This window comes from Streptomyces sp. NPDC017890, assembly GCF_044328675.1.
In the GTDB taxonomy this organism is placed as follows: Bacteria; Actinomycetota; Actinomycetes; order Streptomycetales; family Streptomycetaceae; genus Streptomyces.
Genome location: NZ_JBIRHU010000027.1, coordinates 1 through 107,188, shown reverse-complemented (window position 1 = coordinate 107,188; position 107,188 = coordinate 1). Strand labels below are relative to the sequence as shown.

Below are 107,188 nucleotides of genomic sequence, written 5' to 3'. Positions count from 1 at the left end.
CAACGTCCTGTGGGCGATGATTCGTGACGGACAGTGCTATCAAGGTTCACCTCCCGTCACGGCTGCGGCTTGACATCACGATTGGGAAGTCCTTTCGCTGTGGCGAACGAGACCCCTGCCCGAGCATCCCTCCGGTCTCCATCAGACGCCATCCGAAACGCCCGTCGCCTCCGTCTGCCGCGCGGTCGCGGACGTCGAGGAGCCCGGGTGCCGGCCGGGCCGGACATCCGCGGCGACCCGCGGATCGGACATCAACACTGTCGGACGAAAGGATCCCTTCGAGCACCACGTGAGCCGGTCACGGTGCCGAACGCCTCCGCTGCAGCAACCAGGTACCCCCTGTCACCGCCCCCGTCACCGATAAGCCTATGATCAGCGACTTCCTGAGCTCCTCCACCTTGCTGCCGTCGTCCGCGACAACCACCGACAGCGACGCGATGACGGCCGTGATCACCAGCCCGATGGCCAGGTTCTTCCTCACCCGCGATTTCAGCACCTGCTTCTCCTTCTCGATGAGTGTGGCGCCGCATGTCCTCGACGCGGCGCCACACCGGGTTGTCATCCGTGTGTGTCGGTCAGCGGTCGGTCAGTACCGTCTTGCGCCGTGTCCCCCACGGACGTTGCACGCCACCACCGAACGGGCGTGAGAATCCGACCCCCCTCGTACGCTCGGCATGCACCGGCGCCCCCTGAGAATGAGGCCCTGCCGACACCTGTCGTCGGCAACCCGGGTCCATCTTCACGAGCGAGGCGTCGGGCCTGCAGGCCGTCTAGCGCGTGGCGGACCGTGATCCGCCTACGGCGGACAGGGAAGGCGGCTCATAGTCGTACAGGTATCCCTGCGCCCGTTCGAAGAACGGGAGGAGTACGCGCATCTTCGCCGCGTTGACCTGTCGCTTCACGGCACCGGGCCGCTTGCTCTCACGGGCGTTGTGCCCGTGCTTGAGCAGCTTGTCGATGCGCGGGCGACGTGCCGCGTCGTAGGCCTTGAGTGCCGCTGGGACGGTCGGGGCGCCGCTCAGCGCCGCCGCGAGTTCCAAGGCGTCCTCGACGCACATCGAGGCGCCGTGTCCGACGCCGACAGGGTGGGCGGCGTCGCCGACCAGGACCATGCGCCCACTGTGCCACGTCCGGACCGGATCGCAGACGTTCAGGCAGCCGGACGCGACTATCGATGTCGCGGCTCCGACGATGGCCCTCGGCACTGCCTCCGGAAACAGCTCGGTGACGCGCCGTAGCCATTGCGCGTCGTCGATGCCTCGTAGGTCGGGCTTGACCGGGTCCCCGATCTGAGCCGTCCACCACTGGGTCGTTTCGTCGATACTGGTGTATACGAAGGCACCGTTGCGCGTGTAGGCGAGGTTCCAGACGCCGGGCTCGAGACCCGTCATGGTGGCGATTCCGGCGACCCCGTAGAGCCCCGCGTACTCCGCGCGCGGCGCGGACGAGTCGATCAGCCCGCGCACGGTTGACCAGACGCCGTCGGCGCCCACGAGCAGCTCCGCGGTGTCGCGCCGGCCGGAGGCGAATTCGGCCACCACGCTGTCCGCTGACTCCGTCGCGCCCACCAGGCGTTCGCCGGTGACGATCTGCGCGCCCGCGTCGAGCGCCGCGCGCCGCAGGATTGCCACGAGCCGTCCGCGCTGGAGCGAGATGCTGCGCATCGAGTCGGCTTCGCGCCGAAGGCGTGGCACGTCGCCCAGGAGGTGGCCGCCCTCCGTGTAGAACCGCATCCGTTCGACGGGGTATCCGGCCGCCTGTACGTCGCGCAGGCAACCCAGCTTCTCCAGCGCGCGCAGGCCGTTGACCGCCAGGCTGAAGTGGGCGCCGACGTCCTCGGGCGGAACATCATACGCCTCGTAGACGGTCACGTCGTGACCGATCTGCTGCAGTGCAAGGGCGATGGCAGGCCCGGCTATCCCGCCACCGATCACGATCGTTCGCACAACGCCTCCCTGAATCTGGTTTCACTGAATTCTGATTCGGCGTAAGTCTGTTCCGATACGCTGGCATCTGTCAACAGCCGATGGAGGACGACATGCCGCAGGCGAGTACCGCCAGTCGAAAGGTCCGGGCGGCCCAGACTCGTGCCGCGCTGCTGGACGCGGCGCGGGGGCTGTTCAACGATCGCGGCTACCTCAATACGAAGATCACCGACATCACCGCCGCGGCCGGACGCTCGACCGGCTCGTTCTACGAACACTTCGCCGGCAAGGACGAGCTGCTCCAGGCGCTCCTCGCCGAGATGGAGGATGCGATCGACGAGGGCATGGTCGGCCTGGAGCACCCCCGCGACCACGACCTGACCGACCGAGACCAGCTGCGCGACCACCTCGGTGTCGCGTGGACGGTGATGCGGCAGAATCGCCCGGTCACGCTCGCACTGTTTCAGGCGATGGTGGCCGACGACCCCGGCACGGGCCGGGCCTGGCGCGACCTGCGCGAGCAGACAGAAACCATTCGGGAGCATCTGGAGTACCTGGTCGAGCGCGGACACCAGCTGCCAGGCGACCCCGAGTTCATCGCGGTGGCGATAGGCGCGATGCTCGTCACCCTCAACTACGCGGTGCTCACGCCCCCCGGCGGCGAAGACGACCAACGCGTCATCGACACCCTCACGAACCTGCTGTTGCACGGGCTGGCCGGACCGGCGTCACCTTCGGCGGACGAAGCGTAGAGGGTCTGACGGGGCTCCGTCCGGCGGAGGTCTGCGGCCCGCGGTGATCGGACGCCGACCTGGACGCGGCCGCGTTCGGCATCGCCGACACCCGGACCCCGATGGGCAACCGCACGGTGGTGGAGAAGGGCACGCAGAGCATGGCGGGGGAGCGTGTGTTGCCGCTCCCGAGCCTCGTACGGGAGGCGCGGAAGACGTTCCGCGCCACGCAGGCAGTGGACGCCTGGCGGCGGGTGAGGGGTACGAGGGCCGCGGGTATGAGGGAGGTCTCGCAGGGGGGCGTGACAGATCAAGGTGCGAACCCGTGACCGAAGGCAAGACCGAGTTCCATGACGCTTCCGGGGCGCGCCTTCGCGATTGCACTCGCTCCTTGTCACGGATGCCGTGGGCGTCAGGCTTGGCGCAGGCAGAGGGAGCCCCACTGGAAGCCCGCGCCGATCCCGGCGAGTACGTAGGTGTCTCCCGGGAGCAGGCTGCCCTCGGTGAGGGCGGAGTGGAGCGCGGTGAACATACCGGCTGATCCGGTGTTGCCCAGTCGGTCGACGGTGACGGGAGCGCGCTCCGGGGGGATGCCCAGGGTGGTCATCGTCTCGGTGAGGATGTTCAGGTTCGCCTGGTGCAGGAAGAAGTGTCGGACACGGTCGATCGGCATGCCCGCGCGCCGGACGGCGTTCGTGATGCTCTCGGGCAGGCGGGTCGTCGCGGTGTTCCAGACGGCGCGTCCGTCCATGCGCAGAAAGTGGTCACCGGCGGTGGCGGAGGCGCTGCTGGTCGGCACGCGGGAGCCGCCGGCGGGGATCTGGACGCCGTAGGACAGCTGGGAGCCGAGGTCGTAGGAGAGCAGCCCCGCTCCGGGAGCGTCGGTGCGCGTGAGGACGACGGCCGCCGCGGCGTCCCCGAAGAAGACACCGGTGGTGCGGTCGGCGGGGTCCGTGACCCGGGAGGCGCAGTCGGCCGCGATGAGCAGGACGGTGGTGAGGGAAGGGTTCTGCAACAGGTGGGCGGCGATCAGCATGGCATGGACGCCGTTGGCACAGGCGGCCTGGGTGACGTCCAGGGCCAGGGCGGTGTGGGCGCCGAGGGCGTCCTTGACGATCAGCGCGGTCGACGGGAGCGGCTGGTCCCCCGTGTAGGTGGCGACGATGACAGCGTCCAAGCGGTCGGGCGTGACGCCGGCCGAGTCCAGGGCCGGCGCGGCGGCGGCGACGCACATGTCGGAGGTCGCCAGGGACGGGGCCAGGCGGCGGCGTTCCCGGATGCCAGTGCGGCTGGTGATCCACTCGTCGCTGGTGTCCAGGGTGCGGGTGAGTTCCTTGTTGGTGACGACCGCCGGTGGCAGGTGCATCCCGGTCCCGGCGACGGCGAAGGGCACGGGCAGACCGGCGCCGGTCTGATGGAAGAGGGTCCGGTCCTCGGTGACGGTCACCCCAGGGAGCTCCGTTCCTGCGCGATCGGTTCCCCTAGAGAGAAGCCCATGTCCGTTCCCTTCTTCGGCGGTTCGTCGGAATCGATCTCCACCGCTTCAGCATCGTTTCATAGAGCACTGATCGCAGACATCGGATTTCCTTCGTCTGCGTGATGAAATGCTCAACCGCTTGACATGGCAGCCTGAGTGACCGGTAACTGCGAAAGGTCGTGCGTCAATCCTGTGATGACGCACATCGACACCGTTCGAGTGGATCGGGGACGGGCATTCCTTACGCGGCCGACACCACGTCACCGGGTGCCGTGGTCTTCGGCCCGTTGGGAGACCTGCGGGGCCGCTTAGAGTGCGAAGCGGAGAGGGGGCCCAAGTCACCGGCCACGGCGGACCTTTGCGCTCCCTCGCGCGGCATTCCGCGTGCCAGCCAGCTCTTGGCGCCCTTTTCCAGTCGGAACGAAAGTTCACACGTGAGGCCACAGATCACCGACATGCATCAGATCACCGGACCGCGCCAGGCCGTTGATCCAGGCAGAGCCCACCACCGCGCCGCCCCCGCATTCGCTCACTCGCACGGGACCGACGGGTCCCTTTCCGTCCAGCAGAACCACTCCGCCCTGCGCGCCGCGCTCGCCGTCGCCACAGAGGACGCCATCATCTACGACCTGGACGGCATCGGCCGCCAGTACACCACCCTCTGCGCCGAACTCCCCGGTGTCGCCATGCGCTTCGCGATGAAGGCGTGTCCGGTGGACGAGGTGCTCGGTCACCTCGCCGGCCTCGGTGCCGGCTTCGACGCCGCGAGCCCCCAGGAGATCGCGCAGGCGCTGCGCACCGGGGTCGCCCCCGGGCTGATTCACTACGGCAACACCGTCAAGTCCGATCGCAACATCGCCGCGGCCTACCGTCTGGGCGTGCGCGACTTCGCCACCGACAGCCAGGAGGACGTCGCGGCGATCGCCGCACACGCCCCCGGGTCGCGGGTGTTCTGCCGGATCGCGACCACCGGCGAAGGAGCGCTGTGGGGCCTCAGCCGTAAGTTCGGCTGCTCACCCGAGGACGCGCCGCGCGTGCTGGCTACCGCCCGCACCCTCGGACTGGTCCCTTCCGGCCTCTCCCTGCACGTCGGTTCCCAGCAGATGACCGCCGAAGCGTGGGCCACGGCGATTGACTCACTGGCCGCAGTGCTCCGGGCGCTCGGCCGACGCGGCATCACCCCGGACCGGATCAACCTCGGCGGCGGACTGCCCGCCCTCGGTGTCCTGGACCGGTGCGGGCGGCCGCTGGTGCCGCCGTTGGGCAGCATGTTCACGGCGATCCGCGAAGGTATGGCACGACTGCGCGCCGCCCACGCCGTCCCGCTCCACTTCCTGCTGGAGCCTGGCCGGCACCTGGTCGCCGACCACGGAGCGATCCGTGCCCACGTCGCACGGCTCACCTCCCGGCACCGGCTCGACGGCACCCGCGAGCGCTGGCTCTACCTGAGTTGCGGCAAGTTCAACGGCCTCTACGAGATCGACCAGTTGCAGTACCGCATGGAGTTCCCCACACATCCCGGCGGACAGTTCGTCGACGCCGTGGTGGCCGGACCGACCTGCGACAGCGACGACGCGTTCGCCCAGGAGGGCGGTCCGGTACGGGTCCCGCGCGCGCTCGCCTCCGGCGACCCGGTGTGGGTCCACTCCTGCGGCGCGTACGCCACCGCCTACGCCACGCGCGGCTTCAACGGATTCGAGCCGCTGCCGTGCACCTGTGTCGGAGACTGGGCGCCGGGCGGGGAAGACGCATGACCGACACCGGAATCCGGCTGCTCCAGGACGAGGACTGGGACGACGTGGTCGCGCTGGAAGCGCTCGCCTACGCAGCGAGCGGCCTGTCCGAGGGTCCCGCGGCGCTGCGCTCCCGGTACCGTGCCTCACCCTCGACCTGCTTCGTGCTGGAGCACGCGGGTGCCTTCGGCGGCTACCTGCTGGCCCTGCCGTACCCGCTGTTCCGCTGCCCGGACCTGAGCCTGGCCGAGCGGGGCGTCGGGTACGAAGGTCACCGGGGGAGCAACCTTCACCTCCACGACCTGGCGCTCGCCGAACGCGTCCGCGGCCTGGGCATGGCCCGCCGGATGACGCGGCACCTCGAGGAGACCGGCCGGGAGGCCCGCCATCGGTCCCTCTCGTTGGTCGCCGTGCAGGGCTCCCGTCCGCTGTGGTCCCGGCTGGGCTACCGTCCCCGGCCCGAGGTCGCGCTGCCCGCCGGCTATGGCGTCGAGGCGGTCTACATGACGAAGTCGCTGGGTTCCGCCGCCGATGCGCCGCCCGGGCCCGCCGGCGGTGCCGACGGAACTCGCGGAACCAGCTGATGCCGGTCCCCGCACGCCCGAATCCCCACGCCACTCCCCATCGCTCGTCGAGACACGACACGCCGGTCACGGACGCCTGCCCGCCCACGCGATACCCCGCATACCCGTGACAGGGCCGCCGGCGCGTCCGTGTCACACGGGCAGGCCGCCCCTTGAGAGACCGCTCCCGACCGGCCGCGCCGGCCGGGAGCGCCCTCGTCAGTAGCGCCAGCGGACGGCCTCGACGACCTCCGCGTCCGTGCACCCGGAGAACAGTTTCGCCTCCGCCTGCCGCACGGCCAGCACGGTCTCGTACAACTCGCCGCCGAGCGCCTCCCGCAGCGGCGCCGACTTCTCGATCGCGTCGATCGCCTCCGGCAAGCTGGCCGGGAGGCGCTCGGCCGAGCCGAAGGCGGCGGGATCGCTCGGCGTCTCGGGCGGGAGCGGCAGCCCGGACTCCAGGCCGGCGAGCCCGGCGGCCAGCACGCCGCCGACCGCCAGGTACGGGTTGGCGGCGGCGTCGAAGCACTTCACCTCGGCATTGGCCTGCCCGGCGGCCGAGCCGGTGATCAGGCGCAGCGCCGCCTCACGGTTCTCCAAGCCCCAGCAACGGTAGGCCCCCGCGAAACGAGAGGGCACCAGCCGCAGGTAGGAAGCGACGCTGGGCGCGCCGAGGGCGAGCAGGGCGGGCAGCTCCGCCAGTACGCCTGCGAGGAACCGTTCGGCGTCGGGATGCAGCCCGTGGCGCCCGGGGCCGCCGTGCGCGAGGTTGCGCCCCCCTCGCCAGAGGCTGAGGTGTAGGTGACTGCCGTTGCCGAGTGAACCTTCGGTGAAGACGGGCGCGTACGAGACCCGCAGGTTGTGGCGGGCGGAGACGGCGCGGATGGTGTGGCGCACCAGCATGGTGGTGTCCGCCGCCTCGACCGGCCCTTCGGCGGCGACCGAGACCTCGAACTGCCCGGCGGCGTACTCGGGATGGAGCTGGAGCACGGTCAGCCCCTGGTCGGTGAGGACGCGCAGCAGGTCCCGCAGGTAGTCGGAGTGCTCGACGAAGCGGGTCATCCCGTACGCGGGCCCGAACGTCGCGGGCGTCCCGGCGGCGTCGGCCACCACCCATTCGACCTCGATGCCGGCCTTCACGGAGAACCCCCGCTCCTCGACCGCCTCGGCGGCCCGGCGGGCGAAGCCGCGCTGGCAGCCGGGATGCGGGGTGCCGTCCTGCGCGTAGCGGTCAGCCGGCGCCCAGGCCCAGCCTGGCTGGGCGGCGAGCGGGACGAGCCGATCGAGGTCGGGGACGAGCCGCAGGTCGCCCACCGGGCCGGTGCTTGAGGGTGTGACGGCGAAGGAGTCGTCCACCAGGGCGAGGTCGAAGCAGGGCACCGCTCCCACGCCGTACTCGGCGGCGTGCGCCAGCCGGGCGCGCGGGACGGACTTCACCCTGGTGAGGCCGGCGTTGTCGACCCATCCGAACACCACCCCGTCGATTCCGTCGGCTTCGAGCTGGGCTTCGGCTGCCCGGGCCTGGTCGGCCCTTTCAGCGCCGGGACACGTGATGGTCATGCCGGCCATGCTCGTCTCGGCAGAAGCCGGTGTGCCACCGGCAGACCGGGAGTTCACTCGTCCGTGCGGGGCGAATATCGGAGACCAGTACTAATAGGTTTATCCGAAGAGTATGGATAGGGTACTCGCATGAGTGAAATCGTCCAGCTCCATTTGGTCTCATCGGGCGTGTCTGGACTACGGTGAACTAGGAGCGGACGGTTCACCACTTCGGCGAAAAGGCCACCCGGCAGGCCGTCCGGCACGGAATTCCCGACAATGACTAAGACGGACTTCTTCCAGATTCCCTCCGTCTTTCTCGTCGCGCGTCCGGAATCAGCCGCGCCCTGGGCCCCTGTCCGGAATTCGCGTGAAGAGGTTGGAGCGCCATGCCCCCCGTCGTCCCCCCGTTCCTGATCGGTCTCATCGCGGCCCCCCTGGCCAAGCGCATCCTCAAGCCGCTCGTGCGGGGCGTCATCACGACGTCCGTCGGTGTCGTCATGGAAGTCAAGAAGGCGGCCCACGAGGCAGGGGAGAACATCAACGACCTCGCGGCCGAGGTGGCTGCCGACGTGATGGCGACGCAGATCGCGTCAGCCGAGGGCGCGGCTCCGGCGGGCGAGACGGCCGTGGCCGGGGACCGGGGCGAAGGGGAAGGCAAGATCCCGAGGACCCGCGCGACCACCGGCGCGGGAAAGGGACAGTGACCCTTTGACGCCCGGTCCGGCCGGCCGCCCCGGCCCGTCCTGGCGACGGCCGCACCCCCGCCCCTGTAGGGGTTTCCGTTCCCTCGCAGTGATCCGCCGCGCGCCGCACTCCGCCGTGCCCGTCGGCGGGTTACCCGTGACCTCCGCGAACAGGTGATCGTACGCATGTCATCGCTAGTGGGTGCCGCAACAGGACTCCGGACCGTGGAAGGGGACGCGCGCCCACGCTCGGTCACTCCGGGCCGTCAGCGCTGGGACGTGAGACTGGTGATGGGCCGGCCACGGACGGCCGAACTCCTCACCGCCGCACTCCGTCGCATCCCCGGGATCACCGAGGCCCGGGCCAACCCCGTGACCGGTGGTCTGCTGGTCCGGCACGACGCCGGGGTGCGCGCCGCGGACGTCGGCCGGATGGTCCGCAGAGCGGTCACCGTGATCGCCGGTGATCCGGCCGGCGCCGGCGGACGTCCGGCGTCGGCCCGAGCCGCCGACGTGCCGGCAGCCCACCCGGCTCACGCCTCGGTCGTGCGACCGGTGCTCGCGGTCGGCACGGGGACCGCGGCGGCAGTCGCGCTGGCCAAGGGATCCGCGCTGACCAGGCAGCTGGTGGCGCTGGGCGGGGTGACCGTCGCGACCGGGGCCGTCCTGCGCAAGGCATGGCACGGAACGGCCGACGCGCCCCCAGGGCCGGGCGGGCGTGCAACGCCCGACAGCGCCCCGGACACGGCCGGGCGGGGTGCCGGACGGCATCCCTTGCTGGAGATCGTCGGACCACACCGCCGCCGCCTTTCCCGTGCCGCTGTCCTGTCCGTCGCCTGTCAGGTCTCGGAGGTCGCCCTCGGAACCTTCCTCGGCTGGACAGGATTGGTCCTCATCAAGGGCCAGGCGGCCCCGCTGGCCCGCCTCGGCCTGACCACCGCTTCGGCGCAACTTCTGGGCCTCGCCGGGCTGGTGGCCGGCGCGTGCGCCGCCGTGGCGGGCCTGTCGTACGCATCGAACCTTCAGTGGCGCCGGCTCGGCCAGGACGTGGAACACGACTGGCGCAGCCGCACGTACCAGCACGTCCAGCACCTCGAGCTGCGGCACCTGGAAGGGGAGCGGACCACCCGGGTGGCCGGCGCGCTCACCGACGACGTCGGCCAACTGGGCGCCTTCTTCGCCGGGCCGGCCAACGAGGTGCTGCAACTCGGCACCAGCCTGGCCCTCCTGATCCCGGCGTTCCTGCTGCTCGCCCCGCAGATCGCCTGGATCGCGTTCCTGCCGATCCCGGTCGTCGCCTGGCTGTCGCTGCGTCACCAGGACAAGGCCGCCGCCGACTACGCCGTCACCGGCGAGCGGCGGGCCCGGCTGGGCAGCCAAGTGATCAACTCGCTGGAGGCCGGAGCCACCGTCAAGAGCTTCTGTGCCGAGGACCACGAGGCCGACCGCGTCGACGAGTTGAGCGAGGCCGCCCAGGAGAGCAGCCGGCGGACCGACCGCAGCACCATCCGGCACACCGAGACCGTCCGGGCCTGCACCACCGCGTCGATGGCCGGCACACTGCTGATCGGCGGCCGTTCGGTGCTCAACGGCACCCTGCGCTTCGAGGTCTTCAGCCCGCTGATCGGGCTGCCCCAGATGCTGCTCATGCGGATGAGCCGGCTCGGCGGCATCGTCGACCAGTACCAGCGCACCATCGCCTCCTACGACCGGGTCCAGCGGCTGCGGGCCCTGCCTGTCGAGGCCGACGGCACCGGAGGAGCGCTCGACGCCGACCACGTACGCGGCGAGATCGTCCTGGACCGCGTGTCCTTCGCCTACCCCGGTCGCACTCCGGCGTTGGAAGACCTCTCGATGACCATCCCGGCCGGTCAGGTCACCGCTCTGGTCGGCGCCACGGGCTCGGGCAAGACCACGATCGCCAGGCTCCTGCTGCGCTTCCAGGACGCGGACCGCGGCAGCGTCCTGCTCGACGGGCGGGACGTGCGCGAACTGTCGCGGCACGACCTGCGCCGCACCATCGGGCTCGTCGCCCAGGACCCGTTCCTCTTCGACGGCACCATCGCCGACAACATCCGCTACGGCACCTTCGACGCCTCGGACGGGGCAGTGGTCGAAGCGGCCAGGACGGCCGAGGCCCACGCCTTCGTCGCGGCGCTGCCCGACGGCTACGAGACGGTGATCGGAGAGCGCGGTACGGCGCTCTCCGGCGGACAGCGCCAGCGGATCGCGCTGGCGCGCGCCATCCTCAAGAACGCGCCGGTCGTCATCCTCGACGAAGCCACCTCCGCCGTGGACAACGAGACAGAAGCCGCCATCCAGCGCACGCTCCGCGGCTTCGCGGCCGACCGGACCATGCTGGTCATCGCCCACCGGCTCTCCACGGTCCGCCACGCCGACCGCATCTACGTCATGGACGCCGGCGGCGTCGTGGCCGAGCAGGGCACCCACGACGAACTCCTCGCGCGGCACGGACTCTACGCGTCCCTCTGGCAACTCCAGGCCGGCGAACCCGCCGCCTGACCCCCGTCCCCGCCCGGCCGACCGCGTGACGACACCGCGGTCGGCGCGCTCCGGCGTGCCCTGTCACCACGCCTGCCCAACCTTCGGAGGTACCCGCATGTCCCGTCGCGATGGTGACGTCCTTCCGCTGACAGCCGCCCAGCGCGAGATCTGGCTCGCCGAGCAGAGCTCCCGGACGCCGATCGCCGGCTACCGCGTCGGCGAGTGCCTGGAGATCCACGGCCCGGTGGACAGGGAGCTGTTCGAGACGGCACTGCGCCGGGTGGTCGACGAGGTCGACGCCCTGCACGTGACCTTCGCCGACGACGGCGACGGCCCGCGCCAGATCGTCCGGGAGAGCTGGGACTGGGCCCCGGCCCACCTCGACCTCAGTGCCGAGCGCGACCCCCGGGCGGCGGCCCTGCAATGGATGGAGCGGGACCTGCTGCGCCCGCTGGACCTCGCCCGCGACCCGCTGTTCGGCCACGCGCTGATCAAGGCGTCGCCGACGGAGTACCTCTGGTACCTGAACTACCATCACCTGGTACTCGACGCGATCAGCAGCTCCATGCTCCGCCGACGGGTCGGTGAGGTGTACTCCGCCCTGGCCGAGGGTGCCGCCGTGCCCCCCTGCCCGTTCGGCCCGCTGCGGGACCTGATCGACAGCGACGCCGCCTACCGCGCTTCCGCCGACTTCGCCGCCGACCGCGCCTACTGGACCGAGCGCTTCGCCGACCTGCCCGCCCCGACCCGGCTCACCGACACCTCCACGACCGACCCGCACCGCCCCCTTCGGCTCGCCGAAGAGCGCGAACTGCGCCGCCCGGACGCGTTGCGGGCGGCGGCGAACCGGTCCGGGGTCCGCTGGTCCCGGCTGCTGGTCGCCGCGACCGCCCTCTACGCGCACCGGCTGACCGGCGACCAGGACGTGGTGCTGGCTCTGCCCGTCACCGCCCGCCGCGGCGCCGACCGCGACCTGATGGCGGTGCCGGGCACGACCTCCAACGTGGTGCCGCTGCGGCTGACCGTGCGGCCGGACATGCCCTGGCGCGAACTGGTCGCCCAGGCGGCGCGGGAGGTCGAGACGGCCGTCGCGCACGAGCGTTACCGCAGCGAGGACCTGCTACGGGACCTCGGCGTCACCGGCGGCATCGGGACGGCGTTCCCGCTGATCGTCAACATCATGGCCTTCAATTCCCGGCCGAACTTCGCCGGGCACCCGGCCTCCGTGCACCACTTCGTGTCCGGCTCGACCACCGACCTCGCCGTCTGGGTCTTCGACTACCGCGACGGCAACCCGCCGCTGCTCCGGCTGCACGGCTCCCCACAGGCGTACGACCCCGGCGACCTCGCCGACCACCAACGGCGGCTGCTCGCGCTCCTCGACACCCTCGCGGACCGGGAGGAGGACGAGCCGGTGGGCCGGGTCCCCCTGCTCACCGACGAGGAGCACCGCGAGTCCGCGGCGCTCGGCACCGGCCCGGTCGCCCCGGCCCCCGCCGCGAGCCTGCCGGAGCTGTTCAGGGAGCACGTCCGGGCGACCCCGGACCTCGTCGCCCTGGTGTGCGGCGACGCCTCCCTGACGTACGCGGAACTGGACGCGCGGGCGAACCGGCTGGCGCACACTCTGATCGCTCGGGGAGCGGGCCCGGAGCGGCTGGTGGCGGTGGCTCTGCCGCGCTCGGCCGAGCTGGTGGTGGCAGTGCTCGCGGTGCTGAAGACCGGGGCGGCGTTCGTGCCCGTCGACCCCGAGTACCCCGCCGCCCGGACGGCCCTTCTGCTCGACGACACCCGGCCGGCCCTGCTCGTCACGGATACCCGCGGTGCGGAGCGGCTACGTCCTGCCGGTCCCGTCGACCGGCTGGTCCTCGACGATCCGGAGACGGTCGCTACGCTGGCCTCCCGCCCGGCGAACGACCCGGCGGTGGCCATCGCCCCGGAACACCCCGCGTACGTCATCCACACCTCGGGCTCCACCGGACGGCCCAAGGGCGTGCTGCCCACCCACGGCGGCCTGCTCGACCTGCTCATCGACCTCCAGCAGCACTTCGCGCCAGTGCTCGATGCCCGGCAGCGGCAGCGGCTGCGGGTCGCGCTGACCACCTCCGTCTCCTTCGACGCCTCCTGGAACCAGTTGCTCGCCCTGTTCGGGGGCCACGAGCTGCACGTCCTGGACCAGGCGACCTGGTCCGACCCCGACGCCCTCGTCGGTCACGCGGCGCGCCGGGGGCTGGACTACCTCGAAGCCACCCCTTCCTACCTGCAGGAGCTGGTCGCGCACGGGCTGCTGAGCGACCCGCAGTGGCGCCCCGCCCTGGTCGCGGCGGGCGGCGAGCCCGTCCCGCGGGAGCTGTGGGAGCGGCTGCGGTCGGCCGAGGGCGTGACCTGCCTCAACCTGTACGGGCCGTCCGAATGCACCGTCAACTCGGTCGTCGCGCCGATGGAGTCGAGCCCGCGCCCGGTGATCGGCAGACCGGTGACCAACACCCGGCTGTACGTGCTCGACGGCGCCCTGCGGGCCCTGCCGGCCGGTGCGCGCGGCGAGCTGTACATCGCGGGCGCGGGGCTGGCGCGCGGCTACCTGAACCGGCCGGGGCTGACCGCGGGGCGGTTCGTCGCGGACCCGTTCGGGCCGAGCGGTTCGCGCATGTACCGCACCGGCGACCTGGTGTGCTGGGACGCGGCCGGGAACCTGGAGTTCCTCGGCCGCACCGACGACCAGGTCAAGGTCCGCGGAGTGCGGGTCGAACCGGGCGAGATCGAGGCCGCACTCGCCGAGCACCCCCGGGTCGCCCGAGCCGCCGTGACGGCGCACACCGGACAGGGAGGGGAGCCACGGCTCGTCGCCTACGCGGTACCCGAGCCCGGCGCCACCGTGACCGGCGCCGCCCTCCGCGACCACCTGCGCGACCGGCTGCCCCGGCCCATGGTGCCGTCCGCGTACGTGCTGCTGGACGCACTGCCCCTGACCCCGAACGGCAAGCTCGACCGGCGGGCCCTGCCCGCGCCCGGCCCTGAAGGGCCCGCCGTGCCGGGGCGCGCCCCACGCAACGCGACCGAACACCTGCTCGTCGGGCTGTTCGCCGAAGTGCTCGCCGTGCCCGACGCCGGACCGGACGACAACTTCTTCGACCTTGGAGGGCACTCCCTGCTCGCCACCCGGCTGGTCGCCCGGATCCGCTCGGTCCTCGGCGTGGAGCTGCGACTGGGCGACCTGTTCGACGCGCCCACGGCGGCGGAACTGGCGGCGGCCGTGGACCGCGCGGACCGGGCCCGCCCGGGGCTCGTGCCCCAGGAGCGGCCCGACGCCGTCCCCCTGTCCTTCGCGCAGCGCCGCCTGTGGTTCCTGCACCGCATGGAGGGCCCGAGCGCCACCTACAACATTCCACTGGCGGTGCGGTTGTCCGGGGACCTGGACCAGCGGGCCCTGGAAGCCGCCCTGGTGGACGTGGTCGAGCGGCACGAGAGCCTGCGCACCGTCTACCCCGCGATCGACGGCGTGCCGTGCCAGCGGGTGCTGGCCCCGGAGGCGGCCAGGCCCCGGCTGCGGACGACCCGGACCGGCGAACACGAGCTGCCCGAGCGGCTCGCGCAGGCGGCCCGGTACGGCTTCGACCTCGCCGAGGAGCCGCCGCTGCGCGCCGAACTCTTCCGGCTGACGGCCGAGGAGCACGTACTGCTGCTGGTCGTGCACCACATCGCCGGCGACGGCTGGTCGACGGGCCCGCTCTCGCGGGACCTCACGGCCGCCTACGCCGCCCGCGCGGAGGGCGCGAAGCCCAGGTGGTCGCCGCTGCCGGTCCAGTACGCCGACTACGCCCTCTGGCAGCGGGAGCTGCTCGGCGACAGCACGGACCCGGACAGCCTGCTGAACCGTCAGCTCGCCTACTGGCGTCATCGGTTGGCGGAACTCCCCGATCAGTTGGAACTGCCGTTCGACCGGCCCCGGCCGGCCTCCATGTCCTACCGGGGCGACCGGCTGCCGGTGCGGATCGACGCCGAACTGCACCAGGGCCTGCGGACGCTCGCCCGCAGTGGCGGCGCCAGTCTCTTCATGGTGCTCCAGGCCGGGCTGGCCGCCCTCCTGGGCAGGCTGGGCGCGGTCACCGACATCCCCATCGGCACACCCGTCGCCGGACGCACCGACGAGGCCGCCGACGACCTGGTCGGCTTCTTCGTCAACACCCTGGTCCTGCGCACCGACTTGTCCGGGAACCCGTCCTTCACCGAACTGCTCGGCAGGGTGCGCACCGACGCGCTCGCCGCGTACGCGCACCAGGACGTGCCGTTCGAGCACCTGGTGGAGGCGCTGAACCCGTCCCGGTCACTGGGGCACCACCCACTGTTCCAGACCATGCTCGCGTTGCAGAACGCACCGCTCGGCACCCTCGACCTGCCCCGGCTGCGGGTGACGACCGACCTGGCGCCCACCGGGACGGCCAAGTGCGACCTGACCTTCGTCCTCACCGAACAGCCCGGCAAAGACGGCCTGTCGGGGGTGGTGGAGTACAGCACCGACCTGTTCGACGCGCCCACCGTGACCGACATCGTCGAGCGATGGCTGCGGCTGCTGCGCGCCGTTGTCACCGACCCGGACCGCAGGCTCGGCCGGGTGGACCTCCTGTCCCAGGAAGAGCTGCGCGCGCTGCTCCCGGCGTCCACCGGCACGCGCGAGGAGCCGCCGGCGGACAACCTGACCGCGCTGTTCGAGCGGCGGGTACGGCAGCACCCGGACGCCGTCGCCGTCACCGACGGCGACGTCTCTCTGACCTACACCGAGCTGAACGCCCGTGCGAACCGGCTCGCGCACGCCCTGATCACCCGTGGGGTGGGTCCGGAGCGGCGGGTGGCACTGGCGCTGCCGCGCTCGGCCGAGCAGGTCGTGGCGGTGCTCGCCGTGCTGAAGGCGGGCGGCGCCTACCTCCCGGTGGACCCGTCGTACCCCGCCGCGCGGATCAGCCACCTCCTCCAGGACGCCGGACCCGCGCTCCTGGTGACCACGGGCCGGACCGGCGAACTGCCCGGCACGTACCACGTGGACCGGCTGCTGCTGGACGCCACCGACCTGGACGGCCTGCCGGACACGGACCCGGCGGTCCCGCTCGACCCGCGGCACGCGGCCTACGTCATCTACACCTCCGGCTCCACCGGCGCCCCCAAGGGCGTGGTTGTCCCGCACCGCAACGTGGTCAGGCTGTTCGACGCGACCAGGGAACTGTTCGACTTCCGCGCCCAGGACGTCTGGACGCTCTTCCACTCCTACGCCTTCGACTTCTCGGTGTGGGAGCTGTGGGGTCCGCTGCTGCACGGCGGCCGCCTGGTGGTCGTCGACCACGAAACCAGCCGCTCGCCCGACCGCTTCCTGGCCCTCCTCGCCCGCGAGCGGGTGACCGTGCTCAACCAGACGCCGTCCGCGTTCTACCAGCTCATGCAGGCCGACGCGGAGTACCCGGAGATCAGCCGCGGCCTCGCGCTGCGCACGGTCGTGTTCGGCGGCGAGGCGCTGGAGCACGCCCGGCTGGCGAGCTGGTACGAGCGGCACCCGGACGACGCGCCGCGGCTGGTCAACATGTACGGCATCACCGAGACCACGGTGCACGTCACCCACGCGGCGCTCGACCGGACCAGCGCCGCCGGCCACATCGGCACGGCCCTCGCGGACCTGCGGACGTACGTGCTGGACGCCCACCTGCGTCCGGTCCCCCCGGGAGTGCACGGCGAGCTGTACGTCGCGGGGGCCGGCCTGGCGCGCGGCTACCTCGACCGGCCCGGCCTGACCGCCGGGCGGTTCGTCGCCGACCCGTTCGGCCCACCCGGGTCGCGGATGTACCGCAGCGGCGATGTCGTGCGCCGCGCGGCCCGGGGGTCCCTCCGGCCGGAGGCTGGGGGAGGCAGCCTGCGCTACGTCGGCCGCGCCGACCAGCAGGTGAAGGTGCGCGGCTTCCGGATCGAGCCCGGGGAGATCGAGGCCGCGCTGGCCGCGCACCCCGGCGTCGCCCAGGTCGCCGTCCTCGCCCGGCAGGACCGGGCCGACGACACCCGGCTGGTCGCCTACCTGGTGCCCGCCGCCGGAGCCGGGCCCCGGCCGGACGAGCTGCGCACGCACCTGGCAGCACGCATGCCGCAGTACATGGTGCCGTCGGCGTTCGTCGAACTGGACGCGCTGCCGCTGACGGCCAACGGCAAGCTGGACCACCGGGCCCTGCCCGCCCCCGACCTCGCGCCGACGGCCCCCGCCCGCGCGCCGCGCACCGCGCAGGAGCGGATCCTGTGCGAGCTGTTCGCCGAGGTCCTGGGCGTCGCGTCGGCCGGTGTCGACGACGGCTTCTTCGACCTGGGCGGGCACTCGCTGCTGGCCACCCGCCTCGCCGCCCGCATCCGGACGACGCTCGGCGTGGAAATGCCGCTGCGCACCCTCTTCGAGGCGCCGACCCCGGCCGGTCTGGCCGCCGCCCTGGTGGCGGCCGGACCGGCGCAGCCCGCGCTGGCCCGGCGCGAACGCCCCCAGGCGATCCCGCTCTCCTTCGCCCAGCGACGCCTGTGGTTCCTCCATCAGCTGGAGGACGCCGGCGCCAACTACCACATCTCCCTGGCCTGGCGCCTGTCCGGAGAACTGGACCGGCGGGCCCTGGAGGCTGCTGTGACGGACGTGGTGGCCCGGCACGAGAGCCTGCGCACCGTCTTCCCGGCGGTGGACGGCGTCCCCCGCCAGCGGGTGCTGGACGTGGAGGAGGCCCGTCCCCGGCTCCTCGTGAACCGGACGACCGAGGCGGAGCTGACGGACGTGATGGCGCGTGCGCAGGCCCGCCCGTTCGACCTGGCCCTCGACGCACCGCTGCGCACCGAGCTGTTCGAGCTGGCGGCGGACGAGCACGTCTTCCAGGTGGTTCTCCACCACATCGCGGGCGACGGCTGGTCGCTGGGCCCCCTCGCGCACGGACTGACCACCGCCTACGCGGCACGCCGCCGGGGTGAGGCACCGCAGTGGGCCGAGCTGCCGGTCCAGTACGTCGACCACACGCTGTGGCAGCACGAGCTGTTGGGCGACGCCGCCGACGAGGACAGCCCCCTCGCCCGCCAGACGGCCTACTGGACGCGGCAGTTGGCGGACCTGCCCGAGCGGCTTCCGCTGCCCGGCGACCGGCCCCGCCCGGCCCTCGCCTCCCACCGGGGCGGGTCCGTCCGGGCCGAGCTGGACGCCGACCTGCACCGCGGGCTGCGCGAACTCGCCCGCGCCCATGGCACCAGTCTGTTCATGGTGCTCCAGGCCGGGCTGGCGGTGCTGCTGAGCAAGCTCGGCGCGGGGGACGACATCCCGGTCGGTAGCCCCGTCGCGGGCCGGACCGACCAGGCCCAGGACGAACTGGTCGGCTACTTCGTCAACACGCTGGTCTTCCGCACCGACACCTCGGGCGACCCGACGTTCGCCGAACTGCTGGGCCGGGTCCGGGAGACCGCACTGGCCGGGTACGCCCACCAGGACCTGCCCTTCGAGTACCTGGTGGAGGTCCTCAACCCGTCCCGGTCGCTGGCGCACCACCCCCTGTTCCAGGTCATGCTGGTGCTGCAGAACGCCCCCCGCGCCGACTTCGCGCCGCCCGGCCTGCGCGTCGCCGACGTGCCGCCCGCCTCGACCACCGCCAAGCTCGACCTGCTCTTCACCCTGGCCGAGCGGCACGCCGAGGACGGCTCCCCGGTGGGGATCGACGCTTGCGTCGAGTACGCCTGCGACCTGTACGACCCGGCCACCGTCCGGACGATGTGCGAGCGGTGGACCCGGCTCCTGCGCGCCGTGGTCGCCGACCCGCGGTCCCGGCTCAGCCGGTTCTTCCTGCTCGACGCCGAGGAGCGCTCCCTGCTGACGGCGCTGGGCGCCGGTCCGGCGGCCCGGTCCTTCACCGAGAGCCTGCCGGAACTGTTCCGGGCACAGGTCCGTTCGACTCCGGACACCCTCGCGGTGGTGGGGCCGGACGCCCAGCTGACGTACGCGGAACTGGACGCGCGGGCGAACCGGCTGGCGCACGCGCTCCTGGCGCGCGGCGCCGGCCCGGAGCGGCTGGTGGCGGTGGCCCTGCCCCGGTCGGCCGACCTGGTGGTGGCCGTCCTCGCGGTGCAGAAGACCGGCGCCGCGTACCTCCCGGTCGACCCGGGATACCCGGTCGCGCGGATCGCGTACATGCTCGACGACGCCCGGCCGGTCCTGGGGGTGACCGACGCCCGCACTCGCGACCGACTGCCGCAGGCCGGTCCCGCCGACTGGCTGGTGACCGACGACCCGGCAACGGCCGGGACGGTGGCCGCGTGCCCGGCGACCGATCCGGGCGTCACCGTCCATCCCGACCACCCGGTCTACGTCGTCTACACCTCCGGTTCCACCGGGCAGCCCAAGGGCGTGGTGGCGACCCACGGCGGCCTGGCCAACCTGTTCGCCGCCCAGCACCCACTGGTCTTCCAGACGGGTGAGCGGATGCGGGTCGGGCTGACCACGTCCGTCTCGTTCGACGCCTCCTGTGACCAGATGTTCGCCCTCTACGCCGGCCACGAGCTGCACGTGCTCGACGAGGCGACCTGGACCGATCCGGACGCCTACCTCGCGTACGCCTCGCAGGCCGGGTTGCACACCGTCGGCGGCACCCCGTCCTACCTGCAGGTCCTCGTCGACCACGGCCTGCTGGACCACCCGCGGTGGCGGCCCTCGTTCGTCGGCCTCGGCGGAGAAGCCGTACCGGAGAGGCTCTGGGAGCGGTTGCGGGCGGCCGAGGGCGTTTCCTCCCTCAACTACTACGGGCCGGCCGAGTGCACGGTGGACTCGGTGTGCGCGCCGCTCCGGTCGCAGCCCCGCCCGGTGATCGGCCGGCCGCTCCACGGCGTACGGCTGTACGTGCTCGACGCCGCGCTGCAACCGGTGCCCACCGGGGTGCCCGGTGAGCTGTACCTCGCCGGTGCGGGCCTGGCGCGCGGCTACCTGCACCGGCCCGGGCTGACCGCGGCGCGATTCGTGGCGGACCCGTCCGGCCCGCCCGGCACGAGGATGTACCGCACCGGCGACCTTGCGCGCTGGGGCGCGGACGGGAACCTGGATTTCCTCGGCCGCACCGACGACCAGGTCAAGGTCCGGGGGTTCCGGATCGAACTGGGCGAGATCGAGGCGGCCCTGACGGCACACCCGCGGGTCGCGCGGGCCGCCGTGATCGTCCGGCAGGACCGGGCGGAGGACCCCCGGCTGGTCGCCTACCCGGTGCCCGCCGCCGGGGCCGTGCTCCGGCCCGAGGAGCTGCGGGCGCACCTGCGCGAGCGGCTGCCCGACTACATGGTGCCCGCCGTCTTCGTCCCCCTCGACGCCCTGCCGGTGAACGCCAGCGGCAAGCTGGACCGGCGCGCGCTCCCCGAGCCGGACACCGACGCGGCCCGGTCCGGCCGGGCCCCGCGCACACCCCAGGAACAGGTACTGGCGGGCCTGTTCGCCGGGGTGCTGGGCGTGTCCGAGGTCGGCGTCGACGACGACTTCTTCGACCTGGGAGGGCACTCCCTGCTGGCCACGCGGCTCGTGGCCCGGGTCCGTGCCGCACTCGACGTGGAACTCGCTCTGCGCACCCTGTTCCAGAGCCCGACGGTGGCCGGGCTGGCCGCCGCGCTGGGCGAGGCGGACCGGGCCCGGCTCGCCCTGCGGCGGGTCGAGCGGCCCGCGCTGGTGCCGCTGTCCTCCGCGCAGCGAAGGCTCTGGTTCCTGCGCCAGATGGAAGGCGCGGACTCCGTCTACAACATGCCGCTGGCGTGGCGGCTCACGGGGCCGCTGGACGTGCCCGCCCTGGAGACGGCGCTGGGTGACGTGGTCGACCGGCACGAGACCCTGCGCACGCTCTTCCCGTCGGTGGACGGCGTGCCCCACCAGCGGGTGCTGCCTCCCGCGCAGGCGCGCCCGGCGCTGTCGGTCGTCCCGGCCGACGAGACGGACCTGCCGGAGCTGCTGGCGCGGGCCGCGATTCGAGGCTTCGATCTCGCGGCCGAAGCACCGCTGCGCGCCGCCGTGTTCCGGGTGGCTGCCAACGACCACGTGCTGCTCCTGGTGATCCACCACATCGCCGGCGACGGCTGGTCGCTGGGCCCGCTCGCCGCCGACCTGGCCACCGCGTACGCGGCGCGCCGCGAGGGCGAGGAGCCCCGGTGGGCACCGCTGCCCGTGCAGTACGCCGACTACACCCTGTGGCAGTGCGAGCTGCTCGGCGACCCGGCTGACCCGGACAGCCTGTTCGCCCGCCAGCGGGCCTACTGGACGGAGCGGCTGGCGGACCTGCCGGAGCAGATCCGGCTCCCCGCCGACCGCCCCCGCCCCGCGGCCCCCTCCTACGCCGGTGGCCATCTCACGGTCGAGCTGGACGCGGACCTGCACGCCGGGCTGGTCCGCCTGGGCCGGGAGCACGGCGCCAGCGTGTACATGGTGCTCCAGGCCGCGCTGGCAGCCCTGCTGGACAAGCTCGGCGCCGGACAGGACATCCCGATCGGCGGCCTGATCGCCGGGCGGACCGACCAGGCCCTGGACGACCTCGTCGGCTTCTTCGTCAACACCCAGGTCCTGCGCACCGACACCAGCGGCGATCCGACCTTCGCCGAGCTGCTCGGCCGGGTCCGGGAGGGGGCGCTGAGCGCCTACGCGCACCAGGACCTGCCCTTCGAGCACGTCGTCGAGGCGTGCAATCCGTCCCGGCCCCTCGCCCGCCAGCCGCTGTTCCAGGTGCTGCTCGCGCTGCAGAACGTACCCGGTACCGAGTTCGCCCTGAGCGGTCTGACCGCCGACATCTTCCCGGTGCGGACGCCGACGGCCATGTTCGACCTCGGCTTCCACTTGCTGGAGCGCGGTGGCACGGGCGGAGGGGCCGAAGGCATCGTCGGGCGGGTCGAGTACAGCACCGACCTCTTCGACGCCGCCACGGTCGAGGCACTGGTCGCGCGGTGGCTGCGTCTGCTGGCGTCGGTGGCCGCCGGCCCGGACCGGCCGCTGAGCCGGATCGACGTCCTGACCGCCGAGGAGCGGCACGACCTGCTGGTCGCACGCAACGACACCGCGCGCCCGGTGTCCGCCGCCACCCTGCCCGCCCTGTTCGAGGCACGGGTCCGGTCCGCCCCCGAGGCCGAGGCGGTGGTGTTCGAGGACACCGTGCTGACCTACCGGGAGCTGAACCGCAGGGCCAACCGCCTGGCGCACGCGCTGATCGCACGCGGGGCCGGACCGGAGCAGGTCGTGGCCCTGCGGCTGCCGCGCTCCGCCGAGCTGGTCGTCGCCGTCCTCGCCGTCCTCAAGACGGGCGCGGCGTACCTGCCGGTCGACCCGGACTACCCGGCCGCCCGGATCGCGTACATGCTGCAGGACGCGCGCCCGGCCGTGGTGCTGGACGACCTCGGGGCCGTCGCACCGGACGGGGAGCTGCCGGAGCACGACCCAGCCGTCGTCGTGGACGCCCGCCACCCGGCCTACGTCATCTACACCTCGGGCTCCACCGGCAGGCCCAAGGCCGTCGTGATGCCCGCCGCCGGTCTGCTGAACCTGCTGGCCTGGCACCACGCATCCGTAGGCGGCGCACCCGGCACGCGCACCGCGCAGTTCACCGCTCTCAGCTTCGACGTCTCGGTGCAGGAGACGCTCTCCGCGCTGCTGTACGGCAAGACGCTGGTGGTGCCGACCGAGGAGCAGCGCCGCAGCGCCGAGCTGCTCGCCCACTGGCTGGACCGCCACGAGGTCGAGGAGCTGTTCGCGCCCAACCTGGTGGTCGAGGCGCTGGCCGAGGCCGCCGAGGAGGCCGGTCTCGCGCTGCCGAGGCTGCGGCTGATCGCGCAGGCCGGCGAGGCGATGCGGCTCGGCGGTGTCGTACGCCGCTTCCAGGCCCGGCGACCGGGCCTGGCACTGCACAACCACTACGGTCCCGCCGAGACCCATGTGATCACCGCCTACCCGCTCCCGGCCGACCCCGCCGACTGCCCGCTGCCCGTGCCGATCGGCCGCCCGATCGCCAACTGCCGGACGTACGTGCTGGACGCGGCGCTGCGACCGGCCGCACCCGGCGTGCTGGGCGAGCTGTACCTCGCCGGGGCGGGTCTCGCCCGCGGCTACCTGAACCGGTCCGGGCTCACCGCCACGCGGTTCGTCGCCGACCCCTACGGTCCGGGCGGCGCCCTGATGTACCGCACCGGAGACCTGGTGCGCTGGCGTACCGACGGCGAGCTGGAGTTCGCAGGCCGGGCGGACCACCAGGTGAAGGTACGAGGCTTCCGGGTCGAGCCCGGCGAGATCGAGGCCGAGCTGGCCGCGCACCCGTCGGTCGCCCAGGTCGCGGTGCTCGCCCGGGAGGACCGGCTCGTCGCCTACGTCGTCCCGCCGGCCACGACCGTGGCGAGCACGACGGAGCTGGCGGCGTACCTGCGCGACCGGCTCCCGGACCACCTGGTGCCGTCCGCCCTCGTGCTGCTGGACGCGCTGCCGTTGACGCCGAACGGGAAGCTGGACCGTGCGGCGCTGCCCGCGCCCGCGCCGGACACGGCCGTCGGCGGCCGGGCGCCGCGCACACCGCAGGAGCAGATCCTGAGCGAGCTGTTCGCCGAGGTGCTGGGCGTACCGCGGGTCGGCGTCGACGAGAACTTCTTCGACCTCGGCGGGCACTCCCTGCTCGCCACCCGGCTGGTCTCGCGGGTCCGCGCGACCCTCGGCGTCGAACTGGAGCTGCGCTCCCTGTTCCGGCACCCGACCCCCGCCGGAGTGGCCGCCGGGCTGCACGACACGGGCGCCGCACGCAAGGCCCTGGTGCCCCGGCCGCGTCCCGAAGTCATGCCGCTGTCGTTCGCCCAGCGCCGCCTGTGGTTCCTCCAGCAGTTCGGGGCCCCGAGCGCCACTTACCACATGCCGCTCGCCCTGCGCCTCTCCGGCGACCTCGACCGGGCCGCGCTGGATCAGGCGCTGGCCGACGTGGTGGCCCGGCACGAGACCCTGCGCACGGTCTTCCCGCACACCGCCGGGATCCCGCACCAGCGGGTCGTGGACGCCGCCGGGGTCCCCGTCGCGCTGACCGTGCGCGCGGCCGACGAGGCGGAGATGCCCGCCCTGCTGCGCGCCGCTGCGGTGAGGGCGTTCGACCTGACCCGGGAAGTGCCGCTGCGCGCCGAGCTGTTCGCCCTCTCTCCCGACGAGCACGTACTGCTGCTGGTCATGCACCACATCGTCGGTGACGGCTGGTCCATGGGCCCGCTCGCCCGCGACCTGGCGACCGCCTACGCCAGCCGCCGTGGTGGCGGCGCGCCCGCCTGGCCGCCGCTGCCCGTGACGTACGGGGACTACACCCTGTGGCAGCACGAGGTCCTCGGCGACGAGCACGACGAGGACAGCCTGTTCGCCCGCCAGGTCGCCTACTGGAAGGAGGCGCTGGCCGGCCTGCCCGAGCAGGTGCCGCTGCCCGCCGACAGGCCGCGCCCGGCCACCATGTCGTACGGCGGCGACCTGCTGGAACTGCGGTTCGACGCCGCACTGCACGCGTCCCTGCTGGAGGTGGCGCGCCGCTCGGGCACGACCCTGTTCATGGTGCTGCAGGCCGCGCTCGCCGCTCTGTACACGCGCCTGGGCGCCGGGACGGACATCGCCATCGGCAGCCCGGTCGCCGGGCGGACCGACGAGGCGCTGGACGACCTGGTCGGGTTCTTCATCAACACGCTGGTGCTGCGCACCGACACGAGCGGAGACCCGAGCTTCACCGAGCTGCTGGGCCGGGTGCGGGAGACGGCGCTGTCGGCCTACGCGCACCAGGACGTGCCCTTCGAGCACCTCGTGGAGGTCCTGAACCCGTCCCGTTCCCTCTCCCACCACCCGCTCTTCCAGACCGGCCTGGTCGTGCAGAACGCACCGGGCGGCGACTTCGACCTGCCGGGTCTCAGGGTCACCGGCATCCCCGTGCTGACCGGGACCGCACGGCTCGACCTGACCTTCGGGTTCGCGGAGGAGCACGGGCCGGACGGCGCGCCGGCCGGGCTCAGCGGTGCGGTCGAGTACAGCACCGACCTGTTCGACCGCGCGACGGTCGAGGCACTGGCCGCCCGCTGGAGCAGGCTCCTGGCCGCGGTCGTCGCCGCGCCGGACCTGCCGATCGGCGGGATCGACCTGCTGTCCGCCGACGAGCGCCGAGAGCTGCTGCCCGCCGCCGGGAGCGAAACGGCCGGGGGGAGCTTGCCGGCGCTGTTCGCGGCGCGGGCGGCACACACACCGGACGCGGTCGCGCTGGTGTGCGGCGACGTCGAGCTGACGTACCGGCAGCTCGACGCCCGGGCGAACCGGTTCGCGCACGTGCTCAGGGCGCGGGACGTCGGTCCCGAACACGTCGTGGCGGTGGCGCTGCCCCGGTCGGTGGAGTCGGTGGTCGCGGCCCTGGGCACGCTGAAGGCCGGGGCCGCGTACCTGCCGGTGGACCCGGCGTACCCGGCGGCGCGGATCGCGTACATGCTGGACGACGCCCGGCCGACGGTGGTCGTCGACGACCCGGCCCTGGTGGCCGGCTCCGCCGGCCTGCCGGAGACCGATCCGGGTGTCGCGGTGGACGCCCGGCACCCGGCCTATGTGATCTACACCTCGGGGTCGACGGGCCGTCCCAAGGGCGTGGTGGTGAGCCACACCGGCGTGTCGGGCCTGGTGGCGGCGCAGGCCGACCGGCTCGGCGTGGCGCCGGGCAGCCGGGTGCTCCAGTTCGCCTCGCCCAGCTTCGACGCGTCCTTCTGGGACCTGTGCGCTGCGGTCCTCACCGGCGCCGCCCTCGTCCTGGCCCCGTCCGGCAGCCCGCTGGAGGCGCTGACGGACCCCCGGCTCGGCGTCACCCACGTGACCCTTCCGCCGTCGGCCCTGGCCGCGGTGGACGGAGCCGACCTCACCGCCACCACCCTGGTCGTCGCGGGCGAGGCGTGCGCGCCGGAGCTGGTGGCCCGCTGGGCGCCGGGCAGGCGCATGATCAACGCCTACGGTCCGACCGAGACCACCGTGTGCGCGACCATGAGCGACCCGCTGTCCCCGGGGTCCGGCGCGCCGCCGATCGGCCGTCCGGTCGCGGGCTTCCGGGTGTACGTCCTCGACGAGCGGCTGCGCGTCGTTCCGCCGGGCGTCGCGGGGGAGCTGTACGTCGCCGGTCCCGGCCTGGCGCGCGGGTACCTGAACCGGCCGGGCCTGACGGCCGGGCGGTTCGTCGCCTGCCCGTTCGGCCCGGAGGGTGCGCGGATGTACCGCACCGGGGACGTGGTGCGCCGGCGTACCGACGGAGAGCTGGAGTACATCGGCCGCGCCGACGACCAGGTCAAGGTGCGTGGTTTCCGGATCGAGCCGGGCGAGGTCGAGGCGGCGCTGGCCGCGCACCCCGCCGTCGCCCGGGCCGCCGTCCTCGCCCGGGACGACCGGCTCGTCGGCTACGCCGTGACCCGTCCCGGCGTCGCCGTCCGCCCCGCGGAGCTGACGGCGCACCTGCGCGACCGGCTTCCCGACTATCTGGTGCCGTCCGCGTTCGTGTTCCTGGACGCGCTGCCGTTGACGCCGAACGGGAAGCTGGACCGTGCGGCGCTGCCCGCGCCCGACCCGGGCCCGGCCGTCGGCGGCCGGGCGCCGCGCACACCGCGGGAGCAGATCCTGTGCGAGCTGTTCGCCGAGGTGCTGGGCGTACCGCGGGTCGGTGTCGACGAGGACTTCTTCGAGCTGGGCGGGCACTCCCTGCTCGCCACCCGGCTGGCCGCACGGGTGCGTTCGGTGCTCGGCGTGGAGGTGGGACTGCGCGCCCTCTTCCAGGCGCCCACTGTGGCCGGCCTGGCCGAGGCGCTGACCGGGGCAGGCCGCACTCGCCCGGCACTGACCCGGCGGGAACGGCCGGAGGCGGTGCCGCTGTCCTTCGCCCAGCGCCGCCTGTGGTTCCTGCACCGCATGGACGGAGCCGCCGCGACGTACCACATCCCGCTCGCGCTCCGGCTCACGGGGACGCTCGACCGGACCGCGCTGGATCAGGCGCTGGCCGACGTGGTGGCCCGGCACGAGAGTCTGCGGACGGTCTTCCCGGAGGTCGACGGCGTACCCCGCCAGCTCGTCCTCGACCCGGCCACGGCCCGGTCCCGGACGCGGCTGACGCAGATCTCGGAGGCAGACCTCCCCGAGCGACTGGCCGAGTCCGCCCGGCTGCCGTTCGCCCTTGAGGACGAGGCCCCCCTGCGGGCGGAGCTGTTCGCCCTCGAGCCGGACACCCACGTCCTGCTGCTGGTGATGCACCACATCGCCGGTGACGGCTGGTCGACCGGCCCGCTGGCCCGCGATCTGGCCGAGGCGTACACCGCCCGGTGCGAGGGCCGTACGCCGAACTGGCGCGCCCTGCCGGTGCAGTACGCCGACTACACGCTGTGGCAACGGGACCTGCTCGGTGACGCCGCCGACCCCCGCAGCCGGTTCGCCGAGCAGCTCGACCACTGGAAGCACCGGCTCGCCGGCCTGCCGGAGCTGCTCCCGCTGCCCACCGACCGGCCCCGGCCGGCTGTGACCGGGTGGCACGGGGACCACGTCCCCCTGGAGATGAGTCCCGAACTGCACGCCTCCCTGCTGGAGTTGGCGCGCAGCTCGGGCGCCAGCCTGTTCATGGTGCTCCAGGCCGCGCTGGCGGCGCTCTACACACGTCTCGGTGCCGGCACGGACATCCCGATCGGCAGCCCCATCGCGGGACGGACCGACGAGGCGCTGGACGACCTGGTCGGGTTCTTCGTCAACACGCTGGTGCTGCGCACCGACACGAGCGGGGACCCGAGCTTCACCGAGCTGCTGGGCCGGGTGCGGGAGGCGGCGCTGTCGGCGTACGCGCACCAGGACGTGCCCTTCGAGCACCTCGTGGAGGTCCTGAACCCGTCCCGTTCCCTCTCCCACCACCCGCTGTTCCAGACCGTCCTGGCCGTGCAGAACGCCCCGATGGGCCGCTTCTCCCTGCCGGGCCTGGACGTCACCACCTACGCGGTGGACACCAGGACCGCCAAGTTCGACATCGGCGTGAGCCTCGTCGAGCAGTCCGGTCCGGACGGCGGACCCGCGGGGATCGTCGGTGCGCTGGAGTACGCCACCGACCTGTTCGACCGTTCCACGGTCACGGCCCTCGTCGCGCGCTGGACGCGCCTGCTGGAAGCCGTCACCGCCGACCCGGACCGGCCGATCGGCGCGATCGAGCTGCTCGGCGCCGACGAGCGGCACCGCCTGCTGGAGCGGGGCAACGAGACCGCCCGGGAAGTGGCGGCCGTCCCGGTGCCTCAGGCGTTCGCGGCGCAGGTGGCCGCGACCCCCGACGCGGTGGCCCTGGTGCACGGCGACACCGAGTTGACGTACCGGCAGCTCGACACCTGGGCGAACCGGTTCGCGCACGCGCTGATCGCCCGGGGCGTCGGGACGGAGCAGATCGTGGCCGTGGCCCTGCCACGCTCGGTGGAGTCCGTGGTGACCGTCCTCGGCGTGCTGAAGGCCGGGGCCGCGTACCTGCCCGTGGACCCGGCGTACCCGGCGGCGCGGATCGCGTACATGCTGGACGACGCCCGTCCGGCCCTGGTGGTCGACGACCCGACGCTGGTGACCGAGGTGTCCGCGTGGCCCGCGACCGACCCCGTGGTCGCGCTCGACGCCCGGCACCCTGCGTACGTCATCTACACCTCGGGCTCGACCGGCCGCCCCAAGGGCGTCGTCGTCGGCCACGGCGGCATCGCGAGCCTGGTCGCCGCGCAGATCGAGCGCTTCGCGATCGAACCCGGCAGCCGCGTGCTGCAGTTCGCCTCGCCCAGCTTCGACGCCTCGGTGTCGGAGATCTGCACCGCCCTGCTGCGCGGCGCAGCCCTGGTCCTGCCGCGGACGGCTGACCCGGTCGCCGCGCTGACCGACCGGGACCTGGCGCTCACGCACGCCACCGTGCCCCCGTCCGTCCTCGCCGCCGTGCCGGAGGCCCCGGCGCGACTGTCGACACTCGTGGTGGCCGGCGAGGCGTGCCCGCCGGAGCTGGTGGACCGCTGGGCGCCGGGCAGGCGCATGATCAACGCCTACGGCCCGACCGAGACCACCGTGTGCGCGACCATGAGTGACCCGCTGACGCCCGGCACGGGCGTGCCGCCGATCGGCCGGCCGATCGCCAACGCCCGGGTGTACGTGCTGGACGAGCGGCTGCGACCGGTGCCGCCGGGCGTGCCGGGGGAGCTCTACGTCGCGGGCGCCGGCCTGGCGCGCGGGTACCTGAACCGGCCGGGCCTGACGGCCGGGCGGTTCGTCGCCTGCCCGTTCAGCGCGGGGGAGCGTATGTACCGCACCGGGGACCTGGTGCGCTGGCGCGCCGACGGAGAGCTGGAGTACGTCGGCCGCGCCGACGACCAGGTCAAGGTGCGCGGCTTCCGGGTCGAGCCCGGCGAGATCGAGGCGGCGCTGGCCGCGCACCCCGCCGTCGCCCGGGCCGCCGTCCTCGCCCAGGACGACCGGCTCGTCGGCTACGTCGTCCCGCACCGGGACGAGGACCGTGACAGCGGCCAGGAGACGGACCACGTGAGCGAGTGGCGGGACATCTACGACGCCCTGCCCATCGCCCCGGAGGAAGCCGGCTTCGGCCAGAACTTCGTCGGCTGGAACAGCAGCTACGACACGAGTCCGATCCCGGTCGAGCAGATGCGGGAATGGCGCGACGCCACCGTGGCCCGCATCCTGGCCCTGCGCCCCCGCCGGGTACTGGAGGTCGGCGTCGGAACCGGACTGCTGCTCTCGCAGATCGCACCGCACTGCGAGACCTACTGGGCGACGGACTTCTCCGCCACGGCGATCAACGCACTGACGGCCCAGATCGCCCGCCAGGACGACCTGTCCGGGCGGACCGTGCTCCAGACCCGCCCGGCGCACGACACCGACGGTCTGCCGGCCGGGCACTTCGACACCGTCGTCATCAACTCGGTGGTGCAGTACTTCCCGTCCGCCGACTACCTCGCGGACGTGATCGGGAAGCTGATGGAGCTGCTCGTGCCCGGCGGCACGCTCTTCGTCGGCGACGTGCGCAACCTGCGGCTGCTGCGCCCGCTGGCCACCGCGGTCCACCTGCACCGCACCGGCACGGACGTCGACCTCGCGGCGGTGCGCCGGGCGGTGGAGCAGGCCATGAGGGTCGAGAAGGAACTCCTGGTCGACCCTGACTTCTTCACCGTCCTGCGTGAGCACGGCGCGGACATCGGCGCGGTGAGCATCCAGGTCAAGCGCGGCCGCCACCACAATGAACTGACCCGCTACCGCTACGACGTGACGCTGCACAAGCTGCCCGTCACCCCGGCCGCCCCGCGCCGGACGGCAGAGTTGGAATGGGGTCGGCAGGTCACCGGGCTGGACGAGCTGCGTGAGCTGCTCGCCCGGCCGCACGCCGACCTGCTGCGCATCACCGGGGTGCCCAACCGCCGCGTGGCTCGCGAGTCCGCGCTGGCCCGGGCCGTACAGGACGGTGACGACTCGCTCACTGGACTGCTGGAACAGCTGCACGGCCCGCAGGACGGCGCACTGCCCGACCCGGAGGACTTCCAGGCCCTCGGGCAGGAGTACGGCCGCTCGGTGGCGGTCACCTGGTCGGCCACCCAGGACGACGCCGTGGACGTCGTCCTCGCCGACACGCGGGCGTGTCACGGCGCCCCCGTCGAGCCCTACCGGCCCGCCGTCACCGCCCTCCGGCCCCTGTCGTCGCTGACCAACCGCCCGACCGGCAGCCGGAGCACCGGCGCCCTCATCGGCGAACTCCGGGAATGGCTGCGCGGGCGACTGCCCGACTATCTGGTCCCCTCGGCGTTCGTGGCGCTTCAGGCGCTGCCGCTGACGGGCAGCGGAAAGCTCGACCGCCGCGCGCTGCCCGCGCCCGACCTCGGGACGGCCGGGACCGCGCGGGCGCCGCGCACCCCGCAGGAGCAGCTCCTCGCCGAGCTGTTCGCCGAGCTGCTGGGCCTGGCCCAGGTCGGCGTCGACGACAGCTTCTTCGACCTGGGCGGCCACTCGCTGCTGGCCACCCGCCTGGCTGCCCGGGTCCGCGCGACCCTCGGCGCCGAACTCGACGTCCGTACGCTGTTCGAGACGCCGACGGTGGCCGGCCTGGCGGCCCGCCTCGACGGCTCCGGCACGGCGCGGCCGGCCCTGACAGCCCGGCCGCGCCCCGACCGTGTGGAGCTGTCCTTCGCCCAGCGCCGCCTGTGGTTCCTGCACCGTATGGACGGGCCGAGCGCCACCTACAACATGCCGCTCGCGCTGAGCCTGACCGGCGCGCTCGACCGCCCGGCCCTGCACGCCGCGCTCGCGGACGTGATCGCCCGGCACGAGAGCCTGCGGACAATCTTCCGCGAGACGGACGGCGTGCCGTACCAGGTCGTGCTGGACGCCGAGCGGGGGTACCCGGAGCTGCCGGTGATCGCGCTCGACGAGGACCGGCTGGTCGAGCGGCTGGCCGCGACGGCACGGCGGGGCTTCGACCTGGCGGCCCAGCCGCCGGTCCGGGCCGAGCTGTACGCGCTCGCGCCCGACCGGCACGTCCTGCTGGTCGTGGTGCACCACATCGCCGCCGACGGCTGGTCGATGGGACCACTCTCCGCCGACCTCGCCGCCGCCTACACGGTGCGCTGCCGGGGCGAGGAGCCGCACTGGTCCCCGCTGCCGGTGCAGTACGCCGACTACACCTGCTGGCAGCGTGACCTGCTCGGCGACACCGCCGACCCGGACAGCCTGTTCTCCCGGCAACTGGCCTACTGGAAGGGCGAGCTGGCGGGCATCCCGCAGCAGGTGCAGTTGCCCGCCGACCGGCCCCGTCCGCCGGTCGCCACCCAGCGGGGCGACCGCGTCGCGGTCGCGCTCGATCCGGACCTGCACCAGGCGTTGCGCGACCTCGCCGCCGCGCGCGGCGCCAGCATGTTCATGGTGCTCCAGGCCGGTCTCGCCGCACTGCTCAGCCGTCTCGGCGCCGGCACCGACATCCCGATCGGCAGTCCCATCGCCGGCCGCACCGACGAGGCGCTGGACGACCTGGTCGGGTTCTTCGTCAACACGCTGGTGCTGCGCACCGACACGAGCGGAGACCCGAGCTTCACCGAACTGCTCGACCGGGTGCGGCACAAGGCGCTCGCCGCCTACGACCACCAGGACGTGCCCTTCGAGTACCTGGTCGAGGTGGTCAACCCGGTCCGCTCGCTCTCCCACCACCCGCTGTTCCAGGTCATGCTGGCCCTGCAGAACGCGCCGGTGGGCGAGTTCGTACTGCCGGGGCTGTCCACCGGCCACCTGGAGGCGTCGACCGGGACCTCGCGGGTCGATCTGACGTTCAGCCTCGCCGAGCGGTTCCGCGCGGACGGCTGTCCGGACGGTCTGGTCGGCGCGGTGGAGTTCGCCACCGACCTGTTCGACCCGGCCACCGTGGAGCTGCTGTTCGCCCGCTGGTCCCGGCTGCTGCGCGCGGCGGTCGCCGACCCCGACCGGCCGATCGGCCGCATCGACGTTCTGTCGGACGAGGAACGCGACCGGCTGCTGTCCGCGTCCGCCGGCGCCCCGGCCGAACTGCCCGGAGCCGCGCTCCCGGAGCTGTTCGCCCGGCAGGCGAACGCCACTCCGGACGCGGTGGCCGTCGTAGCGGGCGCCACCGAGCTGACGTACCGGGAACTCGACCAGCGGTCCAACCGTCTCGCGCGGGCACTGGTCCGCCAGGGTGTGCGACCGGAGACACCGGTCGCGGTGCTGCTGGACCGCTCGGCGGACCTGGTCGTGGCGCTGCTGGCGATCACCAAGGCGGGCGGCGCCTATGTGCCCCTCGACTCGCGCTTCCCGCAGACCCGGATCGAGCTGATCCTCAAGGAAGCCGGGGCCGCGCTGATGCTCACCGAGGACGTGCTGCCCGCACTGATCGACGGTGAGCTCGACTCGTCCGACGTCGAAGCCCACTGCGACCGCCGGCAATTGGCGTACGTGATGTACACCTCCGGCTCGACCGGGCGGCCGAAGGGCGTGGCGGTCACCCACCAGGACGTCGTGGGCCTCGCTCTCTCGCCCGAGTGGCATCGCGGCGGACACGAGCGGGTGCTCATGCACTCCCCGACCGCCTTCGACCTCTCGACCTACGAGCTGTGGGTGCCGCTGCTGAGCGGTGGCACGGTCGTGGTCGCACCGCCCGAGCGGCTCGACCTCGACCTGCTCCAGCACACCATCACCACGCACGGGGTCACCGGTCTGTGGCTGACGGCCGGCCTGTTCCGCCTGGTCGCCGAGGAGCGGCCGGACCTCCTCGCGGGAGTGCGGGAGGTGTGGACGGGAGGCGACGTGGTCTCCCCGGCCGCCGTCGCCCAGGTACTCCGGGCCTGCCCCGGCATCGAGGTGGTCGACGGCTACGGGCCCACCGAGGCGACCACCCTGGCCACCTGCCACCCGGTGCGCGACCTCCCCGAGAACGCCGCGACCGTGCCGATCGGCCGGCCGATGGCGAACATGCGCGCCTACGTCCTCGACGCCCACCTGCGCCCGGCGCCCGCCGGCCTGGTCGGCGAGCTCTGCCTCGCGGGCACCGGCGTGGCCCGCGGCTACCTCGGCCGGCCCGGCCTGACGGCGGAGTGCTTCATCGCCGACCCGTACGGGCCGCCAGGCAGCCGGATGTACCGCACCGGCGACCTGGCCCGGTGGACGTCCGAGGGCACCCTCGAGTTCGCCGGACGCACCGACCACCAGGTCAAGCTCCGGGGGCTGCGCATCGAGCCCGGCGAGATCGAGGCCATCCTCGCGAACTGCCCCGGCGTCGCCCAGGCAGCGGTCGTCGCCCGCGAGGACCGGCCCGGGGACAAGCGGCTCGTCGCCTACCTGGTGCCCGCGCCCGAGGGCGTGCCCGAGACGGCCGAGCTCGCCGGGCGCGTGCGCCGTGACCTGCCCGACTACATGGTGCCGGCGGCGTTCGTCACCCTGGACGCGCTGCCGCTGACCGCCAACGGCAAGCTCGACCGGGCCGCCCTGCCCGCCCCCGAGTACGGGGCGACCGGTGCCGGACGCGGTCCGAGGACGCCTCGGGAGCAGCTCCTGTGCGATCTCTTCGCCGAGGTCCTCGGCCGCGAACAGGTACGCATCGACGACAACTTCTTCGATCTGGGCGGGCACTCGCTGCTCGCCGCACGTCTGGCCTCCCGCGTCCGCGAGACCCTCGGTCTGGAGCTGGGCCTGCGCATGCTGTTCGAGGCGCCGACCGTGGCCGGTCTCAGCGAGCGCCTGGTCATGGACGACCCCGAGGACGCGCTGGACGTCGTGCTGCCGTTGCGGTCGAGCGGGACCGGCACGCCGCTCTTCTGCATCCACCCCGGCGGCGGCATCAGCTGGTCGTACAGCGGACTGCTCAACCACATCGGCCCCCAGCACCCGGTCTACGCGATCCAGGCGCGCGGTCTCGGCCGCCCCGAAACCCTGCCCGCCTCCTTCGAGGAGATGGCGGCCGACTACGCCGACCAGATCCGCAAGATCCAGCCACAGGGCCCCTACCTGCTGCTCGGCTGGTCCGCCGGCGGACTGATCGCCCACGCCCTCGCCTGCGAGCTGCAGGCACGCGGCGAGCGGACCGCGCTGCTGGCCGTCCTGGACGCCTACCCGGTGAAGGACGTGCGGTTCGAGGAGACGCCCGTGCCCACCGAGCGGGACGTGCTCGTCGGCGTGCTCGACGTCGATCCCGACGAGCTGGGCGACCGGGAACTGACCTACGCCGAGGTCGCCGAGGTCCTGAACCGACGGGGCAGCGCGCTGCAGGGCCTGACGGAACGGCAGATCGAAGTCATCGTCCACATCATGATCAACAACGCGAAGCTGGCGGTCGACTTCGTCCCCTCCGTGTTCGACGGCGACCTGCTGTTGTTCAACTCGACCATCGACCGCGACGGGAACGACGCAGGCCCCGCGACCTGGCGCCCATACCTCACGGGCCGGATCACGTCCCACGAGATCACCACCCGCCACAACAAGATGACCGAGGCCGGCTCACTGGCCCAGATCGGACCGATCCTGGCCGCCCGCCTGGCCGAGGCCACCGGTGACACCAACCCCCACCAGGAGGACTGACCCATGACCAACCCGTTCGACGACCAGGACGGCACCTTCCTCGTGCTCGTCAACGACGAGAACCAGCACTCGCTGTGGCCCCAGTTCGCCGACGTCCCCGACGGGTGGACCGTCGCCCACGGCCCCGACACCCACGCCGCCTGCCTGGAGTACGTCGAGCGCTCGTGGACCGACATGCGGCCCAAGAGCCTCGCCGACGCCATGAACGCTCAGCAGTAGCGCGGTCCGCAGTGAACCTGACCGAAACCACACGCGGGGGCCGCGACGGCGCGGGCCCCGCCCGGTCCGACGACCTCACCGCGGCCCTGCTCACGGACGAGGCCCGCCGGGACCCGTACCCCTTCTATGCCCGCATGCGACGCGAGGACCCCGTCCACCGCAGCGCCCAGGGCATCTGGTACCTCACCCGGTACGCCGACGTCGAGGCGGCACTGGGTGATCCCCGGTTCTCGAGTGACCGGGACCGGATGACCCGCGCGTACACCGCGCTCGGCGGCGACCTGAAGGCGTTCAGCCGGCTCACCGACCGGCTCGGCCGGGTCATGAGCAACACCGACCCGCCGGACCACGCCCGGCTGCGCAAGCTGGCCAACCGGGCCTTCACCGCCCGGCGGGTCGAAGCCCTGCGCGGCCGGGTGCAGGGCATCGTGGACCGGCTCATCGACGAGGCGGTCGCGGCCGGCCCGACCGTGGACCTGATCGAGGCCGTCGCCTCGCCGCTGCCGCTGTCGGTCGCCTGCGAACTCTTCGGCATCCCGCCCGACGACCTCCCGCAGGTCAAGACCTGGTTCCAGTGCTTCGGCCGGCTCAGCGAGGACATCGACAAGTCCGAGACGGCGATCGCCGGTTACGAGGAGTACCTGGCCCGGCTCGTCCGCCGCCGCCGCTCCGACCCTGGTGACGACCTCATCAGCGCCCTGGTCGCCACCCAGGCCCAGGACGACCGGCTCACCGACTCCGAGCTGCTGTCCACCTGCTTCGTCCTGATCACCGCCGGAGACGAGACCACCACCCACCTCATCGGCAACGGCATGCTCGCCCTGATGAGCCACCCCGGCCAACTGGCCCGGCTGCGCGCCGACCCGGCGCTCACCAGCCCGGCCGTCGAGGAACTCGCCCGCTACGACACGCCGACCCAGGCGATCGTCCGGGTCGTCGCCGAGGACCTCACGATCGGCGGGCGGAGACTGCGCGAGGGCGAGCTGGTGTACCTGTTCCTCGCCGCGACCAACCGGGACCCCGAGCGCTTCCAGGACCCCGACGCGCTCGACCTGACCCGCTCCGGCGGCCGGCCCCTCAGCTTCGGCCACGGTCCCCACTTCTGTCTCGGCGGACCGCTGGCCAAGCTCCAGGCGGAGGTCGCCGTGGGCACGCTGGTCCGCAGGCTCCCGCACCTGCGCCTCGCCGACGGCGCGGTCCTCGACTGGCGGCCCAACCCCTTGCAGCGGCGGCTCACCGCCCTGCCCCTCACCCACCGACCATGAACAACGACGAAGGAGACGTACCCATGGCGCGAGAGTTCGAGGTCCGCCGGGAACAGGACCTGCCCGCCCCGCCAGAACGGGTGTGGGAAGCGGTCGCCACCGGCGCCGGCAACCTCGGCTGGCTGTACCCCATGGAGGTGGAACCGCGGATCGGAGGGAAGGTGACGCGCGGCGACAGCACCGTCGTGGCGTGGGAGCCGCCGCGCACCTTCGCGGCCCGGGCGGAACAGGACGGAGGATTCTCGAGCACGCTCACCTACCGCGTCGAGCCCGCCGACGGCGGCACGACCCGCCTGCGGACGGGCATCCACTGGGTGCACACCGGGGTCGTCGACGAAGCCTGGGAGTGGGACACCAAGACGGACGCCGCCGAACGGCACGTCGACTTCTACCAGCACTCCCTCGCCGCGTACCTGTCCCACTTCGCCGGCCGCCCCGCCGTCTACGTCAGGGCCTCGCAAACCGAGCGCACCGACGACCCGGCGGACTTCGCCGCGCTGCGCCGACGTCTCGGCCTGGCCGAGGAGCCGGCTGTCGGTGACCGGCTGTCGCTCGACCTGCCCGGCACGAACGGCGGCCCTACGGATGTGGTCGTGGACTGGCTGGACGCCGACTTCCTCGGCCTGCGGGCCCCTGACGCGCTGTACCGCTTCTTCAACGGCAGTTCCTGGAACTGGCCGATCTGGTTGGGCCACCACCTGTTCGCCGAGGACGCGGACGAGGCGGCGGCCACCGAGGCGTGGCACACCTGGCTCGACGGCGCCTGATCCGTCGCACGACATGACTGAAGGACCTCTGGTGGAAACACTGCTCTACGCAGCCGAACTCGTCCGCGAGGACGGCACCTACAAACTCGTGGTGAGAGACATGGTGCGGGACACGGTCCAGGTCACCCCCGTTCCCGAGTCTCTGGTGGCAAAGCTCCCGACCTTCCTGTCGGCATTGAACGCCAAGCTCGCCTCGGCACCGGCCCGCGGCCGCCGGTAGAGCCTGCCGCGGCACGGGTGCCGTCCGGCATGTCAACCGCCGGACGGCACCGGCCCCGCACCGTCCCCTTCCCGGGGGACGCGGCGCGCCCGGGAGAGGTGGTCGTCGGCGAGATACGGGAAGTGGCAGGCGGCGCGATGCGGCCGGCCGGTCGCGTCCTCCTGCGGGTCCCGTACGACGCAGACGTCCCGCCCGGGGCGCCGGCCCGGCCCGACGGGGCAGCGGGGATGGAAGCGGCACCCGGCCGGCGGCGACGCGGGATCGGGCGGCTCCCCGGCGGGAACGGGCTCCCCGGCCGGGAGCCCGCCGGGGCGCAGACGCGGCACGGCGGACAGCAGCGCCCGGGTGTAGGGATGCCGGGGGCCGCTCAGCAGGTGCTCGGTAGCGGCGGTCTCGACGATCCGGCCGAGGTACATCACGGCGACGGCGTCCGACACGTAGCGGACGGCGGCGAGATCGTGGCTGATGAACAGCATGGCGAAGCCCATGCGCCGCTGGAGGTCCCGGAGCGTCGTGAGCAGCGCCGTCCGGACCGACACGTCGAGTGACGAGGTGACCTCGTCGGCGATGAGCACCGCCGGGTCCACGGCGAGCGCGCGGGCGACGGCGACCCGCTGACGCTGGCCGCCCGAGAGCTGCTGCGGCAGCCGGTCGGCGCAGCCGACGTCGAGACCGACCCGTTCCAGGAGGTCGGCCACGCGCTGTGCGCGGTCGCGGCGGTCCAGCCGGACGAACGCCCCGGCCGCTTCGGCGATCGACTGCCGGACCGTCATGCGCGGGTCCAATGCCGTGTCCGGGTCCTGGAACACCAGTTGGACCCGGCGCCCCAGCCCGCGCCGGTCGGCCGCCCGACGCCCGCCGCACTCCCGTCCTCCGACCGTGATCCGTCCGCCGGACAACGGGTCCAGCCCGACGACGGCTCGTGCCAGCGTGGACTTCCCCGACCCGGACTCGCCCACCAGGCCGACCGTCGTGCCCGCGGGAACGTCCAGCGACACGCGGTCCACCGCCGTGACCGGCCCCAGCGGACCGTGGTGGCGGACGGTGACCTCGTTCAGCTCCAGTCCCGGTCCCGTCCTCACTTCTGCGCCTCCTCGGACTCCTGCCGCGCACGGGGCGGCGGCGCGGGCAGCGGTTGCCAGCAGGCCACGTCGTGTACCGGGCCCAGCGGGGACAGCACGGGGCCCTCCACCGCGCACCGCTCCAGCGGGTTGGGACAGCGGTCGCGGAACGCGCATCCCGCGGCCGTGCCGTGCGGATCGGGCGGGCCTCCTTCGATGGCGTGCGGGGCGCGGCCGGGGTCCGAGTCCACGTCGGGAACCGAGGCGACGAGCATCCGCGTGTACGGATGCCGTGCCCCGTCCGCCAGTTCGCCGGCGGGGAGGGTCTCCACGATCGTGCCCCCGTACATGACCAGCACCCGGTCGCAGGCGTCGGCGACCAGGGCGATGTCGTGGCTGATGAGGAGGATCGTCGTGGCGTCGCCGTCCCGGACCCGGTGGAGCAGTTCCATGATCTGCCGCTGCACGGTGACGTCCAGGGCCGTCGTCGGTTCGTCCGCGATGAGGAGGGCGGGACGCATCATCGACGCCGTCGCGATCGCCACGCGCTGGCGTTGACCGCCGGAGAGCTGGAAGGGGCGGGACCGGAGCAACCGGCGTCCGGCGGGCAGGGCGACCCGGTGCAGCCGGTCCAGCGCCAGGTCGACGGCCTCGGCGCGGCCAAGGCCCCGGTGCGTGCGTACGGCCTCCGTCATCTGCGTGCCGATGCGCAGCGACGGGTTGAAGGCGGAGGCCGGGTTCTGGAAGACCAACGCGATGCCCGTGGCCAGCTGCCCGCGTCGCTCCTTGCGGGTCGCCGACCCGACGTCGGCGCCGAGGAACCGGTGGGTGCTCCAGGTCGCGCGTGCGCCGTCCGGCAGCAGGTCGGCAAGCGCGAGCGCGGTCATCGACTTGCCGGAACCGGACTCGCCGACCAGGCCGACCATCTCCCCGCGCCGCAGGGCGAGGGTCACACCGCGGACGGGCCGGACCACCCCGTCCGCGGTGGGGAGGTCGACCCGCAGGTCGTCCACCTCCAGAACGTGGTCCGCGGACGCCGGGCGGTCGGCGCGGGCCGGCCGGGCCGCGGGCTCTTCCTCCGGGAGCGGGCGGGCTCGTCGCGCGGCGGCTCCGGCCAGCATCTCGCCGAGCAACTGGAAGGCGACGGCGGCGTGGACGATCGCGATGCCCGGCGCCACGGCCGGCAGCGGTTCGGTGTAGATGCGCTCCAGCCCCTGGTTGAGCAGGAGCCCCCAGTCGTACGCCGGGGACCGCACCCCCAGACCAAGGAAGCTCAGCCCCGACAGCGCCACGAGTGCCGAGCCCGCGGCGACCGTGGTGTTGAGCAGCAGCGGTTCGGCGATGTGGGGCAGCACATGGCGCAGCAGGAGCCGGTGACGGCGCAGCCCGAGTACGCGCGCCGCTGCCATGAAGTCGGTCCCGGCCACCTGGGCGGCGAGGGTCTGCGTGATCCGGGCGTAGCCCGGGGCGGAGGCGACGGCGAGCGCGATCACCGCGCCTCCCGCGCCCGCCCCGAAGAGGGCCGCGAGGAACATCGCGACGAGGAGCGCGGGGAAGGCCAGCAGGAGGTTGATCAGGGCTCCCAGCAGGCGGGCGGCGCGTCGGCCCACCACGACGGTGAGCGCGCCGAGGACGACGCCCGCGACCGCCCCCAAGAGCGTGGCCGTGACGGCCGGCAGCAGGGAGGGCCAGGTCGCCGAGAGCAGCCGGGCGAGCTGGTCGCGACCGAGGTGGTCCGTGCCGAGCAGGTGCTCCGCGCTGGGACCCCGCAGCACCGCCGACGGGTCAGGCCGGTCCGCCCGCTGTCGCCACAACACCTCCCCGGCGACGGCCAGGACGGCGAGCGAGGCGAGCATCACCAGGGTGGTCACGCCCAGCGGAGTGGCCCAACCCGACCGGGACGCGCGGGACCGGCCGCGGACGGTCGCAGGGGAGGCCGGGAAAGCGGAGGACAGCACCATCGGATCACGTCTTCCGGATGACCGATCGGGGATCGAGCAGCGCCAGCGCGAGGTCGACCAGAAAATTCACCACGAGGACCGAGGAGCCCAGCACCAGGACGGTCGCCTCGACGACCGCGTAGTCCTGCGCGGCCACGGACTGCGCCATCGCCGAACCGATGCCCGGCCAGGCGAACACCTTCTCGACCAGCACGGTCCCCGCGATCAGGGCCGGCAGCAGGTTGCCGGCGTACGTCAGTGAGGCGGTGAGCGCGTTCGGCGCCACGTGGCACAGGTGGAGCCGGACGACGGACAGCCGTTTCGCGCGGGCGGCGCGGAAGTAGTCCGTGGCCAGGACCGTCAGCGCCTCCACCCGCACGATCCGCAGCAGGACCGCGGTCGGAGCCAGCGCCAGCGCCAGCACGGGCAGCACCCAGGACCGGGGGCCGAGGTCACCCGCGACGGGGAACAGGGGCAGCGCCACCGACAGCCCCGCGGTCAGACCCGTCGCGAGGACGAAGCCCGGCACGCCCGCGAGGACCGAGTTGGTCGCGGTGAACGCCAGTTCCGTCCGCGGACGCCGCCCTCCGCGCGTCCACACGGCGGCGAGCAGCCCCCCTGGGAGGGCGACGACGAGAACGCACACGAAGGCCAGCACCGCGAGCAGCAACGTGGCCGGCAGACGCGCCCCGACCAGTTCGGCCACCGGCTCCCCGGAGACCAGCGACACCCCCAGGTCGCCCCGGGCGAGGCGCGGGAGGTGATCCCCGTACTGCTGCCACAGGCTCTGGTCCAGACCCAGCTCGTGCCGCTTCGCCGCCACCAGGTCCGGCGGCGCGTCCACGCCCAGTGCGGCCCGCACCGGGTCCCCCGGGACCAGCCGGATCATCGCGAAGGAGGCGGTGACGACCACGAAGAGCGACACCACCAGCCGGACCGCGCGCCGGCCGCAGAACACGACCCACGGGTGGACAGGGGGACGGGTGCCGAGCCGTGCGGACACGGTCGTCATGCGAACCTCCTCGACCGGCGGGCGCCCGGGCGGCGCGTCCGCCACGGTTACCGGTGCAGGCGAATGCTGGTCGGCACGATCCGGCCGCCCGGCGCGAGGCGGAACGTCGTCCGGTGGCCGTACACCGTGCTCGTGCCGTCGGCGACGGGCAGCACGTCGGCGGAGCGCAGGAGCGCCGCGGCGGCCCTGTTCCAGTCCGCGCAGCCGGTGTCGCCGGGCGAGCGCAGGGCACGGGCGACGAGGCGGTCGTACGCGGAATTGGTGACGTGCGCGAAGTTCAGCTCTCCCGACGACGGCGGGCCGGAGAAGTACGGGACGAGCTGCGCGGGCAGCTGCGGCCCCGGCGAGCTTCCGACCACGACGTCGAAGTCACCGCTTCCGTACATGGCGTGGACCACCGCGTTGCCGCTCTCACCGACGAGGTCGACGTCCACGCCCAGCTCACGCCACGTCACGGCCATCAGCTCGGCGACCGACGGAAGAGTGGAGCCGAAGTCGCCGCTGCTGAGGACGCGCAGCCGCAGGGGCCGGCCCTGCTTGACCAGTTCGCCCCGCTCGTTGTTCGTCCAGCCCGCAGCGCGCAGTTCCCCCACGGCTCTGTAAGAGGGCACGTTCCCGGTGGCCACGTCGGCGTGGCAGAGCGAGTCGCGGGCGGTGAGATGGCGCGCGGGCGTACCGTCGCCCCCGATCGCCACGTTGGCCAGGCCCTTGCGGTCCAGGGCGCCCACCAGCGCCCGGCGCAGCACGGGATCGCTCAGCGGCCGGGCGGAGCGCTCGTTGAAGAAGGTCAGGCCCACCACGGTCGGGACCTGGGCGGCCGACAGGCCGTGGCCGGCCAGCCGCTCCCGGTCCGGACCGGTCACCATGGCGATGTTCACCCCGCCTGTCAGCAGCAGATTCGCCACCGTGGCCTCCTGCGGGACCACCTTCACCACGATCCGCGCCGGCTGCCCCGGGGCCGCGTTGCCCGCTCCCCGCGGCCCCCAGGCATACCCCTCGCGTCGCGTGAAGACGTACGGGCCTCCGGAGGTGTGGCCGCTCAGCACATACGGGCCGGTACCCGCTGTGCTCTTGTCCAGCGCCGCCGGATCCGCCAGCCCGGCGGGGCAGACGACGGGCAGCAGACCGATCGTCCGCACGATGAAGCTGTACGGCGACGCCGTCCGCACCGACACCTCCCGTGCCGTGTCGTCGGCCGACACCGTGAACGGCACGCCGGGCAGGGCGGTCCGGGCGCCGACGAGACGGTTGCGGGGGTCGCCGGCGTAGCGAAGGGACCGCGCCACCGCGGAGGCAGTCAGGGCCGTGCCGTCGGAGCAGGTCACCCCCTCGCGGAGGGTGAAACGCGCCGAGGTGGCCCCCGCCCGCCATTTCTCGGCCAGTGCGGACACCACCCGGCCGCCCGGCGCGACCGAGGCCAAGGAGTCGTAGGCGTACGGAGCCAGAGAGAGGCCGAACTGCGAATACGGGTGGAAACTCGGTGTCTCGGAGGCGCCGGCGATCGTGACGGTGCCGTCTACGACCACCGGAGTGCGCGTCGACGACACGTCACCGCCACAGCCGGCCAGCAGAGCCGACACGGCGGCCGAGGCCACCAGAGACCGGGCCTTGAGGGACGAAAAGGGTCGGCGGCGCATGGCGGTCATCGTGCCACCGGGAGTGAGGGCGGCGGTGGGGCCTTTCGCGGACCGATGGGGACATGCCGGACGATGCCCCTCGTCCGAGCGATCCCACCCGACAGACGTTCCTATTATTGACAAGGTGTCACGTTACACCCGAACGGGTGAAAAGGGAGACTAACTTCTACTAAGCTCCCTCGGAGGCAATACGGTGTATTTTCCGCGTCTTCTTTCCTCATCTCCACTGGAAGAAAAGGATGTCGAGCCATGCCACCTGTACTGCCTCCCTTCCTGATTGGTCTGGTCGCCGCGTCCCTGGTGAAGAGGGTCGGCAAGCCTCTGGTGCGAGGCATCGTCAAAACGTCGGTCGGCCTGGGACTCGAAGTACAGCGGGCCGTCCACGAAGCCGGCGCGGAGATGCACGGCCTCGTGGCCGAGGCCGCCGGCGGGCCGGCGCGCGTCGACGCGCAGGCCGACGCAGGACAGACCGGCGGACGGAGCAAGCCCGCCGCCCAGCCCCGCAGCACCGCTAAAGCACACTGATCCGCACCACGGGCAGACGACCCCGAAACACCTCCTGGAGACCGACCGGATGCCAATGACCGGAACTTCCGCGGGGGGCATCGACGAGAAGAAGTGGTTCCGTGTCCACCGGCGTGCGGCCGAGCCCGGACTCCGGCTGCTCTGCTTCCCGCACGCCGGCGGCACGGCCCAGCTCTTCCACGACTGGCCCGCACTCCTCCCAGCGGACATCGAGGTGCTGGCCGTGCGCTACCCCGGCCGACAGGACCGGCTCACGGAACCCCGCATCGAGTCGATGGCCGCCATGGCCGACGCGATCGTCACGGCACTGCGGCCCTGGCTCGACCGGCCGCTGGCGCTCTTCGGGCACAGCATGGGCGCCTGCGTCGCCTACGAAGTGGCCCTGCGTCTGGAGGCGCGCGGCATCATCCCCACGCACCTCATGGTCTCCGCGCACGAAGCGCCCCAACGGGCCGAACGCGCCGCCTTGCACCGGGCCGACGACGCCACGCTGATCGCTCACGTCCGACGCCTGGGAGACATGTGCTCGGAGGCATACGACATCCCGGAGTTGCGCGAGCTGCTGCTGCCCGCCCTCCGATCGGACTACCGGCTGGTCGAGAGCTACCGCCCCGCGCAACTGGCTCCGGTCAAGGCGCCCCTCACCGCCTACGTCGGCCAGGACGACACGAGCTGCGCCCTCGACGGCGTCCGCGCCTGGTCCGAACTCACCACCCCGCACTCCTTCGACCTGCGCGCGTTCCCCGGCGACCACTTTTACCTCGTCCCTCGGCAGGCCGACCTGGTCGCCGATGTGGCGGCCCGCCTCGCACGCGCCGGACACCCTGGCCGCCCGGCACCGCACAGGGCGCCCCCCGTGGCTCCCGGGGGCGATGATCCGACCGGTCGCTGAGCCCTGCGGCCGACCGCGGCCGCCAAGACGGGGACGGAGCGACAGGCATACGACCGGGAACAGGCGTCACCGACACGATGCTCGCGCTGCTCGGCCGCGACGGGGCCGGGCCGGCCAGGTGGCGCGGATGGGCATGGGCAGTACCGGGTGGGCCCTTCAGCCGCGTAGCTCTTCGGGGAGGAACGTCACCTGCGGGGCGCCCGTGCGCGGATGGACGGCGACTTCCGCCGCCACTCCGTAGACGTCGGCCAGGAGCTGCGGGGTGAGGATCTCGGCGGGCGGTCCGGAGGCGGTGACCTCGCCGTCGTGCAGGACGTAGAGGCGGTCGCAGTAGTAGGCGGCCAGATTGAGGTCGTGCAGGGCGAGCAACACGGTGGTGGGCAGTCGGCGCAGGGCGTCGAGCACGGACAGTTGGTGCCGGATGTCGAGGTGGTTGGTGGGCTCGTCGAGGACCAGGAGGGTGGGCTGCTGGGCGAGGGCGCGCGCGACGAGGACGCGCTGACGCTCGCCGCCGGAGAGCCGGTCGAAGGGGCGGTCGGCCAGGTGGACGGCGTCTACTGCCAAAAGCGCGGAGTCGATGATCTCGGCGTCCTGGGGGGTGTCGCCGGCGAGGAGTCGTTTGTGCGGGGTGCGGCCCATGGCGACGACTTCGCGGACGGCGAGGTCGAAGTCGGCCGCCGAGTCCTGGACCACCGCCGCCACGGTGCGGGCCAGTTGCCGCACCGGCAGCGACCAGGCGTCACCTCCGTCGACGCGGACCTGACCGGTGTCGGGGCGCAGGACGCGGTAGACGGTGCGCAGGAGGCTGGACTTCCCGCTGCCGTTGGGGCCCACGAGCCCGATGGTCTCGCCCGGGCGGGCGGTCAGGGAGACGTCGCGCACCAGGTGGCGGGCTCCGGCGGTGAGCGTGACGCCGTCGACGTCCAGTTCGGTCGCGGTCATGCCACTCCTCGGTCGGTGCCGCCCCGGGCGTCGCGGCGCATCAGCCACAGGAAGAACGGTCCGCCGCACAGGGCCGTGAGTACGCCGACGGGTATCTCCATCGGTGCGGCGACCGTCCGTGCGGCGATGTCGGCCCAGACGAGGAAGACCGCTCCGCCGAGCGCTGCCGTCGGCAGGACCCGGCGGTGGTCGCCGCCGACGAACAGGCGCACGATGTGGGGCATCATCAGGCCGACGAAGCCGATCGGTCCGGCCGCCGCGACCAGCACGCCCGTGACGAGGGAGAGCAGCACGAACAGCCGGGCGCGGAACCGGGCCACGTCCAGCCCCATGGTGGTCGCCGCTTCTTCGCCGGCCAGCAGCAGGTTCAGGTTGCGGGCCTGCGCCAGGAGGATGCCGAGACCGAGCAGCAGGGCCGTGCTCGGCAGCCACAGCGTGCCCCAGTTGACACCGCCCAGGCCGCCGAGGGTCCAGGCGAGGACCGCGCGTGCCTCGTTGCCCCGGCCGGTGGTGAGCAGCAGCAGATCGAGGACCGCCGTGAGCACCGCCGCGACAGCCACCCCGGACAGCACCAGCCGCGACGAGGTGATGCGTCCGCCGGTGCGGGCGGTGGCGTACACGAGCAGGAGTGCGCCCAGCGCGCCCACGAAGGCGGCCACCGACAGGGAGGCCGGTCCGAAGAGGGTGACCCCGAACACGATCACCGAGACGGCGCCGAGGGACGCACCGGAGGAGACGCCGAGCAGGTAGGGCTCGGCGAGCGGGTTGCGCACCAGGGCCTGCAGGGCGGTGCCGATCACCGCGAGGCCGGCGCCGGTGACCGCACCGAGCAGCACCCGCGGCGCCCGTACGTCCACCACGATGGTCTCCCGGGCCCGCGACCATTCCGGATCCTGCCAGTCGGCACCCAGCTCGTGTGTCACGATGCCCCATACCTGGCCGGGCGGCACCTGTACGGAGCCGATCGCGAGGCCCGCCGTGGCGGAGACCATGAGCAAGGCGGTGAGTACGAGCAGTGCGACGGCCGACTTTGTACGGCCCACCCCTGACTCGTCGGCCTTTTGCCGTCGAACCGTCCGCTCGGTGGACGTGTCGGTGGCGGCCTGGGTCACCGGAAGCCCTCGGGGTGCAGACCGCGGGCCAGGTCCTCGACCGCGTAGGCCGAGCGGATGCCGACCAGGGTGGCGGTCAGCGGCAGGACGACGAACCGCTTGTTCCTGACGGCGGGTACGTCGGCGAGCGCGGGCTGGGAGAGCAGGAACTTCTTCTTCTCCTCGACGCTCCCGGCGCCGTCGTAGTCGTAGACGGCGATGACTTCCGGTTTGCGCTCGACGACCTGCTCCCAGGAGACGTCGCCGAAGACGTCGTCGAGGTCGGCGAAGACGTTCTTGCCGCCGGCCAGCCGGATCAGTTCGGTGCCGAGGCTCTTGCCGCCCGCGGTGAAGGCGTTTTTGTCGCCGCTGTCGTAGACGAAGACGGGCACCTGGGGCTCGCCCTTGACGGCGGTGGTGGTCTTGCCGACCCGTGCCTGGAGGTCGGCGACCAGTTCGTCCGCCCGGTCGGGCACGCCGAAGATCCTGCCGATGGTGCGGATCTCGTCGTAGGTGTCCTTCATCGTCACCCGCTGCTCGCCGCAGTACTCGCGGTTGAGGTAGGTGTCGATGCCGGCGTCGGCGAACGCCTTGCGGGAGCGGCCCTCGTTCTCGGCGAAGGCGCTGCCGTAGCCGCCGTAGACGAACTCGGATCCGGCGTCCAGGATCTTCTCGAACGACGGTTCCCTCTCCGCCAGTTCGGGGAGCGCCTCGTAGTCCTTCTTCAGCTCGGGCAGGACGGCGGAGTCGGGGAAGGCGGTGCCGACCATGCGGTCCTTCAGGCCGAGGGCGAGCATGAGTTCCGCCGGGTGCTGGTGAATGGTGACCACCCGCGACGGCGGCCTGTCGTACGTCGTCTTCACGCCGCAGTTGTCGACGGTGACCGGGAAGCCCGCGGGCACGGCAGCTGTGGCCTTCGCGTCGCCGCCGCCCTCGTCGGACGAACCGCAGCCGGTGGCCAGCAGCACGGACGAGAGAGCCACGGCAGTGACCGTGACACGAAGGAACCCGCGCGTGCGGGCAGGGGTGAACAAAGGGGACACGTGAAGCCTCCTGGAGTCCGCGCTCCTCGGATCGGGCCCGCGACGGACCAGTGTCCTGACTCCCGGATCGACGTTCCCTCCGCCTTCCCGCGCGGCGCGCAGTGGCATGTCGGAGGGGCGCTCCCCGGTCACAGTGGCGGGACCGTGCCGGATTCGCACCGGCTTCCTGTCTCCCGTCGCGGCGATGACCAGGTGATCCTACGTTCCTCCGAGCCGGCGGCAAAGGGCGTGCGGACCCGGCCGCACGCCCGCGCCTTTGTCACGCTTCGCGCACCGCTCGCAGCACGAGCCGCTCGGCGTTCTCGTCGTAGGGGCGTCCGTCGAACCCGCCGAAGACCTCCACGCGGCCGAAACCTGCCTCCTCGGCCATCCGGCGAAGCTCCACCGCGCTGTAAACGAACCACGTCAAGGTGGCACGCGTCACCCGGTCACCCCGGACCAGCACCCACTCGCTGCGCAGCCGCGCCCACTCGTCCAGCACGGAGTCGGTCTGCACCATCAGGTCGTCGCCCCGCCGCACCACCTTGGGCGGGGTGACCTTGCGGGCCAGGAGCTCCTTCCCGGCGAGGTCCAGGACGAGCGTGCCGCCGGGGGCCAGGCAGGTGTGCATGGTGCGCAGCACGCGGGCGTTGTCGGCGGGGTCCTCGAAGTACCCGAAGGAGGTGAACATGTTGAGGACGACGTCGAAGCCGCCCGGCGCCTCGTACTCGCGTGCGTCGGCCCGCACGTACGTCACGTCGGCACCGGCGTCGGCCGACCGCTTGCGTGCCCGGTCCAGCATGGCCGCGCTCAGGTCCACTCCGGTCACGCGGTGCCCGCGGCGGGCGAGGGGCACGGAGAAGACGCCCGGCCCGCAGCACAGGTCCAGCACGCGTGATCCGTCGGGCAGGGCGAGCAGGGGGGAGGTGTCGAGCAGTTCCTCGGCCTGCCCGTAGCGCTGCTCGGAGAAGAGGAAGTCGTGGAACTCGATCCAGAAGTCATCGTCCTGGAATCCGCCCGTCCGTGTCATCGCGCGTCAGTGCTCCTTCATGGTGGCCGTCGGGGACAGGGCACCGCGCCGTGCGACGGCGCAGCGTGAGCAGCAGAGGGGGGAGCAGCAGACACTGGGCGGCTGCCAGCAGCCAGAACCAGCCAGTGTGTCCGTCCCGTTCACCGAGGCCGTACAACTGCCCGCCCAGTACGCCGCTCGCGCAGGCGCCCAGGCCCGCGGCCAGCCGCTGCTGGCCGAAGACCACGGCGTCGGAGCGGGGGCTGCGGCGCAGTGCCTCCAGGTCGTTCTTGAGGAACAGCACGATGTCGCCGAGGGTGATCAGCGCGCCGCCCGCCAGCAGTGCCGTCCGGGTGCCGGCCGCCAGCACGGCCAGTCCCGCCGCCAGGCCGGTGAACCCGACCGCGAGGGCGTGGGCGTACGGCATGCGCCGGATCAGGCCGGACGCGAGCGGCTGTACGACGATGACCAGCGTGAAGCAGAGCAGCAACACCATGCTGTAGAAGGCGCTGGAGGCGTGCTCGACGGCGTACACCGCCAGGAAGTGCTGGAAGTGGAAGTAGAGGTAGAAGGCCAGCGCGTTGGCGGCGAACGGCAGGAGTGCCACGCCGGCGAGAAGGCCCGAGCGGGCCGTTTCCTCCGATGCGGTGGGGTGCGTCCCGTCGGTTCCGGGCAGCCGTGCGTGTCCCGCCGTGACAGCGAGGAACAGCGCCGTGACGGCCGCGAACAGCCAGCCGGGCGAGGACAGGACGAAAGGTCCGGCGATGAGCGGGCCGACCGCCATCCCGGCGTTGAGTGCCGCGTTGCCCGCCGACAGGAACGCCGGGCGGCGCTCGTCGTCGACGCCGTGCACCAGGTACGCCTTGTTCGCGGGCAGGTAGAGCGCGGCACCGCAGCACGTCAGGACCAGCGCCCAGATCGCGAGGGGCGGCCAGCGCAGGGCCAGCAGGAGCCCGGCGAAACCGGCGGTGCGTACGACGAGCGCCCACAGCATCGTGCGGCGCAGCCCGATCCGGTCCGCGAGGGCTCCGCCGACGATGCCGCCGGAGAACTGCACGAGCGATGCCACGGCCAGGACTACGCCGACCGTGCCGAGCCCCATCCCGAGCCGTTCGTGCAGGAACACCGACATGAACGGCAGGACCATGAAGCTGCCGAGCGGAATGAGGAACGAGCTGAGCAGGAGGAACCGCAGCGGGCCGGTCAGTGGGAACAGCGAGGCCCGCAGGCCCGGTCCCCGGGGGGTGCGCTCACCCACCGGGCGTGTCCCGGCCGGCCGGGTCGGTGAGTACCCGCAGGGAGCCCGCGGCGGCCACCGCGCGGTGGGTGGCGAGTTCGGCGGTCTCCGCCTCGGCGTACACGATGCCCGCGTATCCACGGCTGTCGCCCAGGTGCTCGATGAGGTCGCCGACCTGCTTGACCGGGTACCAGGCGGGCGTTCCCGGCATGTCGGTGAGCCGGTCGAGTCCGGTGACCCCGGCGAACACGCCGGGCGCGGCCGGATAGCCGAGAACGAAGGCGACGGCCGGACCGCCGGGAAGGTCCGCCTCCATGAGACGGGGGCGACGGCCGAGCGCGGCCTCGATCACCGCCTCGTACACGTTGACGCCGAGCGCCCGGCACATGCCCTCCCCGACCAGCGCGCCCCCGATCCGGGGATTGACCTCCACCACCTCCGGGCCGTCGGCGGTCAGCACGAACTCCACGTGTGCGAACCGGTCGGTGTAGCCGATGGCGGCGAGCACCCGGTCGAGCCAACGTTCCAGCGATGTCTGCTGCGGGCCCGGGAAGGCGACGGGGAAGGCGGTGATCTCCTCCCGGAAGTGCGGCTCCGGCGACATGAGCCGGCTGGAGACGCCCAGCAGCCTGGTGCGACCGTCCCAGGTGAGCGTCTCGGCGCTGTACACCGGGCCCCTGAAATAGGGCTCGGCGAACAACCGTCCTTTCAGGTCCCGGCCGGACGCCTCCGCCAGTGCCGTGTCGAGTTCGCCCTCGTCACGGACCAGCCACACGTTCTGGCTCCCCGTGCCCGCCGTGTCCTTGAGCACGAGCGGCAGCCCCGTCTCCTTGAGCAGCAGCCCACGTGCCTCGCGGTCCGGCTCGGCGCTTTCGACGGCCCGGGCGCGGGTGAGACCCGCGTCGTGCAGCCTGTTGCGTACGGCGGCCTTGTCCCGGGTCAGCCGCAGGACGGCTGGATCGAGCCCCGGCAGGCCGAGGCGTTCGGCGAGGGCGGCGCCGGTCAGAGTCCAGGTGTCGGTGGAACTGATCAGGCCACGCAGCCCCGGGGTGCGCTGGAGCAGAGCGGCGATCCGCTCCACGTCGAAGGTGTCGGTCACGACGACGTCGAGGGCGCCGGCGGGCAGCCGGTCCAGTTCGTAGGCGTAGTGGGCGGGGTCCCGGGTGAGGAGCAGCAGGCGCTCGCCGAGCCGGTCGGCGGCGTGGACCAGATGGCCGAGGCCGAAGGTCAGTGACTCCAGGCAGGCCACGGTCATGCCGCCCGCTCCTTCCAGTGGGCCGGACAGGGAGTGCGCTGCCATGTCATCCTCGACCACGGCATGGTCATCTCCTTCGGACTGCGGACCTCGACGGGCTTCAGCGCGGCCGGATCCAGGGCCTCGGCGTGCCGGGCGAACACGCGCTCCACGTAGCGGTGTCCGGTGTCGGCCCCTATCACCAGGTGCAGTCGGTCGGGGTGGCGGTGGGTCTCGTACGTCGCCGTCAGGTAGCCGGCACCGGTGGACAGTCCGGCGAAGACGGCGTGCTCGCGCAGCAGGGCGACAGCGCCGGACATGGCGTGGGTGAAGTCCAGCCAGTGCACGGTGTCGTAGAGATGGTGGCGGACGTTGTCGAAGACGATCGACGAGCCGATGCCGGCGATGATCGCCTCGGGATCGTGGTGGTCCTGGCTGCCGAAGGTGACGCTGCCGAAGGGCTGGACGCCGACCAGACGCACCGAGGGGTCCGTCATGCGCAGGCGTTCCACGATGCCGCCGGTCGAGGCTCCGGAACCCACCCCTCCGACGACGGTCAGCGGTGCGGCCGGGAACTCGGCCGCGATCCGGTCGGCGACCTCTTGGTAGCCGAGGTAGTGGACGTCGTCGTGGTACTGGCGCATCCAGTGGTGGCCGGGGCGCTCGGCGAGGATCTCGCGTACCCGTCGCACCCTCAGTTCCTGGTCGAGTTTGAGGTTCCGCGACGGTCTGACCTGTTCCACCGTGGTGCCGAGGATCTCCAGCTGGGCGAGGGTGGTGGCGTCGACGGTGGTGGACGCGACGATGTGGCACCGCATGCCGTACCGGTGGCAGGCCAGTGCGAGGGCGTAGGCGTAGATGCCGCTGGAGCTGTCGATCAGGGTCTGTCCCGGACGGACCGTGCCCCGCTCCATCAGGTGACGGACGGCGGCCAGGGCCGAGTAGATCTTCATCGACTCGAACCGCAGCAGGACCAGGCCGTCGGTGAGCCGGACGAGGTCCGGGACTTTCAGGGCGTCGGCGATGTGGGGGTGGATCACCCGTAGCCTCCTTGGGCGAAGGTGCACTGGTGGCCGAGCGAGTGGAAGAACGCGGAGAGTTCGGACTTGACCTCGGCCCGTGGGCGCGAGGCGAAGAGGTAGCCGGCCAGGCAGCCGGTGTGGGCGACGAAGACGCCGTCGGCGCCGAACCGCTCACGATGGGCCTGCAGGCTGCCGAAGGTCGCCTTGGGCAGCACCTCCTGGGACAGCACGGCGCTGACCGTCGCGGCACGGGCGATGGCGGCCGGGTCGCCCGAGTCGAAACCCTTCACCAGATCGGTCAGACACCGCTGGTACTCCTCGCCGCGCCGCCGGTAGTGGTCCAGGAGCAGGGGAGTGACGGCGGCGGTGTCCACCGTGCCGGGTTCCGTGACGTAGGCGGTGTGGAAGCCGATGTCCGTGCCCAGTCGCCGCACCACCCGGTGCCGTCCGCTGAGATACAGGGCGAACTCGTCGAGGAAGACACTGTCGGCGCGCTCGATGTCCGCCAGGATGCCGAGGACCACGTCCGTGTCGTACGGCAGGGAGAAGACGCGGAACAGGCAGCGCAGCGTCGCCACGATGTCCGCCGTCGAACTGGCCATCCCCACGCCCACCGGCAGTTCGGAGTGGGTGCGCCACTCGCCCGGGGGCATGACGAGGCGGTAATGCTCCAGGAAGAGCCGGGCCGCTTCCACCGATTTCTCCCCGAGCGGCGGCGTATGCGGCGGCGCACCGGCCGCCGTCCTCGGAGTGAAGTACACCCAGGAGTGACGGTCCACGGGAAAGGACACCACCGCGATCTCAGGATCGGTGCCCACTCGCAACGGGCCCTGGTACAGCTCGCCCAGAGTGCCATGACAGACACCGGACACCGTGCCGCGGGACACGTCCCGCTCCTGCAGGACGCCCGCGACGGGTTCGAGGATCGACTGTCCCGGTCCGCCGGACGACACGTCGATCCGGGGCCGGAAAGACCGACGCGAAGCGGCTGGGTCCCGCACACCATCCTCCTCCGTACCGGGCCTTGAACACCGACAGGGCAGGAGGCGCGGCCACACGCACGACGTACGACCGCCCATACCGCCGACCCAGTCCACGAGGTCACGTGCACAGCCCGCGTGGGACGCGGACGCAGTGGCAGGTCTTCGGACTCGCGGGCACGTCCGCCGAAAGGACGGACACCTACCGGCCGTCTCTTCCCCGGCCCTGACGCGGACCCAGTGACATCGACGGCTTTCGTTCCCACTCACCGCTGCGGGACAGCCCCGGATTCGCACCGGGTTCCCTCTTGCGTCGCGCCACCGGGCGTCCGGGCGGACGGGAGGCGCGAACCGACTGCGTGTATCAGCGTAGAGGCGCTCGTATTCCTGCGACAGTGGGGCTTCGGCGGTTGTCTTGAATGTGGAGGGGAGGCAGAAAGCAGGTGTGCTCCGGGCAGTTCCCGTGGTGGCTCTGGCCGGATAACGCCTCTGGGGATCACTGCCCCGTCAGTCAGACTTGTTGCCTCACGCCACATGCGCACCGTTGCTGCGGTGGCCCGTGCCCGGGAGGCCCCTGATGACGTCAGAAGCGAGGCCGGACGAGGACGGGACGGTGACCCCGCCCGGACGGCGACGGCCTCCCGGTGACCGCGTCGCGCTGCGCGGCGACCTGCGGTCCGCCCTGCCCGACGCCGGCGCGGCGGTGGTGGTCACGGCGCTCGTGTTCGCGCTCCTGTGGGCGCGCATGGAATCGGGTGCGTCGGACACCGTGGCGATCATGCCGTTCATGGACGATGCCGGCACCTACTGGATGTACCTGCTCAGCCAGGCGTTCGGGTGGTCGGGGCTGCTGTGGGCCTGGGGCACGGTCATGCTCGGTCTGCTGCTGTCGGGACCGCGTCCCACCCGGCTGCCGGTCTCCCGGCAGGTACTGGAGCGCTGGCACCGCACCACGAGCCTGACGACCATGGCGCTGATGTTCGCCCACGCGCTGATGTTCGCGGCGGAACTCGTCCGCTACGAGACGAAGGTGGCGTGGGCCGAGCGGCTGTGGGTGGCCTTCGCGGACACCTTCGTGCCGGGCTGGTACGACTCGGGCACCGGCCGGATCGCCATCCCCATCGGACAGGGGGCCCTGTACCTGGCGATCCCGCTGGGGCTGCTGTTCTACGTCCGGCACCGCATCGGAGCGAACACCTGGCGACGGCTGCACCGTTTCGTGATCGTCGTGTACGTGCTGAGCGTGTGGCACACGCTGCTGTACGGAACCAACGTCTGGTACGGCGAGTGGCCCCGCACCGTTCTGTGGCTGCTCCAACTCCCGGTCGCCGCACTGCTGTTGCTGCGCCTGCTGAGACCGGCCCGGCGAGCCGAACGGCTGGGCTCCCCCGGCGGGCAAGAGGGCTTGACCCGTTCGGCCTGGGCAGTACGGGCGGCGGGACGGGTTGTTGCCGCAGCCGTCGTCGTCGGGCTGGTCATCGTGGTGGTGTCCGGCCGTGACGGTGGACGGGACCGTCCGACCCATCCGCCGGCCACGGCCCCGCACGCCCAGGAAACGGACTGATTGGCCGGCACCGGTCGGGCGGGACGGCGTCCCGGGATGGGATGATGGCCGGCGACAGGGCGACGGCGGAACGAGGAAGCCGGTGTGAATCCGGCGCGGTCCCGCCACTGTGATCGGCGAGCGATTCCCGACAGGCCACTGCCCAGCAGGGGGTGGGAAGGCCGGGACGAGCATCGACCCGAGAGCCAGGAGACTCACGCGGTCGCCTCCTCGACGGACCACCGGGGCGGATCTCCCCGGAGAGAGGGACGGCACCGCATGCCCGCCACGCCCAGCGGACGAACGACGGACGACAAGAGGCCCGCAACGGCCACCGGCCCCGTGCCGTGCCGCGTCGTCGTGTGTCGCGACTGCTGCTGCGGCAGCCCCAAGGTGACCGGCGTCGACCACGCGGCCCAGACGGCACGTCTGCGTGCTCAGGTGCCGGTGCGGGTGTCCGCCTGCCTCGACGTCTGCGAACACGCCAACGTCATCGTCGTCCAGCCCTCCGCGGAGGGCCGGGCCGCAGGCGCCCGGCCCGTCTGGCTCGGGCTGGTCAACGACCCGGACGCGACCGAGGACATCGCCGCCTGGGCACGCGCCGGCGGACCGGGCGTCGCACCCCGGCCGGACATCCTCGACCTGTACGCCATCACACCGCCGCGACGGCGTACGGCCTCCTGACCGTACGCACGGAGAGCCGGCGGGAGGACAGGAACCGTGCACGCCGCCCGGGAGTTTTGCGGCCTCGTCGGTGCTCGGGACGCGCGGAGAGTGGATGTCGTACACGCCGGGTCCGGCCTCGCGCCGTTCTTCGTGTTCCAGAAGGCAGGGTCCGGCCTACTGGCACACGTGGTCCATTTGACCGGATGCTGCCTCCGCTTTAGGCTGGAACCCGTACGGAGGCAGCATCCGTTTTTGGTCCGGCCGCAGGATCACCGGAGGTACGAGGGCGCATGGGCGTTAGTGAGCAGCGGGGTCGCAAGCCCCGCGCGGATGTCCAGCGCAACCGCGCGGCCCTTCTCGAGACCGCGCAGCGTCACTTCCTGCAGCATGGGGTCGGCACCTCGCTCGAGGCGGTGGCCAAGGAGGCGGGCGTCGGGCCCGGCACCCTGTACCGGCACTTCCCCACACGGGAGGCGCTGCTGGCGGCTGTGTTGCAGACGCGCTCCGAGGAGCTGGTGGCCCGCCAGGCGGACATCGAGCGGCTCGGCGACCCGGCCGAGGCGCTGGAGCAGTGGCTGCGCGCGATGGAGGAATACTTCAGCGCCTTCAGCGGACTGCCGGACCCGCTCATGGCCGCGGCCAGGGCCCAGGAGCCGGACAATCCGCTCACGATCCCCTGCGGCATCCTCATCACCGCCACCGATCAGTACGTGAAAGCGGCGCGGAACGCGGGGCACGTAAGCGCGTCGGTGCGGGGTCACGACCTGTTCCTCGCGGCCTGTTCCGTTGCCTGGATCAAGGGCACCGGCATGGAGGAGGAATCGCTCGATCGTCTCCGTACCCTCATCGCGAGCGGCTACCGCGAGCGGGACGTCCGGGCGTAGACCGCCACACCCTCACCCCGCCCCCCGCACAAACACCCAGGGGCGGTCGCCCCACAGCCATCACTCGACGCTGCTCTCAGGCGCAGTGCAACCTTTCAAGGGACGAATCATGAAAATCACTGTTATAGGTGCCGGCGCCATCGGTGGGAACCTGGCCGCCAAGCTCGCCCTGGCCGGTCACGACGTCCAGGTGGCCGGCGCTCGCGGCCCCGAGGCCGTGGCGGCCGAGGTGCTGGAGTCCGGGGCTCGCGCAGCGGACCTCGCCGACTCGGTCCAGGGCCGGGACGTCATCGTCCTGGCGGTCCCCTTCGGCGTGGCGGGGAAGCTGGCCGATCTGTTCGCCCCGGTCCCCGACGAGACGGTGGTGGTCGACACCTCGAACTACTACCCGAACCTCAGCGGGCAGATCGAGGCCGTGGACGACGGGGCGGTGGAGAGCGTGTGGAACGCCGAGCAGCTGGGCCGACCCGTGGTCAAGGCGTGGAACGCCGCCTTGGCCGAGACGCAGCGAGCCAAGGGTGTGCCGGCCGGAACGCCCGGCCGCCTCGCCATCCCCGTGGCCGGCGACTCCGAGGAGGCGCGGCGTGTGGCTATGCGGCTCGTGGATGACACCGGTTTCGACCCCTACGACGCCGGTGTACTGGCCGACTCCTGGCGCCAGCAGCCCAACAGCCCCGCCTACTGCACCGAGCTGACCCTGGAAGAGCTGCCCGCGGCCCTGGCCGCGGCCGACCGCGTCAAGGACGTGGCCGTTCGCGACAGCCTGCCGGAACGCTTCGCTGCCCTCCCGGACAACCCCACCGTCGACGACGTCGTCGAGATGAACCGCGCCGCCCATCGCTGAGTCACCCGACGCGGCTCTCGAGTCCGCAGCACCATGAGGATCGGCATCCTCGGCACCGGGAACATCGGCAAGACGTTGATCAGGCGGTTGGGCGAGGCTGGGCACGAGGTGAAGGCGGCCAATTCGCGGGGCCCGGAGACGATCGAGGCGGGCGGCGTCGATGCCGGCGAACCACTTGAACAGGGCCGCCTTGCCCTCCATGACCGGCAGCGCGGCCTTCAGCCCGATGTTGCCGAGGCCCAGCACCGCCGAGCTGTCCGTCACGTGCACCGCCGGCGGACGTGGGCGATGGAGGAGGTCAGGTGTCGGCGCCCACCTTGGTGGTGTCGGTGTCGGCTTCGGTGTCGGCGGGTGCGGTCGTCTTTGGGGTGCGGGACTGCAGGATCGAGCGGGCCTTGTCGATGTCGAGGTCCTTCTCCCATTTGCCGATCACGATGGTGGCGACGGCGTTGCCGAGGACGTTGATGAAGACGCGGCCCTCGTTGAGGATGCGGTCGATGCCGACGATCAGCGAGAGGGCAGCCAGGGGGACGTGGCCGACGGCGGTAACGGTGCTGGCGAGGACGATGAACGCGCCGCCCGCGATGCCCGCGGTGCCCTTGCTGGTGAGCATCATGACGCCGACCATGATCAGCTGTTGCTGCCAGGACAGGTCGATGCCCATGGCCTGGGCCAGGAAGAGGGAGGCCATGGTGAGGTAGACCGCGGAACCGTCCAGGTTGAAGGAGAACCCGGAGGGGATGACGATTCCCACCACCGGGCGACCGATGCCGAGGGTCTCCAGCTTGCGCACCAGTTGCGGCAGGACGGCTTCGCTGGAGCAGGTGCTCAGGGCGACGAGGAGTTCGGCCTTGAGGAAACGCATCAGGCCGAACAGGCTCAGGCGGCAGGCCCGCATGATGGCCCCGAGCACGACCAGGACGTACACGACACAGGTCGCGGTGAACAGGATGATCAGGTAGCCGAGCTGCTTGAGGCTCTCGGCGCCGTAGGTGGAGACCACGGTGGCCAGGGCGCCGAAGGTGCCCAGCGGTGCCAGCCACATCACCCAGCCCACGATGCGGAACACGACGTCCGAGAGGGCCTTGATACCGCGGATCAGCGGCGCACCGTCCTCGCCGGCCATGTTCAGGGCCACACCGAAGACGATGGAGACCATGAGCGCGGCCAGGATGGCGTCACCGGTGATCGCGCCCAGCAGCGAGGTGGGGATCAGAGAGGAGATGAAGCCGGTGAAGGTGGCGTGCTCGTTGGCGGTCTCGGGCACGTCGTCCGCGTTGAGCGAGGAGGGATCGACCTGGAGGCCGGAGCCGGGCTGGAAGATGTTGGCGACCACCAGCCCGATGAGCATGGACAGCAGCGACAGCACCAGGAAGTAGCCGATCGCCTTCACACCGATCCGGCCCGCCTTGCGCAGGTTGTCCATGGAGGCGATGCCGGTGGTGACCACGCAGAAGACGACCGGGACGACGATCATCTTGACCAGGTCGATGAACCAGTCGTTGAGCGGCTTGAGTTCCTTGCCGAGCCCGGGGGCGAGGATGCCGATGGCGATGCCGAGGACCGCGCCCAGCACGACCTGGAACCACAGCTCACGTATCAGACGGTTCAGCCGTGACCGCTGCGGACGGCCGGCGGCAGTAGTAGTGGATGTCATCGAGGGTGCTCCCTTGCACGACGATCGTGTCTGGCCCTGTCCCACGTGGGGGTGTGCGCGGGGGACGCGAAGCGGCTCGCGTCCCCCGGGGTCGTACGTGGCGCCTTGATGGAGCTGCGCCGGCGGACGGCGCCCGCCGACGGCGGGCGCGTCAGGGTGCGGTGAGTGCGGTGACGGTCAGCTGTGCAGGTCGCGCAGCACCTTGTAGAAGGCGGCCTTGCCCTCGAAGCCGATGCCGGGGATGTCGGTCAGGCCGACGCGGCTCTTCTCCACCACGGCGTCGTCGGCGAAGCCCCCGGTGGGCTGGAACTCGCCCGGGTAGGACTCGTTGCCGCCGAGCTTGAGGGCGGCGGCGATGTGCAGGGAGAACTGGTGCCCGCCGTGCGGGATGCAGCGCCGGGAGGACCAGCCGTGCTGCTTGAGCATGTCCTGGATGCGCAGGTACTCCACCAGGCCGTAGGAGAGGGCCGGGTCGAACTGGAGGGTGTCGCGGTCGGGGCGCATGCCGCCGTAGCGGATCAGGTTGCGGGCGTCCTGGAGGGAGAAGAGGTTCTCACCGGTGGCGATGGCACCGGCGTAGTGCTCGGCGACGGTGGCGTTGAGGTGGTAGTCCAGCGGGTCGCCGATCTCCTCGTACCAGAACAGGCCGTACGGCTCGATGGCCCGGCCGTACTCCAGCGCCGTGTCGAGGTCGAAGCGGCCGTTGACGTCCACGGCGAGGCGGGAGCCGTCGCCGCCCAGGACGTCGATGACGGCCTCGATGCGGCGCAGGTCCTCGGCCAGGTCGGCTCCGCCGATCTTCATCTTGACGACGTCGTAGCCCAGGTCGAGGAAGCCGCGCATCTCGTCCTGGAGGTCGGACAGGGACTTGCCCGGGGCGTAGTAGCCGCCGGCGGCGTAGACGAAGACCGAGTCGTCGGGCTGCCCGTCGCCGTAGCGCTCGGACAGGTACCGGTACAGAGGCTTGCCCTCGATCTTGGACGCGAGGTCGAACAGCGCCATGTCGACGACGCCGACGGCGACCGAGCGCTCGCCGTGGCCGCCGGGCTTCTCGTTGTTCATCATCACGTCCCACGCTTTGGCGTGGTCGAAGCGGCCCTGCTCGTCCAGGAGGCTGCCGGGCTCGGCGGACGTCAGGCGGGGCAGGATCCGGCGGCGCAGGATCTCACCGGCGCTGTAGCGGCCGTTGGAGTTGAAGCCGTAGCCGACGACGGGTTTGCCGTCGCGGATGACGTCGCTCTCGATCGCCACGATCGAGCAGTCCATGGAGCTGAAGTCGATCCAGGCGTTGCGGATCGAGGAGCTGATCGGGACGACGCCCTCGTACACGTTGGTGATCTTCACGACGGCCCTCTCTCATATCTTATAAGTTGCGTCGGTGTTAGGCTGGGGTGACATCACGGGGACTGTCAAGAGGGGTGCCAGCACCCGGGAAGGATTTTCGGGGGGCGATGGCCGACACGAACCTCTTCGTCAGCAAGAGTGACTACGCCTACGCGGAGCTGCGCGGACAGATCCTGTCGGGGACACTTCCCGCCGGGGCGCGGCTTGCGCAGTACGACCTCGCCGAGTCGCTGAACATGAGCATCACACCGCTGCGTGAGGCGATCCGCCGCCTCAGCAGCGAGGGCCTGGTCACCGTCGAAACCCACCGCGACGTGCGCGTGTCCACCATGAGCTCGGACGAGGCCCGGCAACTGTTCGAGGTCCGCCTGTCCCTGGATCCCACGGCCGCGGAACTCGCCGCCCGGCGGCGCACCGCCGAGGACATCGCCGTCATGCGGTCCGCCGTCGCGCGGCTGCTGCCCGTCACCCGCCAGTGGGGCGAGGAGGCACTCGCGGCCCACCGCGCCTTCCACCAGGCGCTCTACCGCGCCTCGCACAACGACGTCCTCATCCGCCTGCTGGACGACCTGTGGGACAAGTCCGACCGCTACCGGCGCCTCGGCCTCGAACTCCCGCCCGGCGACGAGCCCCGCACCCGCGACCTCCAGGAACACCACCAGCTCGTCGACCTGGTCGAGGACGGCCGGGCCGCCGAGGCCGCTCAGCTGATGCGCGACCACATCACCCACAGCCTCACCGCCACCGCCATCAGCGCCCTGGAGGACCGCGAAGGCGCCCGCACGGGCTGAGGCGCCGATGGACGTCCGTCAGCTGGAGTACTTCCTGGCGATCGTCGACCGCGGCGGCTACGACCGGGCTGCCGCCGCCCTCCACGTCTCCCAGCCCTCGCTGTCCCAGGCCGTCCGCGCACGGGAAGACGACCTGGGCTCCGAGCTCTTCCACCGGATCGGGCGGCGCGCCGTACGCACCGAGGCGGGCAAAGCGCTGATCGAACCGGCCCGCGCGGCCGTCCGCAGCCGGGAGAGCGCCCGCGCGAGCGTCGCCCCGTCCACGAACTGCGCACCAGACGCCTTGACGTGGCCTCGATGCCCGCCCAGGCGGCCGAACCGCTCACCACGCTCATCCGCGACTTCAGTCACCTCCCACCCGGTGCGGTCCTGGCCGTGAAGGCAACCTTCACCTCGCGGAACGTGGTCGATGCGGTGCGCACCGGGGCCGTGCAACTCGGTCAGCGGGCGAACGTCACACGCGGGAGGGCAAGGCCCGACGTGAGATCATCCGATGCCTCAAGCGATACGCGGCCCGCGAGGTGTTCAACCTGGTCAGACCGGTTTCCCGTACCCCCGCGTTATAGGGGCGTCTGTGACATGCGGGTGATATGGCGAGACCCCGCCGAGGTCCGTCCGGGCGGGATCGCTGCGCGGATCCATGAGACGGCGAAGCCGCACCGGAGCGCTCCGGTGCGGCTTCGCCGTGAGGTCGAACGCGCCGGCGCTCAGGACGCGTTCGGCTCCCATGCGGCAGCCGTTCAGGTCGGCCCGCAGCAGCTCCGCGTCCATCTGGATGCCGATGAGGACGAATTCTCGCGCGTAAGAGCCGGCGGTGTCACGAGCAGAGGAAGGCTCGAAGCGAGCCACCGAACCGGCCTGCGCCACAGTCCCGTCACCCAGGACCGGCCGGCGAGGGTGAAGAAGCCCTTGGACCTGAGGACCTGCCCGTAGGCGCCGCTGCCCGGTGTCTCCGTCACGAACGTCCGAACCGTCCGGGGTGGAAGGACCTTCCGGAGCAGAGGACGGTCGCGGAGATGGCGTACTGAATGAAGTTTCGAAGGAGGGCGTGAACACCGTGTCGCCGGGCACAAGGGCTATCGCACCGAGGTCCTGGCATTCGGAGCTGGTCGGGATCTACCCGCCAAGGGACGAACTCAGGCCCTTGTGAAGCTCATACGCACACGCGCCTGAGCCGGAATTGACGATGGGATTTAAAATGATCATTCTTGGGCTTATTCTGCTGGTCATCGGCCTGCTTGTCGGCATGGGTCTGCTGACGACGATCGGTGGCATCCTCATTCTGGTTGGCGCCATCCTGTGGATCCTGGGTGCGACCGGTCGCGCGGTCGGTGGACGCAAGCACTTCTTCTGAAGTCAGGGCGCCTCACCAACTCTCTGCGACGAGTGATGTGTCCATGGCCCCCTCCGCGTCGGAAAGTCCACACCGTGAGGAGCTTGTGGACCACTCGAGGCCGGGACGAGGTGAGAGCCCGGCCAGAGAGACAGTTGGGAACCCCGCGGGCGGGGCCATGCGCCGACCCCGCCCTGTCTCGTTGGCGATGAGTTTGCCCTGAGCCGGGCCCTGCCCGCCGGTCGTCGAGCGCAGGGCCTGGCTGCGGGGAGAGGCGGATGCTGCCGCTTCGGTACAGGAAGCGACGGGCGTGCTGCATCGGCGCCCAGCCGGCTGTCGAGACGCTTCCTGGAGTGCGACGTGGCCCTGCACACCCGTACCGCCGAGATGCGGCAGCGCGTCGCGGACGTGCTGCGCGGGCCGGGCACCCTTGGTGGGCTCAGCGCAGCTCAGGACGGGCGGGAGTTCCTGCTCCAAGTCGCCGCACGAGTTCCGCGGGTGCGGGAGGACGGCGGAAGCGAGATCCGGTACGCGCTACAACTGCTGGCCGACTTCCAGCTCTCCTACCGGGGCATGCTCCAGCACCGGTTACGAACCTGCCTGGACGGTCTGCACGCCGACACTCCCGCGATGCCCTTCCCGTACCAGCTGGGCCCGACGGTCCAGCAGATCCGGGAGATGCTGGAGGTGGCGTACGAACGAGGCGCTGTACACCTGCCGGAGCGAGCTGTAAAAAGCGCTCGCCGATCCGAGCGCGGTCATCTTCTCGATCGTCGAGGAGTTCTACGACAGGGTCATCCCGTCGGCCGGCGTCGAGGAGGAGTGGCTGGTCTTCTACCAGGGCATCAGAGCCGAGATCTGGCCTGGCAGGTTCGCAGCCTTGGGGTCGACGAACTCCTCGACGCGGCCGCAGCGCAGAAGCTGCGTGCCGCGCTGGATGCAGCCGACGACGACGCGATCGTACGGCTGGCCGAGGCGGCGCCCGCCGTCGGTTACTGGCTGGCCGACTACCTCGACGCCACGGCCTCGAAGCTGCGCGCGTACGGCCCGCTCGCCGGCGATGCCCAGCCCGTAGCGCCCTCGGCCGTGTTCCGCTGCCCCCCCCGGGAACCCTTGTCTGATACCGCCGCTTTGTCGGCGAGACCTCTCCGCGCTGCCCCACGCACGACATCGATCTGGTCCGCGTCGAGGACGAGCCCCCGGTTGCGTGAGCACAGAGGCCGGAGCCCCGCGCGAAGCTGTCGGGCCCCGCGGTCTGTGTGCGCTGTGGCTCTGTGCTTGCGCGAGCGGTACGCGACGAACGCCGTACCCAGGAGGGCAAGACCCGGCGCGAGATCATCCGATGCCTCGAGCGGTATGCCGCCCGCGAGGTCTTCAACCCAGTCGGACCGGTGTCCCGCACCCCCGCGTCATAGGGGCGTCCGGGAAGGCTGCCTGCCGTCCACCTCCCGTGGCAGCGGCCTACGCCCCAGCAGACACCAACTGCTTCCCCGCCCCGGGCCCGCCTCGTGAGGGAATCAGCTATTGCTCGTCGAGGACTCCGGGGGTGTCGTGCAGGACCACACTCTGCTGCACCGGGATACGTCCCATGCCGATGTCGTACATCGGTGACGTCTTGTCGCCGATGCCGAAGGAGATGCCGAAGAGCAGCTTGAGGTCGTCTCGGACGCCCAGCGACGTACGGACCGTGTCGGCGTACACGCCGAGGACGGCCTGCGGGATGCCGTGGAAGCCCCGCGCGGTCAGCGAGAGCAGGAAGTTCTGGGCGTACATGCCGATGTCACCGGCCGTCCGGACCCCGTCGCCGAGTTGTGGCATGAAGAGCAGGGCGACGTGGGGCGCGTCGTAGAAACGCAGGTTCTCGCGGATCACTTCGTGCCTGCCCTCCATGTCGGAGCGCGCTATGCCCCGCGCCCCGTAGACACGGGCGCCGTGCTGATAAGAACGCTCGAGGTAGACGCCGTCGCCGTAGTCGCCGGTGAAGTCCGCCGAGTCCCGGCCGTCCTCGTACGCCTTGAGCAGTTCCTCGCTCAAGGCGTCCCGGGCGGCACCCGAGACTATGTGCACCGTCCAGGGCTGGGTGTTGCTGTTCGAGGGGGCGGTCTGCGCGTCCTCCAGGACGCTGCGGATGTCCGCAGGTGACAGCGGCGTCGGCCGGAACTGCCGCGGGGAGTGCCTGGCGCGTACGAGTTCGGTGAACAGGGAGGCAGTGGTGGACAAGAGGTTCCTTTCCAGAGGGCGGCTCGGGGTGGCCGGAGGGGCGGGCGTGTCAGTGACGGGGGGAGCGGTTGGTTCCACGGTCTCCTCGCGCGTGGGCATGGAGGTGAGAGCGGCGAAGCGTGCCGCCTGGCGGTTCCGCTTGCGCCGGGCCTCGTTGCGGTAGGCCGCGGCACAAGCGGCTCCCAGGTCCTGGAGGGTCGGCTCGGTGCAGTACGCGGGTTTCATCGGCTGCCGGCGCCAGGAGCCACCCGCTTCAAGTGGCGGCTCCTCGCCGGTGTGCCCGTGTCTGCGCCGGGGTTGTCAGTCCGTTGCCGACGAAGCTGTCGGCACTGCGGTGGCGTTGATGGGAGCGTTGCTCGGTGGAGACGCCGGCGGCTGGGGGGTGGCTGCGGTTCTGCGGACGCAGAGGGTGCCGATGATCGCGAGGCAGCCGATGACTGCCGCCGTGGTGAAGGCGGCTTGTGACGCCGAGACGGACTGGGCCAGGTTCAGTGCTCCCGCGTCCTTGGCGTGGGATCCGATGGTGTAGGCCGAGATCAGGACGGCGCCGCCTGCGCCGCCGGCCAGCTGTTGGGCGGTGTTGAACGCCGCGGTGCCGTGCGGGTAGAGCTCGGCGCGCAGGGAGGACAGTGCGGCCGTCGTCATCGGTGCCCACATGAGGGCCTGCGAGGCCGACAGGACGAGGTAGGCGGCCAGGAGCGCGGGGACGCCGGTGTTCTCGTCCGCTCGGCTCAGGAACCACAGGGCACCCGTCCAGATGACCGATCCGGGGATGGCCAGGGGGCGCGGTCCGTAGCGGTCGTAGACGCGTCCGCCGAGGGCCGAGACGAGGGCGATCAGGGCTCCGCCGGGGACCAGGAAGAGACCGATCTGGAGCGTCGTCAGGCCCGTGACGTTGGTGAGGACCAGGGGCAGGATCATCGTGGTGCCGAACCCGACCAGCGCGACGACGAGCATGACCAGCAGCGGCACGGTGAACGACCGGGTGCGGAAGATCCTCATGTCGAGGAAGGCGTTGTCGCTGCGCTGCAGCACGGTCTGGCGGCGTACGAAGACCGCCAGGGCGAGAAGCCCGATGATGACCGGGATGTAGGGGGCGACCGGTGCGTGGCCGGAGGCCGACTCGCCGATCGTGGACAGGCCGTAGACGAGGGCGCCGAACCCGATGGCGGACAGGACGAGGGACGGCACGTCCAGCCTGACCGGTTCCGGAGTGGTGATGTTGCGCAGCCTGGCGGCGCCCAGGGCCAGCCCGGCCAGGACGACGGGCAGGACCAGGATGAACAGCCACCGCCAGCTGAGCTGGGAGATCACCACGCCGGACACCGCAGGGCCGACCGCGGGTGCCACCGCGGTCAGACCGGTGACCAGCGCCATCGTCCGGCCTCGCCGATGCGGGGGAACCAGGCGCATCGTCGTGGCCATCAGCAGGGGCATCAGGGCGGCAGTGCCCGCCGCCTGGATGACGCGGCCGGTGAACAGCACGCCGAACCCCGGGGCGACGGCGGCGATCGCCGTGCCCAGGGTGAACAGGGACAGCGAGCCGAGGAAGATCGTGCGGAGGGTGAACCTTCGCAGGAGGAACCCGGTGGCCGGGACGAGGATCGCCAGGGTCAGCAGATAACCCGTCGTGAGCCACTGTCCCGTGGTGGGAGTGATGTCGAGATCGCTGATCAGGGTGGGAAGCGCGACTCCCAGCAGCATCTCGTTCAGCAGGACGGTGAACGCGGAGACCATCAGGATCCCGATGACGAGGACGTCTCCGGGGGCCAGTTCGTCATCGTTGCGGGTCGGTGGCGGTGCGTCTGCGGCGGCCTGCGCCGGATTCTCGGCGGGGGACATGTGATCTCTTCCGTGTCGCTGGGGAGGGTGTGCGAAGGGCCGTGCGGGTTCCATGCCGTCGGTGCACACCGGTGGGGTCCGGCGGTACGCGCCCGGGCCGGTGCGGCCTCGGCCGGGAGCCGTCGCGTCCGATGCCGCCTGCGCGGCGGTCGGTTCCCCGGCGGCCGTCGGCGCGGAACGCCTGGTTGTCGCACCGGGCTGCCCTGGGAACAGCGGATGCCTGCCGAGACCGGCGGTAGCATCGGAACTGATAAGGAGATAGTCTCCGTTTCGCGGAAGACGATACGGAGACAGTCTCCGCATTGTCAACGGGAGGTGCAACGACATGGGTGAGGCAGCCACCGGCGAGCGCCGGCAGCGGACGGACAAGCAGCGCAACCGCACGCACATCCTCGAGGTCGCTGAAGAGTTCTTCGCCGAGCGGGGCATCACCGGCTCCATGGACGCCATCGCCAAGCGGGCCGGTGTCGGTCCGGGCACCCTCTACCGGCACTTCCCCAACCGGGAGGCACTGCTGGCTGCCTTGCTGCAGGCCCGCGACGAAGAGCTGGAAGCCCGACGCGTCGCCATCCGGCGCGAGGTGACCGACTCCCGCGCCGCGCTCGCACAGTGGCTTCAGGCACTGGATGAATGGGTGACCGCCTTCGACGGTCTGCCCGAGCCCCTGCGGGCCGCACTGACGGAAGGCACGTCCCCTCTGGCGATCACCTGTCAGGGCTTCGTCACGACCACCGAGGACTTCCTCCGCGCGGCACAGCGCGACGGCGGTGCCAAGCCCTGGGTGCGGGGACGTGACCTGTTCCTCAGCACGCTGGCCACCGCCTGGGCCCGCGGTGCCGCCATGGCCGACGAGTCGTCGCCCGACGCGCTCGTTTCCCTCATGCGCACCGGGTGGGAGACGCCCGCGACGGAAACAGCTCCCGGGAGTGGCGAAGACCCCGCGTAACCGCAGGCAGAAGCGTGGCGCCCTGGCGCGGGGCACTCTCCCGAGAGCTCACCACGTTGAGCGGGGTGGGGGTGCGGTCGAGGACGCCGTAGAGGACGAGGTGGGCCTCGTGGGCGGCGGCGGTGACGAGGTCGGCCAGGGCCGTGCCGCCGACGGGGTCGAAGATGACGCGGGCGCCCTGGCCGTCGGTCAGCGCCCGCACCCGGGCGGGGACGTCCTCCTCGGCGGTGGCGATGACCTCGTCCGCGCCGGCGTCCAGGAGCTGCTGGCGCTTGGCGCCGGTGCGGGTCAGGGCGACGGCGCGGGCGCCGGCCTTGTGGGCGACCTGGATGGCGGCGAGGCCGACGCTGCTGGAGGCCGCGGAGATCAGGACGGTGCCAGCGGGGCGGCGGGCACCCTCGGAATTTGGTTCCGCGCGGGAGTCCTCCCGCTGCCGCCGTGCTGCGCTGACTACAAGGCCGGGATCGCCTCGGCCCTGCTCAACTCCGCGCAGCAGATCGGGGTCGCTCTCGGCCTGGCCGTACTCGCCGGGGTCGCCGCCACGTCACCGCGCAGCCGGAGAAGGCCGCGCTGGGCACCGGCGAAGCGCTGGTCGCGGGGTACGGCACGGCCCTGACCGTCGCCGCAGGCATCCTCCTCGCCGCCGGCCTCCTCGCCCTCACCACCCTCAGCGCCCGCCCGGCCACAGAACAGGACGGGCCCCAGCCTGAGGAGACGAACACCCGGCCGGGAAACTGACGGAGCCGGGCGGTGCCTCCGGCAAGACGGCGGGGGTGACGCCGTTCCCCGCTGGGACCCTGCGGGCGTTCTCGGAGCGGGCGCCCTTCACGGCCTGTCGGCCAGTGGGACCGTGTCAGGGCGGTCGCAGCCTCGTTGTCGCCACAGGCCCGCCGGGGCGAGAACGCCACGGGGTCGTTCCCGCGAGGCGCTCTCACCCCGTGGAGGGCGGTGTGACCCTCAGTGGGCGGCGCGGCCCTGCAGAGCCGAGGTGACGAGGTCACTCTTGGCGAGTCGGTCTCCGTCGGTGACGGCCGACGCCCAGGCGTCGGCGGTGGTGACCGCGGCCAGGGCTGGGGGAAGCAGCCGGAGGTGAGGCGGCCTGCGGTGTCGTAGGTGAGGTCGTAGCCGGTCGTGCCGACATTGGCGCGGGTGATGTCGACGTGGGTGGGCAGGCCGGCGGGGGAGAGGGTGTGCGCGGTCTTGGTGACCGTGGTGCCGGCCTTGGCGGAGGTGACGGCGGTGAGGCGGCCGGCCCGGTCGTAGGCGCGGGCCTCGGTCTCGGTGTTGGGCAGCGCGGACTTGGTGAGGTTGCTGGCCGGGTCCCAGGTGTACGAGGTGGTCTTGCCGTCGGCCAGCATCGAGGCGGTGCGGCCGTCGCCCGCGAAGTCTTCAACCTGGTCAGACCGGTCTCCCACACCCCCGCGTTATAGGGGCGTCCGTGAGACGTGAGAGGGTCTGGGGCGTGAGTGAGACACCGTCGAACACCCTGCAATACCGCTTTGACGGGCCAGAAGAGGCCCCGGTCCTGATCCTCGGTCCCTCACTGGGTACCACCTGGCACATGTGGGACCGGCAGGTGCCCGAGCTGGCTCAGCAGTGGCGGGTCTTCCGTTTCGACCTGCCGGGGCACGGGGGCGCTCCCGCCTACCCGGCGGGTTCCGTCGCCGAGCTCACCACGCGTCTGCTGGCGACACTGGACGGACTCGGCGTGCAGCGTTTCGGCTACGCGGGCTGCGCGTTCGGCGGCGCCGTCGGTGTCGAACTGGCCCTGCGCCACCCCGAACGCCTCGCCTCCCTCGCGTTGATCGCCACCTCGCCGCGCTTCGGTACGGCCGACGAGTTCCGTCAGCGCGGCGTGATCGTCCGCACCAACGGGCTCGACCCCATCGCCCGCAGCTCGCCGGAGAGGTGGTTCACCGGAGGGTTCGCCGCCGCCCAGCCCGCCATCACCGAGTGGGCCGTACAGATGGTGCGTACCACCGATCCCGGCTGCTACATCGCCGCCTGCGAGGCGCTCGCCGCGTTCGACGTCCGGGCCGAACTCGGCCGTGTCGGCGTCCCGACCCTGGTCCTCGTCGGCTCCGACGACCAGGTCACCGGCCCCGCCGAGGCCCGCACCCTGGTCGCCGGCATCCCCGACGCCCGTCTCGCCGTCGTCCCCGGCGCCTCCCACCTCGTCCCGGTCGAGCAGCCCGCGGCCGTCACCGACCTGCTGGTGCGGCACTTCTCCACCGCCTGGCAGATCGCCCACGACGCGTCCACCGGGCAGATCGCCGTCCCGTCCGCCCACGCCATGGTGCCCGCGGTTCCCACGGCCCCCGTGGCCTCCACCGCCCCCGTCCAACCGGCCCTGGCTCCGCCGCAGGCCGCGTCGCCCGTCGCTGAGATCGCCGCGGCCGCCGTACCACCGCAGGCACCGGCTCACGGGCGGCCCGACCCGTACGAGGCGGGGATCAAGGTGCGCCGCGAAGTGCTCGGCGACGCGCACGTCGACCATGCGCTGGAGCAGGCGGACGAGTTCTCCGGGGACTTCCAGGAGTTCCTCACCCGGTACGAGTGGGGCGAGATCTGGGACCGGCCGGGCCTGGACCGGCGCACCCGCAGCTGCGTCACCCTCGCCGCCCTCGTCACCGGCGGCCATCTGGACGAACTCGCACCCCACCTCAGGGCCGCCCTGCGCAACGGCCTCACTCCGGGCGAGATCAAGGAGGTGCTGCTCCAGGCGGCCGTCTACTGCGGTGTACCGGCCGCGAACGGCGCCTTCCGGGTGGCGCAGCAGGTCATCCGCGAGGAGACCACCCCGCCGGAGTGAGTCCCGCCCCGCCGTGGGCCGGCCCGCGGCGGCAGGATGGAGTCATGAAGCTCACCAAGAAGTCGCACGCCTGCGTCCGCCTCGAAAAGGACGGGCGGACGCTCGTCCTGGACCCCGGCGCGTTCAGTGAGGAGGACGCCGCCCTGGGCGCGGACGCGATCCTCGTCACCCACGAGCACCCCGACCACTTCGACGAGCTGCGGCTGCGCGCCGCGATGGAGAACAACCCGACCGCCGAGATCTGGACGCTGAAGTCGGTCGCGGAGAAGATCTCGGCGGCTTTCCCGGGCCGCGTGCACACCGTCGGCCACGGCGACACCTTCACCGCCGCCGGCTTCGACGTGCAGGTCCACGGCGAGCTGCACGCGGTGATCCACCCGGACATCCCGCGCGTCACCAACGTCGGCTTCCTCGTCGACGGCGGCAAGGTCTTCCACCCCGGCGACGCCCTCACCGTCCCCGGCCACCCGGTCGAGACGCTGATGCTCCCCGTCATGGCGCCGTGGAACAAGATCTCCGAGGTCATCGACTACGTCCGGGAAGTGAAACCGCAGCGCGCCTACGACATCCACGACGCCCTGCTCACCGACCTCGCCCGCCCGATCTACGACCGCCAGATCGGGCAGCTGGGCGGCTCGGAGCACCTGCGCCTGAGCCCCGGGGACTCCGCGCGGGTGTGAGGCGCGACCCGGCGCCCCGGCGGGACGGGGACCGTGGCCGGGTTGTCAGTGCCGCCGGGTAGGTTGTGGGACATGCGCATCGCGACCTGGAACGTGAACTCGATCACCGCCCGCCTGCCGAGGCTCCTCGCCTGGCTGGAGAGCAGCGGCACCGACGTGCTCTGCCTCCAGGAGGCCAAGGTCGCCGAGGAGCAGTTCCCCTTCGACGAGCTGCGCGAGAAGGGCTACGAGGCTGCGGTGCACGCCACCGGCCGGTGGAACGGCGTGGCGGTGCTCTCCCGCGTCGGCCTCGACGACGTGGTCAAGGGCCTCCCCGGCGACCCCGGCTACGACGGCGTCCAGGAGCCCCGCGCGATCTCCGCCACCTGCGGCCCGGTCCGAGTCTGGTCGGTGTACGTGCCCAACGGCCGCGAGGTGGAGCACCCCCACTACGCCTACAAGCTCCAGTGGTTCGAGGCGCTGCGTGCGGCCGTCGAGGGCGACGCGGCCGGCGGCCGCCCGTTCGCCGTGATGGGCGACTACAACGTCGCCCCGACGGACGACGACGTCCACGACCCCGCCGCCTTCGAAGGCTCCACCCACGTCACCCCCGCCGAGCGTGCCGCCCTCGCCTCCCTGCGCGGCGCCGGCCTGTCCGACGTGGTCCCGCGCCCGCTGAAGTACGACCACCCCTTCACCTACTGGGACTACCGCCAGCTCTGCTTCCCCAAGAACCGAGGCATGCGCATCGACCTGGTGTACGGCAACGAGACCTTCGCCAAGGCGGTCACCGACTCCTACGTCGACCGTGAGGAGCGCAAGGGCAAGGGCGCCTCGGACCACGCGCCGGTCGTGGTGGACCTGGACGTGTAGGCGCCCGGCCCCGGCCCGACCTCGCCCCGGCCCCGTCCCCCCGCCCCCCGGCGTACCTCCTCGCCCTCTCTCGGGCTGGCCCCCCGTGCCGCTCCCGCACCCCTCCGGCTTTCCGCTCGCCCCGCTCGCCGCTCGCCGCTCCTGCGTGCCCTGTGGTGCACATGGCGGTATGAATGACAGTCTGGAGGTATGAATTTCCCGTTCCTGGGCAAGCGGCGCGAAGGTCCCCGGGCTCACGACGCCGAGGGCATCGGTGACCTGCTCGCCGATTGCGACCTGCTGCGTTCGCGGGCGTTGCGGGAGGGGGTCCGGCTCGACGACTCCGAGGTCTCGCTGGAACAGCTCGACCAGGTGCTGCCGCGCTGGCGGAGCGATGAGGAGATCCTCGCCTGGCTCGGCAACGACGCCGGTCTGTACCTCGGCACCGTGATCGTGCGTACCGTGCCCGGCGCCGCCTGGTCCATCCGGTCCGACGGGCAGCCCGTCGTCCGGCTCGCCTCCGGCAGGGAGTTCGACGTGGTGGCGTCCGGCCACGCGTGGGCGGAGGACGGCGTACCCGAGCTCTCGCAGCTCTACGGGGAAGTCGCGGAAGCGTGACCCCTGGCCCCACGGCCGCCTCGGACAAAGCCAATACCCGAAGCTTCCTCATGGCGTGATTCAGCGTCTCCGCCGAGAAACCGATCCCGGTGACCTCGACGGCGGGGAGATGACGCGTGGTCCTGAGCCGATTCCTCGAGCTCCTCCATCAGACTGTGCCCGCCGCCGACTTCGTACCAGCCAGGAGACGGCTCGCCCGAGAGAGTGTTCGGAACACGTCCGTGCCCAGGGCCTCGTCGTTCTCGCGTGATGCCCGGGTCGTGACTGTGCAAGGCCGTGCGTGGACAAGGTGGGGTGGCGTCGCGGCTGTTGCGTCGCAGGGCTGCGGCGATGTCATTGAACATAGCCGTTCATCGCCCACTCGGGGAGCGTGCCGCCGCGTTTGTCGGCGGTGAACAGTACCCCCAGTCGCCAGATCCCGGACGGGAGCACCACGAGCGGCACAGCGTAGGCGACCCGTCGCGCCCAGCGGGGCACTCCCGCGGCGGGCTCGTGAGCCGCCCGCCACCCGCGCCGCAGGGCATCCCGGCGACGGGGCCCGAGTGCCGGTGCGGGGGCCGTCCCGGTGTCTGGTGTCGGCGACTTGGCCAGGAACATCTGCATACCCTCCGTTCGCGGGCCGGGTCGTCCCGCCCACCATGAAGCTCGCACCCGGCAGGGTGCGTACGCATCGCTCCCCGGACGGATCCACCTACGTCGCACGGCTGACCGACTGAACGGCCGCGTTCATCCTCCGAGTTGACGGGCAGACACCCCAGGAGCCCACGCCGGCCTCCCGATGCGCCTTGGAAGTCCCACCGGCGTCGCTGTCACCGCCCTGGCCGACCGCTCGTCCGAGCAGCAGTCAGCGTTACTGTCCATGTGCGTGATCATCAGCACCCCGTCGAGGCCGACGGTCACCGTCCGGCCACGGGTGGGCTGAGGACGGCGTACCCGAGCTCTCGCAGCTCTGCGGGGAAATCGCGGAAGCGTGAACCTCCGGCCCACGGCCGCCTTGAACAAGGCTGATGCCCGAAAGGTGCGTGTCGGAGGCAGGTGCACACCGGGCTCAAGCCCGGTGGGAGTTGCGGGGAGCCGCTGCCGGTGCGGGCAGGGGGCTCGTCGCCGCCCGGGTCACGTCCCCGACGAGTTCGACGACGTCCGGGCCGTACGCCTGCGAGTTGACCACCTTCAGCAGCAGTACGAAGGAGTCGTTGCCGTGCTTGCGGGCCAGCTTCTCGTGGTGACGCGCGAGGTAGCGGGTGGCAGCCTGGTTGGTGATCGCGCGCTGGCCGCAGAACAGGAACGCGGGCCGGGCCTCGCGCCGGTCCCCGGCGGTGAGACGGGCCAGCAGGACGTACTCCGTGATGCCCGCGTCCATGCGGTACCGCTCGCCGCCGATCTGGAAGGCGCCCCGGTCCGGTCCCGGCTCCGGATCGATGTTGACCCGCACCCCGGGCAGCATGGCCGCCATGTGGGCCGCCATCCGGCGGTTCGACCCGGGACCGCCCACGCAGAACTCCGTGCGCTCGCCGAAGCCCTGATGGACCATGTCCTGCGTGACCACCTGGATGTGCGCGCCGCAGTCCTTGACCAGGGCGGACAGTTCCAGCAGCGCGAAGACGTCGAAACGGTGGACCGCGGGTTCGGAGGCGGCGGGGTCCCGGTTGACCACCAGCAGCGACTCGGAACTGTCCGGCAGTCCGAAGAACGCCTGCTTGCGACGGAGTCTGCGCTTCCACAGGTAGGTACGGGCGAACCAGCCCAGCGCGGCGCTGATGCCGGCCGCGACCACGCCGAGGACGATGTTGCGTACGTCGTCAGTCATGGGCGCGCATGCTAGCGGGCGTGTGCGTACCGGTGTTCGACGGGCCGCGCTGCAGGTGTTCCCCCGGGACGCTCCTGACGCGGCCATGACGATCAACTAAGCTGCCCGAACGGCCCTTCCCTGGAGGTGCGGATGCGTCGCCCTGTCGCACGGAAACTGACGGTCCTGGCGGTCTCTGCCGCCGTGATGTCGGCGGGGGCGGCAGCGCCGCCCACCGACCGGAGCAGACCCGCCGCCCCGAAGACACCGGTCGCCGTCGGGTACGGCGGCGCGGTCGCCAGCGTCGACCCGGACGCCTCCGCCGCCGGCATCGAGGTGCTGCGCAAGGGCGGCAACGCCGTCGACGCGGCGGTGGCCACCGCGGCCGCCCTCGGCGTCACCGAGCCCTACTCGGCCGGCGTCGGCGGGGGCGGCTACTTCGTCTACTACGACGCCAGGTCCCGTACCGTGCGCACCATCGACGGCCGGGAGACCGCGCCGCTGACCGCCGACGAGGACCTCTTCACGGAGAACGGCGAGCCGATCGCCTTCGCCGAGGCCGTCAGCAGCGGCCTCGCCGTCGGCACCCCGGGCACGCCCGCCACCTGGCAGGCCGCCCTCGACAAGTGGGGCAGCCGGAAGCTCGGCTCCGTGCTCGAACCGGCCGAGCGCCTGGCCCGGCACGGCTTCACGGTCGACGCCACCTTCCGCTCCCAGACAGCCGCCAACGAGCAGCGGTTCCGCTACTTCCCGGACACCGCCGAGCTGTTCCTGCCGGGCGGTGAACTCCCCGTCGTCGGTGCCACGTTCAAGAACCCGGACCTCGCCCGCACCTACAAGGAACTCGCCCGCGAGGGCGCCGGCGCGATCTACCACGGTGAGCTCGGCGAGGACATCGTCGCCACCGTCAACGAGCCGCCCGTCGACCCGGACACCGGCTGGAACGCCCGCCCCGGCGACCTGACCGCCAAGGACCTCGCGGCCTACGAGGCCGAGTTCCAGGCGCCCACCAGGACGTCGTACCGCGGCCTGAACGTCTACTCCGTCGCGCCCTCCTCCTCCGGCGGCACCACGGTCGGCGAGGCCCTCAACATCCTTGAGCGCACCGACCTCTCCGAGGCGAGCAAGGCCCGCTACCTGCACCGTTTCATCGAGGCGAGTCGCATCGCGTTCGCCGACCGGGGGCGCTGGGTCGGCGACCCGGCCTTCGAGGTCGTACCGACGAGGGAATTGCTGTCGCAGCGGTACGCCGACTCGCGCGAGTGCCTGATCCGCGACGACGCGGCGCTCACCAGCCCCCTCGCGCCCGGCGACCCCCGGCACCCCGCCCCCTGCGCGGGTGGCGGCACAGCGGCGCCGACGACGTACGAGGGTGAGAACACGACGCACCTGACGGTGGCCGACAAGTGGGGGAACGTCGTCGCGTACACGCTCACCATCGAGCAGACCGGCGGCAGCGGCATCACCGTGCCCGGCCGGGGCTTCCTGCTCAACAACGAGCTGACGGACTTCTCGTTCGCCCCCGCCAACCCGGCCGTCCACGACCCGAACCTGCCGGGACCTGGCAAGCGCCCGCGCTCGTCGATCGCGCCGACGATCGTCCTGGACCAGCACCACAAGCCGGTCGTGGCGGTCGGTTCGCCCGGCGGCGCCACCATCATCACCACCGTGCTCCAGACCCTCACCGGCTTCATCGACCGCGGGCTCCCGCTCGTCGACGCGATCGCCGCCCCGCGCGCCAGCCAGCGCAACGCCGCGCAGACGGAGCTCGAACCCGGGCTCTACGACAGCGGACTGCGGGGCGAGCTGGAGGCGCTCGGGCACTCGTTCAGGTCCAACCCGGAGATCGGCGCGGCGACCGGTGTGCAGCGGCTGCCGAACGGCAAGTGGCTGGCCGCCGCCGAGAAGGAACGACGCGGCGGCGGCTCGGCGATGGTGGTCAGGCCCGCACGGTAGCGCGGGTCACAGCTCGGGGACGGGCCGCTCGGGCGTCCGGAACGCCAGCCGCCCGTCCTCGACGTCGACCGTCACCCGGCCGCCCTCCGCGATGCGGCCGTCCAGCAGCAGCCGGGACAGCTCGTTGTCGACCTCGCGCTGGATGGTGCGGCGCAGCGGACGGGCGCCGTACTCGGGCTGGTAGCCGCGCTCGGCGAGCCAGTCCACGGCCGCGTCGGTGAAGTCGACGGTGATGCCCTGCGCGTGCACCATGCGGCGGGTCTGTTCCAGGAGCAGGCTGGTGATCTGCCGCAGCTGCTCACCGCTGAGCTGGCGGAAGACGACGATCTCGTCGATGCGGTTGAGGAACTCGGGCCGGAAGTGCTCGCGCAGCGGGCGCAGCACCTGCTCACGGCGCGCCTCCTCGTCCGCCTCCGAGCCGCCGGCGCCGAAGCCGATGCCCGCGCCGCGCCGGGTGATCACGTCGGAGCCCAGGTTGCTGGTCATCACGACGACCGCGTTGCTGAAGTCCACCGTCCGGCCCTGGGAGTCGGTCAGCCGGCCGTCGTCCAGGACCTGGAGGAGGATGTTGAAGACGTCCGGGTGCGCCTTTTCCACCTCGTCGAGCAGGAGCAGCGAGTACGGGTGCCGGCGCACCACCTCGGTGAGCTGGCCGGCCTCCTCGTGCCCGACGTAGCCGGGCGGGGCGCCGACCAGGCGGCTGACGGTGTGCCGTTCCTGGTACTCGCTCATGTCGAGCCGGACCATCCGGTCCTCGCTGCCGAACAGCGCCTCGGCCAGTGCCCGCGCCAGTTCGGTCTTGCCGACGCCGGTCGGGCCGAGGAAGAGGAAGCTGCCGATGGGCCGGTCGGGGCTGGAGAGCCCGGCGCGGGAGCGCAGTACGGCGTCGGAGACGACCCGTACGGCCTCTTCCTGGCCGACCACCCGCTCGTGCAGGTGGGACTCCAGGCCCAGCAGACGGTCCTTCTCCTCCTGGGTGAGGCTGCTGACCGGGATGCCGGTCTGCCGGGACACCACCTCGGCGATGGACTCGGTGCCGACGACCAGGTTCAGGCCCTCGTCGGCCTCGCCACCGCCGTCGGCCTCGGTGATCCGCTGCTTCAGTTCGGTGATCCGGTCGCGCAGCTGCAGGGCCTGCTCGTACTGCTCGGCCGTGACCGCCTGGTCCTTGTCCCGGATCAGCTGGTCGACCTCGCGCTCCATGGCCCGCACGTCCGTGCCCTTGGTGCGGGCCCGCAGCCGCACCCGGGCGCCGGCCTGGTCGATCAGGTCGATCGCCTTGTCCGGAAGCCTGCGGTCGGTGAGGTAGCGGTCGGACATCTCCACGGCCGCCACCAGTGCCTCGTCGGTGTAGCGGACCTGGTGGTGGGCCTCGTAGCGGTCGCGCAGGCCGCGCAGGATCTCGATGGCGTCGGCCGGGGTCGGCTCCGGGACCAGGATCGGCTGGAAGCGGCGGGCGAGGGCCGCGTCCTTCTCGATCCGACGGTACTCCTCCAGCGTGGTGGCGCCCACGATGTGCAGCTCGCCGCGGGCCAGGGCCGGCTTGAGGATGTTCCCGGCGTCCATCGAGCCGCCCTCGCCGCCACCGCCCGCGCCGACGACGGTGTGCAGCTCGTCGATGAAGATGATCAGCTGGTCGGAGTGGGCGCGGATCTCGCCCACGATGTTGTTCATCCGTTCCTCGAAGTCGCCCCGGTAGCGGGTGCCGGCGACCACGCCGGTCAGATCCAGCGCGACCACCCGGCGCCCGACCAGCACGTCGGGCACGTCGCCGTCCGTGATGCGCTGCGCCAGCCCTTCCACCACGGCGGTCTTGCCGACGCCCGCGTCACCGATGAGCACCGGGTTGTTCTTGCCGCGACGGGAGAGCACCTCGACGGTCTGCTCGATCTCCTCCTCGCGTCCGATCACCGGGTCGATCCGGCCCTGCTGGGCCAGGTCGGTGAGGTCGCGGCCGTACTTGTCCAGGGTCGGCGTGTTCGTGGACCGCGGCCCCTCCGAGCGGCCGGCCATCGCGGTGTCCGGCGTCTCCGTCGGCAGGCCCGAGGGGGCGAACCGGGCCGCGTTCAGGATGTGCCCGGCGGCCGAGTCCGGGTTGGCGGCCAGGGCGCTGAGCACGTGCTCCGGGCCGATGTACCCGGTGCCGGTCGACCGGGCGAGTTCGTGTGCGTCCAGCAGGGCGCGCTTGACGGCCGGGGTGAGGGAGAGGGAGGTCGGCGGCGGGACCTCACCCGGCGGGTGCTGCACAGGACCGGTCCGCTCGTCGATCTGCGACGCCATGGCGTCGGGGTCGGCACCGGCCCGGCTGAGCAGGCCCCGGGTCGGCTCGGCGGAGAGCGCGGCCCGCAGCAGGTGCTCGGTGTCCAGGTCCCGGCTGCCGTGCTCGGCGGCGTACTGGGCGGCGCCGCGCACCAGCTCCCGGGCGGGCTGGCTGAGCAGCCGGCCGATGTCGATCTGCCTCGGCCTGGGCCCGCCGAAGAAGCGTGCCAGGAATTCCGCGAACGGGTCACCTTCCGGGCCCATGAAGCCGCTGGTCATCGTTTCCGGTCCTCCGCTGCCTCGCTGATCGACGTGCCGGGGCCGGGTAACCCGGTCGGGGTGCGCTCATGCCCAACATGACACGTTCTGTTCCGGCGGGCATGTCCGAGAACCCCGCCCCCGGCCCGCCTCAGAGGCCGTCGCGCGAGGTCAGCACCCGCGGACCGGTGTCCGTGACGGCCACCGTGTGTTCCACGTGCGCCGCCCGGGAGCCGTCGTTCGTGCGCAGGGTCCAGCCGTCGGGTGCGCAGTGGTAGTCGTCCCGGCCGCCGCCGATCAGCATGGGCTCGATGGCGATGACCATGCCGTGGCGCAGGGGGAGCCCGCGCCCCGGCCGGCCCTCGTTGGGCACCCCCGGGTCCTCGTGCATGTGCCGGCCGATGCCGTGGCCGCCGAAGTCCTCCATGATGCCGTAGCCGCCCCCTCGGCACACCGTGCCGATGGCGTGCGCGATGTCGCCGACGCGGTTGCCGACGACGGCCGCCCCGATGCCCGCCGCGAGGGCCCGCTCGGCGGTCTCGATCAGCGTCACGTCCGCCGCGCGCGGGGTACCCACGACGAAACTGACCGCCGAGTCGCCCGCCCAGCCGTCGAGGGTCGCGCCGCAGTCGATGGAGACGAGGTCGCCGTCGCGCAGCCGGTAGCCGTCCGGGATGCCGTGCACGATCGCGTCGTTCACCGACGCGCAGACGACGGCCGGGAACGGGGTCTGCGCGAAGGAGGGGCGGTAGCCGAGGAACGGCGAACCGGCGCCCGCCTCCCGCAGCACCTCGCGGGCCACCGCGTCCAGCTCCAGCAGGGACACGCCCACGTCCGCGGCCTGCCGTACGGCGGTCAGGGCGCGTGCGACCACCTGGCCGGCGGCGTGCATGGCGTCGATCGATGTGTCTGTCTTCAGTTCCACCATGCCAATTACTATACCGGTATTTGAATTGGGTCCATCTCGGGGGACCGGTATTACAATGACGGCATGGTGCGCACCCCTCTCACCCCCGAAGAGCGCGAACGCGGCGAGCGGCTCGGCAGGCTGCTCCGCGCGGCCCGCGGAGACCGGAGCATGACGGAGGTCGCTGCCGAGGCCGGCCTCTCCGCCGAGACGCTGCGCAAGATCGAGACCGGCCGGGCGCCCACCCCGGCGTTCTTCACGGTCGTCGCGCTGGCCCGCGCACTCGGGCTGTCCATGGACGAGCTGGCCGGGCGGTGCTCGCTCGCGGGAGTCTGAGACCGCCTCAGCCGCCCCACCGGCCCCCTCACTCACCCACAGGAGTGCGAAAACCGCTCGACGCCGCGCCCTGACGACGATGGTCTTGGCAAGCCCGCCCGGACGGGCTTACGTTCGTCCCTCTACGGCCTGTTCTACGGGCGTAGAGGCTCTGACGTCGTGTCGAAGGAGCAGCTCATGGCCAACGTCGTTCGTGCCGCTCTCGTCCAGGCCACCTGGACCGGCGACACCGAGTCCATGGTGGCGAAACACGAGGAGCACGCCCGCGAGGCGGCCCGGCAGGGGGCCAGGGTCATCGGCTTCCAGGAAGTCTTCAACGCCCCATACTTCTGCCAGGTCCAGGACCCCGCGCACTACCGCTGGGCCGAGCCCGTGCCCGACGGGCCGACCACCCGCCGCATGCAGGCACTCGCACGCGAGACCGGCATGGTGATCGTCGTCCCCGTCTTCGAGGTCGAGCAGTCGGGCTTCTACTACAACACGGCGGCGGTGATCGACGCCGACGGCACCGTCCTCGGGACGTACCGCAAGCACCACATCCCGCAGGTCAAGGGATTCTGGGAGAAGTTCTACTTCCGTCCCGGCAACGCCGGCTGGCCCGTCTTCGAGACCGCCGTCGGCAAGGTCGGCGTCTACATCTGCTACGACCGCCACTTCCCGGAGGGCTGGCGGCAACTCGGCCTCGGTGGCGCCCAGCTCGTCTACAACCCCTCCGCCACCCACCGCGGCCTCTCCGCCCACCTGTGGCGGCTCGAACAGCCCGCGGCGGCCGTCGCCAACGAGTACTTCATCGCCGCGATCAACCGCGTCGGGCAGGAGGAGTACGGCGACAACGACTTCTACGGGACCTCGTACTTCGTCGACCCGCGCGGCCAGTTCGTCGGGGAGACCGCCAGCGACACCAAGGAGGAACTCCTCGTCCGGGACCTGGACTTCGGCCTCATCGAGGAGGTGCGGCAGCAGTGGGCCTTCTACCGCGACCGCCGCCCCGACGCCTACCAGGGACTGGTGCGCCCGTGACCCGCGACCTGTTCGCCCGCCACCGGTCCGTCCTGCCCGACTGGCTCTCCCTCTACTACGAGGACCCGCTGGAGATCACGCACGGCGAGGGCCGGCACGTCTGGGACGCCGCCGGCAACAAGTACCTCGACTTCTTCGGCGGCATCCTCACCACGATGACCGCGCACGCCCTGCCCGAGGTGACCAAGGCGATCAGCGAGCAGGCCGGGCGGATCAACCACTCCTCGACCCTCTACCTCAACCGGCCGATGGTCGAACTCGCCGAACGCGTCGCCCAGGTGTCCGCCATCCCGGACGCACGCGTCTTCTTCACCACCTCCGGCACCGAGGCCAACGACACCGCCCTGCTGCTCGCCACCACCCACCGGCGCTCCAACACGGTCCTGGCGATGCGCAACAGCTACCACGGCCGCTCCTTCGGCGCGGTCGGCATCACCGGCAACCGGAGCTGGTCCCCGACCTCGCTGTCCCCGCTCCAGACGCTCTACGTCCACGGCGGCGTGCGCACCCGAGGCCCCTACGCCCACCTGGACGACCGTGAGTTCATCGACGCCTGCGTCGCGGACCTCGAGGACCTCCTCGGCCACACCCGCCCGCCCGCCGCGCTGATCGCCGAGCCGGTCCAGGGCGTCGGCGGCTTCACCTCCCCGCCGGACGGCCTGTACGCCGCCTTCCGGGACGTGCTGCACGAGCGGGGCATCCTGTGGATCGCCGACGAGGTGCAGACCGGCTGGGGCCGTACCGGCGACCACTTCTGGGGCTGGCAGGCCCACGGGCGCGGTGGACCGCCGGACATCGTGACCTTCGCCAAGGGCATCGGCAACGGCATGTCCATCGGCGGCGTCATCGCCCGCGCCGAGATCATGAACTGCCTGGACGCCAACAGCATCTCCACCTTCGGCGGCACCCAGGTCACCATGGCGGCCGGCCTGGCCAACCTCAACCACCTCCTGGAGCACGACCTCCAGGGCAACGCCCGGCGCGTCGGCGGACTGCTCATCGAGCGGTTGCGGGCCGTCGCCGCCCAGGTTCCGCACGTACGGGAGGTACGGGGACGCGGGCTGATGATCGGCGTGGAGGTGACCCGGCCCGGCACCGACCGGGCCGACCCCGAAGCCGCGTCCGCCGTGCTGGAGGAGGCCCGCGCGGGCGGGCTGCTCATCGGCAAGGGCGGCGGCCACGACACCAGCGTCCTGCGCATCGCCCCGCCGATGTCCCTCACCGTCGCGGAGGCGGAGGAGGGCGCGGCGATCCTGGAACGCGCTCTGCGGAGCCTGTGACCACCGTGCACTGAACGACGGGAGGGGCCGCAACCGGCCCGGTGCCCTGCGGTGGCGCGACGGCCCTCACCACCGGGGCACCGCGCAGCGGCGACGCCGACGAGCAGGCCGGGTGGTCCGTTCCTCGCACCGTGCGCGGCCCGCGACCGACGAAGTGGGCCCTGACAGGAGGGAACAGCATGAGCAGCCGTACCGTCATCCGCGGTGGCCTCGTCATCACCGCGTCGGACGAGATCCACGCCGACGTCCTGATCGAGGACGGCCGCGTCGTGGCGCTCGCCGCGACCGGCACGCAGGCCGCGGCGGCCTTCACGGCCGGGCGGAGCGACCTGGTGGGCGGCCCGCCCGGAGGGTGGGGGAGGGTCGTCGACGCCACCGGCAAGTACGTGATCCCGGGCGGGGTCGACGGACACACCCACATGGAGATGCCCTTCGGCGGCACCTGTGCCGCGGACACCTTCGAGACCGGCACCCGGGCCGCCGCCTGGGGCGGCACGACCACGATCGTCGACTTCGCCGTCCAGAGCGTCGGCCACTCCCTGCGTGAGGGCCTGGACGCCTGGCACGCGAAGGCCGAGGGCAACTGCGCCATCGACTACGCCTTCCACATGATCGTCTCCGACGTGAACCAGGAGACGCTCAAGGAGATGGACCTGCTCGTGGAAGAGGGCGTCACCTCCTTCAAGCAGTTCATGGCCTACCCCGGCGTCTTCTACTCGGACGACGGCCAGATCCTGCGCGCCATGCAGCGCGCCGCCGGGAACGGCGGCCTGATCATGATGCACGCCGAGAACGGCATCGCGATCGACGTCCTGGTCGAGCAGGCCCTGGCCCGCGGGGAGACGGACCCGCGCTACCACGGCGAGGTCCGCAAGGCGCTCCTGGAGGCCGAGGCCACCCATCGCGCCATCAAACTCGCCCAGGTGGCCGGGGCCCCGCTGTACGTCGTGCACGTCTCGGCGGCGGAGGCGCTGGCCGAGCTGGCCCGGGCGCGCGACGACGGGCTGAACGTCTTCGGGGAGACCTGCCCGCAGTACCTGTTCCTGTCCACGGACAACCTCGCCGAGCCGGACTTCGAGGGCGCCAAGTACGTGTGCAGCACGCCCCTGCGCCCGCGCGAGCACCAGGCGGCCCTGTGGAGGGGACTGCGGACCAACGACCTCCAGGTCGTCTCCACCGACCACTGCCCCTTCTGCTTCACCGGTCAGAAGGAGCTGGGCCGCGGCGACTTCTCCAGGATCCCCAACGGCATGCCGGGCGTGGAGAACCGCATGGACCTCCTCCACCAGGCCGTCGTCGACGGACACCTCACCCGCCGCCGCTGGATCGAGATCGCCTGCGCCACCCCGGCCCGCATGTTCGGCCTCTACCCGAAGAAGGGCACCATCGCGCCGGGCGCCGACGCCGACGTGGTCGTCTACGACCCGCACGCCGAGCAGGTCATCTCCGCCGACACCCATCACATGAACGTCGACTACTCGGCCTACGAGGGCCGGCGCGTCACCGGCCGGGTGGAGACCGTCCTGTCGCGCGGCGAGGTCGTCGTGGACCGGCGGACCTTCACCGGCCGCGCCGGCCACGGCATGTACACCCCCCGCTCCACCTGCCAGTACCTCGACCGCTAGGGAGGCCGCCGTGGACTTCGGCATCGTCCTGCAGACCGACCCGCCCGCGTCGGCGGTCGTCGCTCTGATGCGCCGCGCGGAACGCAACGGCTTCCGCTACGGCTGGACCTTCGACTCCGCCGTGCTCTGGCAGGAGCCGTTCGTCATCCACAGCCGCATCCTGGAGCACACGCGGAAGCTGACCGTCGGGCCCATGGTCACCAACCCGGGCACCCGGACCTGGGAGGTCACCGCCTCCACCTTCGCCACCCTCAACGACATGTACGGCAACCGCACCGTCTGCGGCATCGGCCGCGGCGACTCCGCGATGCGGGTCGCGGGCCGCCGGCCCCACACCCTGGCCGCGCTCGGCCGGGCGATCGACGTCATCCGCGACCTCGCCGAGGGACGCGAGACCGAGATCGAGGGGCAGCCGCTGCGGATCCCATGGGTGAGGAACGGCAGGCTGCCGGTCTGGATGGCCGCGTACGGGCCGAAGGCCCTCGCCCTCGCCGGGCAGAAGGCCGACGGCTTCATCCTCCAGCTCGCCGACCCGTACCTGACTCAGTGGATGGTGAAGGCGGTGCGCACCGCCGCCGCGGACGCCGGCCGGGACCCGGACTCCGTCACCGTCTGCGTGGCGGCACCCGCCTACGTCGGTGACGACCTGGCCCACGCCCGCGAGCAGTGCCGCTGGTTCGGCGGCATGGTCGGCAACCACGTCGCCGACCTGGTCTCCCGCTACGGCGAGCACTCCGGCATCGTCCCCGAGGCACTGACCGCGTACGTCAAGGAGCGGCACGGCTACGACTACGGACACCACGGCCGTGCCGGTAACCCGTCCACCGACTTCGTCCCCGACGAGATCGTCGACCGCTTCTGCCTGCTGGGCCCGCCCCGGGCGCACATCGACCGGCTCCGGGCCCTCGGCGACCTGGGTGTCGACCAGTTCGCCGTCTACGCCATGCACGACGCGAAGGAGGCGACGATCGACGCGTACGGCGCGGAGGTCATCCCCGCACTGAACGCGTAGGCCCGGGGTCCGCCACGGCTCCGGAGCGGCGACGGAAGCGACTAAGGTCGCAACCTGCCCGGCCCAGTACCCACTTTCGTACGCGCTCTGGCCGTCACCAGAACACATGTGTCCCCGTGGGGTCCCGGCCACAGTACGGTGACTGGCGTGAAGTGCCCGATTCGGTGGTTGGGCCACGGTGCCGTTCTGGACATCCTTCTCGTCGTCGTGCTTGTGGTGTTCAACGTGTACGTGGCCGTGTGGAGTGGTCTGCCGGGGGAGGGGAGCCCCGGGCGCGGTCCGTGGGCCGGGCTCGCTCTTCAGGTCGTGGTGGCCTCGACCCTGCTGTTGCGCAGGACGCGGCCGTTGGCCGTGCTCGGCGTGGTCACGGTGGCCTCGTTCGTCATGTCGTTGTCGATGTGGCTGGCTCCGGGGTGGTGTCTGGCGTCGGCGGACGGCGCGGGGGTGTGGGTGCCCTCTGCCGCGCCCTTCGCCACGTACGGTGCGGTGATCTACTCGGCGCGCCCACGTGCGGCGTGGGTGCTGACGGGTGTGCTGACGCTGCTGGCCACGCGGTTGTGGGCGTTGTCGTTCGCGGTCACCGCGAGCGGACTGGTACTGACCGCTGTTCCGGCGCTGCTGGGCATCTACGTGGGAGCCCGGCGCGGACTGGTCGAGGCGCTGACGGAGCGGGCCGAGCGGGCGGAGCGGGAGCAGCTCCTCGTGGCGGAGCGGGCCCGTGCGGAGGAGCGGGTGCGGCTGGCGGGGGAGATGCACGACGTCGTGACGCACCGGGTGAGTCTGATGGTCCTGCAGACGGGCGCGCTGCGCATGACGACGACCGACGCGCGGGTGCGGGCCGAGGCGGAGGCCTTGCGGGCGACGGGGTGCCAGACACTGGAGGAGTTACGGGACCTGGTCGGGGTGCTGAAATCACCGTGGAGCGCCGCGACGGTGGTGGAGAACGCGGAGGGGGATGTGAGCGGGTCGGACCTGGACCTGGCGGTGCTGGTGGCACAGGCCCGGGCCGCGGGCACGGACGTGGAGTTCAACGAGGAGGGGGACGGGTCCGTGCCGGCGCCGGTGGTGGCGAGGACGGCGTACCGGGTCGTTCAGGAGGCGTTGGCGAACGTCCGCCGGCACGCTCCGGGAGCCTCGGCGCGGGTGGACGTGCGCTACGAGGTGGACCGGGTGCGGCTGCTGGTGCGCAACACCGCGCCGACGAGGCCGGTCGTCGCCGGTCCCGCGGCGGGCGTCCCGGGAGGTGGGCTGGAGTGGCTGCTCCGGCGGGTCGACCTCGTCGGCGGCACCTTCGCGTCGGGCCCTCTTCCCGGCGGTGGCTTCGCGGTGGAAGCCGTCCTGCCGATCTACGTGCCCACCACGAGGACGTGGATCAGGGCCGACGATCACCCTGCCCCCGGGCTCCGGGACTTCGACGGCTGACCGAGGCCCGGGGCGCCGGCCCGCCCGGTCCCCCGGGCCGCCGTCCCGCGGCCCGCCGGGGTCGCCGCCTCAGCGGCTGACGAGCCCGGCGTCGTAGGCGAGCAGGCCCGCCTGGGTTCTGTTGCTGCACCCCAGTTTGACGAGCATGCGCGAGACGTAGCCCTTGACCGTGGCCTCGCTCAGGAACAGCTTCGAGGCGATCTGGGCGTTCGAGAGTCCCTCGCCGAGGCAGGTGAGCACCTCCGTCTCACGGTCGGTGAGTTTGCTCGCCAGAAGCTTTGCGCGCTCCCGGGTGGCCTGTTCCTCGGAGGAGGCGGCGATCAGCCTGCGGGCGGCCACGGGAGAGAGGACCGCGTGACCGTCCGCCGCGACCCTTACCAGACTGATCAGATCCTCGGGCGGCGTCGACTTCACAAGAAATCCACTTGCGCCGCTGCGCAGTGCCCGCATCACGTACTGGTCCGCGTCAAACGTGGTGAGTGCCACAACTTTCGGCGGCTGTTCGAGTTTGGAAATGCGGTCGATGGCGGTCAGACCGTCGACGCCGGGCATACGGAGATCCATGAGGACGATGTCGGGGCGATGCCGTACCACGGCCTCCACCGCGGCCGCACCGTCATGGGCCTCGTCGACGACTTCGATATCTTCGGCGGACCCGAGAATCGTGCGCAAGTGCGCACAGACCATGGGTTCGTCATCGACGACCAAGACCTGGATTAATTTGTTCCCCATGTCGCGCAGTCTATCCAGGCCGCGCTCGCGCGATTGTCCCTGATTACGCTCGGCCGCTCGTGAGCTCCGTCGCGCACCGGCCGGGTGCACCTGCTGTGGGGGCCCGGACGCCGGTCGGACCGCAGGGACGAGGGCCACGGCGAGGGCGCCGGGTGTCACCGCTGCGGGGTGCGCCTGACGCCGAGCTGGCTGGTCGGACGGGGTTCGGTGGAGCGGAAGGGGGTCCGGCTCCCGGACGTGAGCGTGCGGTGCCGGCCGCTGGTGCGGCCCGACGGCCGAGGGCGGAGGCCGAAGGGCGGAACGTACTCCCCGGTGACGCCCGGCAGCGTGGCGGCCGGTGGTCGCACCCTCCGGATCCCGCCACGAGATCACACGGATCGCCGCGTTCGCCGCCGGACCCATCCAGCAACCGCCGCATGTCGCAAGGCCCACGAGTAGGGAGATGCCACATCGCGGTGCGACTTTCCTCGGTGGCCGTACCGACGTTCCCCGCTGCTGGGTGAGGAGTCTGAGGAGGTTTCATGGTGTTGGCGCCGCAACGGGGTGGCGGGCGAAACCGCCGCCTCCCGCGCGGGCCCTCGTATCCCGGTGGTCGGTCTCCCCCGTAATCGGCCACCGGGATTTTCTTGTCGGATTTCCCCGTCCTCGTTCAAAGGGGAATGAATTCGTCGTCCCGTCCCTTGCGTACTGGTGATACGGCGGAGCGGGAAATTGCGGAAGTGTTCTCGGTAGTGGGAAGTGACTTCCGGGACCAGTGACCGCATACCGGCGGCGCTGCCGATACCGGGGCCGCGACGCGGGAGGCCGGCCCGGGGAGTGCGCGCAGCGTCGATCGCCTCTGCAACCATCCCGCCCGCTGTGCCGGGGAGTTGGCCCGCGAGGCGAGGGTGTCCGGGCGGCACGGCGGTCGTGCCCGCCGTATTCCGGTCAGGGCAGTGGAAACCGGCCGAAGTGCCGGGAGTCCCGTGCGGGAGCCGCCCTGCCCGGGCCGGGGCGCGTGCGACCCTTGATTGTCCCCTTACGCCTGCCATATCGGTCCGTACGGGTACCGCGACCGACGGTATTCGCACGATGATCCGCACAGCGGCTCCCTCGGCGCGGCTCACCGGCCTGGCCGGACTCGGTCGGGACCACCGGACCGCAATTGTGTACTATCCCGCACACCCGGTCCGCAAGGCTGTGCGACGGCGGCGGTGAGGTGGGCGGCGTGATGGTTGCCATGGATATCCATTGCCGGCTCAACGGATACTTTAGTAGCGCCGTTTCGATCCCGAAGACCGTACGAAATCCAGGAGAAACCTGAAAAGATTAGGAGAGCAGGCTCGCCGGCCGCCGCAGCCGGGTGCCCAGGGCCGACACCCACTTGGAAGAGCGGGACCCCTACTCACCACCGGGAGAATCTATGCAGCCAGGGGCGGACAACCCGTGGTTTCCGGTACATGACAACCGTCCTGGCGGCATTCTGGGGAAGGCCGACTCGGAACCGGTGGCTGCCCTGGAGGTGAGCAGGAGCGGGGGAAGCGGTGCTCAGGGGGGTCGGGGGGAGGCGCGCAGCTTCCGGGTTCCGCAGCATTCCCGTGCGGCCGCCGTGTCGGCGGGTGGATCGGCGGCTTCCTTCGTGGCCGGTCTGCTCCACCGGGCCCGCCCGCTGGAACGCGTACAGGTGTACGGCGTGGACACGCAGGCGGACCCCGTGTCCGCCGAACGTCTTGTGGGCCTCGTGCCCGAGGGGATGCCGCTGCGGGAGACGACGGTGCGGGACGCCCTGGTGGAGGCGGGCGTCGGCAGGGGCCTGGACCGGGACACCGCCGCGGAGCGCACGGCGGAGGTGCTGGACGCCTTCGAACTGCGCGACACCGAGTTCGTCCCGACCAACCGGCTGGCGCCGGGCCAGCGTTCGCGCGTCGCGCTGGGTTGTGCTCTGCTTCCCCTGCCCAGGCTGCTGCTGCTGTGTGATCCGCTCGACGGGGTGGACGCCGCCTCCGAAGCGATCATCAGCCGTGCCATCAGCCGCTTCGCGGTCTCCACGGGCACGGTGGTGTTCTCCACCGGATCGACCGACGTCGTGGAACGGATCGCCGACCATGTGCTCCTGGTCCATGACGACCAGGTGGTGGATTCCTTCCCCTCTCCCCGGAGCTGACCGTGCCGGCCGTGTGCCACGGTCGTCAGGCGCAGTCGTCGCTTCGGCAGACCCGCTCCAGGGGGATTTCGCCGCGGCCGGCCGGCCTGAGAGAAGCGACAGCCGACGGCCCCGCCGCGATGGGACCCGCGGTGACGGAGAGCCCGGTGTCCGCCTGCCGCAGGAGAGCGACGGCCCGCAGGTGCAGGCTTCTGCGCTCCTCACGCGGTATGCCGGCGAGAACGGCGTCCCGGGCGGCCGGACTGCGGAACCCTCCCCGGTCGACCAGCCCGATCGCCCGCAACTCGCGCAGGCTCAACGCGACCGTCCCGGGGGAGATGCCGACGAGACGGCCGAGCGTGGCCTCCGCGGTGGTCCCGTCGAGGATCGCCAGGCCTCTGGCGACGGCCAGGACCGGGGGCTCCACCCGGCTCAGACAGCTCAGCACCGACCACCGGAACGCGTGACCGGCCACCGTGCCGACGGCAGCCCGTGGCCTGCCGCCGCCCTCCATGCCGGCGCGCAGGATGTCCTGGACGACGGCACGCACCAGCAGCGGACTGCCGCCGCTGATGCGGTGGACCTCCGGGGCGACACGCCGGGCGGTGGCCTCGTCGAGGTGCTCGCGCAGCACACCGGCCACGGCCTGACCGTTCAGAGCGCGAAGCGGCAGCCGGACCAGACCGGGCAGGCCCAGCACGCCGGCACCGAACACCGGCCTGTTCAGCCGCAGTCCGGTCCGCCAGGCCAGCACCACGGTCGCCGGTCCTGTGTGCAGCTCCTCCATCACGTGCCGCAGGCACTCCAGGGACGGGAGGTCCGCGTACTGCACGTCGTCGACCGCGATGACGACGGGACGCTCCTGGATCAGGCTCATCAGGGCACTGGTCAGCGACCGCCTGGTGCCGGCCCGCACGTGCTCTTCCCGCTCGGAATCCGGGTCATGGAGCAACGCTGTGAACCGCGCGGCATCGAGCTGGCGGGCGACGGTCTCGGGCAGCCCGGGGAGCTTTTCGGCACCGACGAGCAGTTGCTCGAACAGCGCCATGGGGGTGCGGCGCTCGCTGCGCAGACCGCGGGCTCTGAGCACCGTGAGGCCCTTGGCCACGGACCGCTCGACGGCGAAGTTGAGCAGCGTGCTCTTCCCCGACGCCACGGGGCCCGTGACGGCGATCACTTGACAGGGCCCGACTCCGGTTCCCGACACGGCCTCTCCCAGAAGAGCGAATTCGCCGGCCCTCTCGACGAATCTCATAGCTCAATTTCCTCCCCGTATGAGCCTGCCTGGGTCAATGCGCCGGGTCCTCGATGGCGAATCAACGAGACGCAAGTGAAATCGTATTTCGTCAGGCCTGGGCGGCCCGAACAATTCCCCCACAGAGCTCCCTCCGTAGCAAGTGCGTACATCAACTATGGCCGAATCCTGCTGGCCAGGTAGCCCCGAAAGAAGCCTCGGCGTCCACCAAGTGCAGCTCTCCGCGCACCGTTCAGCCCTACCTGCTGATGCGGCCGGTGTGATATGAGCGGGCAGATCCGTGCCCGCTGGCAAGGAGTAAGCAATTCCGGTTGCGGGCGCACGAGATCAAACGGACGTCGAACGCGATGAAATAGCACGCCACAACACGTCGATCCCCGCACCGTCGACGGCCGGACCACCTGGTGCGAGCAAGACGCGATCATGAAGATCGGTCACGCACGGACACCGTGGACGCCGGCCCCGCAGCCCGCCGCGCGACGACGCCGCCCACCGGGGCGGCGGTGGCCGGCCGGGTCCAGCCGTCGCGCCGGACCGTGGCCGGTCCGGCGGCTCCGGCACCGCGTTTCCGAAATCGTGCGATGCCGGCGGCGTGCGCGAGCCGGCCCGGGCCGCGCACGCCGTTCCTTTTGTTGCCCACGCCGTAACGCAAAAATCCAAGAAGCGGGCTGGGAAACAGCAGCAAAGGGACCGCACGCTTATCGGTGAATGGAAACCCCGGGAGGCATTTCGCGGCGCCCGTGCGGCGGCGTGACGTTTAGGGGATGGCTAGGGGTGGAGGAGAGCCACCGCCGCCGATAGCGTAACTGATCGGACGTACCGCTGTGGCAATGAATGTCTTCTTCCCGCAGCGCTCCTCATCCTCCCCGGGAAAACCGTCGTCCGCAGCCGCGCCGACGTGACCGACCCGCGCAGACCGCAGAGGACGACCATGGCGAGACATCCCGAAGCCGCTCTCCATCCTGGTGCCGAGATCACCGACGGCGGCCATCGGCCGAGTGGCGGGGGCAGTTCCGCCACGCTGATCATTCCGACGTTCAACGAAGCGGAGAACGTGGGGGAGTTGCTCGCGCGGCTCGCGGCCTGTCTGCCGGCGCAGGACCGGTACGACGTGCTGTTCGTCGACGACAGCACCGACGACACCCCGGCCGTCATCGAGCGGGCCTCGAGAGCTTGTCCGTTTCCGGTCACCGTCATGCACAGGGACGTCGCGGAAGGCGGCCTGAGCGGCGCTGTCGTCGAGGGCATGAAGGCCGCGACGTCCGACTGGATCGTGGTCATGGACGCCGACCTGCAGCACCCGCCGTCCCTGGTACCCGACCTCGTCGCCACCGGGCGGCGGACCGGAGCCGACCTCGTCGTCGCCAGCCGCTACGCGGGCGGCGGCAGCAACTCTGGGCTGTCCGGCCGCTATCGGATCGCCGTGTCACGCGGCTCGACGCTCCTGGCCAAGGGGCTGTTCCCTTCCGCGTTGCGCGGCATCAGCGACCCCATGAGCGGCTTCTTCGCCATCCGCCGCAGCGTGGTGCACTCCAGGGCGGACGTCCTGCGGCCCCTCGGCTACAAGATCCTCCTCGAGCTGGCGGTCCGCTGCCGCCCGCGAAACGTCGCCGAAGTCCCGTTCACCTTCCAGGAGCGCTTCGGCGGCGCGTCCAAGTCCACCGTGCGCGAGGGCATCCGTTTCCTGGCACATCTGGTCTCGCTGCGCACCGCCACGCACGGAACGCGCATGCTGGCCTTCGGGCTGATCGGCCTGACCGGCTTCCTGCCCAACCTGGGGGTCCTCGCCGCGCTGACCGCGCTGGGCATGCACTATCTGCCGGCCGAGATCGTGGCGAACCAGTTCGGGGTCCTGTGGAACTTCGTCCTCATCGACCTGCTCCTCTTCGGCGACCGCCGCGGACACCGGTCCTTGGGCAACCGCCTGGGCCGCTTCGCGCTGCTGGCCAACACGGACCTGGTGCTGCGCGTCCCGCTGATCGCGCTTCTGGTCGGCGGCGCGCACATGGGGGTGCTGCCCGCCACGGCTCTCGCCCTGCTGGCGACGTTCGTCCTGCGTTTCCTCGGTACGGAACTACTGGTCTACCTGCCCCGACGTGGCAGAGGCCGGCAGGACCGGCCGGCGGCGGCGCGGCAGCGGGAGACCACCTAGGGGAGCCGGGCGAAACACGCACGAGCGGGGACAGGCGCCCGGACGGGGCCTCCCCGCAGCCGTGTGTCCGCTCTCCCGGGCGGCGCGGACACGGCGCCGGTGACGGTGGCGGTCGGGGAGGGAGGAGGCTACCGCTCGGAGACGGTGAGCAGTTCCGACACGGTCCGGGCGACGACCGGGCTGGTGAGCATCTCCGTGTGCCGGTCCCCGACAGAGATCTCCCGCGCCACGAGCCCGGCTTCCGGGAGCAGCAGAGCGGCTCGGGTGCGGTTGAGTCCCTTTCCGGGGCTCGACGAACACAGCGCGGTGCAGTGGGACCACACCGGGGTCACGTCGTACGCTTCGGCGAGGGCCAGCACGGACAGCCGGTCCGCGGCCCGGTTGAGGCTCTCGGCCGCCGCGCGGGCCCGGGCTCCGGACCGGTCCGCCGCGCGCAGGAAGACCGACCGCAACCGGACGGCCAGGGCCGCCGGGTCGTCGTAGTACCGCTCCGCCTCGACGTCCAGAGCCTGTTCGAGCCGAGTGACTTCCTCGGCGCTCCGCAGTTGCGGGTCGTCGGCCACCATGCGGTGGAACTCGCTCACGACCAGGTCCGTGTCGACCAGTTCCGGATCGAGGAGCAGCACGGACGGAGGAGGCTGCCCCGGGCCGCCGAGGGCCTCGGCGAGCGCGCCGGTCAGTACGGATCCCACCCGGTGGCCCAGTACCGCGCGCACCGTGAGTCCGCTGCCGCGCACCGCCTGAGCCCAGGGCTCGACGTAAGCGGCGAGACCACCGTCCCCGAGGGGCGCGCCGGCCTGTTCCACGGCATGCCAGACGGTGTGCGCGGTGTTGAGCAGCGGAATGAGCTGCCGGAACCCGGGCGCGTTCCCGCCGGACGGCATGTCGACGGCGAGAACGAGTCCGCCGGTTGTTCCGGGCCGTGACTGCTCCCAGAGTTCATGACCGCGCATGGTGTTTTCCCCATCCCTCGACGCCGTGGCACGGTGCGGCTTCACATCCCGCGCAAGGACGAGGCAGGCAGACCGGAACGGTGGCGTCAGGAAGGGGATCCAACGTTCCGGGTTCCGGCTGCCGTGACCGGCCGATCGGCCGGTCACCACTTCAGGCTAGGGCGGGGGAGGGGGCTCGAGTACCCCTACCGATCCCTTATCAGCGGGCGATCCAACCCCGGTTCCGCGCCAGTGCGACGACACACTCGCGGACCTGCTTGATCTGGTCCGCCGTGAGGGTGCCCGACGAGCCGAGCAGGGCTTCCGTGAGTTCGGCGCGGAACAGCGCGGCGTCCGTCGCGTCGTTTCCACCGGCTTCCCGGACGTCCTGCCGGTCGTCCGGAGAGCCGGCCGGACGGGAGGGCAGCCGAATCGCCGTCGGCTGGTGGACGAGGCGGATCTGTGAGGCCTTGGGTCCCTTGTCCCCCTGCTCGAGGAAGAACTCGACCTCGCGGCCTTCCTGGTAGAGGTACTTCTCGTCGAGCAGGTCGTTCGCGTGCATGAAGACGTCCTCACCCGCCTCCGCGGGCGCGATGAACCCGTAGCCGCGGACCTCGTCGAACCGCACAACCTTGCCTGTCATCAACACAGCACACACCTCCGACATCAGAACCACTACAGCGGAGGGGCTCCACACGGAGCACACCTCGAAGGGGAACCTACAGTGCCGCGCGGTGCGGCCTGCGGGCGCTTCCGCCCGATCGGCTCGGTGCCGCGGGGCGAAGCGGAACCCGGTACCGGCGGCGCGGCAGTACGTCCGTGGGCGAACGGCGGCCCACGGACGCGGACCACGTCCGGGCCCGCCCGGCGACGAAGCCCGACGCCGGCCGCCGGAGTCCGGGGCCGCCGCCCTCGACCACCCGGAGCGTACGGCGGGCACCGGCCCGGTGCTTCAGTCATTTCGGGACCGGGTCGCGCCACCCCGCGGCCGCCCGGCAGCGATCGTTCCCGACGGGGCGAGCGGTGGCAAGACATTATCCGAGGGCGCGCGGGGGAACTTCGGGTCGACGACCCGCCGGAATTGCCCGGGCAGTCCCCTTGAGAGCCTGCTGATCCATTGAGTCGAAGGTTGCTCGGGCATGCGTTGATTTGCCCGGGGTGGGTCTGCTGTCGCAGCTCTGTTGCCGCACCGCGTTCGGCTGCGTTCGGTAGTGACTGCGAGTGGGTACACGCAGGCCGAGGGAGAGACGCGGATATCGGGTCCCGCGAAAACAGGCCATTTCAAATGGTAATCGCGCAGCGTGATTGCAGGCGGAGTGGACCGCGCGGAGGGGCGTGACGGCCGGGGCGCGGTGAGAGCGCGTCGCTGGGGGAGAGGCTAGACGGAATGATCTATTCCGAATTGGCGGACGTTCCGTTTCGGGCCGCCGAACGCTCCTCGGGGTCAGCCCGCGCTCTTGGAAGTCTGCCCTTGGCAAGCCTCTGACCTGCTGCATTGACGCGAGAGTCGGCATGGCACGCCGACGTGTGACGCTACCTGGCGGACATAAGCGGAATTCTCCGTTCGACCCTTAGAGGCCGGGCGGGTGCCTCGACTATCACATCAGGTGCCGAACAGGGAAGGGCTGAACGTTCCGAGCTGCGCAAGATTTAGTCGGCCCCGTCACGTCTTTCGGGGCTACCTTGGCAACCGGAATGAGTCATAGTTAATGCTATTGTGCTCCGGGTAGCCCCGAAGGGATGTTCATTGAGAGAGCCCGGTCGCCGGGCGTTGTGGTGAACTTCACCAAGAAGACCACCTGAGCAGGTTCATTGGGTGGTCCGGAGTCGGAAGAGATGCCTGAGGCAGGCTTTAATGCCTTGAACGGGGAGGTAATCTTGATATGAGCTTGGTTGAGCGAACCGATTCTTTAACGCTTCTTGGTGAGATGGCGAGAGAGAACGCCGACAAGCCTTCTCGAGTCGTCCTCGTCAGAGGCCCGGTGGCCACCGGAAAAAGTGAGCTGCTGAATCACGTCGCCGAGGAGGCGGAGACCGCCGGCGTCATGGTCCTCGCGGCGACGGGCCTGCGTGCGGAACGACGCACGCCCATGGCGGTGTTCGCGCAACTGCTGCTCGGCGGCCGACTTCCGCAGCGGGAAACGGAACGAGTGGAGAAGCTGCTCGACGACGCCCGTTTCACCGCGATGCTGCGGGACTGCGACTCGGAGCGGGAAGAGCACGTCAAGACCCACGTGATGCGGTCGCTGACCTCGACGCTGGCGAGCCTGGCGCAGGAGCGGCCGCTGGCCGTCATCGTGGACGACACCCAGTACGCGGACATCCCGTCCCTGCAGTGCCTGCAGTACGCGATGCGCGACCTGCGTACCAAGCCCGTCCTGATCGTCCTCGCGGCGAGCACGGGACCGCGCCCCGCCCGGCCGCTGTTCGGCGCGGAACTGCTGCGCCACCCCCGCCTCACCGAGCTGCGCACCAGCACGCTCAGCGAGCGGGCCGTGGCCGGGATCCTGGAGGACAGCCTGTGCGACGCGGCCGCGCGGGGCCTCGCCCCGGCCGCCCACCGGGCCACCGGCGGCAATCCGCTGCTCGTCCGCGCCCTCGTCCACGATCTGCGCACCGACGACGGAGACGGGCGGGACGGCCCTCGGACCAGCGGCACACCGGTGACCGGTCACGCGTATCAGCAGGCCGTACTCGGCTGCCTGTACCGCAGCGAGCCGGAGGTGCTCGCCGCCGCCCGCGGCCTCGCGGTCCTGGACCGGGCCGCGACCGAAGGCCTCCTGGCGGACCTGCTCGACCTCGCCCCCGACATGGTGGTGCCCAGCCTGCGCGAACTCGAGGCGACCGGTCTCGTCGAACGGGAGGGGGAACGCCGGTCCTTCCGCCACCCGGCCGCGCGGGACGCCGTCCTCAGCGACATGGAGCCCGCCGAACGCGTCTCGCTGCACCGCCGCGCCGCCGACCGCCTGCGCCGGCTCTGTGCCGAACCGCAGGTCGTGGCACGGCACATCGTGGCCTCCGGGCACGTCGATGACGCCCAGACCGTCGACGTGCTGTGCGAGGCCGCGCGCCGGGCCCGAGGTGCGGAGGACGCCTCCTTCGCCGTCGCGTGCCTGCAACTGGCCGACCGGGCCTGCGGCAACGGGCCACGCCGCAGCGCCATCCTCGGACAGCTCACCCGGCTCGTGGAACGGCTGAGCCCGACGACGGCCGGCTCCTGCTTCACCGCGATGCGCACCGCCTTCGACGAGGGCTGGCTCGCCGACCAGGAGACGCCCCTGCTCATCAAGGGTCTGCTGTGGCAGGGGAACTTCCAGGACGCCGCGGACGTCGCCCACAAGTCACGCGGTGTCTACGGCAGTCGGTCGACGGCGGAGACCTACCTGGCCAGCGGCGCCGTACGCACCACCTATCCCGCCCTGCGCGAGCACTTCCTGCCCGACGACAGTTCCACGCCGCCACCGGTCCTTGGCAACGATGCCATCGCGGCCCGTGGCGCCGACCCCGCCGTCAAGGCCGGCACCGCCCTGCAGGTCATCCTGACCAAGGGCTGCGACGCGGGTGCCGCCGACCGCGCCGAGCACCTGTTGCAGGGCACCCGCCTGAGCGACGTCACCCTGGAGCCGCTGCTCGGCGCGCTGTCCGTGCTGGTCTACGCGGACCGGCTGGCGGTGGCGGCGCACTGGTGCGACGCCCTGCTGGGGGAGGCGACCCGCCTGGGCGGCCCCGGCTGGCAGGCACAGCTCTCCGAGTCCCGGGCCAGGATCGCGCTGCGGCAGGGCAACCCGGCCGACGCCATCCGGTACGCCACGGACGCCCTGGGCTGGATGCCCGCGCACCACTGGGGTGTCGCCCTCGGCTCGCTGCTGGCCACCCTGGTTGCCGCGCACACCGCGATGGGCGAGTACGAGAAGGCCGAGGCATATCTGGACGGACACGTTCCGGACCTGGTCCACGACACGTGCCACGGCCTGGAGCTGGTCTACGCGCGTGGCCAGTACTACGCGGCCACCAACCGCCCGCATCCCGCCCTGGACGACTTCCTCACCTGCGGGGAGCGCATGCAGCGATGGGGCGTCGACCAGCCGTCCCTGGTGCCGTGGCGCTCCGCGGCCGCCGAGATGCACCTGCGTACCGGCGGAAAGGCAGAGGCCGAGAAGCTGGCCCAGGAGCAGCTGGCCAAGTGCGGCCCCGGACAGTCCCGCACCCGGGCGCAGTCCCTGCGGGTCATGGCCGAGGCGGCTGGGCTGCGGCGCCACCACCACCTGCTGCGCGAGGCCGTCGAGGCGCTCGAACCCTGTGAGGACCGACTCGAACTGGTGCGTGTCCTGGGGGCGCTCAGCCGTTCCCACCACGCGCTGGGCGAACTCGGGCAGGCCCGCATGATGGCCCGCAGGGCCTGGCACATCGCCCGCGACACCCAGGCGGAAGCGCTGTGCTCGCAGCTCCTCCCGTACGGCGGTGAGAACGGCCCCGAGCAGCAGGCCGCGGCGGGGGAGAGCAGCGCGACCGAACTGACCGACGCGGAGCGCCGCGTGGCGAGCCTCGCGTCCTTCGGGCACAGCAACCGCGAGATCGCCAGGAAGCTGTTCATCACCGTCAGTACCGTCGAACAGCATCTCACCCGGGTCTACCGGAAACTCAACGTGTCACGACGCAGGGACCTGCCGCACGACCTGCTGGCCGACACCGCCTGCTGACCCGGGCGAACGCGCGAACCACATCCGACCGCGCGGGGTACGAGGAGACCGGGCCGGGGGGGGGGGGGGGGGGGGGGGGGGGGGGGGGGGCCCCCGCCCCCCGCCCCCCCCCCCCCCCGGCCCGGTCTCCTCGTGTGCCAGGACGCCCGTGACGGCCCCCGTCGGCAGGAGCGATGAGGGGGTGGTCAGGGGTTCACCTGCCCCACCGTGCCACGGCCATAATCGGAAGTGCAGCGAGAACGCGCCGTGTGCTGGAGACGGGCCGATCGCGGTCCCTCTTGCCGTCGCCGGATCCCGGCCCTTCGCGGCCGTTCGAACAGGAAAACGCCGGGCCGGCCCCCACCACGGTCAGAGGAGTATCCGTTGGTTGCCGTCAACGGGGGTTTGCGCTCTTTCCCCACCGCATCCGTCACCATGCTGGGACCGGACTTCCCCTTCATGTACGACGACTGGATAACCCACCCGGCAGGCGTCGGACGCCTGCCGAAGGACGCGCTGGGCACGCCGGTCGCGGTGATCGGCGGGGGCGTGTCGGGCCTCGTGGCCGCCTACGAACTCATGCGTCTCGGACTGCGGCCGGTGCTCTACGAGGCGGAGCAGATCGGCGGCCGGATGCGCTCGGCTCCGTTCGAGAACCGGCCCGACGTCACGGCCGAGCTGGGCGCCATGCGCTTCCCGAGCTCGGCGACCACGCTCCACCACTACGTGAACCTCGTCGGGCTCGAGACACGGCCCTTCCCCAACCCCCTGACAGCCGCGAGCGGCAGCACCGTCATCGACGTGGGCGGGCTCCAGACCTACGCCCGCGACGCCGGGGACCTCCCCGACGTCTACCAGGAAGTCGGGATGGCCTGGGACAAGGCGGTGCAGGAGAGCGCCGAGTTCTACGCCATGAACGACGCCATCCGCCGCCGGGACACCACCGCCATCAAGGCCATCTGGAACCCGCTCGTACGCGCGCTGGACGACCAGTCCTTCTACGGGTTCATCGCCGGATCACCGTACTTCCAGTCGTTCCGCCACCGGGAGATCTTCGGGCAGGTCGGTTTCGGAGCGGGCGGCTGGGACACCGACTTCCCCAACTCGATGCTGGAGATCCTGCGCGTCATCTACACCGGCGCCGAGGACGACCACCAGCTCATCGTCGGCGGTTCCCAGCAGCTGCCCGAGCGGCTGTGGCGCCTCGCCCCCGACGACATCGCCCACTGGCCGGCGGGCACCTCCCTGGAGGCGCTGCACGGCGGTGCCCCGCGCGGTTCGGTCGCCCGGATCGAACGCGCCGCCCGCGGCATCACCGTGCACGAGTCCAAGGGCGGCGCCCGCACCTATCCCGCGGCCGTGTTCACCCCGCACAAGCGCACGCTGATCACCAACGTCCGGTGCGCCGGCCACCTGCTGCCCGGGCCCGTGTGGTCGGCGGTGGAACGCAGCCACTACATGGGCTCCTCCAAGCTGTTCGTCCTCGTCGACCGCCCCTTCTGGCGCGCGCGGGACGAGAGGACCGGACGCGAGGTGATGAGCACCACGCTCACCGACCGCATGCCGCGCGGCGTCTACCTCTTCGACGACGGCCCCGACCGTCCAGGTGTCATGTGCCTGTCGTACACGTGGAACGACGACTCCCTCAAGATGGCGCCGCTCACCGCCGAGGAACGGCTGGACGCCGTCCTGGAGGCGCTGGCCGACATCTACCCCGACGTGGACATCCGGTCCCGGATCATCGCACCACCGCGCACCATCACCTGGGAGACCGAGCCCCGCTTCATGGGGGCCTTCAAGTCCAACCTGCCCGGCCACTACCGCTACCAGCGCCGCCTGTTCACTCACTTCATGCAGGACGAGATGCCCCGCCACCACCGGGGCCTCTTCCTCGCGGGCGACGACGTCTCCTGGACGGCGGGCTTCGCCGAGGGGGCCGTCACCACCGGCCTCAACGCCGTGTGGGGCGTCGTCAACCACCTGGGCGGCGGCACGCCGCCCGGCAACCCCGGGCCCGGCGACCTCTTCCACGAACTGGCCCCGGTCGAACTGCCCGACGCCTGACGGGAACAGGACGTGATCGGGGCAGCTTAGGGGTTCCCCCGCCGGCACCGCCTGCCTACGGTCGGCGTGCACCCGCAGTGGCACCGGTCGCGAACGAGGAGAGAGATGAGCGAAACACCCGAGTCCGAGACCTGGCGCCTGAAGGTCGACCGTTCCTTCTCGCCACGCCGGGACCCCGGGCCGATCGACCTGCGCCGCTACTACGTGCAGCCGGCCTACGCGGGCCTGCCCACGTTCATGGGTGTGCCGCTGGCCCTGACACAGGAGGACCTGCGCGCCGGCAAGGTCGACGTCGCCGTGGTGGGCTGCCCGGTGGACTCCTCCACGGGACACCGCGGCGCCGCGTTCGGACCCCGCGCGATCCGGGCCGACGAACGGTACATGTACAGCACGCCCGAGGGATACATCCACTCGGCCACGCGGATCAACCCGTTCAACATCCTCAAGGTCGTCGACTACGGTGACGCGGCCACCGACCCGTTCGACGTCGCCCGCTCCATGGAGCCCATCCGCGGCCTGGTCCGGGAGATCGCCGAGGTCGGTGCGGTACCGGTGGTCCTCGGCGGCGACCACTCGCTGCTGTGGCCGAGCGTCGGCGGGCTGTCCGACGTACACGGACACGGCAGCATCGCCGTCGTCCACTTCGACGCCCACCCTGACTGCCACGACGAGATCTTCGGCCACAAGGCCACCCACACCACGCCGATCCGGCGACTGCTGACCGACGAGCGGCTGCCCGGGCCCAACCTCATCCAGGTGGGCCTGCGCACCGCCACCGGTCCCGACGACCAGCTCTTCAACTGGATGCGCCGGGCCGGTATGCGCTCCCACTTCATGGCCGAGGTCGAGCGCATCGGCTTCGCCGCCGTCGTGGACAAGGTCGTCGAAGAGGTCAAGGCGGTCGCCGACCACGTCTACCTGTCCCTGGACATCGACGTCCTCGACCCGGCGTACGCGCCCGGCACCGGCACGCCCGAACCCGCGGGTCTCACCACGCGTGAACTCTTCACCGGGCTGCGGCGCCTCGCGCACGAGACCAACCTGATCGGCATGGACGTCGTCGAGGTCGCCCCGCACCTGGACCCCGGCTACACCACCGCGATGAACGCCCGCCGGGCCGTCTTCGAAGCCCTCACCGGCCTCGCGATGAACCGGATCAAGATCTCCACGGAGAACTACGCCAACCCGATCGTGGCCGGCGAGGTGCGATTCCCCCTCGCCTAGGGGGTGTCCGGTGGGCCGGATACCTCGGCTCCGCCGTCCCCGGCACGACCGTACGCGGCCGGCCGCCGTGCCGCGCAGTGCCGCCGCGCCGCCGCGGCGTGACCGAGGACGGGACGTCTCCGTTCTCGGTCACTCCCGTTCCCGCCGACCTCTCGCCCACGCCTTCCCGCCGACCTCCAGTCCCCTTCGCCCACCCTCTCCCACGACCACGGACGGAACACAGCCATGACCTCAACCCTGTCCCCGGGGCGGGACGCCGACCAGTGGGTGCGCCGCTACCACCCGGCCCCCGACACCTCGCCCCGCCTGGTGTGCTTCCCGCACGCGGGCGGCTCCGCCAGCTTCTACTTCCCCGTCTCGGCGGCCCTGAGCCCCGGCGTGGACGTGGCCGCGGTGATGTACCCGGGCCGTCAGGACCGGCGCGCGGAACCGGGCATCGAGGACATCGCCACCATGGCCGACCGGGCCGCGGCGGCCCTGGTGCCCTTCACGGACCGGCCGCTGACGTTCTTCGGCCACAGCATGGGCGCCGTCATCGCCTTCGAGGTGGCCCGCCGCTTCGAGCGCGACGGCCGGGGCCCCGTCCACGTCTTCGCGTCCGGGCGCCGCGCACCCTCGGTGTTCCGCCCGGAGAACGTGCACCAGCGCGACGACGACGGCATCGTCGCCGAGATGAAGGCCCTCAGCGGCACCGACTCACGGGTCCTGGGCGACGAGGAACTGCTGCGCATGGTGCTGCCCGCGATCCGCAGCGACTACCGCGCCATCGAGAAGTACCGGGCCGAGCCCGGCGCCACGATCGGCGCCCCGCTCACCGTCCTGACGGGCGACGCGGACCCCCGCACCTCCCTGGACGACGCACGGGCCTGGGAGCAGCACACCACCGGCGGCTTCGACCTCAAGGTCTTCCCCGGCGGTCACTTCTTCCTCTCCGAGCGGGCAACCGACGTGCTGGCCGTCCTGAAGGAGCACTTCGCGGCCCGGTAGGCCGCGCACCGGCCGCCCGGCCCGATCGCGTACGAACGCCGGCCCGGCCCCGTACCAGGCCCTGGAGAGTGTTCCAGGACCCGCTACGGGGCCGGGCCGGCGTTCGTACGGGGAGGGCGGCCCCGGCGCGTGCCGCCCGCCGCCCTCCCGCCGTGTGCGTCGAGGTCAGTACAGGTGGCCCAGGCCGGGCCACGCCTTCGACCACGGCTCCTTGTTGCCGGTGCAGATCCACACCTTCGTGCCCGCCACCTGGTTGCCCTTGCCCGCGACCGTCGCGGCCTCGCGGACGTCGGTGAAACGTTCGAGCAGCTGCTCGCGGTCGGAGCCGACGAAGATCGTCGTGGTGGCGGAGTCCGCCGGAGCCCCGAAGTACCAGTAGCCGCGATGGGCGCTGTGGACCTCGGGCAGGCCGGACCCGGAGCCGAGATGGTCGAGCGCGCCGGCCTCCGTGTAGTACTCGGTGACGATCACGGCGCGGTCCCGTTCCCCGGCCGGGAGCGACCGCGCGGTCTTCTCCACCGCGTCCACCAGGTCGTCCCAGCCGACCGTCTCGGCGGCCTGCGGATTGTTCTTCGTACCCGCCACCGCCTCCTCTTCCGCGCGGGGCAGCACCGGCAGCGAGGTCAAGGCCGAGAAGACGAAGAGCAGTCCGATCACCGGCCAGCTCACCGCCCACCGCCACCACTTGGAAGGCGCGCCCTGCTCCATCCGCACGGCACCGGCGGCCCACAGCACGGGGAACAGCCCCGCCGCGTAGGTCGGCCGGCCGCCGCTCACCAGGAACAGCAGGAACAGGCCGGTGAAACTCCACCCGAGGAACCGGTACGGGCGCAGCTCGGGCGAGCGCAGCAGCTGCCACAGGCCGTACCCCAGCAGGGCCGCGAGCAGTACGCCGGCCAGGAAGAAGGCGACACCCACGTAGGCGACCGCTCCGGAACTCTCCCGCCGGAACACGTCAGCCATCTCCAGCTGCGGCCAGCCGTGGTCCGCCTGCCAGAGCAGGCCCGGTACGGCCGACACGACGACGACGGCCGCGCCCGCCCACAGCAGCGGGCGGCGCAGCAGCGGACGCGGCCCCACGAACAGGACGCTGACGGCCACCGCGAGCCAGAGGAAGAAGATGGAGTACTTGGCCTGCATGGCGACCGCGGTGACCAGCGCCGCGACGAGCAGCATCCTGTCGTCCCGGCGGCGCACCCAGGCCACCAGGAGCCAGCTGACCGCGGTCCACGCGACGATGTCGACGGTGGAGGCGGAGAGCGCGTGCCCGACGATCATGACGAGCGGGACCGACGCCCACACGGCCGCGGTACGCAGCTGCGCCCGCGTCCCGCCGCCCAGCTCACGGGCGATCAGCGCGGCGAAGAGCGTGCCGGCCGCGGAGAGGAGCGTCGACGGCAGGCGCAGGCCCACCAGCGAGCCGTCGAACAGCGCGTCCATCGCCGTGGCCAGCAGCGGCATCAGCGGTGGATTGTCGGCATACGACCAGCTCAGGCGCTGTCCGGCACCCAGGAAGTACAGTTCGTCGCCCTGGTAGCCCCAGCGGCCGCTGGTGACCAGCAGCAGCAACCCGAGCACGGCTGCGACGGCGGTCACCGGCTTCCAGGCGAGGCCGGGCAGCTCTGGGGCGGCGGCCGTCGTGGAGGACGGCCCGCCGCCGCTCCCGGCCGTGGGAAACGGTTTTCCCGATGGTTGGGTCGTCGTGGTCACGGAGTCCTCCCCGAAGCGGTCTGCCCGGGGCGCCGGCCGGCGAAGTCGGATCAGTTGGAGGACGTGGCCGAATCCGGCTGGTGCGCCCGGTGTCTGCAGGCCGAGCGTAGGGGCGGTGTCGGCCGGCGCAGCCCCCGTGAACACGGGTTCAGGGGCCCATAGGGGGCGGACGGGGGGCCTGACGAAAGTGTTGGTCCGCCGAACTTTGGTCGGCTGCGGTCACGACCTTATGAGGCTGGTCCGGCTCCCGCGGCGGCGGGAGGATTTCCTCAGGTCCGGACGGCGGGGAACACCGCACATCCCCCGTTGCGGTGTCGCCGTCCGGACCGATTCCTTGAGATCGCGACGCAGATCCTGGTGAAAGGCCGTCCAAGATGCAGCAGAAGACCGTTGAGTACTTGCAGTTCGCCACCTTGGTGATCGGGTCCTGGTGCGGCATCATCCCGATCATCCTCAAGATCATCGGCAATGACACCAAGGGCGCCTTCCTGCCCCTGCACCTGTCGGACCCCGCGTCGATGATCGTCGCGAGCATCGTCGCCGTCGCCGCCGTCGTCGGGATCTTCGCGCTGGACAAGGCGAAGCCCAAGAAGGCCGCGGCCGAGCACGGTGCCTGACGGGTCGGGCCCCGGGACTCCCCCGGACCGGGGCCCCGACCGCATTCGCGCTGCACGCCGCCGGACCTGCTCCGGCGGCGTGCAGCGCGCTGTTGACATGGAGTGAAAGGCCGCAGCGATGCAGCACACGACGCCCGACACGGGCTCGCAGCACACGGCCGCGGGCGATCCGCCCGCGGCCGGCCCGGCACCCGGCAGGCCCCCCGCGCCCGGCCGGGCCCCCACGGCCCTGCGGCTGCGACCGCCGGCCCACCGGGTGGATCCGCGAGCGGTGGCGTGGTGGACCTGGCAGGCGGTACTGAGCGCCCTGGGCGCGCTGGCCGTCGTGGCGGGACTGCTCGTCTGGCTGTGGCACCGGCTGCCGCCGGCCGCCGGCGTCGCGATCGCCGCACTGTCCGTGCTGCTCTCGGTCTTGTACGTCGTGATCGCGCCGCGCCGGCGGTACCGCGTGCACCGCTGGGAGACCACGGACGAGGCCGTCTACACCTCGTCCGGCTGGCTGTGGCGGATCGCCCGGATCGCCCCGATGTCACGCATCCAGACCGTCGACACCGCCCGCGGCCCGCTGCAACAGCTGCTGGGCCTCGCCACCGTCGTCGTCACCACCGCCTCCGCCGCGGGGCCCGTACGCATCCACGGGCTGGACCACGAGCGGGCCAAGGCGGTCGCGGACCATCTCGCGGCGACCACCCAGGCCACCCAGGCGGCGGACGGGGACGCGACGTGAACAGCCCGCCCAACACGCGCCGGGCCCCGGGCGCCCCCGGCCGGGCCCAGGCCGCCGGCGACGCGCCCGCCCCGGTGCCCGCCGACGGGAGCCGGCAGCCCGGCGGCGAGCCCTGGCGGCGGCTCGACAACCGGCTGCTGCTCGTCCAGCTCAAGTGGCTCGTCCCGCCCGCCCTGTCGACCGGGCTCTACGCCCTCGTCACCCTCGGCCGGCTCGACCGCGAGGCGTACATCCGCCTCGGCCTGCTCACCGGCGTCTTCCTGCTGATCATGCTGTGGCGGCTGGTGGAACTCCTCACCACCCGCTACCGCGTCGTCGGCGACATCCTCGACGTGCGCACCGGCCTCCTCGGCCGCCGCCGGCGCACGGTCCCCTGCGACCGGATCCGCGGCGTCGACCTCACCGCGGACCCCGTCCTGCGGGTCCTCGGCCTGGCCACCGTGAAGATCACCACCGCTCAGGGCGGCGGCGAGCAGGGCGACACCAGCCTCGAAGCCCTGCGCAGGGCGGACGCGGAGCAACTGCGCCAGACGCTGCTGCGCCGGGCCGAAGCGGCACCGGACACGGCCGGCGCCGACCGGACCGTGGCCCGCATGGACTGGGCCTGGCTGCGCTACATGCCGCTGAACTCCTGGGGTCTGCTCGCCGTCCTCGTCGTCGGCGGCTCCACCGTGCGCATCCTGGAGGGCTTCGGCATCCACCCGGAACGGGCCCTGCGGGCGGTCCTCGGGTTCCTCGGTGCCACCGGGCTGTGGGAGGGCATCGTCCTCGGCTCCCTCGCCCTGCTCCTCGTGGGATCGGTCACCGCCGTCGCCCTCGCCGCGGAGGAGTGGTGGGGCTACCGCCTGGAACGGGACGACAGCGACAACTTCGCCGTCCACCGGGGTCTGCTGACCACCCGTTCCCTCTCGATCGACGCGCGCCGGCTGCGCGGCGTCGAGGTCACCGAACCGCTGGCACTGCGCCTGGGCGGCGGCGCGTCCGTGGCGGCCGTCGCCACGGGCCTGCAGAAGTCCGAAGGCCTGGAGGCCAGCAGGATGCGCACCCTCAGCCCCGCCGTACCGCGCGCCCGCGCGCACGAGATCGCCGCCGCCGTCGTCGCGGAGCACCCGTCCCCGACCCTCGCCGCACTGCGCCCCCACCCGCGGGCCGCGCTGCGCCGCCGGCACGTCAGGGCCGCGCTCACGGTGCTCACCCCGTGTGCGCTGCTGGCGCTGCTCGGCACGCTCCTCACCCCCGTCCTGCTGCACATCGCGTGGATCTCGGCCGCGGTGCTGCTGCCCGCGGGCGGGCTGTTCGCACACAGCGGGTACCGCGCGCTCGGCCACTCCCTGCACGGCTCGCACCTGCTGACGCGCTACGGCACGCTGATCCGGCGGACCGTGGCGCTGCGGCGGGACAGCGTGATCGGCTGGGTGATCGTGCAGTCACCCGCCCAGCGCCGGTCCGGTCTGGCCACGATCCGGGTCACCACCGCGGCCTGCAAGAGCGGCGCCTTCCCCGTCCGCGACGTGGACCTCACCGACGGCCTGGCCTTCGCCGACGAGGCGGTCCCGGGGCTGCTCGCTCCCTTCCTGGAACGGAGCTGACAGGCCGGCCCCCGCCCGGCACAACGGCGGGGGGGGGGGGGGGGGGGGGGGGGGGGGGGGGGGGGGGGGGGGGGGGGTGTGGGGGGGGGGGGGGGGGGGGGGGGGGGGGGGGTTACCAGGTGTGGGTCACGGTGGCGGGGGCCGACGTGGTGTACAGCTCCCCCACCGCGCGCGGTTCGAACCGCGCTGCTGGACGGCGGTCCG

70 protein-coding genes, 4 pseudogenes and 3 riboswitches are annotated in these 107,188 nt (G+C 72.0%); of the genes and pseudogenes, 41 read left to right on the top strand and 33 right to left on the bottom strand.

Translation table 11 applies throughout. From position 1 onward, the window contains the following. Positions 1-298: 298 nt before the first annotated feature. Both ACH4F2_RS30075 and ACH4F2_RS30070 read right to left on the bottom strand, forming a co-directional pair. The gene (locus ACH4F2_RS30075) at positions 299-496 is read right to left on the bottom strand and encodes a hypothetical protein (RefSeq protein ID WP_398135904.1); all 198 of its coding nucleotides are present in this window, start codon (positions 494-496) and stop codon (positions 299-301) included. A 274-nt stretch (positions 497-770) separates the two neighbouring features. After that, complete coding sequence (locus ACH4F2_RS30070) at positions 771-1,946, bottom strand: FAD-dependent oxidoreductase (protein ID WP_398135903.1); 1,176 nt, start codon at positions 1,944-1,946, stop codon at positions 771-773. An 80-nt stretch (positions 1,947-2,026) separates the two neighbouring features. On the opposite strand from ACH4F2_RS30070, the gene ACH4F2_RS30065 reads away from it, so the two are divergent. Further along, a complete protein-coding gene (locus tag ACH4F2_RS30065) occupies positions 2,027-2,677 on the top strand; it encodes a TetR/AcrR family transcriptional regulator (protein WP_398135902.1) in 651 nt (216 codons plus the stop codon). A 391-nt stretch (positions 2,678-3,068) separates the two neighbouring features. Here ACH4F2_RS30065 and ACH4F2_RS30060 read toward each other — a convergent pair whose 3' ends face one another. Beyond that, positions 3,069-4,103: a 3-oxoacyl-ACP synthase III family protein gene (locus ACH4F2_RS30060; protein WP_398135901.1), complete on the bottom strand. Its 1,035-nt coding sequence runs from the start codon at positions 4,101-4,103 to the stop codon at positions 3,069-3,071. A gap of 464 nt (positions 4,104-4,567) precedes the next feature. On the opposite strand from ACH4F2_RS30060, the gene ACH4F2_RS30055 reads away from it, so the two are divergent. Both ACH4F2_RS30055 and ACH4F2_RS30050 read left to right on the top strand, forming a co-directional pair. Beyond that, a complete protein-coding gene (locus ACH4F2_RS30055; RefSeq protein WP_398135900.1) occupies positions 4,568-5,887 on the top strand; it encodes a type III PLP-dependent enzyme in 1,320 nt (439 codons plus the stop codon). Then, positions 5,884-6,450: a GNAT family N-acetyltransferase gene (locus ACH4F2_RS30050; protein ID WP_398135899.1), complete on the top strand. Its 567-nt coding sequence runs from the start codon at positions 5,884-5,886 to the stop codon at positions 6,448-6,450. The genes ACH4F2_RS30055 and ACH4F2_RS30050 overlap by 4 nt, the downstream gene beginning before the upstream one ends. Before the next feature lie 198 nt (positions 6,451-6,648). Here ACH4F2_RS30050 and ACH4F2_RS30045 read toward each other — a convergent pair whose 3' ends face one another. Beyond that, on the bottom strand, positions 6,649-7,989 hold the full coding sequence (locus ACH4F2_RS30045) for a glutamine synthetase (RefSeq protein ID WP_398135898.1): 1,341 nt from the start codon (positions 7,987-7,989) through the stop codon (positions 6,649-6,651). Positions 7,990-8,357: 368 nt separating this feature from the next. Here ACH4F2_RS30045 and ACH4F2_RS30040 point away from each other — a divergent pair, with 368 nt between their 5' ends. The 7 genes from ACH4F2_RS30040 to ACH4F2_RS30010 all read left to right on the top strand — a co-directional run bounded on the left by ACH4F2_RS30040 (position 8,358) and on the right by ACH4F2_RS30010 (position 37,718). Continuing rightward, positions 8,358-8,675 (top strand): DUF5132 domain-containing protein, encoded by a 318-nt coding sequence (locus ACH4F2_RS30040; RefSeq protein WP_398135897.1) that lies wholly within the window; start codon positions 8,358-8,360, stop codon positions 8,673-8,675. 204 nt (positions 8,676-8,879) lie between these two features. Further along, complete coding sequence (locus ACH4F2_RS30035) at positions 8,880-11,177, top strand: ATP-binding cassette domain-containing protein (protein ID WP_398135896.1); 2,298 nt, start codon at positions 8,880-8,882, stop codon at positions 11,175-11,177. A 97-nt stretch (positions 11,178-11,274) separates the two neighbouring features. Further along, positions 11,275-35,247: a non-ribosomal peptide synthase/polyketide synthase gene (locus tag ACH4F2_RS30030; RefSeq protein WP_398135895.1), complete on the top strand. Its 23,973-nt coding sequence runs from the start codon at positions 11,275-11,277 to the stop codon at positions 35,245-35,247. A 3-nt stretch (positions 35,248-35,250) separates the two neighbouring features. Continuing rightward, positions 35,251-35,466, top strand: coding sequence for an MbtH family protein (locus tag ACH4F2_RS30025; protein WP_311578353.1), 216 nt, complete (start codon positions 35,251-35,253; stop codon positions 35,464-35,466). 11 nt (positions 35,467-35,477) lie between these two features. Beyond that, positions 35,478-36,731 (top strand): cytochrome P450, encoded by a 1,254-nt coding sequence (locus tag ACH4F2_RS30020; RefSeq protein WP_398135894.1) that lies wholly within the window; start codon positions 35,478-35,480, stop codon positions 36,729-36,731. 23 nt (positions 36,732-36,754) lie between these two features. Then, a complete protein-coding gene (locus tag ACH4F2_RS30015) occupies positions 36,755-37,498 on the top strand; it encodes an SRPBCC domain-containing protein (protein WP_398135893.1) in 744 nt (247 codons plus the stop codon). A gap of 31 nt (positions 37,499-37,529) precedes the next feature. Next, entirely contained in the window at positions 37,530-37,718 is a 189-nt protein-coding gene (locus ACH4F2_RS30010) for a hypothetical protein (protein WP_398135892.1), read from the top strand. Positions 37,719-37,750: 32 nt separating this feature from the next. Here ACH4F2_RS30010 and ACH4F2_RS30005 read toward each other — a convergent pair whose 3' ends face one another. The 4 genes from ACH4F2_RS30005 to ACH4F2_RS29990 all read right to left on the bottom strand — a co-directional run bounded on the left by ACH4F2_RS30005 (position 37,751) and on the right by ACH4F2_RS29990 (position 43,368). Beyond that, positions 37,751-38,800 (bottom strand): ABC transporter ATP-binding protein, encoded by a 1,050-nt coding sequence (locus tag ACH4F2_RS30005; RefSeq protein WP_398135891.1) that lies wholly within the window; start codon positions 38,798-38,800, stop codon positions 37,751-37,753. Then, on the bottom strand, positions 38,797-40,650 hold the full coding sequence (locus tag ACH4F2_RS30000) for a dipeptide/oligopeptide/nickel ABC transporter permease/ATP-binding protein (RefSeq protein WP_398135890.1): 1,854 nt from the start codon (positions 40,648-40,650) through the stop codon (positions 38,797-38,799). The genes ACH4F2_RS30005 and ACH4F2_RS30000 overlap by 4 nt, the downstream gene beginning before the upstream one ends. 94 nt (positions 40,651-40,744) lie before the next feature. Then, positions 40,745-41,731 carry an ABC transporter permease gene (locus ACH4F2_RS29995; protein ID WP_398135889.1) on the bottom strand — a complete coding sequence of 329 codons (987 nt, stop codon included), beginning with the start codon at positions 41,729-41,731 and terminating at the stop codon, positions 40,745-40,747. 47 nt (positions 41,732-41,778) lie between these two features. Further along, the gene (locus ACH4F2_RS29990; RefSeq protein WP_398135888.1) at positions 41,779-43,368 is read right to left on the bottom strand and encodes an ABC transporter substrate-binding protein; all 1,590 of its coding nucleotides are present in this window, start codon (positions 43,366-43,368) and stop codon (positions 41,779-41,781) included. 249 nt (positions 43,369-43,617) lie between these two features. Between ACH4F2_RS29990 and ACH4F2_RS29985 the strand changes: the two genes are divergently transcribed. After that, positions 43,618-43,893, top strand: coding sequence for a DUF5132 domain-containing protein (locus ACH4F2_RS29985; RefSeq protein ID WP_398135887.1), 276 nt, complete (start codon positions 43,618-43,620; stop codon positions 43,891-43,893). A 55-nt stretch (positions 43,894-43,948) separates the two neighbouring features. Next, positions 43,949-44,785, top strand: coding sequence for a thioesterase II family protein (locus ACH4F2_RS29980; protein ID WP_398135886.1), 837 nt, complete (start codon positions 43,949-43,951; stop codon positions 44,783-44,785). A 156-nt stretch (positions 44,786-44,941) separates the two neighbouring features. On the opposite strand, the gene ACH4F2_RS29975 is transcribed toward ACH4F2_RS29980, so the two are convergent. From ACH4F2_RS29975 to ACH4F2_RS29940, 8 genes are all read right to left on the bottom strand, one after another. Next, a complete protein-coding gene (locus ACH4F2_RS29975) occupies positions 44,942-45,727 on the bottom strand; it encodes an ABC transporter ATP-binding protein (RefSeq protein ID WP_398135885.1) in 786 nt (261 codons plus the stop codon). Then, positions 45,724-46,839, bottom strand: a complete 1,116-nt coding sequence (locus ACH4F2_RS29970) for a FecCD family ABC transporter permease (protein WP_398135884.1) — start codon at positions 46,837-46,839, stop codon at positions 45,724-45,726. Before ACH4F2_RS29970 ends, ACH4F2_RS29975 begins: the two co-directional genes overlap by 4 nt. Continuing rightward, positions 46,836-47,861 (bottom strand): ABC transporter substrate-binding protein, encoded by a 1,026-nt coding sequence (locus tag ACH4F2_RS29965; RefSeq protein WP_398135883.1) that lies wholly within the window; start codon positions 47,859-47,861, stop codon positions 46,836-46,838. Before ACH4F2_RS29965 ends, ACH4F2_RS29970 begins: the two co-directional genes overlap by 4 nt. A 48-nt stretch (positions 47,862-47,909) precedes the next feature. Beyond that, positions 47,910-48,031: riboswitch (cobalamin riboswitch) on the bottom strand. 89 nt (positions 48,032-48,120) lie between these two features. After that, complete coding sequence (locus tag ACH4F2_RS29960; protein ID WP_398135882.1) at positions 48,121-48,870, bottom strand: class I SAM-dependent methyltransferase; 750 nt, start codon at positions 48,868-48,870, stop codon at positions 48,121-48,123. Further along, entirely contained in the window at positions 48,839-50,107 is a 1,269-nt protein-coding gene (locus tag ACH4F2_RS29955; protein ID WP_398135881.1) for an MFS transporter, read from the bottom strand. Before ACH4F2_RS29955 ends, ACH4F2_RS29960 begins: the two co-directional genes overlap by 32 nt. Beyond that, positions 50,100-51,341 carry an ATP-grasp domain-containing protein gene (locus tag ACH4F2_RS29950; RefSeq protein WP_398135907.1) on the bottom strand — a complete coding sequence of 414 codons (1,242 nt, stop codon included), beginning with the start codon at positions 51,339-51,341 and terminating at the stop codon, positions 50,100-50,102. Before ACH4F2_RS29950 ends, ACH4F2_RS29955 begins: the two co-directional genes overlap by 8 nt. Continuing rightward, entirely contained in the window at positions 51,338-52,360 is a 1,023-nt protein-coding gene (locus tag ACH4F2_RS29945; RefSeq protein ID WP_398135880.1) for a cysteine synthase family protein, read from the bottom strand. Before ACH4F2_RS29945 ends, ACH4F2_RS29950 begins: the two co-directional genes overlap by 4 nt. Beyond that, positions 52,357-53,295, bottom strand: coding sequence for a hypothetical protein (locus ACH4F2_RS29940; RefSeq protein ID WP_398135879.1), 939 nt, complete (start codon positions 53,293-53,295; stop codon positions 52,357-52,359). Before ACH4F2_RS29940 ends, ACH4F2_RS29945 begins: the two co-directional genes overlap by 4 nt. 183 nt (positions 53,296-53,478) lie before the next feature. Beyond that, positions 53,479-53,645, bottom strand: a riboswitch (cobalamin riboswitch). 254 nt (positions 53,646-53,899) lie between these two features. Between ACH4F2_RS29940 and ACH4F2_RS29935 the strand changes: the two genes are divergently transcribed. Then, positions 53,900-54,886, top strand: a complete 987-nt coding sequence (locus tag ACH4F2_RS29935; RefSeq protein ID WP_398135878.1) for a ferric reductase-like transmembrane domain-containing protein — start codon at positions 53,900-53,902, stop codon at positions 54,884-54,886. Positions 54,887-54,955: 69 nt separating this feature from the next. Further along, positions 54,956-55,082, top strand: a riboswitch (cobalamin riboswitch). Positions 55,083-55,144: 62 nt separating this feature from the next. After that, positions 55,145-55,549 carry a (2Fe-2S) ferredoxin domain-containing protein gene (locus ACH4F2_RS29930; protein ID WP_398135877.1) on the top strand — a complete coding sequence of 135 codons (405 nt, stop codon included), beginning with the start codon at positions 55,145-55,147 and terminating at the stop codon, positions 55,547-55,549. A 51-nt stretch (positions 55,550-55,600) separates the two neighbouring features. Here ACH4F2_RS29930 and ACH4F2_RS29925 read toward each other — a convergent pair. Continuing rightward, positions 55,601-55,678, bottom strand: a pseudogene (locus ACH4F2_RS29925) (hypothetical protein); the annotation flags it as partial. Between the two features lie 143 nt (positions 55,679-55,821). Here ACH4F2_RS29925 and ACH4F2_RS29920 point away from each other — a divergent pair. From ACH4F2_RS29920 to ACH4F2_RS29910, 3 genes and pseudogenes are all read left to right on the top strand, one after another. Further along, a complete protein-coding gene (locus ACH4F2_RS29920) occupies positions 55,822-56,415 on the top strand; it encodes a TetR/AcrR family transcriptional regulator (RefSeq protein ID WP_398135876.1) in 594 nt (197 codons plus the stop codon). Positions 56,416-56,524: 109 nt separating this feature from the next. After that, a complete protein-coding gene (locus ACH4F2_RS29915; protein WP_398135875.1) occupies positions 56,525-57,259 on the top strand; it encodes an NADPH-dependent F420 reductase in 735 nt (244 codons plus the stop codon). Positions 57,260-57,292: 33 nt separating this feature from the next. Continuing rightward, a pseudogene (locus ACH4F2_RS29910) lies at positions 57,293-57,355 on the top strand (hypothetical protein); the annotation flags it as partial. Between the two features lie 53 nt (positions 57,356-57,408). Here ACH4F2_RS29910 and ACH4F2_RS29905 read toward each other — a convergent pair. The 3 genes and pseudogenes from ACH4F2_RS29905 to ACH4F2_RS29895 all read right to left on the bottom strand — a co-directional run. Beyond that, positions 57,409-57,523: pseudogene (locus tag ACH4F2_RS29905) on the bottom strand (hypothetical protein); the annotation flags it as partial. Positions 57,524-57,557: 34 nt separating this feature from the next. Next, the gene (locus ACH4F2_RS29900; RefSeq protein WP_398135874.1) at positions 57,558-58,916 is read right to left on the bottom strand and encodes a cation:dicarboxylate symporter family transporter; all 1,359 of its coding nucleotides are present in this window, start codon (positions 58,914-58,916) and stop codon (positions 57,558-57,560) included. 177 nt (positions 58,917-59,093) lie between these two features. After that, the gene (locus ACH4F2_RS29895) at positions 59,094-60,260 is read right to left on the bottom strand and encodes a mandelate racemase/muconate lactonizing enzyme family protein (RefSeq protein WP_398135873.1); all 1,167 of its coding nucleotides are present in this window, start codon (positions 60,258-60,260) and stop codon (positions 59,094-59,096) included. Between the two features lie 107 nt (positions 60,261-60,367). Here ACH4F2_RS29895 and ACH4F2_RS29890 point away from each other — a divergent pair, with 107 nt between their 5' ends. The 3 genes and pseudogenes from ACH4F2_RS29890 to ACH4F2_RS29880 all read left to right on the top strand — a co-directional run bounded on the left by ACH4F2_RS29890 (position 60,368) and on the right by ACH4F2_RS29880 (position 62,405). Beyond that, positions 60,368-61,051 (top strand): GntR family transcriptional regulator, encoded by a 684-nt coding sequence (locus ACH4F2_RS29890; protein ID WP_398135872.1) that lies wholly within the window; start codon positions 60,368-60,370, stop codon positions 61,049-61,051. Between the two features lie 7 nt (positions 61,052-61,058). Continuing rightward, a pseudogene (locus tag ACH4F2_RS29885) lies at positions 61,059-61,504 on the top strand (LysR family transcriptional regulator); the annotation flags it as partial. Between the two features lie 745 nt (positions 61,505-62,249). Further along, a complete protein-coding gene (locus tag ACH4F2_RS29880) occupies positions 62,250-62,405 on the top strand; it encodes a hypothetical protein (RefSeq protein ID WP_109006019.1) in 156 nt (51 codons plus the stop codon). A gap of 567 nt (positions 62,406-62,972) precedes the next feature. Here ACH4F2_RS29880 and ACH4F2_RS29875 read toward each other — a convergent pair. From ACH4F2_RS29875 to ACH4F2_RS29865, 3 genes are all read right to left on the bottom strand, one after another. Then, positions 62,973-63,146, bottom strand: coding sequence for a hypothetical protein (locus ACH4F2_RS29875; protein WP_398135871.1), 174 nt, complete (start codon positions 63,144-63,146; stop codon positions 62,973-62,975). A 759-nt stretch (positions 63,147-63,905) separates the two neighbouring features. Then, a complete protein-coding gene (locus ACH4F2_RS29870) occupies positions 63,906-64,604 on the bottom strand; it encodes a nitroreductase (protein ID WP_398135870.1) in 699 nt (232 codons plus the stop codon). 300 nt (positions 64,605-64,904) lie between these two features. Continuing rightward, complete coding sequence (locus tag ACH4F2_RS29865; protein WP_398135869.1) at positions 64,905-66,446, bottom strand: DHA2 family efflux MFS transporter permease subunit; 1,542 nt, start codon at positions 66,444-66,446, stop codon at positions 64,905-64,907. 325 nt (positions 66,447-66,771) lie between these two features. Here ACH4F2_RS29865 and ACH4F2_RS29860 point away from each other — a divergent pair, with 325 nt between their 5' ends. Beyond that, positions 66,772-67,392 carry a TetR/AcrR family transcriptional regulator gene (locus tag ACH4F2_RS29860; RefSeq protein WP_398135868.1) on the top strand — a complete coding sequence of 207 codons (621 nt, stop codon included), beginning with the start codon at positions 66,772-66,774 and terminating at the stop codon, positions 67,390-67,392. Here ACH4F2_RS29860 and ACH4F2_RS29855 read toward each other — a convergent pair. Beyond that, the gene (locus ACH4F2_RS29855) at positions 67,325-67,684 is read right to left on the bottom strand and encodes a zinc-binding dehydrogenase (RefSeq protein WP_398135906.1); all 360 of its coding nucleotides are present in this window, start codon (positions 67,682-67,684) and stop codon (positions 67,325-67,327) included. The genes ACH4F2_RS29860 and ACH4F2_RS29855 overlap by 68 nt on opposite strands. A 187-nt stretch (positions 67,685-67,871) precedes the next feature. Continuing rightward, positions 67,872-68,750, bottom strand: a complete 879-nt coding sequence (locus tag ACH4F2_RS29850; protein WP_398135905.1) for a hypothetical protein — start codon at positions 68,748-68,750, stop codon at positions 67,872-67,874. A 104-nt stretch (positions 68,751-68,854) separates the two neighbouring features. Between ACH4F2_RS29850 and ACH4F2_RS29845 the strand changes: the two genes are divergently transcribed. The 4 genes from ACH4F2_RS29845 (at position 68,855) to ACH4F2_RS29830 (ending at position 72,333) form a co-directional block, all read left to right on the top strand. Further along, complete coding sequence (locus ACH4F2_RS29845; protein WP_398135867.1) at positions 68,855-70,204, top strand: alpha/beta fold hydrolase; 1,350 nt, start codon at positions 68,855-68,857, stop codon at positions 70,202-70,204. A gap of 44 nt (positions 70,205-70,248) precedes the next feature. Next, entirely contained in the window at positions 70,249-70,884 is a 636-nt protein-coding gene (locus ACH4F2_RS29840) for an MBL fold metallo-hydrolase (RefSeq protein ID WP_398135866.1), read from the top strand. 72 nt (positions 70,885-70,956) lie between these two features. Next, entirely contained in the window at positions 70,957-71,736 is a 780-nt protein-coding gene (locus ACH4F2_RS29835) for an exodeoxyribonuclease III (RefSeq protein WP_398135865.1), read from the top strand. Positions 71,737-71,925: 189 nt separating this feature from the next. Next, the gene (locus ACH4F2_RS29830; protein ID WP_398135864.1) at positions 71,926-72,333 is read left to right on the top strand and encodes a DUF6278 family protein; all 408 of its coding nucleotides are present in this window, start codon (positions 71,926-71,928) and stop codon (positions 72,331-72,333) included. Positions 72,334-73,381: 1,048 nt separating this feature from the next. On the opposite strand, the gene ACH4F2_RS29825 is transcribed toward ACH4F2_RS29830, so the two are convergent. After that, positions 73,382-74,140 carry a hypothetical protein gene (locus ACH4F2_RS29825; protein WP_398135863.1) on the bottom strand — a complete coding sequence of 253 codons (759 nt, stop codon included), beginning with the start codon at positions 74,138-74,140 and terminating at the stop codon, positions 73,382-73,384. Positions 74,141-74,272: 132 nt separating this feature from the next. Between ACH4F2_RS29825 and ggt the strand changes: the two genes are divergently transcribed. Continuing rightward, on the top strand, positions 74,273-76,075 hold the full coding sequence (ggt, locus tag ACH4F2_RS29820; RefSeq protein WP_398135862.1) for a gamma-glutamyltransferase: 1,803 nt from the start codon (positions 74,273-74,275) through the stop codon (positions 76,073-76,075). Positions 76,076-76,081: 6 nt separating this feature from the next. Here the strand turns inward: ggt and ACH4F2_RS29815 are convergent, their stop codons facing one another. Both ACH4F2_RS29815 and map read right to left on the bottom strand, forming a co-directional pair. Further along, entirely contained in the window at positions 76,082-78,613 is a 2,532-nt protein-coding gene (locus tag ACH4F2_RS29815) for an ATP-dependent Clp protease ATP-binding subunit (RefSeq protein WP_398135861.1), read from the bottom strand. 130 nt (positions 78,614-78,743) lie between these two features. Further along, a complete protein-coding gene (gene map / locus ACH4F2_RS29810) occupies positions 78,744-79,520 on the bottom strand; it encodes a type I methionyl aminopeptidase (protein WP_398135860.1) in 777 nt (258 codons plus the stop codon). 63 nt (positions 79,521-79,583) lie between these two features. Between map and ACH4F2_RS29805 the strand changes: the two genes are divergently transcribed. The 6 genes from ACH4F2_RS29805 to ACH4F2_RS29780 all read left to right on the top strand — a co-directional run bounded on the left by ACH4F2_RS29805 (position 79,584) and on the right by ACH4F2_RS29780 (position 86,194). Beyond that, positions 79,584-79,835, top strand: a complete 252-nt coding sequence (locus ACH4F2_RS29805; RefSeq protein WP_398135859.1) for a helix-turn-helix domain-containing protein — start codon at positions 79,584-79,586, stop codon at positions 79,833-79,835. A 177-nt stretch (positions 79,836-80,012) separates the two neighbouring features. Continuing rightward, positions 80,013-80,855 (top strand): nitrilase-related carbon-nitrogen hydrolase, encoded by an 843-nt coding sequence (locus ACH4F2_RS29800; RefSeq protein WP_398135858.1) that lies wholly within the window; start codon positions 80,013-80,015, stop codon positions 80,853-80,855. Further along, the gene (locus ACH4F2_RS29795) at positions 80,852-82,135 is read left to right on the top strand and encodes an aspartate aminotransferase family protein (protein ID WP_398135857.1); all 1,284 of its coding nucleotides are present in this window, start codon (positions 80,852-80,854) and stop codon (positions 82,133-82,135) included. Before ACH4F2_RS29800 ends, ACH4F2_RS29795 begins: the two co-directional genes overlap by 4 nt. A 179-nt stretch (positions 82,136-82,314) precedes the next feature. Then, on the top strand, positions 82,315-83,760 hold the full coding sequence (gene hydA, locus ACH4F2_RS29790; RefSeq protein WP_398135856.1) for a dihydropyrimidinase: 1,446 nt from the start codon (positions 82,315-82,317) through the stop codon (positions 83,758-83,760). A 10-nt stretch (positions 83,761-83,770) separates the two neighbouring features. Further along, entirely contained in the window at positions 83,771-84,772 is a 1,002-nt protein-coding gene (locus tag ACH4F2_RS29785) for a TIGR03842 family LLM class F420-dependent oxidoreductase (protein ID WP_398135855.1), read from the top strand. Positions 84,773-84,919: 147 nt separating this feature from the next. After that, the gene (locus tag ACH4F2_RS29780) at positions 84,920-86,194 is read left to right on the top strand and encodes a sensor histidine kinase (RefSeq protein WP_398135854.1); all 1,275 of its coding nucleotides are present in this window, start codon (positions 84,920-84,922) and stop codon (positions 86,192-86,194) included. A 69-nt stretch (positions 86,195-86,263) separates the two neighbouring features. On the opposite strand, the gene ACH4F2_RS29775 is transcribed toward ACH4F2_RS29780, so the two are convergent. Next, positions 86,264-86,926, bottom strand: a complete 663-nt coding sequence (locus ACH4F2_RS29775; protein WP_398135853.1) for a response regulator — start codon at positions 86,924-86,926, stop codon at positions 86,264-86,266. Positions 86,927-88,544: 1,618 nt separating this feature from the next. Between ACH4F2_RS29775 and ACH4F2_RS29770 the strand changes: the two genes are divergently transcribed. Further along, a complete protein-coding gene (locus tag ACH4F2_RS29770; RefSeq protein ID WP_398135852.1) occupies positions 88,545-89,069 on the top strand; it encodes a hypothetical protein in 525 nt (174 codons plus the stop codon). Between the two features lie 25 nt (positions 89,070-89,094). Here the strand turns inward: ACH4F2_RS29770 and ACH4F2_RS29765 are convergent, their stop codons facing one another. Beyond that, entirely contained in the window at positions 89,095-90,303 is a 1,209-nt protein-coding gene (locus tag ACH4F2_RS29765; protein WP_398135851.1) for an AAA family ATPase, read from the bottom strand. A 931-nt stretch (positions 90,304-91,234) separates the two neighbouring features. Here ACH4F2_RS29765 and ACH4F2_RS29760 point away from each other — a divergent pair. Further along, positions 91,235-92,455, top strand: a complete 1,221-nt coding sequence (locus ACH4F2_RS29760; RefSeq protein WP_398135850.1) for a glycosyltransferase — start codon at positions 91,235-91,237, stop codon at positions 92,453-92,455. 128 nt (positions 92,456-92,583) lie between these two features. Here ACH4F2_RS29760 and ACH4F2_RS29755 read toward each other — a convergent pair whose 3' ends face one another. Then, a complete protein-coding gene (locus tag ACH4F2_RS29755) occupies positions 92,584-93,408 on the bottom strand; it encodes a hypothetical protein (protein ID WP_398135849.1) in 825 nt (274 codons plus the stop codon). A gap of 199 nt (positions 93,409-93,607) precedes the next feature. Next, entirely contained in the window at positions 93,608-94,036 is a 429-nt protein-coding gene (locus ACH4F2_RS29750) for a cold shock domain-containing protein (RefSeq protein ID WP_398135848.1), read from the bottom strand. A gap of 1,234 nt (positions 94,037-95,270) precedes the next feature. On the opposite strand from ACH4F2_RS29750, the gene ACH4F2_RS29745 reads away from it, so the two are divergent. The 4 genes from ACH4F2_RS29745 (at position 95,271) to ACH4F2_RS29730 (ending at position 102,341) form a co-directional block, all read left to right on the top strand. Further along, the gene (locus ACH4F2_RS29745) at positions 95,271-98,087 is read left to right on the top strand and encodes an AAA family ATPase (RefSeq protein ID WP_398135847.1); all 2,817 of its coding nucleotides are present in this window, start codon (positions 95,271-95,273) and stop codon (positions 98,085-98,087) included. Positions 98,088-98,501: 414 nt separating this feature from the next. After that, positions 98,502-100,130 (top strand): flavin monoamine oxidase family protein, encoded by a 1,629-nt coding sequence (locus ACH4F2_RS29740; RefSeq protein WP_398135846.1) that lies wholly within the window; start codon positions 98,502-98,504, stop codon positions 100,128-100,130. 105 nt (positions 100,131-100,235) lie between these two features. After that, positions 100,236-101,354, top strand: a complete 1,119-nt coding sequence (locus ACH4F2_RS29735; RefSeq protein WP_398135845.1) for an agmatinase family protein — start codon at positions 100,236-100,238, stop codon at positions 101,352-101,354. 225 nt (positions 101,355-101,579) lie between these two features. Next, on the top strand, positions 101,580-102,341 hold the full coding sequence (locus tag ACH4F2_RS29730; RefSeq protein WP_398135844.1) for a thioesterase II family protein: 762 nt from the start codon (positions 101,580-101,582) through the stop codon (positions 102,339-102,341). A gap of 165 nt (positions 102,342-102,506) precedes the next feature. On the opposite strand, the gene ACH4F2_RS29725 is transcribed toward ACH4F2_RS29730, so the two are convergent. Then, on the bottom strand, positions 102,507-104,051 hold the full coding sequence (locus ACH4F2_RS29725) for an ArnT family glycosyltransferase (protein ID WP_398135843.1): 1,545 nt from the start codon (positions 104,049-104,051) through the stop codon (positions 102,507-102,509). 374 nt (positions 104,052-104,425) lie between these two features. Here ACH4F2_RS29725 and ACH4F2_RS29720 point away from each other — a divergent pair, with 374 nt between their 5' ends. The 3 genes from ACH4F2_RS29720 to ACH4F2_RS29710 all read left to right on the top strand — a co-directional run bounded on the left by ACH4F2_RS29720 (position 104,426) and on the right by ACH4F2_RS29710 (position 106,984). After that, positions 104,426-104,668: a hypothetical protein gene (locus tag ACH4F2_RS29720; RefSeq protein ID WP_398135842.1), complete on the top strand. Its 243-nt coding sequence runs from the start codon at positions 104,426-104,428 to the stop codon at positions 104,666-104,668. A 118-nt stretch (positions 104,669-104,786) separates the two neighbouring features. Then, positions 104,787-105,395 (top strand): PH domain-containing protein, encoded by a 609-nt coding sequence (locus ACH4F2_RS29715; RefSeq protein ID WP_398135841.1) that lies wholly within the window; start codon positions 104,787-104,789, stop codon positions 105,393-105,395. Continuing rightward, complete coding sequence (locus ACH4F2_RS29710) at positions 105,392-106,984, top strand: PH domain-containing protein (protein ID WP_398135840.1); 1,593 nt, start codon at positions 105,392-105,394, stop codon at positions 106,982-106,984. Before ACH4F2_RS29715 ends, ACH4F2_RS29710 begins: the two co-directional genes overlap by 4 nt. Positions 106,985-107,188: the final 204 nt, after the last annotated feature.

Excerpts from the sequence above, each read along its gene's own strand:
- ACH4F2_RS30065 (WP_398135902.1), top strand. The coding sequence starts at position 2,027 with ATGGAGGACGACATGCCGCAGGCGAGTACCGCCAGTCGAAAGGTCCGG.
- ACH4F2_RS30050 (WP_398135899.1), top strand. The coding sequence starts at position 5,884 with ATGACCGACACCGGAATCCGGCTGCTCCAGGACGAGGACTGGGACGAC.
- ACH4F2_RS30045 (WP_398135898.1), bottom strand. The coding sequence starts at position 7,989 with ATGACCATCACGTGTCCCGGCGCTGAAAGGGCCGACCAGGCCCGGGCA.
- ACH4F2_RS30040 (WP_398135897.1), top strand. The coding sequence starts at position 8,358 with ATGCCCCCCGTCGTCCCCCCGTTCCTGATCGGTCTCATCGCGGCCCCC.
- ACH4F2_RS30030 (WP_398135895.1), top strand. The coding sequence starts at position 11,275 with ATGTCCCGTCGCGATGGTGACGTCCTTCCGCTGACAGCCGCCCAGCGC.
- ACH4F2_RS30025 (WP_311578353.1), top strand. The coding sequence starts at position 35,251 with ATGACCAACCCGTTCGACGACCAGGACGGCACCTTCCTCGTGCTCGTC.
- ACH4F2_RS30015 (WP_398135893.1), top strand. The coding sequence starts at position 36,755 with ATGGCGCGAGAGTTCGAGGTCCGCCGGGAACAGGACCTGCCCGCCCCG.
- ACH4F2_RS29995 (WP_398135889.1), bottom strand. The coding sequence starts at position 41,731 with ATGACGACCGTGTCCGCACGGCTCGGCACCCGTCCCCCTGTCCACCCG.
- ACH4F2_RS29990 (WP_398135888.1), bottom strand. The coding sequence starts at position 43,368 with ATGCGCCGCCGACCCTTTTCGTCCCTCAAGGCCCGGTCTCTGGTGGCC.
- ACH4F2_RS29985 (WP_398135887.1), top strand. The coding sequence starts at position 43,618 with ATGCCACCTGTACTGCCTCCCTTCCTGATTGGTCTGGTCGCCGCGTCC.
- ACH4F2_RS29980 (WP_398135886.1), top strand. The coding sequence starts at position 43,949 with ATGACCGGAACTTCCGCGGGGGGCATCGACGAGAAGAAGTGGTTCCGT.
- ACH4F2_RS29975 (WP_398135885.1), bottom strand. The coding sequence starts at position 45,727 with ATGACCGCGACCGAACTGGACGTCGACGGCGTCACGCTCACCGCCGGA.
- ACH4F2_RS29960 (WP_398135882.1), bottom strand. The coding sequence starts at position 48,870 with ATGACACGGACGGGCGGATTCCAGGACGATGACTTCTGGATCGAGTTC.
- ACH4F2_RS29950 (WP_398135907.1), bottom strand. The coding sequence starts at position 51,341 with ATGACCGTGGCCTGCCTGGAGTCACTGACCTTCGGCCTCGGCCATCTG.
- ACH4F2_RS29935 (WP_398135878.1), top strand. The coding sequence starts at position 53,900 with ATGACGTCAGAAGCGAGGCCGGACGAGGACGGGACGGTGACCCCGCCC.
- ACH4F2_RS29930 (WP_398135877.1), top strand. The coding sequence starts at position 55,145 with ATGCCCGCCACGCCCAGCGGACGAACGACGGACGACAAGAGGCCCGCA.
- ACH4F2_RS29920 (WP_398135876.1), top strand. The coding sequence starts at position 55,822 with ATGGGCGTTAGTGAGCAGCGGGGTCGCAAGCCCCGCGCGGATGTCCAG.
- ACH4F2_RS29915 (WP_398135875.1), top strand. The coding sequence starts at position 56,525 with ATGAAAATCACTGTTATAGGTGCCGGCGCCATCGGTGGGAACCTGGCC.
- ACH4F2_RS29900 (WP_398135874.1), bottom strand. The coding sequence starts at position 58,916 with ATGACATCCACTACTACTGCCGCCGGCCGTCCGCAGCGGTCACGGCTG.
- ACH4F2_RS29890 (WP_398135872.1), top strand. The coding sequence starts at position 60,368 with ATGGCCGACACGAACCTCTTCGTCAGCAAGAGTGACTACGCCTACGCG.
- ACH4F2_RS29880 (WP_109006019.1), top strand. The coding sequence starts at position 62,250 with ATGATCATTCTTGGGCTTATTCTGCTGGTCATCGGCCTGCTTGTCGGC.
- ACH4F2_RS29875 (WP_398135871.1), bottom strand. The coding sequence starts at position 63,146 with ATGACCGCGCTCGGATCGGCGAGCGCTTTTTACAGCTCGCTCCGGCAG.
- ACH4F2_RS29865 (WP_398135869.1), bottom strand. The coding sequence starts at position 66,446 with ATGTCCCCCGCCGAGAATCCGGCGCAGGCCGCCGCAGACGCACCGCCA.
- ACH4F2_RS29860 (WP_398135868.1), top strand. The coding sequence starts at position 66,772 with ATGGGTGAGGCAGCCACCGGCGAGCGCCGGCAGCGGACGGACAAGCAG.
- ACH4F2_RS29850 (WP_398135905.1), bottom strand. The coding sequence starts at position 68,750 with ATGCTGGCCGACGGCAAGACCACCTCGTACACCTGGGACCCGGCCAGC.
- ACH4F2_RS29840 (WP_398135866.1), top strand. The coding sequence starts at position 70,249 with ATGAAGCTCACCAAGAAGTCGCACGCCTGCGTCCGCCTCGAAAAGGAC.
- ACH4F2_RS29835 (WP_398135865.1), top strand. The coding sequence starts at position 70,957 with ATGCGCATCGCGACCTGGAACGTGAACTCGATCACCGCCCGCCTGCCG.
- ACH4F2_RS29830 (WP_398135864.1), top strand. The coding sequence starts at position 71,926 with ATGAATTTCCCGTTCCTGGGCAAGCGGCGCGAAGGTCCCCGGGCTCAC.
- ACH4F2_RS29825 (WP_398135863.1), bottom strand. The coding sequence starts at position 74,140 with ATGACTGACGACGTACGCAACATCGTCCTCGGCGTGGTCGCGGCCGGC.
- ggt (WP_398135862.1), top strand. The coding sequence starts at position 74,273 with ATGCGTCGCCCTGTCGCACGGAAACTGACGGTCCTGGCGGTCTCTGCC.
- ACH4F2_RS29815 (WP_398135861.1), bottom strand. The coding sequence starts at position 78,613 with ATGACCAGCGGCTTCATGGGCCCGGAAGGTGACCCGTTCGCGGAATTC.
- map (WP_398135860.1), bottom strand. The coding sequence starts at position 79,520 with ATGGTGGAACTGAAGACAGACACATCGATCGACGCCATGCACGCCGCC.
- ACH4F2_RS29805 (WP_398135859.1), top strand. The coding sequence starts at position 79,584 with ATGGTGCGCACCCCTCTCACCCCCGAAGAGCGCGAACGCGGCGAGCGG.
- ACH4F2_RS29800 (WP_398135858.1), top strand. The coding sequence starts at position 80,013 with ATGGCCAACGTCGTTCGTGCCGCTCTCGTCCAGGCCACCTGGACCGGC.
- hydA (WP_398135856.1), top strand. The coding sequence starts at position 82,315 with ATGAGCAGCCGTACCGTCATCCGCGGTGGCCTCGTCATCACCGCGTCG.
- ACH4F2_RS29775 (WP_398135853.1), bottom strand. The coding sequence starts at position 86,926 with ATGGGGAACAAATTAATCCAGGTCTTGGTCGTCGATGACGAACCCATG.
- ACH4F2_RS29765 (WP_398135851.1), bottom strand. The coding sequence starts at position 90,303 with ATGAGATTCGTCGAGAGGGCCGGCGAATTCGCTCTTCTGGGAGAGGCC.
- ACH4F2_RS29760 (WP_398135850.1), top strand. The coding sequence starts at position 91,235 with ATGGCGAGACATCCCGAAGCCGCTCTCCATCCTGGTGCCGAGATCACC.
- ACH4F2_RS29755 (WP_398135849.1), bottom strand. The coding sequence starts at position 93,408 with ATGCGCGGTCATGAACTCTGGGAGCAGTCACGGCCCGGAACAACCGGC.
- ACH4F2_RS29745 (WP_398135847.1), top strand. The coding sequence starts at position 95,271 with ATGAGCTTGGTTGAGCGAACCGATTCTTTAACGCTTCTTGGTGAGATG.
- ACH4F2_RS29740 (WP_398135846.1), top strand. The coding sequence starts at position 98,502 with ATGCTGGGACCGGACTTCCCCTTCATGTACGACGACTGGATAACCCAC.
- ACH4F2_RS29735 (WP_398135845.1), top strand. The coding sequence starts at position 100,236 with ATGAGCGAAACACCCGAGTCCGAGACCTGGCGCCTGAAGGTCGACCGT.
- ACH4F2_RS29730 (WP_398135844.1), top strand. The coding sequence starts at position 101,580 with ATGACCTCAACCCTGTCCCCGGGGCGGGACGCCGACCAGTGGGTGCGC.
- ACH4F2_RS29720 (WP_398135842.1), top strand. The coding sequence starts at position 104,426 with ATGCAGCAGAAGACCGTTGAGTACTTGCAGTTCGCCACCTTGGTGATC.
- ACH4F2_RS29715 (WP_398135841.1), top strand. The coding sequence starts at position 104,787 with ATGCAGCACACGACGCCCGACACGGGCTCGCAGCACACGGCCGCGGGC.